This window comes from Endozoicomonas sp. 2B-B (assembly GCF_053470045.1).
Genome location: NZ_JBLZMU010000001.1, coordinates 1,010,401 through 1,125,743 on the forward strand (window position 1 = coordinate 1,010,401; position 115,343 = coordinate 1,125,743).

General features: G+C 48.5%; 89 protein-coding genes, 1 tRNA gene and 1 pseudogene (2 of these 91 only partly in view). 36 read left to right on the top strand and 55 right to left on the bottom strand.

All coding sequences use genetic code 11. The annotated features are described in order from the left end of the window. From ACOMHB_RS04165 to ACOMHB_RS04175, 3 genes are all read left to right on the top strand, one after another. Window positions 1–634, top strand: partial view of a DUF547 domain-containing protein gene (locus ACOMHB_RS04165; RefSeq protein WP_448215594.1) — the 3' portion only. 209 nt of this gene lie to the left of the window's left edge; 634 of the gene's 843 nt are visible here — the last part of the coding sequence; the start codon falls outside the window, past its left edge; it ends in the stop codon at window positions 632–634. A 210-nt stretch (window positions 635–844) separates the two neighbouring features. After that, window positions 845–1,462, top strand: coding sequence for a LysE/ArgO family amino acid transporter (locus ACOMHB_RS04170; RefSeq protein ID WP_422136715.1), 618 nt, complete (start codon window positions 845–847; stop codon window positions 1,460–1,462). Between the two features lie 154 nt (window positions 1,463–1,616). Further along, a complete protein-coding gene (locus ACOMHB_RS04175; RefSeq protein WP_448215595.1) occupies window positions 1,617–2,996 on the top strand; it encodes a hypothetical protein in 1,380 nt (459 codons plus the stop codon). Between the two features lie 185 nt (window positions 2,997–3,181). On the opposite strand, the gene ACOMHB_RS04180 is transcribed toward ACOMHB_RS04175, so the two are convergent. The 9 genes from ACOMHB_RS04180 to ACOMHB_RS04220 form a co-directional block, all read right to left on the bottom strand. Then, the gene (locus ACOMHB_RS04180) at window positions 3,182–9,907 is read right to left on the bottom strand and encodes a hypothetical protein (protein WP_448215596.1); all 6,726 of its coding nucleotides are present in this window, start codon (window positions 9,905–9,907) and stop codon (window positions 3,182–3,184) included. Between the two features lie 695 nt (window positions 9,908–10,602). Further along, window positions 10,603–13,212 carry a hypothetical protein gene (locus ACOMHB_RS04185; RefSeq protein ID WP_448215597.1) on the bottom strand — a complete coding sequence of 870 codons (2,610 nt, stop codon included), beginning with the start codon at window positions 13,210–13,212 and terminating at the stop codon, window positions 10,603–10,605. A gap of 396 nt (window positions 13,213–13,608) precedes the next feature. Beyond that, window positions 13,609–14,943: an RNA-guided endonuclease IscB gene (gene iscB, locus ACOMHB_RS04190; protein ID WP_448215598.1), complete on the bottom strand. Its 1,335-nt coding sequence runs from the start codon at window positions 14,941–14,943 to the stop codon at window positions 13,609–13,611. Window positions 14,944–15,341: 398 nt separating this feature from the next. Beyond that, window positions 15,342–18,383, bottom strand: coding sequence for a hypothetical protein (locus ACOMHB_RS04195; protein WP_448215599.1), 3,042 nt, complete (start codon window positions 18,381–18,383; stop codon window positions 15,342–15,344). A gap of 170 nt (window positions 18,384–18,553) precedes the next feature. Continuing rightward, window positions 18,554–20,566: a DNA helicase Rep gene (rep, locus tag ACOMHB_RS04200; protein ID WP_448215600.1), complete on the bottom strand. Its 2,013-nt coding sequence runs from the start codon at window positions 20,564–20,566 to the stop codon at window positions 18,554–18,556. 75 nt (window positions 20,567–20,641) lie between these two features. Continuing rightward, window positions 20,642–21,133 (bottom strand): hypothetical protein, encoded by a 492-nt coding sequence (locus ACOMHB_RS04205; RefSeq protein WP_448215601.1) that lies wholly within the window; start codon window positions 21,131–21,133, stop codon window positions 20,642–20,644. Between the two features lie 189 nt (window positions 21,134–21,322). Continuing rightward, complete coding sequence (locus ACOMHB_RS04210) at window positions 21,323–21,538, bottom strand: IS66 family transposase (RefSeq protein ID WP_487247186.1); 216 nt, start codon at window positions 21,536–21,538, stop codon at window positions 21,323–21,325. Between the two features lies 1 nt (window position 21,539). Then, window positions 21,540–21,827 (bottom strand): IS66 family insertion sequence element accessory protein TnpA, encoded by a 288-nt coding sequence (gene tnpA, locus ACOMHB_RS04215; protein WP_448215602.1) that lies wholly within the window; start codon window positions 21,825–21,827, stop codon window positions 21,540–21,542. 222 nt (window positions 21,828–22,049) lie between these two features. Continuing rightward, window positions 22,050–23,957, bottom strand: a complete 1,908-nt coding sequence (locus tag ACOMHB_RS04220) for a hypothetical protein (RefSeq protein WP_448215603.1) — start codon at window positions 23,955–23,957, stop codon at window positions 22,050–22,052. Window positions 23,958–24,209: 252 nt separating this feature from the next. Between ACOMHB_RS04220 and ACOMHB_RS04225 the strand changes: the two genes are divergently transcribed. Both ACOMHB_RS04225 and ACOMHB_RS04230 read left to right on the top strand, forming a co-directional pair. Further along, window positions 24,210–24,485, top strand: a complete 276-nt coding sequence (locus ACOMHB_RS04225; RefSeq protein WP_448215604.1) for a transposase — start codon at window positions 24,210–24,212, stop codon at window positions 24,483–24,485. Window positions 24,486–24,506: 21 nt separating this feature from the next. Then, a complete protein-coding gene (locus ACOMHB_RS04230; protein ID WP_448215605.1) occupies window positions 24,507–25,271 on the top strand; it encodes a DUF1028 domain-containing protein in 765 nt (254 codons plus the stop codon). Between the two features lie 92 nt (window positions 25,272–25,363). On the opposite strand, the gene ACOMHB_RS04235 is transcribed toward ACOMHB_RS04230, so the two are convergent. The 8 genes from ACOMHB_RS04235 to phnR form a co-directional block, all read right to left on the bottom strand. Further along, window positions 25,364–27,091 carry a putative 2-aminoethylphosphonate ABC transporter permease subunit gene (locus ACOMHB_RS04235; protein ID WP_448215606.1) on the bottom strand — a complete coding sequence of 576 codons (1,728 nt, stop codon included), beginning with the start codon at window positions 27,089–27,091 and terminating at the stop codon, window positions 25,364–25,366. Between the two features lie 16 nt (window positions 27,092–27,107). Beyond that, window positions 27,108–28,166 (bottom strand): putative 2-aminoethylphosphonate ABC transporter ATP-binding protein, encoded by a 1,059-nt coding sequence (locus ACOMHB_RS04240; RefSeq protein ID WP_422413190.1) that lies wholly within the window; start codon window positions 28,164–28,166, stop codon window positions 27,108–27,110. Window positions 28,167–28,254: 88 nt separating this feature from the next. After that, window positions 28,255–29,277 (bottom strand): putative 2-aminoethylphosphonate ABC transporter substrate-binding protein, encoded by a 1,023-nt coding sequence (locus tag ACOMHB_RS04245; RefSeq protein WP_448215607.1) that lies wholly within the window; start codon window positions 29,275–29,277, stop codon window positions 28,255–28,257. 249 nt (window positions 29,278–29,526) lie between these two features. Next, window positions 29,527–30,015, bottom strand: coding sequence for a DUF29 domain-containing protein (locus ACOMHB_RS04250; RefSeq protein WP_448215608.1), 489 nt, complete (start codon window positions 30,013–30,015; stop codon window positions 29,527–29,529). Then, window positions 30,008–30,475 (bottom strand): DUF29 domain-containing protein, encoded by a 468-nt coding sequence (locus ACOMHB_RS04255; protein WP_448215609.1) that lies wholly within the window; start codon window positions 30,473–30,475, stop codon window positions 30,008–30,010. The genes ACOMHB_RS04250 and ACOMHB_RS04255 overlap by 8 nt, the downstream gene beginning before the upstream one ends. A gap of 311 nt (window positions 30,476–30,786) precedes the next feature. After that, on the bottom strand, window positions 30,787–31,920 hold the full coding sequence (locus ACOMHB_RS04260) for a TIGR03364 family FAD-dependent oxidoreductase (RefSeq protein WP_448215610.1): 1,134 nt from the start codon (window positions 31,918–31,920) through the stop codon (window positions 30,787–30,789). A 16-nt stretch (window positions 31,921–31,936) separates the two neighbouring features. Beyond that, the gene (locus ACOMHB_RS04265) at window positions 31,937–32,605 is read right to left on the bottom strand and encodes a phosphonatase-like hydrolase (RefSeq protein ID WP_448215611.1); all 669 of its coding nucleotides are present in this window, start codon (window positions 32,603–32,605) and stop codon (window positions 31,937–31,939) included. Between the two features lie 99 nt (window positions 32,606–32,704). Beyond that, window positions 32,705–33,430 carry a phosphonate utilization transcriptional regulator PhnR gene (phnR, locus tag ACOMHB_RS04270; protein WP_448215612.1) on the bottom strand — a complete coding sequence of 242 codons (726 nt, stop codon included), beginning with the start codon at window positions 33,428–33,430 and terminating at the stop codon, window positions 32,705–32,707. Window positions 33,431–33,713: 283 nt separating this feature from the next. Here phnR and phnW point away from each other — a divergent pair, with 283 nt between their 5' ends. Beyond that, window positions 33,714–34,856, top strand: coding sequence for a 2-aminoethylphosphonate--pyruvate transaminase (gene phnW / locus ACOMHB_RS04275; protein WP_448215613.1), 1,143 nt, complete (start codon window positions 33,714–33,716; stop codon window positions 34,854–34,856). A 115-nt stretch (window positions 34,857–34,971) separates the two neighbouring features. On the opposite strand, the gene ACOMHB_RS04280 is transcribed toward phnW, so the two are convergent. The 4 genes from ACOMHB_RS04280 to ACOMHB_RS04295 all read right to left on the bottom strand — a co-directional run bounded on the left by ACOMHB_RS04280 (window position 34,972) and on the right by ACOMHB_RS04295 (window position 38,391). Continuing rightward, entirely contained in the window at window positions 34,972–36,483 is a 1,512-nt protein-coding gene (locus ACOMHB_RS04280; protein ID WP_422139798.1) for a YifB family Mg chelatase-like AAA ATPase, read from the bottom strand. A gap of 145 nt (window positions 36,484–36,628) precedes the next feature. Then, the gene (locus ACOMHB_RS04285) at window positions 36,629–37,348 is read right to left on the bottom strand and encodes an RT0821/Lpp0805 family surface protein (protein ID WP_422136734.1); all 720 of its coding nucleotides are present in this window, start codon (window positions 37,346–37,348) and stop codon (window positions 36,629–36,631) included. A gap of 87 nt (window positions 37,349–37,435) precedes the next feature. Then, window positions 37,436–37,837: a DUF2541 family protein gene (locus ACOMHB_RS04290; RefSeq protein WP_422136735.1), complete on the bottom strand. Its 402-nt coding sequence runs from the start codon at window positions 37,835–37,837 to the stop codon at window positions 37,436–37,438. A gap of 290 nt (window positions 37,838–38,127) precedes the next feature. Continuing rightward, window positions 38,128–38,391: an accessory factor UbiK family protein gene (locus tag ACOMHB_RS04295; RefSeq protein WP_422136736.1), complete on the bottom strand. Its 264-nt coding sequence runs from the start codon at window positions 38,389–38,391 to the stop codon at window positions 38,128–38,130. Window positions 38,392–38,943: 552 nt separating this feature from the next. Between ACOMHB_RS04295 and ACOMHB_RS04300 the strand changes: the two genes are divergently transcribed. The 3 genes from ACOMHB_RS04300 (at window position 38,944) to ACOMHB_RS04310 (ending at window position 41,746) form a co-directional block, all read left to right on the top strand. Beyond that, a complete protein-coding gene (locus ACOMHB_RS04300; protein ID WP_448215614.1) occupies window positions 38,944–39,561 on the top strand; it encodes a hypothetical protein in 618 nt (205 codons plus the stop codon). A 363-nt stretch (window positions 39,562–39,924) separates the two neighbouring features. Beyond that, the gene (gene glnK, locus ACOMHB_RS04305) at window positions 39,925–40,263 is read left to right on the top strand and encodes a P-II family nitrogen regulator (protein ID WP_317143605.1); all 339 of its coding nucleotides are present in this window, start codon (window positions 39,925–39,927) and stop codon (window positions 40,261–40,263) included. 232 nt (window positions 40,264–40,495) lie between these two features. After that, on the top strand, window positions 40,496–41,746 hold the full coding sequence (locus ACOMHB_RS04310; protein ID WP_448215615.1) for an ammonium transporter: 1,251 nt from the start codon (window positions 40,496–40,498) through the stop codon (window positions 41,744–41,746). A gap of 578 nt (window positions 41,747–42,324) precedes the next feature. On the opposite strand, the pseudogene ACOMHB_RS04315 reads toward ACOMHB_RS04310, so the two are convergent. Next, window positions 42,325–43,173: pseudogene (locus tag ACOMHB_RS04315) on the bottom strand (IS30 family transposase); the annotation flags it as partial. Window positions 43,174–43,711: 538 nt separating this feature from the next. On the opposite strand from ACOMHB_RS04315, the gene ACOMHB_RS04320 reads away from it, so the two are divergent. The 7 genes from ACOMHB_RS04320 to ACOMHB_RS04350 all read left to right on the top strand — a co-directional run bounded on the left by ACOMHB_RS04320 (window position 43,712) and on the right by ACOMHB_RS04350 (window position 56,573). Next, the gene (locus ACOMHB_RS04320; RefSeq protein ID WP_448215616.1) at window positions 43,712–46,327 is read left to right on the top strand and encodes a WD40 repeat domain-containing protein; all 2,616 of its coding nucleotides are present in this window, start codon (window positions 43,712–43,714) and stop codon (window positions 46,325–46,327) included. A gap of 516 nt (window positions 46,328–46,843) precedes the next feature. Beyond that, window positions 46,844–49,426: a WD40 repeat domain-containing protein gene (locus ACOMHB_RS04325; protein ID WP_448215617.1), complete on the top strand. Its 2,583-nt coding sequence runs from the start codon at window positions 46,844–46,846 to the stop codon at window positions 49,424–49,426. 187 nt (window positions 49,427–49,613) lie between these two features. Further along, a complete protein-coding gene (locus tag ACOMHB_RS04330; RefSeq protein WP_448215618.1) occupies window positions 49,614–50,822 on the top strand; it encodes a hypothetical protein in 1,209 nt (402 codons plus the stop codon). A 185-nt stretch (window positions 50,823–51,007) separates the two neighbouring features. After that, window positions 51,008–52,228, top strand: coding sequence for a hypothetical protein (locus tag ACOMHB_RS04335; protein WP_448215619.1), 1,221 nt, complete (start codon window positions 51,008–51,010; stop codon window positions 52,226–52,228). Window positions 52,229–52,430: 202 nt separating this feature from the next. After that, window positions 52,431–53,654, top strand: coding sequence for a hypothetical protein (locus ACOMHB_RS04340; RefSeq protein WP_448215620.1), 1,224 nt, complete (start codon window positions 52,431–52,433; stop codon window positions 53,652–53,654). Between the two features lie 208 nt (window positions 53,655–53,862). After that, window positions 53,863–55,143, top strand: a complete 1,281-nt coding sequence (locus ACOMHB_RS04345; protein ID WP_448215621.1) for a hypothetical protein — start codon at window positions 53,863–53,865, stop codon at window positions 55,141–55,143. 179 nt (window positions 55,144–55,322) lie between these two features. After that, the gene (locus ACOMHB_RS04350) at window positions 55,323–56,573 is read left to right on the top strand and encodes a hypothetical protein (protein ID WP_448215622.1); all 1,251 of its coding nucleotides are present in this window, start codon (window positions 55,323–55,325) and stop codon (window positions 56,571–56,573) included. A 5-nt stretch (window positions 56,574–56,578) separates the two neighbouring features. On the opposite strand, the gene ACOMHB_RS04355 is transcribed toward ACOMHB_RS04350, so the two are convergent. After that, a complete protein-coding gene (locus tag ACOMHB_RS04355) occupies window positions 56,579–56,725 on the bottom strand; it encodes a hypothetical protein (protein ID WP_448215623.1) in 147 nt (48 codons plus the stop codon). A gap of 57 nt (window positions 56,726–56,782) precedes the next feature. Here ACOMHB_RS04355 and ACOMHB_RS04360 point away from each other — a divergent pair, with 57 nt between their 5' ends. Next, a complete protein-coding gene (locus tag ACOMHB_RS04360) occupies window positions 56,783–58,009 on the top strand; it encodes a hypothetical protein (protein ID WP_448215624.1) in 1,227 nt (408 codons plus the stop codon). Between the two features lie 66 nt (window positions 58,010–58,075). Here ACOMHB_RS04360 and ACOMHB_RS04365 read toward each other — a convergent pair whose 3' ends face one another. The 3 genes from ACOMHB_RS04365 to ACOMHB_RS04375 form a co-directional block, all read right to left on the bottom strand. Beyond that, window positions 58,076–58,531, bottom strand: coding sequence for a PIN domain-containing protein (locus tag ACOMHB_RS04365; protein WP_448215625.1), 456 nt, complete (start codon window positions 58,529–58,531; stop codon window positions 58,076–58,078). Next, a complete protein-coding gene (vapB, locus tag ACOMHB_RS04370; protein ID WP_317143578.1) occupies window positions 58,528–58,767 on the bottom strand; it encodes a type II toxin-antitoxin system VapB family antitoxin in 240 nt (79 codons plus the stop codon). The genes ACOMHB_RS04365 and vapB overlap by 4 nt, the downstream gene beginning before the upstream one ends. A gap of 142 nt (window positions 58,768–58,909) precedes the next feature. After that, window positions 58,910–59,362 (bottom strand): ImmA/IrrE family metallo-endopeptidase, encoded by a 453-nt coding sequence (locus tag ACOMHB_RS04375; RefSeq protein WP_448215626.1) that lies wholly within the window; start codon window positions 59,360–59,362, stop codon window positions 58,910–58,912. A 73-nt stretch (window positions 59,363–59,435) separates the two neighbouring features. Between ACOMHB_RS04375 and ACOMHB_RS04380 the strand changes: the two genes are divergently transcribed. Further along, window positions 59,436–59,867, top strand: coding sequence for a secondary thiamine-phosphate synthase enzyme YjbQ (locus ACOMHB_RS04380; protein ID WP_422136777.1), 432 nt, complete (start codon window positions 59,436–59,438; stop codon window positions 59,865–59,867). 167 nt (window positions 59,868–60,034) lie between these two features. Next, on the top strand, window positions 60,035–60,280 hold the full coding sequence (locus ACOMHB_RS04385) for a hypothetical protein (protein WP_422136778.1): 246 nt from the start codon (window positions 60,035–60,037) through the stop codon (window positions 60,278–60,280). Between the two features lie 45 nt (window positions 60,281–60,325). Here ACOMHB_RS04385 and selD read toward each other — a convergent pair whose 3' ends face one another. From selD to ACOMHB_RS04410, 5 genes are all read right to left on the bottom strand, one after another. After that, window positions 60,326–61,378 (bottom strand): selenide, water dikinase SelD, encoded by a 1,053-nt coding sequence (gene selD / locus ACOMHB_RS04390; protein WP_448215627.1) that lies wholly within the window; start codon window positions 61,376–61,378, stop codon window positions 60,326–60,328. Between the two features lie 184 nt (window positions 61,379–61,562). Next, window positions 61,563–61,889 (bottom strand): hypothetical protein, encoded by a 327-nt coding sequence (locus ACOMHB_RS04395; RefSeq protein ID WP_448215628.1) that lies wholly within the window; start codon window positions 61,887–61,889, stop codon window positions 61,563–61,565. A 214-nt stretch (window positions 61,890–62,103) separates the two neighbouring features. Continuing rightward, window positions 62,104–62,589, bottom strand: a complete 486-nt coding sequence (locus ACOMHB_RS04400) for a hypothetical protein (protein WP_448215629.1) — start codon at window positions 62,587–62,589, stop codon at window positions 62,104–62,106. Between the two features lie 217 nt (window positions 62,590–62,806). Continuing rightward, window positions 62,807–63,331 (bottom strand): DUF2878 domain-containing protein, encoded by a 525-nt coding sequence (locus ACOMHB_RS04405; protein WP_448215630.1) that lies wholly within the window; start codon window positions 63,329–63,331, stop codon window positions 62,807–62,809. 13 nt (window positions 63,332–63,344) lie between these two features. Then, window positions 63,345–64,742 (bottom strand): aminotransferase-like domain-containing protein, encoded by a 1,398-nt coding sequence (locus ACOMHB_RS04410; protein WP_448215631.1) that lies wholly within the window; start codon window positions 64,740–64,742, stop codon window positions 63,345–63,347. 202 nt (window positions 64,743–64,944) lie between these two features. Between ACOMHB_RS04410 and ACOMHB_RS04415 the strand changes: the two genes are divergently transcribed. The 3 genes from ACOMHB_RS04415 to ACOMHB_RS04425 all read left to right on the top strand — a co-directional run bounded on the left by ACOMHB_RS04415 (window position 64,945) and on the right by ACOMHB_RS04425 (window position 66,849). Continuing rightward, window positions 64,945–65,169, top strand: coding sequence for a PhzF family phenazine biosynthesis protein (locus ACOMHB_RS04415; RefSeq protein ID WP_448215632.1), 225 nt, complete (start codon window positions 64,945–64,947; stop codon window positions 65,167–65,169). Further along, a complete protein-coding gene (locus tag ACOMHB_RS04420; RefSeq protein ID WP_448215633.1) occupies window positions 65,169–65,783 on the top strand; it encodes a LysE family translocator in 615 nt (204 codons plus the stop codon). The genes ACOMHB_RS04415 and ACOMHB_RS04420 overlap by 1 nt, the downstream gene beginning before the upstream one ends. Window positions 65,784–65,910: 127 nt before the next feature. Then, on the top strand, window positions 65,911–66,849 hold the full coding sequence (locus ACOMHB_RS04425; RefSeq protein WP_422136786.1) for a universal stress protein: 939 nt from the start codon (window positions 65,911–65,913) through the stop codon (window positions 66,847–66,849). Window positions 66,850–66,880: 31 nt separating this feature from the next. Here ACOMHB_RS04425 and ACOMHB_RS04430 read toward each other — a convergent pair whose 3' ends face one another. Both ACOMHB_RS04430 and ACOMHB_RS04435 read right to left on the bottom strand, forming a co-directional pair. Then, a complete protein-coding gene (locus ACOMHB_RS04430) occupies window positions 66,881–67,330 on the bottom strand; it encodes a c-type cytochrome (protein WP_448215634.1) in 450 nt (149 codons plus the stop codon). Window positions 67,331–67,702: 372 nt separating this feature from the next. Beyond that, window positions 67,703–68,350: an RING finger domain-containing protein gene (locus ACOMHB_RS04435; RefSeq protein WP_448215635.1), complete on the bottom strand. Its 648-nt coding sequence runs from the start codon at window positions 68,348–68,350 to the stop codon at window positions 67,703–67,705. 534 nt (window positions 68,351–68,884) lie between these two features. Between ACOMHB_RS04435 and ACOMHB_RS04440 the strand changes: the two genes are divergently transcribed. From ACOMHB_RS04440 to ACOMHB_RS04450, 3 genes are all read left to right on the top strand, one after another. Next, window positions 68,885–68,959, top strand: a tRNA-Arg gene (locus ACOMHB_RS04440). Between the two features lie 551 nt (window positions 68,960–69,510). After that, window positions 69,511–69,735 (top strand): hypothetical protein, encoded by a 225-nt coding sequence (locus ACOMHB_RS04445; RefSeq protein WP_448215636.1) that lies wholly within the window; start codon window positions 69,511–69,513, stop codon window positions 69,733–69,735. Between the two features lie 185 nt (window positions 69,736–69,920). Next, the gene (locus ACOMHB_RS04450) at window positions 69,921–70,403 is read left to right on the top strand and encodes a hypothetical protein (protein WP_448215637.1); all 483 of its coding nucleotides are present in this window, start codon (window positions 69,921–69,923) and stop codon (window positions 70,401–70,403) included. 102 nt (window positions 70,404–70,505) lie between these two features. Here the strand turns inward: ACOMHB_RS04450 and ACOMHB_RS04455 are convergent, their stop codons facing one another. Then, window positions 70,506–72,122, bottom strand: a complete 1,617-nt coding sequence (locus tag ACOMHB_RS04455) for a VRR-NUC domain-containing protein (protein ID WP_448215638.1) — start codon at window positions 72,120–72,122, stop codon at window positions 70,506–70,508. 65 nt (window positions 72,123–72,187) lie between these two features. On the opposite strand from ACOMHB_RS04455, the gene ACOMHB_RS04460 reads away from it, so the two are divergent. Continuing rightward, window positions 72,188–72,451, top strand: a complete 264-nt coding sequence (locus tag ACOMHB_RS04460; RefSeq protein ID WP_422136791.1) for a hypothetical protein — start codon at window positions 72,188–72,190, stop codon at window positions 72,449–72,451. Between the two features lie 18 nt (window positions 72,452–72,469). On the opposite strand, the gene ACOMHB_RS04465 is transcribed toward ACOMHB_RS04460, so the two are convergent. Both ACOMHB_RS04465 and ACOMHB_RS04470 read right to left on the bottom strand, forming a co-directional pair. After that, window positions 72,470–72,964, bottom strand: coding sequence for a threonine/serine exporter family protein (locus tag ACOMHB_RS04465; RefSeq protein WP_422136792.1), 495 nt, complete (start codon window positions 72,962–72,964; stop codon window positions 72,470–72,472). Then, complete coding sequence (locus ACOMHB_RS04470; protein ID WP_448215639.1) at window positions 72,964–73,752, bottom strand: threonine/serine exporter family protein; 789 nt, start codon at window positions 73,750–73,752, stop codon at window positions 72,964–72,966. The genes ACOMHB_RS04465 and ACOMHB_RS04470 overlap by 1 nt, the downstream gene beginning before the upstream one ends. 485 nt (window positions 73,753–74,237) lie before the next feature. On the opposite strand from ACOMHB_RS04470, the gene ACOMHB_RS04475 reads away from it, so the two are divergent. Then, window positions 74,238–74,921 (top strand): zinc metallopeptidase, encoded by a 684-nt coding sequence (locus ACOMHB_RS04475; protein WP_448215640.1) that lies wholly within the window; start codon window positions 74,238–74,240, stop codon window positions 74,919–74,921. 123 nt (window positions 74,922–75,044) lie between these two features. Continuing rightward, window positions 75,045–76,379 carry a UPF0149 family protein gene (locus ACOMHB_RS04480; protein ID WP_448215641.1) on the top strand — a complete coding sequence of 445 codons (1,335 nt, stop codon included), beginning with the start codon at window positions 75,045–75,047 and terminating at the stop codon, window positions 76,377–76,379. An 88-nt stretch (window positions 76,380–76,467) separates the two neighbouring features. On the opposite strand, the gene ACOMHB_RS04485 is transcribed toward ACOMHB_RS04480, so the two are convergent. Beyond that, window positions 76,468–77,463, bottom strand: coding sequence for a CobW family GTP-binding protein (locus ACOMHB_RS04485; protein WP_448215642.1), 996 nt, complete (start codon window positions 77,461–77,463; stop codon window positions 76,468–76,470). 156 nt (window positions 77,464–77,619) lie between these two features. On the opposite strand from ACOMHB_RS04485, the gene ACOMHB_RS04490 reads away from it, so the two are divergent. After that, window positions 77,620–78,237: a hypothetical protein gene (locus ACOMHB_RS04490; protein ID WP_448215643.1), complete on the top strand. Its 618-nt coding sequence runs from the start codon at window positions 77,620–77,622 to the stop codon at window positions 78,235–78,237. A gap of 15 nt (window positions 78,238–78,252) precedes the next feature. Here the strand turns inward: ACOMHB_RS04490 and ACOMHB_RS04495 are convergent, their stop codons facing one another. Beyond that, a complete protein-coding gene (locus ACOMHB_RS04495; protein ID WP_448215644.1) occupies window positions 78,253–78,717 on the bottom strand; it encodes a hypothetical protein in 465 nt (154 codons plus the stop codon). 76 nt (window positions 78,718–78,793) lie between these two features. Beyond that, window positions 78,794–79,969, bottom strand: coding sequence for a chromate efflux transporter (chrA, locus tag ACOMHB_RS04500; RefSeq protein ID WP_448215645.1), 1,176 nt, complete (start codon window positions 79,967–79,969; stop codon window positions 78,794–78,796). A gap of 388 nt (window positions 79,970–80,357) precedes the next feature. Here chrA and tatC point away from each other — a divergent pair, with 388 nt between their 5' ends. After that, window positions 80,358–81,116: a twin-arginine translocase subunit TatC gene (tatC, locus tag ACOMHB_RS04505; RefSeq protein ID WP_422139827.1), complete on the top strand. Its 759-nt coding sequence runs from the start codon at window positions 80,358–80,360 to the stop codon at window positions 81,114–81,116. A 71-nt stretch (window positions 81,117–81,187) separates the two neighbouring features. On the opposite strand, the gene ACOMHB_RS04510 is transcribed toward tatC, so the two are convergent. Beyond that, window positions 81,188–81,769 (bottom strand): sugar O-acetyltransferase, encoded by a 582-nt coding sequence (locus tag ACOMHB_RS04510; protein ID WP_422136800.1) that lies wholly within the window; start codon window positions 81,767–81,769, stop codon window positions 81,188–81,190. 413 nt (window positions 81,770–82,182) lie between these two features. On the opposite strand from ACOMHB_RS04510, the gene ACOMHB_RS04515 reads away from it, so the two are divergent. Then, on the top strand, window positions 82,183–82,851 hold the full coding sequence (locus ACOMHB_RS04515; protein WP_448215646.1) for a YdcF family protein: 669 nt from the start codon (window positions 82,183–82,185) through the stop codon (window positions 82,849–82,851). A 46-nt stretch (window positions 82,852–82,897) separates the two neighbouring features. On the opposite strand, the gene ACOMHB_RS04520 is transcribed toward ACOMHB_RS04515, so the two are convergent. Next, the gene (locus ACOMHB_RS04520) at window positions 82,898–84,301 is read right to left on the bottom strand and encodes a class II fumarate hydratase (protein WP_448218604.1); all 1,404 of its coding nucleotides are present in this window, start codon (window positions 84,299–84,301) and stop codon (window positions 82,898–82,900) included. Between the two features lie 277 nt (window positions 84,302–84,578). On the opposite strand from ACOMHB_RS04520, the gene ACOMHB_RS04525 reads away from it, so the two are divergent. Continuing rightward, a complete protein-coding gene (locus ACOMHB_RS04525; RefSeq protein WP_448215647.1) occupies window positions 84,579–85,334 on the top strand; it encodes a 2OG-Fe(II) oxygenase family protein in 756 nt (251 codons plus the stop codon). On the opposite strand, the gene ACOMHB_RS04530 is transcribed toward ACOMHB_RS04525, so the two are convergent. From ACOMHB_RS04530 to dapB, 7 genes are all read right to left on the bottom strand, one after another. Beyond that, window positions 85,276–85,761, bottom strand: coding sequence for an SPFH domain-containing protein (locus ACOMHB_RS04530; protein ID WP_448215648.1), 486 nt, complete (start codon window positions 85,759–85,761; stop codon window positions 85,276–85,278). The two genes, ACOMHB_RS04525 and ACOMHB_RS04530, sit on opposite strands and share 59 nt — an antisense overlap. Window positions 85,762–85,948: 187 nt before the next feature. Then, the gene (locus tag ACOMHB_RS04535; RefSeq protein WP_448215649.1) at window positions 85,949–86,422 is read right to left on the bottom strand and encodes a hypothetical protein; all 474 of its coding nucleotides are present in this window, start codon (window positions 86,420–86,422) and stop codon (window positions 85,949–85,951) included. Window positions 86,423–87,080: 658 nt separating this feature from the next. Further along, entirely contained in the window at window positions 87,081–88,625 is a 1,545-nt protein-coding gene (gene lnt / locus ACOMHB_RS04540) for an apolipoprotein N-acyltransferase (protein ID WP_448215650.1), read from the bottom strand. A 104-nt stretch (window positions 88,626–88,729) separates the two neighbouring features. Continuing rightward, complete coding sequence (locus ACOMHB_RS04545) at window positions 88,730–89,569, bottom strand: CorC family transporter (RefSeq protein WP_422136804.1); 840 nt, start codon at window positions 89,567–89,569, stop codon at window positions 88,730–88,732. Between the two features lie 61 nt (window positions 89,570–89,630). Further along, window positions 89,631–90,110, bottom strand: coding sequence for an rRNA maturation RNase YbeY (ybeY, locus tag ACOMHB_RS04550; protein WP_448215651.1), 480 nt, complete (start codon window positions 90,108–90,110; stop codon window positions 89,631–89,633). Beyond that, window positions 90,110–91,132, bottom strand: a complete 1,023-nt coding sequence (locus ACOMHB_RS04555; protein ID WP_422136806.1) for a PhoH family protein — start codon at window positions 91,130–91,132, stop codon at window positions 90,110–90,112. Before ACOMHB_RS04555 ends, ybeY begins: the two co-directional genes overlap by 1 nt. Before the next feature lie 199 nt (window positions 91,133–91,331). Continuing rightward, a complete protein-coding gene (gene dapB, locus ACOMHB_RS04560; RefSeq protein WP_448215652.1) occupies window positions 91,332–92,069 on the bottom strand; it encodes a 4-hydroxy-tetrahydrodipicolinate reductase in 738 nt (245 codons plus the stop codon). Window positions 92,070–92,341: 272 nt separating this feature from the next. On the opposite strand from dapB, the gene ACOMHB_RS04565 reads away from it, so the two are divergent. The 4 genes from ACOMHB_RS04565 to tnpC all read left to right on the top strand — a co-directional run bounded on the left by ACOMHB_RS04565 (window position 92,342) and on the right by tnpC (window position 96,657). Beyond that, window positions 92,342–93,906, top strand: a protein-coding gene (locus ACOMHB_RS04565; protein WP_448215008.1) for an IS3 family transposase whose coding sequence is annotated in 2 segments (ribosomal slippage) — window positions 92,342–92,795 and window positions 92,795–93,906 — 1,566 coding nt in all. Because the reading frame shifts where the segments join, the coding sequence is not laid out codon by codon here. Between the two features lie 307 nt (window positions 93,907–94,213). Next, window positions 94,214–94,540, top strand: coding sequence for an IS66 family insertion sequence element accessory protein TnpA (gene tnpA / locus ACOMHB_RS04570; protein ID WP_448215653.1), 327 nt, complete (start codon window positions 94,214–94,216; stop codon window positions 94,538–94,540). Beyond that, a complete protein-coding gene (gene tnpB / locus ACOMHB_RS04575) occupies window positions 94,537–94,905 on the top strand; it encodes an IS66 family insertion sequence element accessory protein TnpB (RefSeq protein WP_448215654.1) in 369 nt (122 codons plus the stop codon). The genes tnpA (ACOMHB_RS04570) and tnpB overlap by 4 nt, the downstream gene beginning before the upstream one ends. Before the next feature lie 36 nt (window positions 94,906–94,941). Continuing rightward, window positions 94,942–96,657, top strand: coding sequence for an IS66 family transposase (gene tnpC / locus ACOMHB_RS04580; protein ID WP_448215655.1), 1,716 nt, complete (start codon window positions 94,942–94,944; stop codon window positions 96,655–96,657). Between the two features lie 73 nt (window positions 96,658–96,730). Here tnpC and ACOMHB_RS04585 read toward each other — a convergent pair whose 3' ends face one another. From ACOMHB_RS04585 to ACOMHB_RS04615, 7 genes are all read right to left on the bottom strand, one after another. Continuing rightward, window positions 96,731–96,985, bottom strand: a complete 255-nt coding sequence (locus tag ACOMHB_RS04585) for a hypothetical protein (RefSeq protein ID WP_448215656.1) — start codon at window positions 96,983–96,985, stop codon at window positions 96,731–96,733. Between the two features lie 446 nt (window positions 96,986–97,431). Beyond that, the gene (gene miaB, locus ACOMHB_RS04590; protein WP_448218605.1) at window positions 97,432–98,787 is read right to left on the bottom strand and encodes a tRNA (N6-isopentenyl adenosine(37)-C2)-methylthiotransferase MiaB; all 1,356 of its coding nucleotides are present in this window, start codon (window positions 98,785–98,787) and stop codon (window positions 97,432–97,434) included. Between the two features lie 297 nt (window positions 98,788–99,084). Then, entirely contained in the window at window positions 99,085–100,260 is a 1,176-nt protein-coding gene (locus ACOMHB_RS04595) for a hypothetical protein (RefSeq protein WP_448215657.1), read from the bottom strand. 180 nt (window positions 100,261–100,440) lie between these two features. After that, on the bottom strand, window positions 100,441–101,760 hold the full coding sequence (locus tag ACOMHB_RS04600; protein WP_422136814.1) for a TolC family outer membrane protein: 1,320 nt from the start codon (window positions 101,758–101,760) through the stop codon (window positions 100,441–100,443). A 43-nt stretch (window positions 101,761–101,803) separates the two neighbouring features. After that, on the bottom strand, window positions 101,804–103,129 hold the full coding sequence (locus ACOMHB_RS04605) for an HlyD family type I secretion periplasmic adaptor subunit (protein ID WP_448215658.1): 1,326 nt from the start codon (window positions 103,127–103,129) through the stop codon (window positions 101,804–101,806). After that, on the bottom strand, window positions 103,126–105,309 hold the full coding sequence (locus ACOMHB_RS04610; RefSeq protein WP_448215659.1) for a type I secretion system permease/ATPase: 2,184 nt from the start codon (window positions 105,307–105,309) through the stop codon (window positions 103,126–103,128). The genes ACOMHB_RS04605 and ACOMHB_RS04610 overlap by 4 nt, the downstream gene beginning before the upstream one ends. A 68-nt stretch (window positions 105,310–105,377) precedes the next feature. After that, a protein-coding gene (locus tag ACOMHB_RS04615) for a VCBS domain-containing protein (RefSeq protein ID WP_448215660.1) crosses the window boundary here: on the bottom strand, window positions 105,378–115,343 show its 3' portion. Its footprint extends 399 nt past the window's final position; the window shows 9,966 of its 10,365 coding nt (coding positions 400–10,365); the start codon falls outside the window, past its right edge; it ends in the stop codon at window positions 105,378–105,380.

Sequence of the window (115,343 nt, forward strand, 5' to 3'; positions counted from 1 at the left end):
CGGCGTGAACCTGTTCAATTACGGCAAAGTCTCCAAAGCCGACAGATCGCGGTTGCAAAACTACCTGAAAAAAATGACCGCGCTTGACCCCCGCAGCTATTCAAAGCAAGAGCAGTTCGCTTACTGGGTGAACCTCTACAATGCGCTCACGGTGGAATTGATTCTTGAAAACTACCCCGTGGATAGTATTACTGAGCTTGGCAAAAGTTTCTTCGGCTTTGGCCCCTGGAACGACGATATCACCCAAATTCAAGGTAAAAAACTCACGCTCAACAACATTGAGCACAATATCCTGAGACCCATCTGGAGCGACGCACGCATCCATTACGCTGTCAACTGCGCCAGCTACAGTTGCCCGAATATTGCCGCAAAAGCTTTCACCTCAGAAAACACAGAAACACTGCTTGAAGCCGCCGCAACCGATTACGTCAACCACGAACGCGGCGTGACCTTTGACGATGGCGAACTGCTCGTCTCAAGTATCTATCATTGGTATAAAGTCGACTTCGGTGGGAATGACCAATCTTTGATCGCCCACTTGGTGAAATACGCCAAACCTGATCTGCGCACCAGGCTTCAGCAGTACAAAGGGGATTTAGATCATCACTATGATTGGGGTTTGAATGGGCCATAGTGGGTCGCTCTGTTGAATGTACAAGTACCTGGCCAGTTGGTTTCGCATATTCTGGCGAGTGGATTTTTTCATCCTTCAAGGCGCAACGACGGGCGCGTAGCCATAGCTACGCAACCAGAGTTGGAACGCAGAAGGATGGAAAAAGCCGCCGTCCAGAATATGCGAAACCAACTGGTTAGGTACTTAACGCGCTTTAAAAGAAAGTAGGCAATGCTGGAAATTTATCTGAATGGGTTGCTATTAAGCGGCGGCTTGATCATAGCTATTGGCAGTCAGAATGCATTTTTGCTGGCTCAGGGCTTACGTCGAGAGTCACCTATCCTGGTTGCCACAATTTGTGCGGTCTGCGATGCCTTATTGATACTGGCCGGTGTCATGGGTCTTGGTACACTTATCCAAAGTAATAACACACTGCTTGAAGTAGCCCGCTGGGCGGGTGTTGCTTATTTGACTGGATTTGGCCTGATGTCACTGAAGCGTAGTTTCAAAACCGGGCAACTCAAAGCAGAAGGGCAGGTGCAAAAGTCTATTCGGGGTATTGTGTTTTCGACTCTGGCGGTCACTCTGCTGAATCCGCACGTTTATCTTGATACGGTCATTTTGTTGGGCAGTATTGGTGCTCAATACGGTGATCAGCGTGGTTATTTTGTACTGGGAGCTATCACCGCATCGCTTATCTGGTTCTATGGTCTTGGGTTTGGTGCTGTGAAGCTGGCACCCCTGTTAGCCCGTCCAAAAGCATGGAAAATCATTGATCTGGTGATTTGTCTGATCATGTTCAGCATTGCCCTCAGTCTGCTGCAAATGGATCTGACCAATATTTTATAACGTTTCTGTCTAAACAATTATGCTTCCGGGTTTCATTTCATTGGCTATTTTGATGATCAGGTGCTTTTTTTAATGACGTTTGCACAGAAGTGCTGCGGTTCGCTGATACAGCAGTGTCCCTGCTGTAAGGTTTGCTAAGAAAGGGGTTGATCCGATGAAGCTCAGACTTATAGGCAGTGTTGTCTTGATCTCTCTCAGTTTGTTCTCTTCATTATCCTTTGCCAAGACCTATTCAGACAATCTGGTGCTGGTGGTCTATGAAAGCAATGCCGAGGTCAACATGGTGCTGGCTTCGGCAAATAATCCAGAGAAGGTACTGGCCAGCTCTGTGGCCTCTCCGGTCCATGTCAGTTACAGCCAGTCATCTGGTAAAGAAGACTTTTATGAGGCTTCACTCACCGGTATGGGTCATCCGGGCAATCTGGCGTTCCGTGACTCGGAAACAGTTCTGTTCGCTAATGCTCTTGATAATCTCAGGAAATCGGCTCGCTTCCACTGGCCTGAGCTGAAAGATGACGACGAAATCGGGCTTGATGCCGTTTACGTCGGTATTGCCGGATATAATGACCATCACAAAAGAGCCGTTGTGGTCGGTGGCAGGTTAGTTCTGAAAGAGCAGTACATTCGCGAGAACATGGAAGAAGTTCTGAAGCTTCGTCACTTCAAGATGCCCCCCGATAAGCATTTACAAATGGATTCAGATACCCGTCTGATGGCGAAACTGGCCAGACAGAAAGTGGGTGAAAAGACAGAGCTAAGGGATCTGGATTTTATTCAACTGACCACCTACGCCATTGGTTACAAAATTCGGGATGGTGTTATGCGCTATGATCGGGTGAGCTACGACAGTGAGGGTGGGGGTTATGAGTATGGCGTAGCTATCCAGGTGTTCTTCCTCGATCAGCTGCCAGCAGCCTGCACAGCCAGTGATTTTGACACACTGGATTTGAAACATGTACCGGTTCTGAAAGCCATGAATGCTATGCCAACCGTTGACGTTTATGGACGGGCACCTAAAGGTGATTATCTGGCCTATCCTGTTCTGGGCTATAGCAAAAAGGAACAGGAGCGATTGAATACCACCCTGCCAACCAGAAAGTTTAATCACCTGTTTGTTCGCTTGAAAGATAAGAAAAATGAAGCCGGCTATGTCGGCTTCTGGGTGCTGCAACAGAATACAGTGCCAGAGGGTGTCAATGAAAAAGACTGGTATGCCGGTCAAAACGCATTAACCCGATGTGCCAGGGATACCTTTATTCCAGCCATCAAAAGAGTGGTAGACGGGCTGGGTGAACTGGGAATTGGCAAGGACAAGGAAGGCGCCAATTTGCCTCTGTTGATGGTAGGAGAGTTTCCGTTGGGTCAGACTGTGCGGATGAAAGAGGCACTTGATGAGATTCTGGGCGAGGAGGATTTTAAGCGGATTGTCTGGTTGAAACCTTTGGAATACCGTCAGCTTCTGGCGAAAGCGGGCATCAAGCTGGCCGGGAAGTATGTCTACAAGGAGGGCAATTTGGAGCTTGGCCAGGAATAGATGCCTTACCCGGCAACTGCTCCTGCGTTGCTCTGGCTCCGTGTTCATGCAGTCGTGTGGTGGCAGCAAATTGGTGGAAATCCGTTTTTGTTTGTCAAACAGTTCGCTGTTCTGCTTACAAAACCGGATTTTCATTATCAGTTTTCTGCCATCTTCGTTACGGGGTCGTCCTGTCTGTCAGTTATCTAAAATTTATCCAAAGATAGTAATTCGTGAGTTTCTGTCCCTGATCCAAATCTCTGCCTTTTGAACTTCTTAATGGCCAGGATGATTGCAATTGTTGCAACAGTCACACTGCCGGCTGCAATAAACCCGATTCCCAGGCCACTCATTCCTTCAGTCGATCTCTCAGGCGAGAAAGCGATAGGGGATACTTGGTAGTTGTAGTTTTCTATCTCCAGAGAAATCTCTTGCATACGCACAAGCCGACTACCCTTCTCAATATCGGCATTTTCAACAGCCAGATAGACATTATTACCCACAAAAACCGGGCGCATAGACTTTGCTGCTGCAGGTACAAATGTGGTGTCGAAACGATGGACGTTAACCTGATTTTGATAAGTAACTACGTACACTTGTCCATCACTGTCGTAAATAATGGCATGTAATAAATCGTCCCTTGTTATCAGCCTGACGGCTGTTGTCGAACCCTTTGTGCGGGAAGAAAAATCAATCCTGTCGTCAATGATAAAAGCACTGTCTATCTGTCCATTTTCAGTGGCGAACCGACGGATAGAAAGTTTTCCCCCCTCAGGGCTGAATACGGCAAGGTAGGACTGGTCTTTTTGTATCAGGAGGTACTGACTGTTGAACATGTCATTGGTGACCATTATCTCTTTGCCATTGTTTCCAAAAGAAGTAGCGGGGTTTAGTTGTTTACTGTCGTATTTGCTGATAAACAGAGGATAGGACGCATCCTGATCACTTTTTCCTGCAACATAAAGACGCTTGCCATCTGGGGAGAGTCTTAAATGAAGTCCTTCTTCCTTATCTTCAGGATACTTTTCACGAAAATAGAGTCGTCGCTGGAGATAGCGGCCAACAAACAGGCTGTTATCGATGCTTCCTGTTAAATACATCACACCCTGATGATAAGCGCTGTCATTAATTTGAACATTGTCGGGGAACAGGTTCTTGTGGACTCTGAGTCGTGCCTGGTCTCTCTGGGCCGCAGTTAACGGGAACTCAAGCAGAGTCGCTTTTCCTGACGTTGTCGTTGCAACAATGTCAAGATGAGGACCTGTGGTTTCATGAATAACCTGCCCTGTCAGAGACTGGTAAGAATCCAGTATTTTGGCCTGGTTGACAGAGGTTGTGTATTTCACAGTGCCGCATGAACCAAATTGTTTATCCAGTTCAGTGCCCTGGTAGCGTGCCAGAATAATCCCGGAAGGCTCATGTGACTCAGGCTGAATGACAACGTATATGCGCTGGTTCTCCCGGTCATAGGTCTGAAAGAGAGGTGTGCCTTCCGGTAGCGGGCAGTTATCCGGCAGGCTGGCTGATGGCTTTTCCGATGACGATGATGAAGCCGACGGAGTTATCTCCTTTTTCTCGCTGCAGTCAAACCCACCTGGTGTGCAATCAATTCCGGCCAATAATGTTTGTGCTCCGAAAAAAGCTTTTAAGAAAGGTAAATAGCCATCCTGACTGTTCCAGACAGTACGACTGAAAAAGGTGGCATTTGAGTTACCACCAGGGTCTGCAAACTCATTCAGGGCTCTGGGAAACTGGTTGTTTGCCTGTTTGGTACCGTTTATTCGGGCAAGTTCACGATAGGGGATGTTGATGTTTTTGAGCATCGGCAGCTGTGATGAATCACCGGAATTCCAGAGCTCGCTGCTCAAACCACTCAGGTTTGATTTTAGGACGTCTCTCGGTACTCTCACGACGCCTGTATTATATCCATCCCATTCGACGAAAGTAAGAACACTGCGATTCTTTGTGAAAGTATCCAGGTTATTCTCAATACGTCCGGCTTTGCGAATGTTTGCTACTGCCGCACTTTTTCGGTTGTCATAATAATATGTTTTAATCAACCCGGTGTTTACATTATTGTAAACGTTGGCCCCGCGGGCTGTTCCTGAAATACCAGCGACTGGGCCGCTCCTGCCTCTTCCTACGACCGATCCAGCATTTAGGTTGTCATAAATGCTTTCACCACTGGCTTTTCCGGCAATACCTCCGGCATAGGCAAATTTGCCCTCAGTAGTGACAGGCCCGACATTGACGTTTTGAACAGCAGTTGTGTTGACTACTCGCCCTGTTATGCCACCCACGTGGGAGCCATATTTTCCATAAATACTCCCTGTATTGAGGTTGTTGCTGACGAGGCTATGGCTCGAGGCCTCCCCCACTATTCCGCCAACATTACCACCCCCCCGTTGGGAAGTGCCGTCCAAATAATCGGAAGCAATTTTTCCAGTGTTCAGGTTTTGTACGACTCTGGCTGCCTCGGCTTCTCCGGCAATGCCTCCGGAGTTTTCGGTATGGCCGACATTAACCTCACCGATATTCAGATTGTTATAAGCAAGGCTACTGATTTTAAGTCTGCCGACAATGCCGCCGGCAGGTGAGTCATGTAAGTTTCTGGGCGTTATTTTTCCGGTATTCAGGTTGTTTGAAATGACGGATGCCTGTTCGGCGAGCCCAGTGATGCCGCCAGCGCAGGCAATTCCGGTTGTGATTACGGTTCCGGTGTTGAGGCTGTCGCGTATGATGCTGTTATCAGAAACACTGCCCACTATCCCACCGGCATGACTGCCGGAACCGCTCGTTTTGATGACTCCGGCAGAACTGGCCACTTCTTCAATCCGGCTCTGTTTCATCTCTCCCACCAGTGCGCCGGTCGGGCTTGCATCTCCGGAGCTGGTAACTTTTGGCTGGTTAAGCAGGATCTGTCTTATGGTGCTGTTCTCCAGTGACCCGAACAAGCCTGCTGTAGTGTTATCTGCTGACGTTGAAACTTCGAGACCGGAAATAACATGTCCGTTGCCATTCAGAGTGAGAGAAAACGGAACGGATTTATTGCCAACGGGCACCCAGTGAGTGAATCGGCTCAGGTCAATATTACTGATTAACTCATAGTGACCTTTGACCGGATGGTCGGCATTTAGATATTGATTGAAATTATTATTGTCTAGCTGAACAGTCCTGGCCACGCTGGTTGATGGCTGTGCCGATGACGATGGGACAGCGGATGAAGCTTCTGAAGGTGGCTCAGAAGTGGGTGAGGCTCGGGTTACAAAAGCAGTGCTCAGTTCGCTGGTTGTTGGCTGTGCTGTTGACCATGGAACAGTGGACGAAGCTTCTTCTGATGGTGACTCAGAAGTGGACGAAGTACGAGCGGCAGAAGCTGTGGTCAATTCGCCAGTTGTTGGTTGTGCCGTTGACGAAGGAACAGTCGATGAAGCTTCTTCTGACGGTGACTCAGAAGTGGACGAAGTACGAGCGACAGAAGCTGTGGTTAGTTCGTCGGTTGTTGTTTGTACCGTTGACGATGGGACGGTAAATGAAGCTTCTTCCGACGGTGACTCAGATGTGGGCAAAGTACGAGCGACAAAAGCCGTGGTCAGTTCGCCGGTTGTTGGCTGCGCCGTTGACGATGGAATACTGGATAAAGCTTCTTCCGACGGTGACTCAGATGTGAGCGAAGTAGTAGCGACAGAAGCTGTGGTCAGTTCGCCGGTTGTTGGCTGTGTTGTTGACGGTGGAACAGTGGATGAAGCTTCTTCTGATGGTGACCCAGAAGTGAATGAAGTTCGAGCGACAGAAGCTGTGGTCAGTTCGCCGGTTGTTGGCTGTGTTGTTGACGATGGAACAGTGGACGAAGCTTCTTCTGATGGTGACTCAGAAGTAGGTGAAGTACGAGCGACAGAAGCTGTGGTCAGTTTGCCGGTTGTTGGTTCTGCCGTTGTCGGTGGGGCAGTGGATGAAGCTTCTGACGGTGACTCAGAAGTTGGTGAAGTACGAGCTGCAAGAGCCGTGTTCAGTTCGCTGGTTGTTGGCTGTGCCGATGACGATGGGACAGCGGATGAAGCTTCTGACGATGACTCAGAACTGGATAAATTAACTGGCACAAAAGCCGTGGTCAATTCGCTTGTTGATGGTTGTGCGGATGACAAGGGTACAGCGGTTGAAGCTTCTGATAGTGAGTCTGAACTGGGAAAAGTATGGGTTACAGAAGTAGTGGTCCATTCGCTCGATGACGGCTGCGCGGATGACGATGGGGTATCGACCTTATAAATCCTGACTTTTTGATGTCTATAACCGACAGCCAGCCATTTGTTGTTGTGAGCGTAGGCAACACTGTAAACTCTGTCGTGAGCACCGGGCAGGATTTTCAGTAGGTTAAATGGGTTCGTCCCGTTATAAATCCATACCTGTCCATCATCCCTCCCGGCTGCCAGCCTGGTGCCACTGGGGTCGAAGGCAAGGCTATGTGAATGCTCACCGGGTGGGGTGTCCATCAGGGTGTACGGGCTCATTCCGCGATAAACCCTGATCCCATTCCCCCCGGCTACCAGCAGGGTGCTGTCGTGATTGAAGGTAATGCTCAGTGCCCCGCCTGTCCTATAGGGCAGGGTTTGCTGGAGGGTATACGAGTTCATCACGACATAAATCCTGATCTGTCCATCTTTCGCAGTAGCAACCAGCAGGCTGCCATCGTGATTGAAGGCAATGCTCAGTATATCGTCTGTCGCATCAGACAGGACGTGCTGGAGGGTATAATCATTTGTCACATTGTAAACCCTGACCTTGTCATCACTTCCTCCGGCTACCAGAAGAGTACCGTCGTGGTTGTATTTAACGGTCCCTACGCCTGTCGTATGAGGCAGGATCTTCTTGAGAGTGTACCCGTTCATCACGTCATAAATCCTGACCTCATCATCATGAGTTCCGATTGCCAGCTCGGTACCGTCGTGGTTGTAGTCAACGCTTACAACCCAGTCTTTCGGATCGGACAGAGTGTGCAGGAGTAGGGATTCCCCCGAGTCATTTATTTCAAAGATTTGTATGGCTCCTGAAAAGGGGCACCCGAGCTTGTCTTTGCCGGAACCTATTCCCACGGCCAAATGATGACTGTTGAGAGTCCATGCAGTGCTAAAAACCCTATGAATCGGACAATATCTTGTCAGAGCTCTGCCCGTGGGTGTTGGAGCCGCTGTTTCCGGCAAACTGTTCGGATCTATATCAATTTCATGAAACAATTGAGGATATGTTTTTTTGTTGCAGTCAAACCCCCCTTGCGTACAATCAACTCCGGCCAGGAGTATTTGTAGTTCAGCAAAAGCTTTTAGAAACGGTAAATAGCCATCCTGACCGTTCCAGACAGTGCGATTGAAAGAGGTAGCATTGGCGGCACCACCAGGGTCTGCAAACTCATTCAAAGCTCTGGGGAACCGGTTGTTTGTCTGTTTAGTGGTACGTATTCGGACAAGTTCACGGTAGGGGGTGTTAACGCCTCTGAGCATTGGCAGCTGCGTTACATCACCGGCATTCCAGAGTGTGCTGTTCAATCCGTTTAAGCCTGATTTGAGAGTAATTTTCGATAGTTCTTTGGCACCTTTATTGTATTCATGAGAGCTATACTTCGTGAAAGTATTCAGGTTATTCTTAAAACGATCTGTATTGAAAGGTCTTCCGACTGCAGCGCCTTTATAGCTGCTTTTGTGCGCCTCAGTTGAACCCGTATTGACGTTGTCGTAAACCGAGGCCGAATCGAAGGCAGTCCCGGAAATACCACCGACAGCTCCTATATTGCCATTCTCTTTGATTGCTCCAGCATTCAGGTTGTCATGAATTCTGCCGCCGTGAGTCACCCCTGCAATGCCACCAGCATATGCATATCCACCATTAGTAGTGACAGTTCCGACATTTACATTGCCAACAACAGTAACGCGAGATGTTTGACCTGCTATTCCACCCGCATGTGTCTTGGAATACGCTGAGGAAATGCTACCTGTATTGAGGTTCTGTTTGATCTCGGTGTGACCGGAGCTTTTTCCCACTATTCCACCACTGCTGCCGCCTTCGCTATTGGGGGGCCGTAGATCCGAGGCAATTTTACCCGTATTCAGGTTATTCAATACCTTGGCTGATTCTGCTTCTCCTGCAATTCCCCCGGAATGTTGGGTATGGCTGACACGCACTTCACCGGTATTCATATTATTGTTAGCGATGCTTTTACTTCTTAGTGTTCCGACAATGCCACCGGCAGGCGAGGAGCTTATATACCTGGAGGTGATTCTTCCGGTATTCAGGTCATTTGAAACAGAAGATGATTGATCGGCCAATCCGGCAATGCCGCCTGCGCTGGCGCCTCTGGTTGTGACAGTGCCGTTGTTCAGGCAATTATGTATGGTGCTATCAAAAACACTGCCCGCCAGACCTCCGCCATGACTGTGAGAACCGTCCGTTCCGATGGTTCCAGCAGAATTAACCACCTCTTCAATCCTGCTGCTTTTCAACTCACCCACAAGTGCACCTGTCGGGCTGTTGGTTCCAGTACTGGTCACTTTTGGCTGTTTAAGGAGGATCTGCCTGATGGTGCTATTCTGCAGTGACCCGAACAAGCCTGTGGCGGTGTTATCTGTCGACGTTGAAATTTCGAGGCCGGAAATCACGTGGCCCTTGCCATCCAGAATGAGAGAAAAAGGAATGGATTTATTGCCAACGGGTTCCCAGGGCCCGAATCGTCGCAAGTCAATATCACTGATTAACCTGTAGCGACCTTCGACCGGGTGGTCGGCGTTCAGATATTGATTGAAATTATTATTGTTCAGCTCAATCGTGCTGGCCCAAATGTTCCAGTCTGGAAAACAGACGACAAGTGACAGTAATAATAAAGACGGCTTTTTGTTGATAGGCAGGCTATGCCGATTCTGATGTTTTATCAGGTTGGTACTCATTGAAGCATTACCATAAAAATAATGATGATAACTACTCGTATTCTCATTTGTATTTATAGACTATAAGGGGTCATCATGAGCAAGCATGGCAAGCAGATTTTGTTATCCAGACGATCCGTAATAAAATCCTGTTCAGCTCATCAGTCACGGTTCATGCCGATGTTAGCAAAGCAAGGAAAGAGCTGGGCTGGGTGGCAGAGCATCGTCTCAATGTTAGGGCCAGGGATGCCTGGAGCTGGCAGAAGAAAAATCTGAATGGTTTTTGAGCCGGGTTTTTCCAAAAAGCTCAGAGTGCATCCGTTCCTGATACCGTCGGTTGTTTTTTGAACCTGTAAATGGCCAGGATAACTACAGCCGTCGCAATCACCACAGTGCTTGCTGCAATAAGTCCAATTCCCAAACTAAGCCTATCCACAGACGATCTCGCAGACGGGTCCCCAAATGAAAAAGTGGCTGGTGATTTTTTTTGGTGGTATTTTTCAAAATTGCTTCCGTTAGAGAAACAGACGACAATTGACTGCAGTAGTACAAAAGATTTTTTTTTTGATAGTCAGGCTTTGCCGATTTTGATCTTTTACCAAGCTATTATTCATTGCGCCACTGCCATGGAGATAATGAAAATAAGTACGTTTACATAGACTATTGAGAGTCATCATGCCGACTGACCTTGTTATTTGCCCGTTTCCTCAGGGTCGCTACTTACGGGTTTTCAATCCTGACCTTCTAAACTTGTTGATGGCCAGGACGACTGCAACCGCCGTTGTAGCGACTGCAGCGCTTCCTGCAATAAGCTCAGTTCGCCAGTCAGAAATCACCGCAGACGATTCTGCAGACCATAAAGCGACAGAGGGTTTTTGACGATTGTAGTTTTCAAGACCCAGAGAGATTTCTTGCATCCGAACCTGCCGACCATCCTCCTCAGTATCAGGGTTTTCAATGGCCAGGTAAGCTTTATTGCCTACAAATACCAGGCGCATAGACTCTGCTGCCGCAGGTTTAAATCTGGTGTCAAAACGATGGACGTTGACCTGATCTTCATAAGTAAATACAGACAGTTGTCCATCGCTGTTGTAAATAATGGCGTGCAGATAATCTTCCGTTGTCATCAGCCTGACGGTTGTAGGTGAATCCGGGGAGCGGGAAGAAAAATCAATCCAGTCATCAATAATAAAAGTACTATCCATTTCTCCACTGTCAGCGGCAAACCGACGAATAGAAAGTTTCTCTTCTCCGGGACAGAATGTGACAACGTAGGTCTGGTCTTTTTGTATCAGGATGTCCAGCCGACAGTTGACCGTGTCAATGTTACTGGCGGTTATCAACTTTCTATCATCGTTTTCAGAAGCAGCAGCGGGATTTAGTTTTAGGTTGAATTGCGCTCGGTATCTCTGCTTAGCCGTAAACGGAAACTCGAACAGAGTCGTTTTTCCTGACTCTGTTGTTGCAATAATATTGAGGGAAGAGCCTGTGATTTTGTGAATAACCTTTGCTGACAGAGACGGGTATGAGCTCAGTATTCTGGCGTGGGGGCTAGAGGTTGTATAAGTCACAATGCCGCACAAACCAAATTGTTGATCCAGTTCAGGGCCCTTATAGCGTGCCAGAATTATACCTCCAGGAGCCGATTCAGAAGACGGTTCAGCTTTAATCACAACGTATATATGCTGGTTTTCCGGGTCATAGGCTTGCAAGAGTGGTGTGCCTTCTGGTGGCGGGCATTGACTTGAGAGGCCGGGCGAATGGGGTGGCAAAGGCTGTGTGGATGTTGGAGTCGGCGAGATGTCATTGTCTGTGCTGCAGTCAAATCCTTCTTGTGTGCAGTCAATCCCGACTAATAAGGCTTGTGATTTGGAGAAAACGTTTAGAAAGGGTAAGTAACCATCCCGAGCGTTCCAGACATCAGGATTAAAAGAGGTGGCATTTGAAACACCACCGGGGTCTGCAAACTCACTCAGAACTGTCGGCAATTTGTTACCACTTATTCGGACCAGTTCACGGTAGGGGATGTTAATGCCTCTGAGCATCGGCAGCTGCGATTCATTACCGGCATTCCAGAGCGTGCTATTCAAGCCGGTCAGGTTTGATTTGAGATCACTTTTCGATAGTCTTACGACACCTTTATTACGTCCACTGCCTCTCTCACTGGTCCATTGGTACTTTGTGAAAGTATCCAGATTATGCTCGATACGACCTGCCTTCCAAACTCTTGCCGCGGCCCCGCTTACGTAGCAGAATTTTCGCTGGGCTATAACCGAACCTGTATTGACATTGTTGCAAACTGAGGCTGAAAGAGTGGCTGCCCCGGAAATGGCACCTATGTGACCATTAACACCTTTTGTTGTGATTGCTCCGACATTCAGGTTGTCCTTTACACTTGTGCCTTCGGCTTCTCCGGTAATACCCCCGGCAGATGCCTGAGGGCCACGAGTAGTGACAGTTCCGGCATTGACATTTTGAGCAACAGGAGCCTTGACCACATCCCCCGCTATTCCACCTGCATAGGTACGCCAATACTTTGTAGAAATGCTACCCGTATTGAGATTTTTGCTGACCAGAGTTTGCCCGGAGGCATGTCCCACTATTCCACCACTGCTACCACCTTCCCCGCAGCAGAAGCAGAAGCTTCGCAAATAATCCGAGGCAACTTTTCCGGTATTCAGGTTATGTAATACCTCCGATGCTTCTGCTTGTCCTGCTATCCCACCGGAATATTCGGTATAGCCAACATTAATTTCACCGGTGTTTATATTGTTGTTAGCAGTACTGTTGTTTTTCAGGGTTCCGACAATGCCACCGGCAGGCGAGGAGGAATATAAAATTCTGGAGGTTATTTTTCCGGTATTCAGGTTATTAGATATGGAAGATGTCTGATCGGCCCAGCCAGCGATACCACCTGCGCTGGCAGCTCTGATCGTCAGGACGGTGCCAGTATTTACACTGTCGTGTATAACGCTATCAGAAACACTGCCCGCCAAACCTCCGCTATGACTACCAGGACCGCTCGCTCTGACGATTCCGGCATAATTGACCACCTCTTCAATCCTGCTGCCTTTCAATTCTCCCACAAGGGCACCTGCCGGGCTTGTAAATCCGATAGTGCTCACTTTTGGCTCTTTAAACAGGATCTGCCTGATGGTGCTGTTCTGCAGTGACCCGAACAAACCTGAGGCTGTGTTATCGGCTGACGTTGAAACCTTGAGTCCGGAAATAACGTGGCCGTTGCCATACAGTGTGAGAGAAAACGGAATGGAGGTGTTGCCGATGGGCTTCCAGGGAGTGAATTGGCTCAAGTCAATATCACTCACTAGCTGATAACGACCTTCGACCGGGTGGTCGGCATTCAGATGTTCTCTGAAATTATTATTGTTCAGCTCAATAGAGCTGGCCCAATTGTTTCCGTTTGAGAAACAGACGACAAGTGACAGTAATAGTGCAGAGGATTTTTTTTTATAGTCAGGCTTTGCCGATTTTGATCTCTTATCAGGCTTTTATTCATCGATTTTCCTCAACTGGATACCCCGTACTTTTAGAGGGTGTCGCAAAACTCTGGTTCCCATGCTCCAGCGTGGGAACCCATACCCATCTCGCGCTGCAGAGTCCGCTTTTCAGGGGAGGTATGCATTCCCACGCAGAGCGTGGGAACGAGTTGTTAGAGTTTTGCGACAGCCTCTTTAGTGCGGGGAGGAATGTTGACTTGCCCGTCAGGGCAAGCTGTACCCGTACCCATCCACTAACTGAACAGTTTGACAGTTTCTCCATGAAATACCCTGAATTGTGTCAGTTTCAGTTTTGATGTTGAATGAGCCTGTAGTTCTGACTGCAACCCGTCCTGTATACGTTCCTTGCCGTTTACCGGCTGGAACGATAGCCTTGACGATATCTCCAGTCTGAAACCCTTTTACTTGCTTTGAGCCTTTGGCTTTTGTACGAGGGAATCCGTACTTGTCCACTCTACACATCTGCCTTGAGCCTCTACCCATAGCCTTAATGATCAAGGGTTTTGTGCTCTCTGGTATGTATACACTGGTTCCCGACTCTCCTACACAAGCTGCATCTATCCAGTGCTCTTTCTTGTATCCTTGCTGTGTGCGGTTGAACTTCGTTCTACCGCCAGTAGCAAAGGTGGTAGGAAGGCCGATAGCCTGAACACGTCTAGCGGTTTCGTTCCTTGTTGCACTGACAGCAGCAGCATCTTTCAGACAATTGACCTTCTTTCCTTTCAGGATGTTAGTCACATTTCTGACTCTGGCTGTATCTAGCTTGTTCTTTTTCTTTGAAATTGTTTTTAGCCATGCTTCAGGTTGGGTTGAACCCTTTGCTTCATTGCATGTACGACATGCAATGTGCAAGTTACTAATCCGGTTTGAACCACCTAAAGATTTAGGCTTGAAATGCTCGATGTTGAGGATTGGATCGTTACTCACTCCCTTGCAGTAAGAACACTTGTGCCCATCACGGTACAACAGGTATTGTCTCAACTCATTACCAAACAAAGTACCTCGTTGATACTCGACCCCCGAGATATCGGGGTTCTCCATCAACTGCATATCGAACTTGACACGCTCAACAGCCACATCACTGATTGGCGCTTTCAGGCACAACCTTTTAGTCCAAGTCTCGGTATTGAAAACTCGACTCATAAGGCTAGGCGGTAGCCAGCCTTTAGGTCTAGCCCTGTTGTCAAATCTGGCTTGACGGTAGCGAGTTTTCCGGTTCCTTCTGGCTCGACGTGTTGCACGTCGAGACTCAAGAGAATCCTTAACCCTTTGTCCTCTATGCTGGAGTTCAGCGGCAAAGACAACTTTCTTTCCACGATCAGAGTCAGCAACAACGGCGATGCCTGTTGTTTTGCTTCCAACGTCGAATTTGAGTTCCAACGGTTGTACAACACCACCTTCTCTCTCTTTCAGTATGATCGTGAAAGGGTAGCGTCTGAAGACAGCCGCTTTGCCTTTCCCGAGAAGCTTTCTTGCCCTTGCCGGATGGCAAGGCATAAGAGGCTTTTTGTCTTTGTCCAATACGAACACTCGGTTCATACGTCGTTGTCCTTATATGTGGTGCTTACGTACCATTCTAGGCTTGCGCCAGTAAAGTTCACCTCGACGGGGTCGCCTAGACAATGTTAATGGACGGTTTCTTGATAGCAGCACTGTGATTAACCCTCAATACACTGTTTAACCACTACCCTTAGAGCTTGGGACTGGTGAAGCATCCCAAGGTAACTATACATTCGTCTTTAACGTAGCAACCTTGCGGTTGCTGAGTCTGGTCACTTCTAACCCCAAATTGGGAGCTTTAACAAGCCCCGTCCTTTAGGGCGGGGTTCAGTGACTGCAGAACTACCATAGAGATAATGATAATAAGTACGTTAATGTAGACTATTCAGAATCATCATGCCGACTGGCCTTGTTATTTACCCGTTTTCTCAGGGTCGCTACTTACGTGTTCGCATTCCTGACCTTTTAAACTTGTTAATGATCAGGATGACTGCAACCGCCGTAGTAGCCACTACAGCGCCTGCTGCAATAAGCTCAGTTCGCCAGTCAGAAATCACCGCAGACGATTCTGCAGACCGTAATGCGACACAGGGTTTTTGACGATTGAAGTTTTCAAGACCCAGAGAGATTTCTTGCATCTGAACCTGCCGACCGCCCTCCTCAGTATCAGAGTTTTCGATGGCCAGATAGGCTTTATTACCCACAAATACCGGGCGCATAGAATCTGCTGCCACAGGTTTAAGTCTGGTGTCAAAACGATGGACGTTGACCTGATCTTCATAAGTAAACACAGACATTTGTCCATCGCTGTTGTAAATAATGGCGTGCAAATAACCTTCCGTTGCCATCAGCCTGACAGTTGCAAACGAACCCGGTGTGCGTGAAGAAAAATCAGTCCTGTCGTTAATAATAAAAGCACTGTCCATCTGTCCATTGTCAGCGGCGAACCGGCGAATAAAAAGTTTCTCTTTCTCAGGGCTGAGAACTGCAACATAGACCTGGTCTTTTTGCACGAGGATGTCCTGCTGGCTGTTAACCCTGTCCATGTCATCGGCATTGATAGCCATTAACTCTATGTCATTGTTGGCAAAAGAAGCAGTGGGGGTTAGTCGTTTACTGTCGTACTGTCTGATAAACAAAGAATGTGAGGCATCTTCATCACTTTTGCCTGCGACATAAAGGCGTTCGCCATCTGCATAGAGCTTTAGGTTAAGTCCTTGCTCCTGATCATACTGGCCACTTTTTTCAGGATGCATTTCAGGAAAAAAGAGCCGTCGTTGGTGGTAACGGCCAACAAATACGCTGTTATCGATTTTTCCTGTTAAATACATGATCCCCTGATGGTGAGTGATATCATTAATCTGAACATTTCCAGGGAATAAGTCGTTACGTACGCCCAACACTGCCTGGTATCTCTGGGTAGCACTCAACGGGAACTCGAACAGAGTCGCTTTTCCTGACGTTGTCATTGCAACAATATTGAGGGAAGAGCCGGGATGAGGGCCTGTTGTTTCGTGGATAATCTGCCCTGACAGAGACTGATATCTAGTCAGTGTAGTGGCGTGGTTGGTAGAGGTTGTATAAGTCACAACGCCACACAGACCAAATTGTTTATCCAGCTCAGAGCCCTTATAGCGTGCCAGAATAATTCCTTTAGAAGCCCATTCAGAAGACGGTTCAGGTTGAATGACAACGTATACCTGCTGCTTTTCCGGATCATAGGCTTGAAAGAGAGGTATACCTTCTGGTGGCAGGCAGTGATCTGAAAGATCGGGCGAGTGAGCTGTCTTTTGCTGCTTTTCCTCGCTGCAGTCAAATACCCCTTCTGTGCAATTAACCCCGGTCAAAGATGTTTGTGGTTCGGAGAAAACTTTTGGAAACGGTAAATAGCCATCCCGACTGTTCCAGGCATCAGGATTAAAAGAGGGGGCATTTGAAACACCACCGGGGTCTGCAAACTCACTCAGAGCTGTTGGGAATTTTTTACCACTTATTCGGGCCAGTTCACGGTAGGGGATGTTAATGCCTCTGAGCATCGGCAGCTGCGATTCATTACCGGCATTCCAGAGCGTGCTGTTCAATCCGGTCAGGTTTGATTTGAGAGCACTTTTCGATAGTCTTACGACACCTTTATTACGTCCACTGAATGTCTCACTGGTCCATTGGTACTTTGTGAAAGTATCCAGGTTATGCTCAATAGGACCTGCCCGGTACACTCTTGCGGCTGCAGGACTGACATAGCACCAGGATCCCTGTGCCTCAACTCGCCCCGTATTGACATTATTGTAAACTGAGGCTGAGTGGGCCGCAGCCCCGGTAATACCACCCACGTGGCCATTAACGCCTTTCGTTATGACTGCTCCGGCATTCAGGTTGTCCTGAACGCTTGTACCAACCGCTTCCCCGGTAATTCCTCCGGCAGATGCCTGATTGCCCTGAGTCCTGACAGTTCCGACATTGACATTTTGAACAACAGGCGCGTTGATCACGTCTCCTGCTATTCCACCTCCATAGGTACGCCAACGCTTTGTAGAAATGCTACCCGTATTGAGATTTTTGCTGACCAGGGTTTGCCCGCAAGCATGCCCCACTATTCCGCCACTGCTTCCACTTACACTTCCAACTAATCTGGAGTAGGCTCTCGAATAATCTGAAGATATTTTTCCAGTGTTGAGGTTATGTAATACCTTGGCTGCTTGTGCTTCTCCTGCAACCCCCCCGGAATATTGACTAAAGTCAACATTAACTTCACCGGTATTGACATTGTTGTTAGCAATGCTGTTGTTTCTCAGAGCTCCGACAATGCCACCGGCAGGTGAGGCATATAAATTTCTGGAGGCTATTTTTCCGGTATTCAGGTTATTTGACAGGGACGATGCCTGAACCGCCAATCCGGCGATACCGCCTGCGCTGGCATCTGCGGTTGTGATAACGGTTCCGGTGTTTACGCTGTCGTGTATAATGCTATCAGTAACACTGCCCGCTACACCTCCGGCATGACTGAGAGAACCAATGGTTTTGACGGCTCCGCCATAATTGACTACTTCTTCTATCCTGCTGCCTTTCAACTCTCCCACAAGGGCACCTGCCGGGCTTGTAAATCCGGTACTGGTCACTTTTGGCTCTTTAAGCAGGATCTGCCTGATGGTGCTGTTTTGCAGTGACCCGAAAAAGCCTGAGGTCGTGTTATCGGTTGAAGTTGAAACCTTGAGTCCGGAAATAACGTGGCCGTTGCCATTCAGAGTGAGAGAAAACGGAACGGACGCATTGCCGATGGGTTTCCAGAGAAATTGGCTCAGGTCAATATTACTGGTTAACTGATAGTCACCTTTGACCGGATGGTCAGCATTCAGGTATTGATTGAAATTATTATTGTTCAGCTCTACAGTGTCAGCCCAACTGCTGCAGTCCGGAAAACAGACGACGAGCGACACTAATAGCAAAGACGATCTTTCACCGACAGTCAGGCTTCTATTCATATGGGTACTGCGATAAGAATAATGATAACAACCACTTGAGTCTGTACGTATAGACTACGGGGCGTCATCATGCAGAAAGATTCCAGACACCCCATTGACTGGGTCAGAGTTGCCTTGAAGCTGGCAGAAGAAAAATCCGAATGGTTTTTAAGGTGGGCTGCTGTTGCTATTCAGTCGCTCAACCGGCTGCGTAACATCGCCAGAGCCGCATTACCGGTCAGGGCATTCTGTTCCTTACTGGCTTTCTCGCCGAATCCTGTATATTCCAGGTCTTCCTGCGGCAGTTCGTCGAGGAAACGACTGGGTGTGGTATCAATGATTTCACCGTACTGCTTTCGCTGCCCTGCCAGCGTCATGGTCAAAGTCTTTCTGGCCCGGGTGATGCCAACGTAAGTCAGTCGTCGTTCTTCTTCAATATTGTCTTCTTCAATGCTGGTACGGTGGGGCAGAAGGTCCTCTTCCATACCCATCATGAATACATAGGGGTACTCAAGCCCCTTGGAAGCATGAAGCGTTAACAGTTGTACCTTGTCGTTATCTTCTTCCTCTTCCTGCCGTTCCATCATATCTCTGAGAATCAATCGGGCGATGGCATCTTCAACCGTAGCATCTTCGTCGCCTCTTTCGAGAGTCTGTTGCAGTGAGTCAATCAGGAACCAGACATTGCCCATGCGTTTCTCTGCACCTGCAGGCGTTGCTGTGGTCTGCATCAGCCAGTTTTCATAGTCGCAGTCGTTAATCATTTCACGGATGGCGGCAATGGGGTCTTCATCGGTTTGGCAGCGGCGGGATACCGAATCCAGCCACTGGGTAAAGTTGCGTAGCTTCTCGACATACTTGGGCGACAGGTCTTCCTGAAGACCCATTTCCTGCGAAGCAGCGTACAAACTCAGGTTGTGAGTACCGGCGTAATTGCCCAGTTTTTCCAACGTAGCAGGGCCTATCTCCCGACGGGGGATGTTGACAACACGCAGGAAGGCGTTGTCATCATCCTGATTCACCAGCAGTCGGAGATAAGCCATCATGTCTTTGACTTCAGCGCGGGCGAAGAATGAAGTGCCGCCATTGATGTGGTAAGGAATTTGATGATGCTGAAGCTTCATTTCCAGCAAGCGAGACTGGAAGTTGCCTCGATACAGCACCGCGTAATCTTTCCAGTGGGTACCGTTTTTTAGTTTCTGGGTCAGTATTTCGGTAGCAATGCGTTCACATTCCATCTCGTCATTACGGCATCGAATAACCCGAATAGTCTCCCCCATGCCCAGTTCACTCCACAGCGTTTTTTCAAACACGTGGGGATTATTGGCAATCAGGGTATTGGCCGCTTTCAGGATACGGCTGGTGGAGCGGTAATTCTGCTCGAGCTTGATAACTCTTAACGAAGGATAATCGTCCTTGAGCAGTGCCAGGTTTTCAGGACGGGCACCACGCCAGGCGTAAATGGACTGATCATCGTCACCTACCACGGTGAGTTTGCCCCGGTCTCCTACCAGTCGACTGATCAACTCATACTGAGCACCATTGGTATCCTGATATTCGTCGACCAGCACATAGTGGGTTTTGTTCTGCCAGCGCTCCAGAACTTCCGGATGCTCACGGAACAACATGACTGGTTGCAGAATCAAATCATCAAAATCGACCGCATTAAAGGCTTTTAACGTGCGGTTATAGTGTTCATAAACCCGGGCAGCGAGTTGCTCGTTGGGCTGACGGGCATTGGCCATGGCCTGTGGGGGCAGAATCAGGTCATTCTTCCAGTTGGAGATCATGTGCTGGACGGCATCAACGCTCTCTTCGTCTGATCCCATTTCCCGCTGCATCAATTCGCCTATCAGAGCGTGGGCATCCTGGGCATCAAAAATGGAAAAGCCCGGCTTGTAACCCAGCGTCTTGCATTCCTTGCGGATCAGGTTGAGCCCGAGATTGTGAAAGGTTGAAACCGTCAAACCATAGGAGGCCCTGCCCTTGACCAGTTTGCCGACACGCTCTTTCATTTCCCGTGCGGCCTTGTTGGTGAAGGTCACGGCAATGATATTGCGGGCATTGATACCACATTCCTGAATCAGGTAAGCAATTTTGGTGGTGATTACACTGGTTTTGCCACTGCCCGCACCGGCCAGAACCAGCAAAGGGGTATCAATGTATTTGACGGCTTCGGCCTGTCGGTCGTTGAGTCTGTGCACGTGTTGCTTCGATGTCTTGAGCTGAGAGGGCTATTATATCACCAATTTCAAGCGCGCAGTCCCCTGAAAATTTTTCTAAATTCTGTTCAATGCAGTGTTGATTTTGTTTGCAACGTCTTCAACTTTCTGAAGCTGACTCTCTATTTCAGCAGCGAGTGGCAATGCCAATAGCACAGGACTTACTGATGAAACGTACTCTAGTGGATGTTGTAAAGTGGAGTGAAGATTTAATAGCGTTTCAGCCTGATCAAACTCAGGATAGCTTTCTATTAAAAATTTCATTTGTTGTAAAACTTCTGTCAAATAGGACACTGCTGAAGATAATGCGGCATTTGCTTCTGGATTCTTTTTTGAGTAACGACACACTCTGAATTCATCACCTCCCGAAGCCACTAAAGGGCCATACACTAAAAGCTCAGGTGTTTTTAATTTATTTTTAGTTTCTTCTATTTTTTCATTAGCTATCTTCATGTTTTTCTTGATTTCTTCAAGATCTTGTTCAACGCTGGCAGGACATATGTTTGAAATTAAAATCAAGAAAGGCACCAACAAAAGTCTAACGATCATCAAGACTCCATAATTAAATTTTTCAAAGAGTTCGTGTCATTTATAGACATGAATTTTTCGCATGTCTAACTCTCTGTACAACAGGAATCCGCAGGTTGTTGGATAACCGGCCAGAAATCTGACCGGATTTGGAGGATTTCAAGGGTGCTTCAGGAGCGCTTCCATTTCTGGGTTCTGTTCAATAGCAATTTACCCAACGTCATATGAGCTATCTTGATGCAGGCAGCTGTGACCAGAATCAATGGCTTCGGCTTTTTCTTCACTGAGTTCAGAGGGTTCCTGCACTCTGGGCAGAGACTCTGAAAATGACTTGCGCCCTGTTTTCTTTTTGCGTGGTTTTGGAGGCTCTTGCTCTGGCTGACCTTCAGCTTCATCTTGCTCTCCGGTGCAGCCTTCCAGCTCCACCTCATCGAAAATGTCGACCTGTTACACCACTGGGTAGGGTGATGGAGAGTGGTGTTATCCGAGAAGCCGAACCAGGTTCCGGTTGGGGTGCTACCTGAGCAAAGCCAGAGTTGTTCGGGGTCGGTTTTACGCTGGGGGTTGTGTCGAGTTTACGCATCCAGTATCCGAATTTGGATACCCTTATACCATGCTGCTGGCACCACGCACTCTGAGTCAAACCTGAATCCCGCCATGACTGAACACGCTCTAGCAGCCTGTCGGACTTAAGCGTCCGTAGCGAGGATTGCAAGAAATTGAGGATAAAAATCTCTGTTTCTGAGGAGAATAGCGAGCTATTTGACGAAGAAACAGAGATTTTTAGACTAATTTATTGCAACCGCAGTAGGACAGTCTTAAGTCCGACAGGCTGCTAGCCATTCACTGTCTGCGGGTAATTTCTTTGACATATTGGCCTCCTTATATCGGGAGGCTAATCATTTCAAACGGGTTTTTGATTCTGAAGGGCGTGGATTTATTTGGCGTTTACTCTTGAAGACCAGGCCACATAGGGTTTAGAAGGTTCGTAATATTTACCTTTTATCCAACCATGGAATACCTTGTACTTATCGGGCAGCTGGTATTTCATTTCCTCATAACTTTTGAACAACTTCAGAAAAAGTTCCAGCTCCTCCGACTTGTAAGTGCGCAAAAGATGGGCCAGTGATCTTCCATTTTCAACGGATTCAGCGATGTGCTCTGGTAATGGTTTGTCAGGATGGACAGACAGATGCTCAGGAAAGTAATCCAGTGTCGCTTGATCATCCAAATATTGCAGTGCCTGATAGAGATGTCCCGTTTCCAGCCCTCTCTCGGATTGAACCAGTATCCTGGACAACTTGGACGCTGCAAGACTGAGTTCATTTGCCGATACCCTGAAGTCTACTTTGGTCTTTTTTCCAATACGACTTAGTTCATCCCCTGACAATCCCATGGTAAGACCAATCAAATACCAGTTGTGGCTCAATGGCAAACACCTCAAAAAATCCAGCGTCAGCGGTTTCGAACCGGTCATCTCCGGTTCTGTGCCATCATTCTGCAAATCCTGCCAAAAGAGCGGTTTGACGATGGGAGGCTTTTCAGGACTGGAGGCACAAAACCAAGGGTAACGTTTTCTTTTTTCAGCGATCAACGCCTCTAATTTCTCACAACAGTTACTAGACCTGGCAGCTTCCGACGAAGCATACGCAACCTGTTCTGAAGTGAGTTGGGGCAGACAACGGAATGCTGCATGCAGTAATTTTGTTATATAGTGATAGCCCTGTTCTTTTTTACAAATTCTATAGAGAATTTTCTGGATGATGTGCAGCGGTAACCCAAGTGCACGACCGAAGGATTCAGGATCCATTCCTATGGTTCCAAGATCATAGGCATAATGGTGAATCTGATTTCTCAAACTCAAACTCAAACCGTGTTGTTCAGAAAGATCAAAACGAGCTGGAAACCCTTTCAGGGATTCAATTAGCTGGTGTGCGGTACTGATGGCCATAATTTCAGGATTGCTCAATATTTTTACCAGCTCATTTACGGTCATTCGCCCCTCTTTGGTATCCAGAATTTTTTTCAGCAGCAGGGGGGTTGATAGACACTTGTCAGCAATAATAGAACGTTGTCGTAAATCCTTATCCTTCATCAGTTCCGGGTATCCAGCCGAATACGCCACGGTTGCGGTCGGGACAGAGCGAAGGTAATAATCGCCAATGAAGATTTTGTGTAACTTGAAAAAATCCAGTTCATGATTCAGTGCAGCATGGGTATCAACAGCCTGGACACAGGCAGGCCATTCACTGCAGAACTGTTTTTGATCAACGGCAATACCAAAGGTGTCACAGTACCGTGCAACCAGATCGGGCCTTGAGATACCGCCCAGCATGGTCAGCAATTTACCATGGGGGATGGTCAGTTTTTCCTCGGTTAACCTGTCTCCATGTCGCTGCGAATACCAGGATAAATAATCAAATTTTTCTGTTGAGTGATCGAGTTTGTGTTGTATATTTTTTTTATTGATTTCCGCTATCGGTAAGCCCAGATATATAGCAAACAGAAGCTGATGGCAGGGTGTTAGTTCCTGCTTGATTTGCGGCGGCAACTGCGACCAGGAAACAAGATCATCAAGTCCTGATGATCGATCGGCTTGCTGATTATAGGTATTAGCGCTGCCGTTGGTATTGATGGTCACCAAACGGCGGTCATTGGCTTTGTCACCTTGAAGATGGGAGCTTGCCTGTTGTAAAAGATCAATTCCTTGATGACTCAAAAATTCACCCTGGTAATCTTCAGTAACAACCCTCCCTGAAGCATAACCTGTTGGTGCGCTCTGCGGCTGTTCTGTTGAGGCCGGTTTTGAAAACCCAACAGCGGGGGGAGTATTTATGTTGTTCATATTAAGTTCCTTTCATTAAGTTAGTTTTTATCCTTGTTTGTGAGGATGTTGGTTTGAAGATCATCCAACATTGATCCACTTTGTTAACTCAGAGTTGCCTTCATGATAAAAGTTCATAACATTGATGTAAGCGCAACTAACAAGAAGACAGGACGTTGATGCTTTGCTTAAAAATGTTGATTTCTGCCAGCATTTTTAAGCTTTGATATTTTTTTGATCTCAATGGTTGAATTTTATGATTCCCACTGAAGCTTGACCTCCCTTCTGAAAGGCTCTCTGAAACGCCTTAACAGGAAACAGAGGGCGTTAAGCCGCAAAACAAAGGGAAGCAACCGCAATGCGAAAGCCAAGCGAACGGTTGCCAAACTGCATTACCGGATAAGTAACCAGCGATCAGCCGTAATACATGAGGTAAGTGATTATCTGAGTTCAAGATTAAAAATGGCTGTATCGTTGTCTGTTTTAAAGTTGACATTAGAGGACTTCTGTTACCATTCTAGTTACAGGATTAATATAACAATGATATAAATTCAAGTGGTTTTTGAGCCTATGAAATTTCGTTTTATTTTCAGTGTGCTGTCACTGCTGTCAGTCTCTTTAACTGCTCAGGGTACTTTTTCTATTGTTGCCGTTGACCCTGTTACCAGAGAAGTTGGGGCTGCCGGGGCAACCTGTTCTCCTCTAAGCGCCTTCCAGCGTACGGAAACCGATTTTTTATCACGACTGCATCCGGGCAAAGGTGTCATCGTCAGCCAGGCTTTTTACCACGAAGTCAATCAGCAAAATGCCAGCAAAAAGATGGATGAGGGTATGAGTCCCGAGCAAATCATTCGCTGGCTAAAGGCTAATGATGTGAATCAACTCCCATCCATCCGGCAGTACGGTATTGTCGATTTTGATGCTGCCAATCATCCACGGTCTGCTGCTTTTATGGGAGACAATATCTTGAGCGCAAAAGGATATCGTACGGGAAGCTATTATGTGATTCAGGGAAATACTCTATTGAATGAAGCGGTATTGGATACTATGGAAAATAATTTTAACAGTACCCAGGGCAGTCTGGCTGATAAACTCATGGCCGCCATGCAGGGGGCTAATTTTGCTGGTGCAGATCGCCGCTGTTCTTCTAAAGGTGTTTCCTCATTACTCTCTTTTTTGGTGGTTGCCCGACCTGATGACACCGAAGAGAACTACTACGTCGATTTGGGCGTAGCGTCTGTTCCCGCAGGTGTCGATCCGATCAATGAGCTTCAGGCTCAGTTTGACAAATGGAAAGCATCTATTTCCGGGAAGCAGGTGCATCAAGACCTTTGATATCCTCCCCGTCGTAAAAATATTCTGCTTCCCATGCTTCATCGTGGGAACGAGTCAATCACGTTCCCACAGACCAGCGAGTTTTAAGTGCTTCAGGAGCGCTTCCATTTCTGGGTTCTGTTCAATAGCAATTTACCCAACGTCATATGAGCTATCTTGACGCAGGCTGCGGTTGCCAGAATCAAAACCGCCATGGCTGCGGCCGGGCCTGTTTGTCCGGCATCTTCCATATTCATTACAGAAACGGAAGCCAGCATAGTATCCGTGGAGTAAAGGAAAACGACAGCCGACGTGGTGGTCAGGGCGTTGACGAAAAGGTAGATCGCTATATCCAGCAAAGCAGGCGTGCAGACCGGCAGGGATACTTTCAGGAAAGCTTTATACTGTGGAATCTTGAGTGATGCGGCTACCTGTTCGATCTCGGCGGGTAACTTCTTCAGAGCGGTCAATGCCGTCAGGTGCCCGACAGTGAAATAGTGGGCCACGGTGTTGATAACCAGAATAGCCATGGTTCCATAGAGTATACCCAGCGGATTACCGGCCTGATTAAAGAAGAAGATATAACCCAGACCCAGCACCATACCGGGTACTGCCATCGGCAACATGGCCATAATGTGGATAAAGTGCCTTAGTATGGGGGGTAACTTACTTTTTTCCACATTGTAAGCGGTAATGAAAATAATCAGGGTTCCGGCAATAGCCGTATAGAACGCCATTTCCAGAGAGTTGAAATAGGGTTCCCAGCCATTGGCACTGAACCTTTCAAACTGATAGTTGTTCCAGGATAGCTCCATATTCCAGGGCCAGAAAGTGACCAATGAGCCATAAATCGCCATGCCCACCACGGCCAAAATGGCCAGAGAGACCAGGCTACAGAGCAGGAAGAAAATGCTGTCCTTCACGGGGTTTCGCTCGGGCTGGAAATTGACTGAGCGAGCGCCAAACAATTCCTTCTGTTTTTTCTGCACTCTGTGATCAATCACAAAAGCCAATAGAGCGGGTATCAGCAAAAGCACACTGATGACAGCGCCCATGGCAAAGTTCTGCTGACCGGCGACCTGTTTATAGATGTCGGTAGCCAGTACGTTATATTGGCCACCAATCACTTTCGGGACACCAAAGTCGGTTACGACCAGGGTGAATACGACAGTGACCGTGCTGATCAAACCAAACTTGGCAGCTGGAAGCGTGACTGTTGTAAACGTTCTGAATGGAGAGGTACCCATGGAGCGAGCTGCTTCATAGAGTCTGGCGTCGGATGTTGAAAGCGCCGTGGTAAGAATTAGCAGTGCATGGGGAAAGGTCCAGAAAGCCAGACCCATAACAATACCGGGCAGACCATAAATAGAGTGACCAAACAGCAGGTCTACAGCCACCCCCTGATTACCAAACAGATAAATCATACTGATGGCAGGCAATAGGGAAGGTGCCAGTATGGGTAACATGCCCATTACTTTGAAGAGCGGTTTCAAAGGCATCTGGGTTCGTGTCAGTCCGTAAGCAAACAAGAATGACAAGCTAACGACTATTGTCGTAACAGTAACACCGACTTTCAGCGTGTTGCCAATGGAATGACTCAGGGCCGGGTTGCCAAGATACTCAGCAAAGTAACTCAGGCCAAGAAACGCCCCATTGCTGTCCTGAACGCTTCTTGCCAGCATGGCAAGGAGTGGCAGAAGCAGTGAAATGATCAGATAGAGAGCAACCGCTCCGATGACCAGCCCAAGAATCCATTGATCCCTGCTGATGGCTGGCAGCAGAGGCTTCCGGCCCAGTGCTGGAGAGTTTGCATCCGCTGGGGTGTGTGTAGATAGACTCATATTTAAAGCGGGCTCATCATGCTGCAGGGAAGACATGGATATGTTTTTCACTCAGGGACAACCGATTCTGGCTCCCCGGTTCCAGCTTAAGGCCAGCCAGCTGGTGGACAGGTACATCGACTTTAATCAGTCGCTCACTGCTCCAGCCAACAGGGCTGCACTCTGCACGAACAAAGGAGCCCTGAAACTCCAGACTTTCAACACTGACTGGCAAAGCAGACTGACCTTCACTGAAGCTCAGGTCTTCCGGACGAATCCCCAGAATCACTTTTCTCGTTGTTGACTCAGTCACTGGCAGAGAGAGTGGCTGGTTGGCCAGTACGACCTGATTCTTTTTGTTGGTATCACCTTCCAGAAAGTTCATGGCGCCAACAAATTCAGCAACGAAGCGAGAGGCTGGCTGTTTGTAAATTTCTTCCGGTGTGCCTATCTGTTCTATGTTTCCGTGATTCATCACCACGATGCGATCAGCCATAGCCATGGCTTCTTCCTGGTCATGGGTCACCATAATGGTGGTAATGCCCAGTTTTCTTTGCAGCTTACAGATCGTTTCCCGCAACTTGATTCTGACTTTGGCATCCAGGGCCGAGAGGGGTTCATCGAGCAACAACAACCCCGGAGAGAGTGCCAGAGCCCTTGCCAGTGCTACACGCTGTTGTTGACCGCCAGAAAGCTGAGAGGGAAATTTGGGGCCGGAATCCTGCAGGCCGATAATATCCAGCCATTGGTTCACGCTGCCCTCAACTTCACGTTTGGATTGACCCTGGTTTTTCAAACCAAAACCGATATTTTCTGAAACACTCAGGTTGGGGAACAGGGCATAGGATTGAAAGACAATGCCGAAGTCTCTTTGTTCAGGTGGGAGTGCTGTTATGTTGGTGCCATCCTGCCAGATCTCTCCCTGTTTACAGGCTTCCAATCCGGCAATCATTCTCAACAGCGTCGTCTTTCCGCAACCCGAGGGGCCGAGAAAACAGATGAATTCACCCTTATTAACGGACAGGGAAATCTCTTTGAGAGCGGTGAAATCGCCGAAGCGTTTCCCCAGGTTTTCGATGGTGAGAAAGGGTTTCATAGCGTTAACTTCCTAAAGCTCCAAACCTGAAAAAGCCGTTTATTCCCTTTGGGGAATAAACGGCGCTTTCTGCATAACTAGTAAGGCATCAAGACTTAGGTTCAGACATATGATCGAAACGTTTGGACCATTCAGCGAGTACAGCTTCACGCTCACTGGCCATTTCTCCAAAGTCCAGGTCCACCATAGCGCTTTCTACATCTGGATAGTTGGGTACTTCTTTACTGACGTCTTTGTGACCGACAACGGGGTACGCCTCTACATAATGCTCATTAGCTTTCTGGCTGAGAGACCAGTCGACCAGCTTTTTCGCAGCTGCAGCCTGATCGGTACCTGCAACCAGACCTACTGACTCCACATCCCAGCCAACGCCACCCTTGGGAAGAATCAGGTCCAGCGGTGCACCCTGACTTTTCAATTGGGCGCCACGAACCGCCATGGAAATACCAATAGCCACTTCACCCATGGCAGCCTGAACACAGGGCTTGGAACCTGAGTGAGTGTATTGGGACATGTTGTTGTTCAGCTTATCCATATAGGCCCAGCCTTTGTCTTCACCCATGCTCTGCAGCCAGGCGGAAACCTGCATATAGCCAGTGCCGGAAGAGGCTGGGTTAGGCATGGCAATCTGGCCCTGATAGACCGGATTCAGCAGGTCTTGCCAGGATTGAGGCTTGGGCAGTTTTTTGGCTGCGGCTACCGCTTCGTTGTAACAAATGACATTAAAGTAAGCCTGGTTGCCAAACCATGCTTTGGCGGCCTCAGGATCAACCAACTGAGACTTGATTTGATTCAGACCTCTGGGCTTGTAGGTATCCAGTACGCCTTTATCTTTCAACAGTGCCATGCTGGAACCGGCCAGGCCCCATACGACGTCTGCCCTGCTATTATCTTTTTCTGCCAGCAGTTTAGCGGTCATGATACCGGTAGAGTCCCGTACCCATTTGATGCTGATATCGGGATTATCCTGCTCAAAGGCTTTCTTGTAGCGATTCAGAATGTCGGTCTCAAAAGCAGTATAAACCGTCAATTCCACAGGAGATGCAGCGAAAGATGAAGCGCTGAAAATTGAAGTTGTTGCCAGGGTCAGGGCTGTCAGGTGTTTTTTCATGGAGCTCTCTCCAGTCGGATAATCATTTTGTTCTGGCCAAGACCAGAAGGGATATCGCGATTCTACGAGAGAGAAATGACTAAAATATTACAGATCTTTTTCGACTCTGTGACAGTTTCCTGCAACATGGCCAATTCCTGGTCGTCGGAGGCTGTGCAATCAGGCGGCGGTTCGGCAGAGTGCCCAGAACCAGGGCGGGGTCTTTGGCACCATTATTACGGTGGCGGGGATTGGGGCTGCTGCGCTGTTTTAATCGCCGGGCAGCCAGTCGTCATCTGTGATCTGTTCAAAGGTCCATGGGCATTGGCCGGGAAAGCTTTTTTTGCTCAGCTTCTGGCTTTCACTGCGAGCGTAATTGTTCATCTGCTTAACTGCTTGCCGACAAGCATCGGAATATGCACCCGCCAATAACTCCACGATCATGGGCTGTAAATGAGGGTGTTTTGAAATTTGCTTTTCAATCGCTGCTCTGGAATTGTAGATACTTGGCATCCACGTCTGGACAACCTTATCCTCTACCCACAAATCTTTCAGAATCCGTTTCTGATAATCGTATTTGAGAAGATGTAAAACCAATACCGATAAATGAGACTCAAGAGTATCTCTGGTACTGCCCATTTCGTACTCCATCGCCTCCAACAGATTGTCAATGTCGAGTTTGTGAAATTGTCGCTGAGCCAGCAGCTCCCGCTGCTGGCTCAGCCATGAGGTGTAGTCGGTTTTGTATAAATCAGTCATCGTCAGCCTCCGGCAGCCAGCCATCTTCCATGATTTCGTCATAGGTCCATGGGCACTCAGACGGGAAAGCGTCGGGTCTGCACTGCATCTCGTTGGCAGCAAGCTTTCGGGCGTACTGATAGGCTTTTGGCAAAATCTCGTCCAGTTTACTATTGAGAGCGGGATTTTCTTCAAGCTCATGCTCAATGGCAATACGTTGTTTACTGATACTGGTTGACCAGCTTCGGAACCATTGATCCATCTCATGCAAATCATTTTTTTTACGCTGCATCAGCCATTTAAGCGAGTGCATGAGTAATTGAGACAAACGGCTCTGTACTGAACGATAACGGGCTCTACCCATGTCCTCAACTTCCTCGACCAGGTTGTCCATATCAAGTTCATCGAAACGGCCTTGCCTGATAAGCTCGGCTTGTCGATAGGACCATGTGTAGAAATCAGTGTCATACAAGTTTTCCATAAATCACCTCCATTGCCCTACCACTGTAGGCAAATAACATAGGGGAATCAAAATGAATTGCTAAAGCACAGATGCTTTTGCCGGGGGCTTTGCCCGTGTTTTGGGCTGGTCAATTTGGTCATTGATGCCAGGGAGAACCGTCATGATCGCAAAGAAATGATGGGTTTGCTGAAAGATTTATCGAATGAGCGTAAAACCCCGTACTTTAATAGGGTGTCGCAAAACTCTGTCGCAAAACTCTGGTTCCCACGCACCAGCACGGGAACGAGTTTTTAGAGTTGTGCGACACTCTCTTTACGTCAAGGAGGATGTCAAAGGATGTTTTCGATATTCTTTTCTGCAATGCCGGGAGCCAGGGTCATGCCCTTGCCGCCGATGGCCGTGAGAAAGTGAATTTTGTTGTCTATGTCGTCCTGGTAGTAGTGATCGGTTTTACTCTGGCAATAATAACCTGCCCAATATTCCGCGATATCCCAGCAAGGAAGCTCAACAATGTTTCTGGCTTCTGTCAGCATCCGTTCATTGATGGATTGATTCATTGTGAAGGAGAGTTTCTCTGCCTCGCGGGCATCGGCGTACTCGTGTGAGTCGCCAATGATGATGGACCCGTCAAGCTCCTTTTTGAACAGAATATGTATCCCGTACTTATCCAGCTCTGAGTCTTTTTCTCCGGCACTCCAGGAAGGCAAGTTGCGAAAGCTCTCATAGCGTCTGATAGTCCTGCCCGAAAGCAAATTGCCATTGAGACTGACGCTCTTCAGTGGTTTGGTACGCATCATTTGGAGCTTGACCAGCTCAATATCACTGTTGAGAAAGCGTGATGGAAACAGGGTTTTGAAATCATGCCCGTTACAGACTATCGCTTTTGAAGCCCGGTATTGCTCACCAGCTGAATCCATACTGATGACTTCATCCTGCCCGGTTTCCATGCTGATGATTTGGGTGTTGGGTCGGTATTCAACGGTGTATTCCTGCTGAATAAACTCAATGATGCGGTAAATCAGTTGCAGGGGGTTAACACTGAATTCCTCCGGGAAGTACAAGGCACCTTTTGCATAACTTTTCTTGACGGCAGGATTGGCACGTATAACCTCGTCAATACTTAGCAGTGATGAAGGGTAGCCCGTTTGCTGATTTCGTTGGTGTAGCTCTTGCAACATGGCCAACTCCTGGTCATCGGAGGCTATATACCAGCTGCCATTTCTTCGGGCTGAAATATCAAACTGATCTTGCAGGGTCTGATAAATGCTCAGAGAGTCCAGGGCGGTCGGCAGCAGGTCTGCTGTCATGCCGGATGGAACAACCATGCCAAAGTTTCTGACGGTGGCCTGTACCGGTTGACTGTCTTTTTCAACCAGCAGTACCTTATACCCCCGCTTCGCAGCAGCGAAGGCGTGAAAAGTGCCAAGAATACCTGCACCGACAACCATTAAATCGTATTTCAAAGGTGTCTCCCTGTGTTCAAATGTGCTTAAGGATATCGGCCAGGTTGTCGAGCACCAGCGTTGGAGCGGCTGTTGCCAGTTGCTCCCGGGTCTGGGCGCCTGTAGTCACGCCAACCGTGATACCGCAGTGGGCGTTTTTTCCTTCCTCGATGTCAATGGCTGAATCTCCGGCTTTAAGTACCTGTGAACTGTCGTTAATGCCGGTTTTCTCCATGGCCAGCTCAATCATGTCCGGTGCTGGTCTGCCGTTTATTACATCATCCGCAGTGATCAGGGTGTCGAATTCGACCCCGGGCAGCCAGTTCATCTTTTTCAACAGGCCTGTTGCTACCTGGTGGCTATAGCCGGTGTTGAGTGCGACTTTGATGCCTTTTGCCCGCAGCTCTTTCAAAAGTTCGGGGACGCCGTCAAAAGAGGTGACTGCAAGCTCTTCATAGGCCTGTGTCAGTTGTTTTTTAAAGGACTGGAAGATTTGTTCCGAGTCCGAGTGGTCAAAGCCTTTGGACGACAGGGTATCTTTTATGGCCTGATGCTTCTCTTTGCCTGCGCCATGCTCAAGGACTTCGTCCAGAGTGAAATCGTAGCCTGCGTCAACAAGACTCTTCTGAACGGTTTTGTAAACGACGTTGTCTTCATTGACCGTAGTACCAGCCATATCAAAAACCGCGAGTTGAATTTTGTTCATTGTGACCTCTTCTCATTTTTCAGATTCGGAAATTAAAGGGTTTGGACGTTCAGTAAGAAAATGGCTCATACCATTGGCACCGGCAGGTATTAATGACTCTCAAGTCATGGGGCTCACAGTGGTGTCAGCGGCTATAACCACCGCATCCTGCCGCCAATACTCAAAGTCACAGTCAATCAAGACATTCGATTGATCGTAGTTTGTTCGCTCAACCAGCAAACCGGAACTGCCCGTGGTGACCTTGAGGTGTAAAGAAGCCTCGGCATTCAGGCCTACCGGGTACAACCTGAAACTGACCCGGGCATACTGACGGTTATAATGCTCCTGATAGATATCGGAGAGTGATCGAGACAGATCATGCTTGAGCAGATCCGGGAAGTAGGCAGGGTTCATGTAATTTTCAACGTAGAGGACATTTCGCCCATCCACTGAACGAAGGCGTTGCAGCCGATACACCGGGGTCAGAGCTGGAATCTGAAGTAGCTTTTGAACCCCGGGCGGTGCTGGTACCTGTTCAGCATGGATCATTCGGGTACCGGGTACTCTGCCCTGGCGGGTAACGATGGTATGAAAGTTAGCATTCACCGTCGGGTCATAGGTCACTCTTTGCGGAGAAACAAACCAGCCTCTGCGATCTTCGCGATAGACCAGTCCGTCGGCTTCCAGTGATGACAATGACTCTCTGAGAGTAATGCGGGTGGTACCGAATTTTTCACTCAGCAATCGCTCCGAGGGTAGCTTGCTTCCCGGTTTTAATGCCCCGCTTTCTATCTGCTCGTTCAGGGCCGTGCGAATGATTTGATACTGATTTTTTCCCTGTCCCATAAATACTATTCTCTAAGGGTCAATGGATTTTCAACTGGTATAGACCATACTAAACGGCTTTTATGACAATTAAATGATCGCTTTTATGACAATTAACTATTTGCTTGACTGACGTTGGGGGAGCTCTTTTAGCTGTTGTTTCCAGACTGGTATGAATGTGAAATTTTTATGAAGAGTGGTCGCTGGGTATTTACAGAAAAAAGTGTCTCCATCATGATTTTGTACCAATTGGTATATACCAGACGATTGAAATTTCTGTTTCTACAGGTGTCTCATTAAAGTCATGTCTACAAAAGAAGTGCCCACTGTGAAAGAAAAGAGCCTGGAAAATCCTTATCTTCTGTTGACTCCGGGACCCCTCTCAACCTCTGCCAGTGTCCGCGAAGCGATGCTGCGTGACTGGTGTACCTGGGACGATGATTACAACCTTGGCGTGGTTGAGGAGATCCGCAGTCAGCTGATTAAACTGGCCTCGGATACTGATGACTACACCGCCGTTCTCATGCAGGGTAGTGGTACTGCTTCGGTAGAAGCAACCATCGGGTCGGTTATCTCTGATGAAGGGAAATTACTGGTCATTAACAATGGGGCTTACGGTGCCCGTATTGCCCAGATTGCCGAGTATCTGAATATTCCCCACAGTGTTCTGAATTGTGGTGAGATTAATCCGCCGACGCCGGGGGAAATTGATCAGGTACTCTCTGAAGATAAAGCCATCACTCATGTCGCCATTGTTCATTGTGAAACCACAACAGGCATGCTGAACCCTGTTGAAGCAGTCGCACAGGTGGTGAAGAAACACGACTGTATTCTGATTGTTGATGCCATGAGCAGCTTCGGCGGTGTGCCGATTGACCTTGCCGGGCTGGGTATTGATTTTCTGATCAGCTCTGCCAACAAGTGTATTCAGGGCGTACCCGGTTTTGGCTTTGTTATAGCTCGTCGTACTCTTTTGTCCCAATGCAAAGGCCTGGCCCGCTCTCTGTCTCTGGACCTCTATGATCAGTGGCAATGCATGGAAAAGAATCACGGTAAGTGGCGTTTTACTTCCCCCACCCACACCGTAAGGGCTTTCCATCAAGCCCTGGCAGAGTTGATTGAAGAGGGGGGCATTGCTGCCCGTCACAAGCGCTACGCCAGCAATCAGCGTTTGCTCGTCCAGGGTATGACTGAGCTGGGCTTCCGGTGCCTGTTAGACACTGAACTGCACTCTCCGTTTATAACTTCATTTTACTCCCCCGAGCACCCCGATTATGAATTCCTCCGCTTTTATGAGCAGCTGAAAGTGAAAGGTTTCGTCATTTATCCCGGTAAAGTCTCTGATGCTGACTGTTTCAGAATTGGCAATATCGGGGAAGTGTATCCGGAAGACATCAGCCGATTGATTAAAGCCGTTTCCGAAAGCATGTACTGGCAGGAACAGTAATACTGTCAGGGTGTGAACCTGAAAGTAAGCGCTGACTGATAGATGATCTGCCTGAGCCGCTGAGCTGATAGCCAGAGATTGAAAAAACAGCTTCATAACAAAGAGAGGTTATCGGTTAACCTGGTTCACGATCCAGCTTTCTGTAATGCACCGCTTCAGCAAGATGCTTCTGTTGAATGTCTTTGTCCTCATCAATATCCGCCAGAGTTCGGGCCACTCTCAGTATTCGGTGTACGGCTCTGGCTGAGTAACCCAGTTTGTCACACAGCCGGGTCATAAAATCCTGTTCTTGCTTATTCAGTGAACAGTATTCATCCATCTCGCTGGCAGACAATCGGGCGTTGGGTTTCCCCTGCCTGTGCTGCTGGATAGACCTTGCCTGAATCACCTGTTGACGTATTTTTTCAGTTGACAGGTTTTCATCTTCGGGCGGGTTTTCAAAAAGTCGCTCCGTTTTCTGACTGGAAACCTCTATCTGTAAATCAATGCGATCCAGTAAAGGACCTGACAGTTTTCGTTTATAACGTCTGACCTGCTCGGCAGAACACTGGCAGGCTTTCTGTGGGTCTCCAAGATATCCGCAGGGGCAGGGGTTCATGGCGGCAATCAACTGAAAGCCGGCAGGGAAGCTGGCCTGACCTTTGGCTCGGGAAATAACCACTTCCCGGGTTTCCAGGGGCTCTCTCAGTACCTCCAGGGCTACCTTTTGAAACTCCGGCAGTTCATCCAGGAACAGGACACCATTATGCGCAAAGGAAATCTCTCCTGGTCGGGGCTGGCTGCCTCCACCCACCAGGGCGACGGCTGAAGCGGTATGATGGGGGTTGCGAAAGGGTCGCTGTTTCCATGAAGGGGGCTGGCTGTAGGAAGACAAAGTATGTATGGCGGCCACTTCCAGAGCTTCATGGTCATTCATCTCGGGAAGAATTCCGGGCAGGCGACTGGCCAGCATGGTTTTGCCGGTTCCCGGGGGACCGTAGAAAATCAGATGGTGAGCACCAGCGGCTGCCGTCATCAGGCCTCGTTTAGCCTGTTGTTGCCCCTTGACATCCAGCAGGTCGGGATAATCGACAGGGGATTCATTCCTGTTACAGGTGGCTTCTGTAAGATGTTGATTACCGGTGAGATGAGCGCAGACTCCCAGCAGGTTTTCTGCTCCCAACACTCTGGCATCAGGGCAAAGGGCTGCCGCCTGTGCATTCATTTGGGGAAGCAGCAGTGTGTGAGCCGATTGGCTGCAGGCTATGGATGCTGGCAGTGAGCCGGTGATCGGTCTCAGCGCGCCTGACAGGGCCAGTTCACCAAGAAACTCGTAACCTGCCAGAGACTCAGGTTTGAGCTGGCCCGATGCCGCCAGAATACCCAGAGCGATAGGCAGGTCAAAGCGACCGCCTTCTTTGGGAAGATCAGCGGGTGCCAGATTAACGGTAATACGGGAAACCGGAAACTCAAAGCCACTGTTGAGGATGGCACTTCTTACCCTGTCTTTGCTTTCACGAACAGCAGCTTCCGGAAGACCGACCATATTCAGGGCTGGCAGACCTGCCGACAAATGGACTTCAACCGATACCGCAGGCGCATCCAGCCCGGTTTTGGCGCGGGTTTGAACAACAGCTAGCCGCGACATATACACTCCCTTCTTTTTGTGCTTGTTTTTGTTGTTTTGGCACACCGGAATGGAATGCCTTTGCAAAGCTGAAGGGTTGAGAATAGCAGTGATTCAGAGATTTGCTGGCAGAATTGCCCGGCCAGCAGGCTGGCCGGTGCAGAGGTCAGTTAATGATTTTCCAGGAACCGTCTTCCTGCAGGCAAGCCTGACCCCAGGCATCCTCAGTTTGACCACCTACTGTAATGGACTGTTGAAATTCACGGCAAACCAGACCGCTGGAGGCACTTTTGCCTTCTTTGGTAGTAACAACATAGCCGGAGGCATCGCCTTCATCCCAGATGATTTTTTCACCGACAGGCGCTGTAGTGGCTTTGATCTGTGCTTCTTCGTGAGCACGCTGCGCCGCTTCATTGATGTTGTCGAGAATTTTCAGCGTGATGGCCGTAAACGCCAGCCATTTGTAGGCATCGTTGTCATCGTGGTAATGGCCATAGCCGTAGTATGAGTTACCATAGTTTCTTACCACGACAATATTGTTTCTGATCACCCTTTTTCTAGGGGCTACAACGACCAGGTTGTTCTTAATGACCTTTGGGCCATCCCAGCCATTATGACGGTGGTCTTGACGATCATCTCTTCTGTCTTCTCTGTTATCCTGGCGGTCGTCTCGACGCTCTTCACGATTATCCTGACGATCGTCATGACGTTCTTCGCGATTGTCCTGACGGTCGTCTCGACGCTCTTCACGATTATCCTGACGGTCGTCACGGCGCTCTTCACGGATTTCATCCCGATCATTATTGCCCGGGCTTGCATGGACCATTGTTGAGACCGGTGAAAAAGTGGTGAGTAAAACTAAAAACGTAAACAGTCGTTTTATCATATGGGTTCTCTCCAGAGAGGTCTGAAGCTCAATGGCTCCAGACCCGGAAGCTTAGTCGTTCAGCTGCCACTTCTCGGTTGTCTGTTATCAGGCAGACTTACCCATCAGCAGAACACTGGCCTGAACGCGTCCGGTTCCTTCGGTGTCGTAATAGAATCTTACTTTTTCAATGGCCCTTGCTTTGCCGGGCAGGTCAATGACGCGGGAGCTACCGCCTTTTCTGACTTTGCTGCGGATGGCTACTTCACGGCTCTGACCGTTCTCGTAGTGAACAATCACTTTGTCGAAATCCACGTCTGCACCTTTGACCTTGAACTGCAGACGCTTGAAAGCACCGTCTCTCAGACCAACACGGATGGTGTCTACTTCTGCACGACGACTGACTTTCTTTTCGCCCAGAAGCTCCCAGCCAGCCGCAGATGCAGTCTGTGCAAAGCCAGACATCACCATGGTCATCAGCAGAGTAAACATTGAAAGTGCGCGTTTCATAGTGATTGTTCTCCTGAAATTTTCACTATTTGTCCTTGAGGCCATCCTGTCTTTGTAGGGATATGGCCATTGCTACCAAATGGAGTTGAGGCAGTCATCTTAATTTGTAGAGCAATGCTATAGCGAAGAAAGTAGTATCTCTATAGGGATAACTACCGAGGGGGATAATTTTGATTTCGAGTTAACTTATTGATTTAAATTATTTTTTTATACAATGAAAAGTGTCAGTGACGAGTAAAATCTGGCAGTGCGTGGGGCAGCCGTTCTCAGGGCAAGAACGGCCAATGACATCAGCAGCAACCGTCGGACGATCCAGCTTTTTCCAATTCGGCCACTTTCTTTTCGAGGGCTTCCAGTCTTTCACGGGTATGCTTCAGAACCGCGACCTGGGCATCAAACTCGTCACGGGTGACCAGTTCAAATTTGGCCAGAGCACTGCTCACCATTGCCTTGATGTTGTGCTCAATATCTTCCCGGGTCTGGCTTTTCTGCCCACCCAGAACCTGTCCTGCTTTGCCGGCAATACTACCGATAAGGGAGGCTTTATCGATCATCGATTATTCCTGCAATTGCTATGATTTAAAACCGGCAGTGATGATACCACAAGCAGCTATTTCGCCGTGCCTGCTTTTATGTGCTAAATTTCTTATGCCAACGATTCAAATCAAACCTGTATCTGCCCTTGGCTGGTTCTCTCTGTTCGCAAGTCTTATCGTCTCAAACAGCATCAACGCTGCAGATAACTGAGACGACGCCTATACCACGCCAACCGAGGATTTCTCGGTGCACGCAATCAACAATGGTTATAGCTTGTCCGATGCACGACGGGTGCATAATGAGTGGAGCTTGAGCAAATGCTGGGTACAGAAACGTGGGGACCAGGGCCTACCGCTGTTGTACTCAAAATGGACCAGGGCTCGACTTATGGCGTGCTTGCCAATCGTATTTGGGATCTGGCCGCTGAAGATAAGGGTTATGATTTTAATGCTTCTTCTATGTCATAGGCAGGTGATGAACCGTTGCACTAAATAAGTTCACGATTCGAGTGCAACACATGATAACTGAGCTTTGTTGTTGATGCATAAAGTTTAAATAGGTGAGCGAAAATGCTTTTTTTTCATTGTGCGGGTTTTGCTGACTGGTTATTTCCAGAGTCTGGCGCAGTGCCTGCCTATAATCCGCCAGACTCAGTTGCTGGAAGTAGACCATCAGCAGTGCGTAGGACTGTTTTAGCGACGGCCCTTGTTTTAGCAGCCGGTACGGCGTCAGCCTACAATTGTTACAAATCCGACGTTGCTGAATACTTCGGTATTTCCGTTCACAACAACAGCGATCTGGAGCTGCACCTGGATCTCGGTGATCCGAAGCATGGCACTGTGGATCATGAGCGCAACGTCTATATCACACCGCATACCAGGAAGGACACATCTGTGTGCAGCGATGGGCTGTTTACGGGAGTTGAAACCTATATACGTCTATACGATCCCGACTATAGCTATCTGGCAGATTGGTACGTAAAGCAGCCCTACCTTGGCCAAAACACCATCAAATACCATCGCTATACCTACAGCGGGCTCAAGTGTCATACCATCTATTACTATCAGTGGACATACTACAACGATCAAGGAGAACTGCGATGGAATCGCAGCGTAGCTGAGTCTGAACCGCACATGCTCTTCACCCACAGACAGACTATTAATGTAGAGGTAACCTGCGATGGATGAGACTTTTTTATCAACCATTAGCTACAGTTGTCGTTAATGTGCTGTGATTTAAGGCTGGCGATCATGATGCCACTGGCAGCTGATGATCGGTTGCACTAAAAAAGCGCACGATATGAGTGCAAAGTGCATAATAGATGGGCTTTGTTGGTGCATAAACTTTGATGAGCCAACGGGAATGGTCCTTGTTCGCTCTGCAGGCCCTGTCGACAGGTTATTTCAGAATTTGGCACATTGCCTGCATATAAGCCACCAAACTCAGTTGGAAATTAGATCAGCTGAATACTTAGGGCTGGGAGCGCGGATCACAATAACAATGTCCGGATTTTCCCTGTTGGCCAACAGGATTCACTCAGGAGAGCTTTTATGAAGTTGGTATCAGCCATCATTAAGCCATTCAAACTGGACGACGTGCGAGAGGCTTTGTCCGAGATTGGTGTTCAGGGTATCACTGTCACCGAAGTTAAGGGGTTCGGTCGACAGAAAGGACATACTGAGCTTTATCGTGGAGCTGAATATGTGGTTGATTTTCTGCCCAAGGTTAAGCTGGAGGTCGGCATTGCAGATGACTTGCTGGATCAGGTGATCGAAGCCATTTCTTCAGCTGCCAACACAGGAAAGATTGGTGACGGGAAGATCTTCGTTACCAATCTGGAGCAGGCGATTCGGATCAGAACTAACGAAACTGGCGAAGACGCTATTTGATGTTCAGAGCAGCGAGAGACCATAGTCAGGGAGTTCATGGTTCTCAGGGTGCATGCACAACAATAAACAAGTTTTGTCGTTTGCTTAAGATACACTAAAAGCACTTGACGACATTCGCGAAAATAAAAATAGCTAATGTGGAAACAGTTTCCGGGTTGAGGAGACTGTTTTCAGGGCACAAATGCCGTAGCAAAAGACTACTTATCTGCTGAACTTTTTTGGGAGGAGCCCTGTGGAAAATCTGGCTCAAGTGTCGTACGCACTCGATACTTTCTACTTTCTGATGTCCGGTGCGCTGGTAATGTGGATGGCAGCAGGTTTTGCCATGCTCGAAGCCGGTCTGGTCCGTTCTAAAAACACGGTTGAAATTCTGACTAAAAATATCGCCCTGTTTGCGATTGCCTGTACCATGTACCTGCTCTGTGGTTATGCCATTATGTATCCCGGAGCCAATGAAGGCGGTATCCTGCCGGTCCTTGGTTCTCTGATTGGTAATGAAAACACGGTTGCAGCGGTAACTGCCGGTGGTGATGATGCGCCATATTACTCTGCACGTTCAGACTTCTTCTTCCAGGTGGTCTTTGTAGCGACTGCAATGTCGATCGTTTCCGGTGCGGTTGCAGAGCGCATGAAACTCTGGTCTTTCCTGCTGTTTGCGGTCTTCATGACAGGCTTCATCTATCCCGTACAGGGCTTCTGGAAATGGGGTGGTGGATTCCTGAACGAAGCCAACTTCCAGGACTTCGCAGGTTCCGGTGTTGTGCACATGGCCGGTGCTGCTGCCGCTCTGGCAGGTGTGCTGCTTCTGGGTGCACGCAAAGGCAAATACGCTAAAGACGGCGCTGTTAATGCGATCCCTGGTGCCAACCTGCCACTCGCTACCCTGGGCACCTTTATTCTGTGGCTGGGATGGTTCGGCTTCAATGGCGGTTCTCAGCTGAAACTGTCTGATGTTGAAAATGCGAACGCTGTCGCCCAGATCTTTGTCAACACTAATGCTGGCGCTGCTGGTGGTGTCATTGCTGCTCTGATCGTAGCCCGTGTCCTGTTCGGTAAGGCTGACCTGACCATGGCTCTGAACGGTGCTCTGGCCGGTCTGGTATCCATCACCGCTGAGCCGCTGACACCAAGCGCAGTATCTGCCACTCTGATCGGTGGTGTTGGTGGCGCTCTGGTTGTCTTTGCCATTCTGGCTCTGGACAAGCTGCGCATCGACGATCCAGTGGGTGCAATTTCTGTACATGGTGTTGTAGGTATCTGGGGTCTGCTGGCTGTACCTCTGACCAACGACGGTGCAACTTTCGGCGCCCAGCTGTTGGGTATCGGTTCAATCTTCGCCTGGGTATTCCTCTCTTCCCTGATCGTCTGGGCTGCTATCAAGCAGATACTTGGTCTGCGTATTACTGAAGAAGAAGAGTATGAAGGTGCTGACCTGACCGAATGTGGTATGGAAGCTTATCCCGAGTTCATGGGTAAACAGTGATAAGATGTAGGTGATTAAAAAAAGCTGTCGCCGTGTGTCTGTCGCTACAAGCATCGTGGTAGTGGCGACAGTGGTGGGTGCAACCATGTCCTGACAAAAAAAGTAGTAATGACATAAAACAGCTACTTTGACAAAAAAGACCTCGGCAACAATGCTTCAGGTGTTGTGTGACCGAGGTCTCTTTTATGTACCGTAGAAAACCAGGGAAATCCAAGGTTAACGCTGGATTCAAGCAATAAGTGCAATCGACTGCCCGGTGTAGACTTCAAGAGGCGTTCGGTCACCTAAAACTTTTCTTGGCATGGTATTAATCAATAACTCCATCGTTCTGACATCTTCATCAGTCAGATCCCGTAGGAGCCTCACCGAGAATAGACTGCCCTACGCGGCAACTGCTCCTGCGTTGCTCTAGCTCCTGCATCCATGCAGTCGTGCGGCGGCAGCAAATTGGTCTGAAAATCTGCTTTTGTTCGTCAAATAGCTCGCTATTCTCCTCACAAAACCGAATTTTCATCCTCAATTTTCTGCCGTCCTCGCTACGGGGTCGCCTAGACGGGCGCTATTCTCGGTCAGGCTGCTAGTGCCATTTTCTTGGGCCAGGTTCGCCGAATGATGCCATTCGTGTTTTCGTTAGTTCCTCGCTGATAACTGGCATAAGGTTTGGCAAAGTAAACATCCGCATTGAATGCCTTGCTGACCTTCTCGTGAGCAGCAAACTCACCCCCGTTATCCAGTGTAACTGTATTAACCGATGAGACGCGCTTCAGAAGTTCTATCATCTTATCTGCCACGGTTTCAGCTTGCTTGGTGTCAACTTTTCCAATCAATGTTAAACGACTCTTACGATCAACAAGGGTAACCAGGTGGGCGTTCTGTCCAAAGACAGTATCGCCCTCCCAATCCCCTATGCGAGATCGCAAACCAATGATCTCAGGACGTTCCTTGATATCGATCCGGTTTGGGATAAGAGAGCGCCCAGCTTTGCGTTTGCCATCCTGTCAACGTCTTTTGCTGAAGCGAACTAACTTCTTGTAAAGAACGCCTCCACGGGCTTTATCATCAGCGATACGGATATAAATAGTCGTATGACTCAGGGCAATCTCAGGCAGTTAGACGTGCATCCGCTTGCTGATGTTTTCAGGTGACCAGCCAAGGAGCAATCCTTTCTCGATGATGGGCATATATCGTTCATCTGTTTTGCTGAACTTTCTGGCTGATTTTTTTCTTTTACAAGCCAGTGCATGAGCACTCTCAGCACAGTAGCCGTGAGTAGAAGAATTACGGCTGAGCTCCCGCGACAGAGCGCCCTCACTGATGCCAACTGCTATTGCGATTTCTTTTTGCAAATGGCCTTTTCCACGGAGTACTTGAATCTGGTATCGTTGACCAAGAGTCAGCTGCTTGTATTGTCTGGTTTGTGTACTCATTCCTGACTTCCATTTCTGAGTGTGAGAGCTATGAAATGTACCAGCAGCTGACTCAAATCTGAAATTTCAGTCGATTGCACTTATCCTATTAATCCAGCACAACTCTGACAAACAAGACCTCGGCAACAATACTTCAGGTGTTGTGCGACCGAGGTCTTTTTTTATGTGCCGGAGAACACTTGATCTGAGACAGTATATAAGTGACGCCGGATTAAACTGCTTCTGGCTATTCATATTTTTCAGTGCTCACATACCCGTTAAAACTGTGTTGACGCGTCCGACTATAATCAATTTCAATATATTCAAACACCGCCTGACGCATCTGCTGCCCCATTCATCATAGGCGTACAAAGCTGCGTTTCTACTTTCAAAGAATGAAAGTAGCTTGCAACGCAAGCATTATTTCAGCAATCAACTTTACGGCTCTTACTTTGCTCTCATTCGTTTTTGTAGAGGATGTTTCTAAAGGTTTTTAAACCCTACTGGCTTCCTCGACCACGAAGTGAAGTGTCGGTAGACAGAACTCTGGAGAATGGCAATGGGTATTGCAAAGAGATTGTCTATTGCGGGTTTGGTTCTCTTATTGGCAGCAAGCTGTATGCAGGCAGTTGCTCAAACGGCCATTACTGCCCGGCCAACAATGCAACCCCTTCTGATCCACGAGATTAATATAGATCCGAACATGTTGCCGGTAACGACCGTTCCAACACCCACAGGAGGCGTTGTCCCACCAAGATATTGTGGGCCCCACAGGGTTATGAGTGTTTCATGGAATGTGAACAGTATGCTCATGGCTGTGGGAATGGGTTCCGGTGGTTCCGGATGCCCTATTTCAGGCCCCGTACAAATCTTTGATATGAGTGACCCGGCGAGGCCCGGACTGCTGCATACCCTGCACGATTTTAAAGACTGGGTGAGGTCCGTTGCCTTCAACCACGACGGCACCCGGCTGGCAGTCGGTGGGGATGATAAAAAGGTCAGGATTTATGACCCAGTGTCCCCGTCCACCCCCCTTGCTACCCTGTCTGATGCGACAGGAGCGGTACGCAGCGTTAAATACAACCACGACAGCACCCAGCTGGCAGTGGGTGGGCAAGATCAAAAGGTCAGGATTTATGTCCCGAATGACCTGTCCATTTCCCCGCACACTCTGTCCGATGCAAGCGATTGGGTAATGAGTGTTGACTACAACCACGACGGCACCCAGCTGGCAGTGGGAGGGAGAGATAAAAAGGTCAGGGTTTATGATCCGAGGGATCTGTCCATTTCCCCGCGCATTCCGCAGGATTCAAACGGTCAGGTACGGAGCGTTAAATACAATCACGACGGCACTCAGCTGGCAACTGGGGGAAGTGATAATAAGGCACGGAATAGGGTCAGGATTTATAACCCGAATGACCTGACCTTTGCGCCGCAAGTTCTGTCCGATGCGAGAGACTGGATCATGAGCATCGACTTCAATCACGACGGCACCCAGCTCGCAGTTGGGTCGGGTGATCGAAGGGTTAGGATATATGACATGTCGAATACATCTGGCCTCCTGCACACCAAACTGCCCCCGCCCATTGCGTCCAAGGCGATAAATCCAACACGCCCCCTGTACACCATCTCTGATGCGAAAGACGATGTACTGAGCGTTGAGTATAATCACGACGGTACCCTGCTGGCAGTCGGGGGGGAAGATGAAAAGGTCAGGATTTATCGGATCGGTATAAGAGCGTCAGCTACAACATCGTCATCTACACGTCTCTCAACCAGTAAACTCGCCACTGCTTCTACAACCATTTCGGGAGCTACATCAGAAAATTCAACGCTGATCAGACATTCATCGTCGTATACATCCCTGCCACACAATACAAAAGCGCCAAGCCTGCCGGGTAGTTGCCCGCAGCCAGAAGGAATACCCCTGTTTCAAGCGTATGATGCAAAAAATGAGCAGATATACGTTGTCATTCAGCCTGAGTCGCATACCAAAAAGGTTAATCTGGCACGTTATAAAGGCTCTGAACTGGATGAACAATTTGGTCTGTGTGGCATTGTGACTTACACAACCTCTGCCAGCAGTTTCAGAAGGTTGGCTTCCTATCAGTCTCTGGCTGGACAGGTTATTCACGAAACTACAGGCTCTCACCTTGACCTTATTGCAACGCCAACGTCTGGAAAAACGGTTCTGTTGGAGTTTCCGTTAATTGTCGGCCAGGGATACCGGGCACGATTCAGCGTACACGACAAGGTATTTCCTGAAGGGGTTCAAATTAATGATACTGCTCATCATCAGGGTGTCATGTATTTAACAGGAAAAATCAATAACAAACTGTTGATGAGCAGTTATCATCAACAACGACTCACGTTTCCTAAAAAATGTTTTAAGAGCGATGGAGAACGAGGACTTTTTTTGAGGGTTTCCCCAGATGGCAAGCACCTTTATGTAACAGGCATCAGTGGCGGTAAAAATGCGCCCTATTCTGTATTTATAAGACAGTTCGAAAAAAAACAACTCAATCCCGCTTTCTCTTTTGGATACAATGGCAAAGAGATAGTAATTGACACAAACATTGAAAGTGACAACAGTCTGCAGGACATTCTGATTCAAAAGAACCATGTTTATGTTGCCGCATTCAACCCAGCATCAGAGAAACTCTCCATTTGTCGGTTCGCCACTGACAATGGACAAATGGATAGCGCTTTTATTATTGACGATACGATTCGTTGTTCTTCAGGCACATCTGGTACGTTTTTAACCGTTAGACTGGTGGCTGCGAAAAATTGTTTGCACGCCATTATTTACAACAGTAATGGACAACTGTCTGTCATTACTTATGAAAATCAGGTCAATGTCCATCATTTTGACACCGCATTCAAGATCCCGGCAACAAGGTCAATGCGCCCGGTTTTTGTCCGCAATAACGCCTATCTGGCAGCTGCATACGCCGATATTGAGAAGGGTACCCGGCATGTCCGGATGCAGGTGATTTCTCTGCATCTTGAGAACCTGTCGCCTCCACCCCCCGGAGAATTCCCAGAGTGGGGTATTGGGCTTATTACAGTGGTTGTTGTGGTCCTGGTTGTCGCGGTTTCAGTCTTAGTCCATAAGAAGTTCAGGAGGAAACCACCCGTTCCAGTAAGTGATGCCACAAATGCGCTCCAAGAGTGATGATCATTAATAACCACCAAACAGTCTGGCAACCAGATCAACCCGCTGATGATCCTCTGGGATTAACGAGAAGACACCTGACATTCCTGTACAGCGTATCAAAGCCCATTATCAGCAAATAGGGTCAGCAACGCTTCCGCATGAAATCGTATATATTTATCCATACCGATAATGGTGATTTTTTTTGAAGGATGTGCTTACGAGGATCCAGTAATCACAGTACAGCAACATTAACATCTGGAAATGAATGGATTGATAGCTACCTACCTGAAAGTCGTCGTAAGATACAGCGTTTAGCAGAAGATGTTGAAGAGCTGATTGAAGCGCCAACACCCACTGAGACTCACGTCTATTGTTCCTGTTTTCTGAAATAGCTGTCTCGACAACTGTTATTTTACCGCTGACCGACAGCGTCAGGCACCTCACATCTTTCCCTGTTTTTTAACCGGGCGGCAGTGAATTTTGTGTCCATTTTCATTGCCTCAGATCACCAAGCTGGAATTCTGGAGAGTGGTTATGGGCATTGCAAAGAGCTGTTCTATTGCGGGTTTGGTTATCTTATTGGCAACAAGCTGTATGCAGGCAGTTGCTCAAACGGCCGTTATTGCCCGGCCAACAATGCAACCTTTACTGATCCACGAGATTAATATAGATCCGAACATGTTGCCGGTAACGACCGCTCCAACACCCACAGGAGGCGTTGTCCCACCAAGTTATTGTGGGCCCCACAGGGTTATGAGTGTCTCATGGAATAAGAACAGTATGCTCATGGCTGTGGGAATGGGTTCCGGCAGTGCTGATCCCAAATGCCCTTCTTCAGGCCCCGTACAAATCTTTGATATGAGTGACCCGGCGAGGCCCAGACTGCTGCATACCCTGCACGATTTTAAAGACTGGGTCAGGACTGTTGCCTTCAACCACGACGGCACCCGGCTGGCAGCCGGGGGGAATGATAAAAAGGTCAGGATTTATGACCCAGTGTCCCCGTCCTCCCCCCTTGCTACCCTGTCCGATGCGACAAAAGCGGTACGCAGCGTTAAATACAACCACGACGGCACCGAGCTGGCAGTGGGTGGGCAAGATCACAAGGTCAGGATTTATGACCCGAATGACCTGTCCATTCCGAAAATACTGCCATATGCAAATGATTGGGTAATGAGTGTTGACTACAACCACGATGGCACCCAGCTGGCAGTGGGAGGGAAAGATCAAAAGGTCAGGGTTTATTATCCGAGGAATCTGTCCATTCTCCCCCATACTCTGCACGAGTCAAATGGTCAGGTACGGAGCGTTAAATACAACTACGACGGCACTCAGCTGGCAACTGGGGGAAGTGATAGAAAGATCTGGAATAAGGTCAGGATTTATAACCCGAATAACCTGAACATTCCGCCGCAAGTTCTGTCCGTTGCGAGAGACTGGATCATGAGCATCGACTTCAATCACGACGGCACCCGACTCGCAGTTGGGTCAGGTGATCGAAAGGTTAGGATATATGACGTGTCGAAACCAGCTCGCTTACTGCACACCATCTCCGATGCGAAAAGCGATATACGGAGCGTTGCCTACAACCACGACGGTACCCTGCTGGCAGTCGGTGGGGAAGACCAAAAGGTCAGGATTTATCAGGTCGGTATAAGAGCATCAGCGAAAACATCACCACCCTCTACACGTCTGTCAACCAGAAAACTGACCACGACTTCTACGATCATTTCGGAATCTCCGTCAGCAAATTCACCGCTGAACAAAACTTTATCGTCGAATACAACTCTGCCTCACAATAGAAATGCACACAGCCTTTCGGCTGGCTGTCCACCGCCAGAAGGAATACCCCAGTTTCAAGCGTATGATGCTGCAAATCAGCAGATATACGTTGTTATTCAGCCTGAGTCGGATCCCAAAAGGATTATTCTGGCACGTTATAAAGGCTCTGAACTGGATAAACAATTTGGTCTGTGTGGTATTGTGACTTACACAACCTCTGCCAGCAGCTTCAGAAGGTTGGCTTCCTATCAGTCTCTGGCTGGACAGGTTATTCACGAAACTACAGGTTCTCACCTTGACATTATTGCAACGCCAACGTCTGGAAAAACGGTTCTGTTGGAGTTTCCGTTAATTGCTGGCCAGGGATACCGGGCACGATTCAGCGTACACGACAAGGTATTTCCTGAAGGGGTTCAAATTAATGATACCGCTCATCATCAGGGTGTCATGTATTTAACAGGAAAAATCAATAACAAACTGTTGATGAGCAGTTATCATCAACAAGGACTCACGTTTCCTAAAAAATGTTTTAAGAGCGATGAGGAACGAGGACTTTTTTTGAGGGTTTCTCCAGATGGCAAGCACCTTTATGTAACAGGCATCAGTGGAGGTAAAAATGCGCCCTATCCTGTATTTATAAGACAGTTCGAAAAAAAACAACTCAATCCCGCTTTCTCTTTTGGATACAATGGCAAAGAGATAGTAATTGACACAAACATTGAAAGTGACAACATTCGGCAGGACATTCTGATTCAAAAGGACCATGTTTACGTTGCTGTATTCAGCCCTGAGAAAGAGAAACTCTCCATTCGCCGGGTGGCGACTGACACTGGAGTGATGGACAGTGCTCATATTATAGACGATGTGATTCGTTTTCCTTCAGGAAAACCTGGTTCGTTTTTAATCGTCAGACTGGTGACTTCAGACCATTATTTGCACGCTATTATTTACAACAGTAATGGACAACTGTCTGTCATTACTTATGAAAATCAGGTCAATGTCCATCATTTTGACACCGCATTCAAGACCCCGGCAACAAAGTCGATGCGCCCGATTTTTGTGGGCAATAACGCCTATCTGGCAATTGCAGACGCTGATATTGAGAAGGGTACCCGGCATGTCCGTATGCAGATGCTTTCTCTGGGTCTTCAAAACTACAACCCAAAGAACCTTCCCCCTTTGTCGCGAGCAGAAATCCCGGACTGGGGTATTGGGCTTATTGCGGTGGGTGTTGTCTTCGTTGCAGCGGTTTCAGCTACCGTGTTCGTTAAGAAGCTCAAAAGCAGACAACCAGTTCCCGTGAAGAATGTCACGGATTTGTTCCCCGAATTATGATCATTTCCGGTGTTTGAGACATAAAAAGCCTCCACAGACACTGAGCTGGCTACCTGACAGAACATCACCGGATAATAAAAACTACAGAAGGCGTAAAAACGACTGACACTGAATGTCTATATTTGTCATCCATAGTTCCGTTTAGAGTCTATATTTCCCGTTCAGGAACTGTATCTGGCAAATCAGAATGAGAAAGTCATTCAACCTGTTTCCGTTACTTTTGTGCTTGCTTTATACGACGGCACAGGCCAGCCCCCCCTCACAAAATGATTTTGATTTTCTTAAGCCTCTTAATGACAACGCACTGGTGACAAACGGGCTTGAGTTAACAGAAAGCATTGCCGGAGTCTCTTTGTCTACCCTGCTCAATGTGGGTATATGGTGGGGTGTATGTAAAAGAGCAGGAATAGCTTTCGGGCATTCAAGCACACACAGTCTGACTGAATCGGATGCAATGGAGTTGGAGAAGTTGAAAACGAATTTCTGTTTGCAGCTGGCCCCCTTGGTGACTATCGCAGAGGTGGCGCTGGCCGGGCGTGTATCTTCCTGGCCCCTGGAGCAGCGCTGGTTGAAACTCCTGTATTTTGCCGGTGCAGGAATGGCAGCTTATGCCGGCAGTACGAAAAGGAGGGAGTACATACCTGTTGCAGTCTTGATTTACCTTGCGTCCGAAGCGGTATCAAGAACTGGAGCCAGTGCTATTTCGGCGTTAGCTTTAAGAAAAATGAGCCTGAGGGAAGTGGTAACTGATTGGTATGCGGCTGGGGAATACCCAATATTGTCTGTGATTAATGGGGTTATGGCAGGTACTGTCGCCTATGAAGCTATGATCCATAAAGGTTTCAGGCCAGCAAAAGCGATTCTTGCTTCTGTTGTCAGCGCAGCGATTGCCGGTACCCTCTCGGGTTTTATTTCATTATTAACAATTGATGTGGGCGGACAGACAGAGACCAAAGCCGGGATCGGAGTTCTAGTCGGAGCTCTGGCCGGAGTAGTAGTCGGAATCGGAGCAGATGTCGGAGCTGTGGCCGCAGCCGCAGCTAAAGCCACAATCATAGCCGCAGCCATAGCCAAAGCCACAGCAACGGCCACAGTCATAGCCAAAGCCGATTTCAGAGCAGGAGTCGAAGCCGCAGCTGGAGCCATAGCTGGAGCTTTTGCCTTTGGCGGAGTTGCAGCCTTGCTTATGTTGGGCAGTTTCAGGATAACCTCAAACAACCCGCTTATTAAAGCCGGTGTCACTCTGGTGCCTGCGTTGACTTTCGCTGTTATCAACAGTCTTTCAAACTTCGCCGTTTATGGCTATCCAATGGAAGAAAGCTTTTCAGAGACTGGTTGGACCCAGTGGAAAAAGTTCTATGCGCCCCTGGATTATCTCTCGACTCTGTTTAACTGACAGAATCAACTTTCAATTCCATTTACTCGAAGTGCCCCTGAGGCTAACAGGAAGCAGACCATCAGGCCGTGATGAGACTTCAGTAACAGAGCCTCGCTATGTGTCTGCTGCCTTAGGATTTTGTCATCCATAGCTCCGTTTAGGGTCTATATTTCCCGTTCATTAGCTGTACTGGGAAAATTACCATGAAAAAGTCATTCAACCTGTTTCCATTGCTTTTATGTTTGCTTTATGCGACGGCACAGGCCAGCCCCCACTCACAAAATGATTTTGATTTTCTTAAGCCTTTTAATGACACTGCACTGGTTGCAAAAGGGCTTGAGTTAACGGGAAGCATTGCCGGAGTCTCTTTATCTACCCTGCTCAATGTGGGCATATGGTGGGGTGTATGCAAAACAGCGGGAATAGTCTCGGGGCTTTCAAGCACATATGATCTGGCTGAATCGGATACAAAGGAGCTGGAGAAGTTGAAAACGGATTTCTGTTTGCAGCTGGCCCCCCTGGTGACTACCGCCGAAGTGGCGCTGGCCGGGCATGTGTCTCCCTGGCCCCTGGAACAGCGCTGGTGGAAACCCCTGTATTTTGCCGGTGCAGGAATGGCAGCTTACGCCGGTAGTACGAAAACGAGGAAGCATGTACCTGTCGCAGTCTTGATCTACCTTGCATCCGAAGCGGCATCAAGAACTGGAGCCAGCGCTATTTCGACATTAGTTCTAAGAAAAATGAGCGTAAGGGATATGGTGACTGAATGGTATGCGGCTGGGGAATACGCAATATTGTCTCTGATTAATGGGGTTATGGCAGGTGCTGTCGTCTATGAAACCATGATCCATAAAGGTATCAGGCCAACAAAAGCAATGTTTGCTTCTGTTGTTGGCGCAGCGATTACGGGTAGCCTCTCGGGAATTATTTCATTGTTAACAATTGATGTGGACGGAGAGACATTGGCCAAAGCCGGGATCGGAGTTTTAGCTGGAGCTGTAGCCGGAGCGGGAATCGGACTCGGAGCAGGAGCAGGATTAGGAGCCGGGGCCGCAGCTGTACTCACAGTCACAGCTGCAGCTTCAGCCGCAGCGACAGCTACAGCCACAGGCGCAGCTCCAGCCGCAGCTCCTGCCGGGTTCAGAGAGAGATTAGTAGCCTTAGTTGGAGCCGAAGTTGGATCTTTTACCTTTGCCGGATTCGCAGCCTTGCTTATGTTGGAAAGTTCCAGGATAACCTCAAACAACCCACTTTTTAAAGCCGGTGTCACTCTGGTGCCCGCGTTGACTTTCGCTTTTATCAATAGTCTTTCGAACCTCGCCGTTTATGGCTATCCACTGCAAGAAGGTTTTTCAGAGACCGCCTGGACTCAGTGGAAAAAGTTCTATGCGCCTCTGGATTATCTCTCGACTCTCTTTAACTGACAGATTCAACCTTCAAATCCATTTACTCGAAGCGCCCCTGAGGTTAACAGGAAGTAGACCATCAGGCTGTGGTGAGAACTCATTAACAGAGCCTCAATATGTGTTTGCTGCCTTATCTGCACCGCACGTTAAGGATTTTGTCATCCTTAGCTCTGTTAAGAGTCTATATTTCCCGTTCAGTAACTGTATCTGGCAGGTCACCATGAGAAAGTCATTCAAACTGTTTCCTTTACTTTTCTGTTTGCTTTATACGACGGCACAGGCCAGTCTCCCCTTAAAAAATGATTTTGATTTTCTTGGGCCTTTAAATAACACCGCACTGGTGGCAAACGGACTTGAGTTAACGGCAAGCATTGCCGGAGTCTCTTTGTCTACCCTGCTCAATGTGGGTATATGGTGGGGTGTATGCAAAACAGCGGGAATAGTCTCCGGGCTTTCAAGCACATATGATCTGGCTGAACCGGATACAAAAGAGCTGGAGAAGTTGAAAACAGATTTCTGTTTGCAGCTGGCCCCGCTGGTGACCACCACCGAGGTGGCGCTGGCCGGGCATGTGTCTCCCTGGCCCATGGAGCAGCGCTGGTGGAAACCCCTGTATTTTGCCGGTGCAGGAATGGCAGCTTACGCCACTATTGCTTCGAAAACCAGGGAGCACTTACCCGTCGCAGTCTTGACCTACCTCGCGTCCGGAGCGGTATCTGGAACTGGAGGCAGCGCTATTTCGGCGTTAATTCTAAGAAAAGTGAGTGTGAGGAATATTACAACTGAAACGTATGCCTCCTGGGAATACTCATTGTTGTCTTTGATCAATGGGATTATGACAGGCGCTGTCGTCTATGAAGCCATCATCCATAAAGGCTTTGGGCCAGCAAAAGCGGCTCTTGCTTCTGTTGTCAGCTCAGCGATTGCAGGTACCCTCTCGGGAGTTATTTCAGTATTAACCATTGAGGTAGACGCACAGGCACAGGCCTTAGCCGGAATTGTAGCTGGAGCCATAGCCGGAGCTGGAGCCACAGCCATAGCCGGAGCTGGAGCCATAGCCGGAGATGCAGCCGGAATCAAAGCTGTAGTCGCAGTTATAGCCGGAGCAGGAGCATGTGCGGGTGCCATAGCCGGAATCGGAGGTGGGGCTTCAGCTTCAGCAGTAATCAGAGGCATAATCGGAGCCGGAGTCACAGCCGGAGCCTTTACCTTTAGCGGAGTCGCAGCTTTGCTTATGTTCGGCAATTGGAAGATAACCTCAAACAACCCGTTTATCAAAGCCGGTGTCACTCTGGTGCCCGCGTTGACTTTCGCTGTTATCAATAGTCTTTCGAACCTCGCCGTTTATGGCTATCCACTGGAAGAAGGTTTTTCAGAGACCGCCTGGACTCAGTGGAAAAAGTTCTATGCGCCCCTGGATTATCTCTCGACTCTGTTTAACTGACAGATTCAACCTTCAAATCCATTTACTCGAAGCGCCCCTGAGGTTAACAGGAAGTAGACCATCAGGCTGTTGTGAGACCTCATTAGCAGAGCCTCAATATGTGTTTGCTGCCTTGTCTGCACCGCACGTTGTAGTTAAGGATTTTGTCATCCGTAGCTCTGTTAAGAGTCTATATTTTCCGTTCAGTAACTGTATCTGGCAGGTCACCATGAGAAAGTCATTCAAACTGTTTCCTTTACTTTTGTGTTTGCTTTATACGACGGCACAGGCCAGTCTCCCCTTAAAAAATGATTTTGATTTTCTTGGGCCTTTAAATAACACCGCACTGGTGGCAAACGGGCTTGAGTTAACGGCAAGCATTGCCGGAGTCTCTTTGTCTACTCTGCTCAATGTGGGTATATGGTGGGGTGTATGCAAAACAGCGGGAATAGTCTCCGGGCTTTCAAGCACATATGATCTGACTGAATCGGATACAAAAGAGCTGGAGAAGTTGAAAACAGATTTCTGTTTGCAGCTGGCCCCCCTGGTGACCATCACCGAAGTGGCGTTGGCCGGGCGTGTATCTCCCTGGCCCCTGGAACAGCGCTGGTGGAAACCCCTGTATTTTGCCGGTGCAGGAATGGCAGCTTACGCCAGTGTTACGAAAACGAGGAAGCACATACCTGTCGCAGTTTTGACCTACCTTGCGTCCGAAGCGATATCAAGAACTGGAACCAGCGCTATTTCGACCTTAATTCTAAGGAAAATGAACGTGAGAGATATTAAAGCTGAAAGGTATGCCGCTTGGGAATACATGATATTTTCTGCGATGAATGGGGTTATGGCGGGCTCTGTCGCCTATGAAGTCATCATCCATAAAGGCTTCAGTCCAGCAAAAGCGGCTCTTGCTTCTGTTGTCAGCTCAGCGATTGCGGGTATCCTCTCGGGAGTTATTTCAATGCTAACGATTGATGTGGACGGACAGACGCAGGCCCTCACCATAATCGTAACTGGAGCCTTAGCCGGAATCGAAGCTGGAGCCATAGCCGGACTCGGGGCTGGACTCTTAGCCATAGCCTTAGCCAGATTCGGAGCTGAAGTTATACCCACAGCCACAATCAAATCTGTAGTCAGAGCTGTTGCCGGAGGAGGAGCATGTGCAGGAACCCTGGCCGGACTCGGAGCCGGAGCCGGAGCCGGAGCCGGACTCGGAGCTGGAGCCTCAGCAGAAGTCAGTAATGGAATCTCAGGCGGAATCGGAGCCGGAACCCTTACCTTAAGTGGAGTCGCAGCCTTGCTAATGTTCGGCAATTGGAAGATAACCTCAAACAACCCGTTCATCAAAGCCGGTGTCACCCTGGTGCCTGCATTGACCTTCGCTCTTATCAATAGTCTTTCAAACTACGCCGTTTATGGCTATCCACTGGAAGAAGGTTTTTCAGAGACCGGCTGGACTCAGTGGAAAAAGTTCTATGCGCCCCTGGATTATCTCTCGACCCTGTTTAGATGACAGACACTCGAAGTGCTCCTGAGGTTAACAGGAAGTTAACCACCAGCCTCAGGGTAAAAGAGCCTCGGTATGTGTTAACTGCCTTATTTACAGCGCACGTTGGAGTTAAGGATTTTTTCATCCATAGCTGCGTTTAGGGTCTATATTTCCGGTTCAGTAGCTGCATCTGACAGATCACCATGAGAAAGCTATCCAACCTGTTTCAGTTACTTTTGTGTTTGCTTTATACGACAGCACAGGCCAGTCCTCCATCACAAAATGATTTTGATTTTCTTGAGCCTTTAAATGACACCGCACTGGTAGCAAACGGGCTTGAGTTAACGGGAAGCATTGCTGGAGTCTCTTTGTCTACCCTGCTCAACCTGGGTATATGGTGGGGTGTATGTAAAACAGCGGGAATACTGACCGGGCTTTCAGGCAAATATGATCTGGCTGAACCGGATACAAAAGAGCTGGAGAAGTTGAAAGCGGATTTCTGTTTGCAGCTGGCCCCTCTGATGACCAGCACCGAAGTGGCGCTGGCCGGGCATGTGTCTCCCTGGCCCCTGCAACAGTGCTGGTGGAAACCCCTGTATTTTGCCGGTGCAGGAATGGCAGCTTACGCCGCTTTTAAGAGGAGGGAGCAGGTACCTGTCGTGGTTTTAACCTACCTTGCATTCGAAGCAATATCAAGAACCGGAGCCAGCGCTATTTCGACGTTAATTCTAAGAAAAATGAGCGTTAGGGACATTACCGCTGAATGGTATGCGGTTGGTCAATACGCATTATTGTCTATGATCAGCGGGTCTACGGCAGGAGATGTCACCTATGAAGTCATGATCCATAAAGGCTTCAGGCCAGCAAAAGTGATTCTTGCTTCTGCTGTCAGCGCAGCCATTGCGGGTACCTTATCGGGCATTATTCCAGAGTTAAAAATTGATGTGGACGGACAGACAAAGACCGTAGTCGTAACCGGAGCTGGAGTCGTAACCGGAGCCTTAACCGGTGCTGTAACCGCAATCGGAGCTGTAACCGGAGCTATTACCGGAACTGTAACCGGAATCACAACTATCGGAGCTTTATCTGGAGCTATGACAGCAGCCGTATTCGGAGCTGGACTCGGAGCTGGTCTCGGAGCCGGACTCGGAGCCGGACTCGGAGCCGGACTCGGAGCCGGACTTGGAGCCGGACTTGGAGCCGGACTTGGAGGCTCCGCTCTCGGCGGAGTCACAGCCCCGCTTATCTTGAGCGGCTCGAAGATAACCTCGAACAACCCGTTTATTAAAGTCGGTGTCACTCTGGTGCCTGCGTTGACCTTCGCTGTTATTAATAGTCTTTCAAACTACGTCGTTTATGGCTATCCACTGGAAGAAGGTTTTTCAGAGACAGGCTGGACTCAGTGGAAAAAGTTCTATGCGCCTCTGGATTATCTCTCGACTCTGTTTAAATGACAGACTCAACTTTCAAATCCATTTACCCGAAGTGCCCCTGAAGTTAACAGGGAGTTAATCATCAGGCCGTGGTGAGACCTCAGTAACAGAGCCTCAATATGTGTTTGCTGCCTTATCTGCACTGCACACTTGGTAGTTAAGGATTTTGTCATCCATACCTCCATTTAGGTCTATATTTTCGGTTCAGTAGCTGCATCTGGCAAATTACCATGAGAAAGTCATTCAACCTGTTTCCATTCCTTTTGTGTTTGCTTTATACGACGGCACAAGCCAGTCTCCCCTTAAAAAATGATTTTGATTTTCTTGAGCCTTTTAATGACACCGCACTGGTGGCAAACGGGCTTGAGTTAACGGTAAACATTGCTGGATTCTCTCTGTCTACCCTGCTCAACCTGGGTATCTGGTGGGGTGTGTGTAAAACAGCGGGAATAGTCTCGGGGCTTTCAAGCACATATGATCTGACTGAATCGGATACAAAAGAGCTGAAGAAGTTGAAAACGGATTTCTGTTTGCAGCTGGCCCCCCTGATGACCAGCACCGAAGTGGCGTTGGCTGGGCATGTGTCTCCCTGGCCCCTGGAGCAGCGCTGGTGGAAACCCCTATATTTTGCCGGTGCTGTAATGGCAGCTTATGCGGCCACAACGAAAACGAGTGGGAAGATACCTGATACAGTCCTGATCTACCTTGCGTCCGAAGCATTATTAAGAACTGGAGCCAGCGCTTTTTCGGCGGTAATTCTAAGAAAAATGAGCGTGAGAAATACTACAACTGAATGGTATGCGGCTGGAGGGTACACGACATTGTCTGTGGTCAATGGGATTATGGCAGGCGCTGTCGCCTATGAAGCCATGATCTATAAAGGCTTCAGTCCGGCAAAAGCGACTCTTGCTTCCGCTGTCAGCGCAGCAATTGCGGGTAGCCTCTCGGGAATTTTTTCATTGTTAACAATTGATGCGGGGGAACAGTTAAAGGCTGAAGCTGGAGCCTTAGCCGGAGTCGGAATCGCAGCTTTAGCAGGAACTTTTGCCGGAGCCGGAGCCGTAGCAGGAGCCGGAGCAGAAGTCGGAGCTATAACCGGAGCCGGCGCTGGAGCCGAAGCCGGGGCCGTAGCTGGAGCCATAGCCATAGCCAGTGCCACGACCTCAGCCGGAGCCTTGGCCAGATTAGGAGCCGGATTCGGAGTCGGACTCGGATCCTCAGCTGTGGGCGGAGTTGGAGTCCTGCTTATGTTCGGCAGTTCGAAGATAACCTCAAACAACCCATTTATCAGAGCCGGTGTCACTCTGGTGCCTGCATTGACCTTCGCTCTCATCAACAGTCTTTCAAACTACGTCGTTTATGGCTATCCAATGGAAGAAGGCTTTTCAGAGACCGGCTGGACTCAGTGGAAAAAGTTCTATGCGCCTCTGGATTATCTCTCGACCCTGTTTAACTGACAGACTCAACTTTTAGCAATTGAATCAGCGGTGAACTCTGGCAGTTACACAAGGCTCTTTCGTAGATCAGTTTGAACTCAATGACCTTTTTCTGCTGGTTTTTTGTGTTTTTACATTGGTCCAGTCTTCCACGAGCAGAGAGGGTACCCTGGCGAATTCACGGGTATTGTTGGTGATGCATGTCATGCCAAGACTTCGGGCATGACCCGCAATGAGATTGTCGTATACGCCGACTTGCTGGCCTCTTGAGCAAAGGTGTTGCCGGATATTGGCTGAGTGATCGGAGGCTTTTTCATCAAAGGGCAAAATGGACACCCTCATGAGAAACTCGTTTAGTATAATGATTTTGGTCTGCTTTCGTTTTTCGCTGTCTGAGTTATAAACACCGAACATCAGCTCATCATAGGTGATTGAGGAAATGAACATATCACCATTGTGGCTGGTTATCTTTTGGCGTACTTGCCTGGGGTCGTCTTTTTGCATAGCGAAGATAACCATGTTGGTATCCAGCATATATTTCATTCGCCCCAATCCCCCAGATCTCTGGCCTGCATGTCGGGTTGAGGCTGACGCTCAAACTCAACAGCGTTTTCATCAACCATCTGAAAGAATGAGTCCCAGTCTCCTTTTATCGGAGTGATCAGTATAGATTCTCCACGTTTGGAGATCCTGACACGATTTGTGCCTTCTGGCAGCTCAAGCTCTTTGGGGATTCTGACCGCCTGTGAACGGTTGTTTCTAAATACACTGGTTTCCATTTTTAGTCCTGTATATATATTTTGTATATCCAAAAAGTAGACTATAACAGCGGGTAGATCAATAAGTTCGGAGAGGTTGTCATCAATAGACGGCGCAACTATCGACGCCCCTGAGCTGGAAAATACTCTACTACCCCTTCGTTCAGTGTTGCTTTGCCTGATTTTCATCATTACATGAATGGCTGGTGTAGAATTGGGCAGCTAATGGCAGGCTTAGCCGGAAGGCTTCATCTTCGAAGCTTCGGTCCAGATAATGCTTTTTAAACTCACTGTTTTCGATTGAGCCTTCTTCCAGCTGCCGGACATGCACCAGTTCATGAGCCATGGTGACTCTTATTTCACTGGGTTCGAGTCCTTCTGCCAAGGCTATCAGGTACTTTTTCGGCCCGAGCGGTTTGGTAAAGCCCTTTATTTCGGGCTTATCCATCTTTTGTGTCAGATGAACAATAGTGACACCACTGACTCCCAGTTCTTCCATATAGAAAGCCTGCATAGCAAGAAAGTCACAGCCAAAGCTATTCAAATCGTTGGCGTGAGACAGTGCTGTCAGAAAAGAAAGAGGCAGTATGAAAGCAAACCAAAATCTCTGAATCATTAAACAGGCCTGTTAAGCTATCCAAAAGGGCTTAATGCCCAATGCAGTTCGGCAAAACAGGAGAAGACTTGATATGAGTTGGTTTCAGAAACTGATTCAACTGTCGGAAAAAGACAGGGGCTTCCATCTTATCACTGATGAGCTGGAGTCAAAGCTTCCCGAGCTTTCACTCTATCAGGTGGGTCTGGCTCATATCTTTATTCAGCACACATCCGCGTCCCTTACTCTGAATGAGAATACAGATCCGGATGTTCGTCATGATATGGAAACATTTTCCCTTCAAGCTATTCCGGATAGTGCCGACTACTATCGCCATGTTCTTGAGGGGGCTGATGATATGCCGGCCCATATAAAATCAAGCTTGTGGGGTGCCAGTGTGATGATACCTGTTACCGGGGGCCGATTTAATCTCGGGACCTGGCAGGGACTCTGGTTAGGAGAGCACAAAAAGCGCGGCGGAAAACGTCGCTTGATTGCGACTTTACAAGGCCGTCTATATAGGTAATTATAATTTCATTGGTCTTTTTTAACAGCAGTATATCAATGGAGGACTCGAACCGACTGGCGTTTTACCAACGCTGGACTATAACTAAAAAAAATCGGAACTAAAGTCTTAAAATATGGGTTGGAGCACAGATTGCTCCATTGACCAGTATCCAAGAGGAAATAGCTATGGCACGGAAAACGCCGAAAAAAGCTGCTGCTGGTTTTGACGGGGTTGATATCAGTTATCTGGGGAGTCGAGACGAACCCGCTGATCAACGCACAGTTGAATCCCGGAAAAAACTCAGAGAGAGTCTTAACGCTCAGGTAGAGGCCTTTCTTAAGTCCGGTGGTGAAATAGAAGAGGTCCCATCAAACGTTACTGCTGATCCGCCCAAAAAACCTTCGAGCGAATACGGTAACCGTACAATTTAAACCGATTTTTAAGCCCGACATTGTCGGGCTTTTTTTTTTGGCCTCTTATATCTGAACCCTCACTAAAGGGCCCTCTGAATATTCTTCCAGCTCACCAATAGACTCCAGTGAAAGACCATGCTGCCGGGTGATGGCCAGAAACGCTTCTTCGCTTTCCCTGTCCACAGCGACCAGTAAGCCACCACTGGTCTGTGGATCACACAGGAGTTGTTTTTGCTCTTCTGTGATGATCCCGGCTTTATGCCCATAACTGTCAAAATTGCGTACAGTACCGCCCGGAATGCAACCTTGTAGTTGGTATTCACTGACGTGGGGGAGTAGTGATAGAGCGCTCATTCTGATATTGGCCGCTACTTCGCTGCCTTCACAGACTTCAATCAGATGACCCAGCAGACCAAATCCTGTGACATCGGTCATGGCACTGATACCCGGTAATTGCGCCAGCTCTGAGCCAATTTTGTTAAGTGTGCACATGGCATCACGAGCCAGGTGGCTGTGTTCGTCCCTGAGCAGCTTTTTCTTCTGGGCTGTGGTGAGAATACCGACACCAAGAGGCTTGGTAAGGTAAAGCTTGCTACCTGCCCGGGCCTGGTCATTGCGCTTGAGCTGCTCTAGCGGTACTTTGCCAGTGACCGCCAGTCCGAAAATAGGCTCCGGTGCATCAATGCTGTGCCCACCTGCCAAAGGAATACCGGCATCAGCACAAGCCCGACGACCGCCATCGACAACTTTTGCGGCAATTTCAGGGGGCAGCCTATTCACTGGCCAGCCCAGAATGGCAATAGCCATCATGGGCTTACCTCCCATGGCGTAGATATCACTGATCGCATTGGTGGCAGCGATTCGTCCAAAATCGAAGGGATCATCAACAATAGGCATGAAAAAGTCAGTGGTGCTGATCAAGCCTTCACCATTTCCGAGGTCAAAAACAGCGGCATCGTCCTTGCTGGAGTTACCGACAATCAGTCCGGGGAAGTCAGGCAGCTGAAGGTTGGTTTTTAGAATGCCATCGAGAATTTGTGGCGAAATTTTGCAGCCGCATCCTGCGCCATGGCTGTATTCAGTCAGCTTGATGTTGTTGGTGTACTGGGAGGTCATTAAAATGCTCAAGAGGGATAAAATGGAAAAACCATGCACTTTAGCACTAATAGAAGTAGAAGCAAGCAGTGGGAGAGCCGGAGTCCCGGGAATCAATGCCAGATAACAGGCTACCAGGTTGTTAGTGCTGTCATCATTCTTTAGAAGGGAATTGTTTTAATTATCGTTCTCTTATGTTTTGTTGCTAATTAATGGGTGTCATTTCCGGCAGAATTTGGTTAAGGCCATCTGGTTCAATATATCGAATGGATGGGTCCTGCTGAGTCAGGCTTTCAATATCCAGCGATGAATCGGAAAGAAAAACAATGCCGCAGGATCCGAAGGGGCGTACCAGTGATATCGTCACCTCTGAAGAGAGTTTGTCCAGCTTTTCGATCAGTAGTTCTGCATCGCAGTTTTTAACAATACTTGAGTCAAATACGGCAACCCAGCGATGAGTATAGTGACTGAATTCTGAATATGAGAAGAGTGATAGTGAAGCAGTGAAGAAAAGCAGGAGTAAACGATTCATTATTTTCCTTCCAAAAAGTTAGATGGCTGAAAACGTATGTTACTAATCCAGTATTTTCGGAGAAAGAAGGCTCTGCCTGTTTTTATTAAGTAATAGCAGATATTTTTCACCTGTCCGGAAATAAAAAGAAAGGAGCCTTTTGTTATGATTATTCAAAACAGGCTCCGGTTCTTATTATTGTTTCTGGACGTATCATGGTAAATGAAAGGGCGCTTTAGTCATCAAGCTCAGAGAAAATCAGTTGTTTATAGGCAAAGACAATTTTGATTGAAGGTCTTTTCAGAATTTTTTGAATCCAGAAGCTGAACCATTGTGGTGCATTCATATCCTCTTCTTCATAATCGAACACTGTTGGCAGGTATTCAATGGGGTGAATCGTACCTTCGTCATCAATGACTGAGAAAAGTAAACCAGGTGGGTTGGCTATGCCGTCATTGCTTAGCCAGGGCTGGCAGAAAAAACTCATTTCAAGATCCATCGACCAAAGCTTAAAGTTCTTACTGACAATCAGTTTGAAGCGAGCCTTGTTTTTGGTTTTTCCCTCGCTCGCTATGTATTCAAGAGGCTCTGCACGGGCCGGCATTTTACGAACATTGAGGCCTTCTATGGGTTGGGTCCCGGACTCGAACCAGGACTTCATATCAGCTGCCTTTTGAGTCAGAAAGTTGCTGGCATTAACAGGGGGGGCTGAGACGGTCATCAAATACTTTCCTTTTTTATTTTCGCGCACTATGTCATCTAGAGCTCATCGCCCGGAAATGTTGTCAGGCTACACAGAAATGACGGCATATTACAATAGTTTATGTAACTAAAGTGATACTTTTGTGTAAGCGTATTTGAGAGCAGGCTTTTTTCGAGCCTGTTTTTGTGGCAGAAATTCGATAGCAGTGATTTTTCAGACTCAATAACAGGTGAGATTATTTCGGGTTCTGGAGACGATATTTTTCCCACCAGACATCAGAGAATGTCAGAATAATATTAATAATTATTGTTGCGGATATTGAAAGAATAGCCACTGCCTGCCATGTGGGCAGACAGGAAGAAACATAGGTAAACTCTAACAACAGGAAGTAATGTGCTGCACTCAAAATAATAAGAAACAGATTGCCTGTCAGTCTGCTTTTACCTGCCCAGCTCAGACTATGACGGATGGTCAGTCCCAGCATTATCCAGATACAAGCCAGCCATGGTGGAAGAATTCGACTCTCACCGGCAAATTGAAGAACGCTTATATTGCTCATCACACTGTCCAGGGCGCTACCGAGAATCAGGGTAATAAACATAATCTCCCGCTCTTTTTTCCATGAGCCGTAGGTAAAGAAGTGTACTATCAGAATGATGACTGCTGCGGCAACAGCCCAGGTTGATCGGGTTGTCATGCACACCAGCCAGCCTGCCAAAGCCAGGCCACTGTTAAGCCAGAAAGTATTCAGTTGTTTCATCTAAAAAAACCATTTAAAAGACAATGGGTCTGAAAACAGGTTTGGGGTCAGAGGCCAGAAGTTCGCTGATGGTTTCCAGTCCTCTTCTGAGTTGATCTCTTGATGATGGACTGCTAATACAGATTCTCACGGCCTGAGGCGCAGCCGAGCTGCCAACCGCAAAAACTTCAGAGTGCAACACTTTAACATTTTTACTTTCCAGCTGTTGGACAAATGTTTCTGCCCGCCAGGGTTCTGGCAGTCTCAGCCAGGCATAAAAACTATAAGGTTGTGACTGAATATCAAGGTGCCCGATAGTTTCTTTCAGAATGTCCTGCCGGTGCAGGATTTCTTCCCGCTGCCAGTCTGTCAGTTGCCGGGCTTCCCCGGAGTCAATCCATTCCGTTACCACTTCTGACATCAGTGGCGGTGCGCTCCAATAATTGTTTTGCATGGCAATTCTGATTTTGAGGTTCAAGTCTTTCGGGCTGCAAATAAAACCGACTCTCAGCCCTCCCGCCAGGAATTTGGAAAAACTTGAAGTGTACACCACTCGTTCCGGCGCAAGGCTATAGAGAGACGGTAAGCGGTTTTCAGGTGGAATAAACTGCACATCGTCTTCAAGAATCACAAGGTTATGCGCAGCAGCAACGTCCAGAATTTCCTGACGCCTGGCCAGTGGCATTAAAGTGGCCGTCGGGTTCTGAAGGTTTGGCGTCAGGTAGAGAAGACGGAGTTTGAATTGATCACAACATTGCTCCAGCGCCTCAGGCGTCAGACCGTGCTGATCCATGGCCAAACCCATATGGCGAAGCTGCCAGTGTCTGGCGGCATTAATAAATCCGCGGTAGGTCAGATATTCTGACGCGATAACATCTCCGGGCCTCATGAGACCCTGGAGGGTAAGCATGTTAGCGTTCTGGCCACCGGATGTTATCAGAATATTGTCTGGCGCCGCTTTCATTCCGTGATAGCCCATCCAGCGAACTATGGTCTCACGGTGCCGGGGGATGCCCGTTTCCGGATGGTAATCCAGTAAAGGCGACAATTGTTGCCATTTTTCGGCTATTGAACTTAGGCTCCTGGCCAGGGTTTGTTCTCGGTTGGCCGGGACGGGCAAGCTGAGGCTAAGGTCGATCAGGTCGGATTCCCGGGGCTCTGGAATAGAGAAATCTCTTTTTTCCCAGACCTTGCCAAGAACAAATGTACCACTTCCCACTCTTGCGATGATAAGCCGCCGTCGTTCAGCTTCAGCGTAGCCACGTGTAATTGTCCCGATGGTGACACCCAGTTGCTCAGATAGAGAGCGATGTGTGGGCAGCCGGTCGCCACTGTTTAGCTTGCCCTCCTTTATGGCTTCTTCTATAGCGTCAGCCAGCGCTTTGTATTTGGGACCGGAAAAACGATCCAGATCAGGTTGCCAGTCGATCATAGATTCAGCTATTTACATGATTGTCATGGTGACAATAAAAGGATTGAACCATTTTAAGCAGCCTATAAACTGCAATCAAATGAAAAAAGCAAAATAAAAACAAAATTGTATGGTGACAATTTATGCCGGTTGAAAGTAAAGGCAAACAAAACAAGAGAGTCCAAATCGTTTTTGATCGGACAACCGAAGAAAGGAACAAATAATGAAAGTGCTTCCCATTCATAAAGAAGATCCGGTCACCGGTTCAGCTCATACTATGCTAACTCCTTATTGGTCTGGACTATTGGGCAAAAGAACACTCAAAGCTGAACAGATTTCCCGAAGAACGGGGGAGCTGGGGTGTGAATGGGTTGAGGACAGGGTGTTGCTGCGTGGAGCCGCTGTACTCTTCCTCAAAGGCCAGATAACAGTAACGGGAGTTTCATAATGAGTGGCGAGTTGAGCATCGTTTTGTGGTCCCTGCTGGCTTTTGCTTTTTCCAGTACGATTACTCCGGGACCCAATAATGTCATGATCATGACCTCGGGGATGAATTATGGCACCCGACAGAGCATCCCCCATTTTTTGGGCATCTGTCTTGGCTTTCCTCTGATGGTGTTGTTTGTGGGTTTGGGGCTGGGGGCGGTGTTTGATCTTTTTCCAGTGCTTCACGATATTATCAAGGTTCTGGGTGTCGCTTATCTTCTATACCTTGCCTGGCTCATCGCAAAGTCTGCACCTGCCGATTTAAATGGCGGCAAGTCCAGACCACTGACTTTTATACAGTCAGCCCTGTTTCAGTGGGTAAACCCGAAGGCATGGATTATGGCGACAGGTGCCGTGGCTGCTTATACAACAGTGTCCGGAGATGTATTTCTGCAAGTGATTGTCATTGCCCTGGCCTTTCTGGTCGCTGCGATTCCCTGCGTAGGCGTCTGGTTATTTTTTGGTGTTCGTCTGAAAAAGGTGTTGCAACAGCCGTCTTATCAAAGGGCATTTAACATCACTATGGCGCTTTTACTGGTGCTGTCTATTATTCCGGTTATTGGTGAGATGATCTGAGGCGTTTTCTGGAGTCTTGCTTCCGGTGCAGCCAGGAACTGATATACACACTTCGTTCGTTCTGAGCTTGTCGCAGAATGGCGGCACGTAATTCGACAAGCCCGATGCGAACTGTATGGGGTTGACTATGCATGCTTTCAAGACCGTTATGGTGGCCATTACCAGAAGTCATACCAGCGAGCTCGAGTTAAGACAGGCCTTTAGGCTGGTGGCTGATAACCACGCCAGACTTATCATGGCCTTTTTTGATCAAAGCCTGGAAATTATGCGCAAGCTTCAGTTCATACCTCTGGAAAGCAAGCTGGAGGCTGCCATGAGAAAGCAGTTGGAACTGGATGCCGAGAAGTTCAGGCAACTGGCGTGGGAAGAAGGCATTGAAGCCGAAGTTCATATTGTCGCTGGCAAGCCAAGACAGCTCATTGCGGGTTTAATTGAAGAATTTGGTGTAGACCTGGTTATCAAGCTTGCAGATCCCTCTGGGGCATTGGTTCGTAATCAGTTAACTGGTAATGACTTGGCGCTGCTAAGAAAATGTCCGGTCCCTGTGTTGATGATGGCCTGCAGGGATCAGCTGCCTGATTTCACCGGCAAGATTCTGGTAGCGGTCGATGTCGGTGACCCGGACTCTGATGCGGTGGCCCTGAATAGAAATCTGCTCCTTCATGGTCACTATCTCAGCAGTCAGGAAGACGCTGAGCTGCATATAGTGACAGTCTGGAACCTGCCGTTGAACCAGCCTGCATTGAGGATGTTGGGTGATGAGGAGATCTATGATCTTCAGGAGAGCACTCATCAGCGCTATCAGCAGAGACTGGATAAGACTCTGGTTGATGCGGGCATTGATCCTGAATCTGACAGAGTAAAAGTACACCTGTTGAAAGGCAACGCTGCCAGAGAAATAGAGAATTTGGCCAACGAAATTAATGTGGATCTGATCGTTATGGGAACTCTGAGCCGTCATGCCCGTGGAGTACTGATGGGGAATACGGCTGAGAATATTCTGAACAATATCTACTGTTCAATTCTGGCTGTTAAGCCGGAAGGCTTTGTCAGTCCACTGGCCTGAGAGCCAGCGAAGCTGACAACACTGAAGCGTATCAGGGCTTGAGGCCACTCATGAATTCAATGGCGTTGCTGATCTCTTCGTCAGAGCAATCTCCGCAGGTTCCTTTTGGAGGCATGCTGCCGACACCTTTGATGGCATTACCCAGCAGCTTGCTGAAATCACCCGCTGCAGCCAGTTTGGTTTCCCAGACAGCCTTGTCGCCTTTCTTGGGAGCGCCAAGCAGACCGGAAGTATGGCAGGCAGTACAGAACTGGTTGAAGATCTGCTCACCGGAACGAGGACCACTGGCGGTGCTGGCAGTAGCACCGGCATTGGCAGCACACTCTTCACCTTCAAGACACACAGAGCCAAGAGGAGCGATGCGCTCGGCTACTTCTTTACGGGAAATATCATCCAGCTCAACAGGCTTGGCGAACGCCAGGACGGAAAACAGGCCTCCGACCAAGGCAATTAACGTACGTATTTGAGTTACCCGAGACACTCACTTATCCCCTATATCGACAAAGGCCCGCGGCACCATGTAATGAGTCAGTGGCACAATTTACTGTAATTGGCCAGTGGCACTTGGCTACGTCGGGCATCTCAACGCTTATGCTGCTTATGGTTAGATCTGGTGGACCTGAATAAACCATTGCGATGATCTTATTATTGTGTGCTCAGGGCACCGCCAGCAACCGAATTGTTTTTAAGCAACGCGGATTATAGATCAAAACGTTTGTCATATCAGCTAATTGTTTAACAGATTGATTGTATTGAACTATTTGTCGAAATATAAACATTGGTGCTTCTTTATTTGCGACACCCTCGATTGGGCGAGGGTTTACGCGGCGATTTTGCTAAATAAAATCAGCTGTCATTGTGTCTCTGTCTCTGTCTCTGCCTCTGCCACTGTCTCTGCCACTGTCTGAGTCTGAATCTGAGTCTCTGTCTGAGTTTCTGTCCGAGTCTCTGTCTGATTCTCTGTCTGAGTCTGTGTCTCTGGCTTGCATGTTATATCCATTAACATTCGAAAAGCTTCTACTGATTTCCACCGATCGGCTTCGCTTAACTCTGAAAAACGCTGAAAGAACAAATCAAGTAATGTTTTGTATAATCTTCTGTCATTATCGTCTCTTGGTGGACAATGGAGTTGTGATTGTACAAATAGAGCTGCTGCAGATAATAATTTAGGACTTGCCGGTTTGTTTTGTAGCTCGACAATCATATTTGCCTGAAGCTCTGGTCTGGAAAGTGCCTCAACCGCAGGTTCTTGCCCAAAACAAACACTATGATCTCCCGAACTTGCACCATGGTGTACTCGGGATCGCTGCCTGCAAACCGGGCATAACAGATCACGATGATTTGATCGCAATGTCTCTATACAATCCTTATGAAAATCATGTCCGCAACAAAGGCTGGTACTTTGCTGACCACTGATAATTTCATGCAGACAAATTGGACATACGTCAGCGTACCCTATTGTTAAAATTAAGTTGAAAACTAAAAAAATAAACAAGCGCATAAACAGCTACACCATTTTGATTTTAATAAAGAGAGCAAGCGTCACAAAAAAATCCACAGGAATGCATCTACTTGGCAGTCCCTGAATTTGTGATTAAGTGCTGCTTTGAGATTTGTGCTTGATGTATAGAAGGCAGTGTCATGTTCGTCCAGATCAGATTTCATCTTTTCTCATCAGTTCCCTGAGTTCATGGCAAATGCTGAATCTTACGTCACCTCGGATAGGGCGTTTGAAAAAGCAAAAAAGGTTGGTCACAGGTATTTCCACCAGACAAGACACGCTTATGCATGCAGGACCCCGGCTGCCAGGAAAGGTTATTAGCAGACAGTTGACGAATCCACCAAAACCTGTTCAGCTTGAGGTACCAGTGCCTAAAACCGTATTTGCGGCAAAAAGCCATAGACAGGCAGGAAGCTGATCAGTAATATTGGCCTCCGCTGAAAGCCCTGAAGTCAATTGGCTTTTAAACAGTCGTAGCTCAGCTGGACAGGGATTCTAACCTGCCTCAGCCCCGTCGGGGCTACGCCAGACGATGCTCTCGTGGTGTAACGGATAACACGCGGCCCTCCGGAGGCTGAGATTGGGGTTCGATTCCCTACGAGAGCGCCATTTCATTGATTGTCCTTGTTGACACCGAATAATGAACCTTTCCGGGTTCCGTCACGCTATTCCCATGCATCACATATCAGAGACTGTGCCTGTCAGGCACTAAGCAATGATCCCTGCTGCTCCGTGATTGTTGACAGAGAGAAAAATTCACTTTTCTGACAAAAACTGAGGAACTTTTTTAATGTACCTTAGTCCAATAAAGTAATAACAACATAAATCATTAATGGAGGTAGGATGTTATGCAGGTATCAGGAAGTGCAACAATATTAGAATGTATTTGCCCAGACCCAACGACGAAAACTGCTCGAAAACACGGCATTCTTGGCGGAACTTCTGCATGTTGTGGAGGCCTGATTGCTGGCTTCACCGGGAATGCGCTGCCTCTCGCAACCGCAAGTACTTACGCAGGATTTCTTATCGGGTGCTCTTCTGGTTGCTGTCTTGGTGGTCTGTCTTACGCGGCTTGTAGTGCATACCGGACTGAAGGCTGCACTATCCGCTGCCGTCGTATAACTGAGACAAACGTCGCCTGTCACAGACATCTGCCAGTAATGAACCAACCCGGAAGTAACCCCATGCTTCAGGGGTCATTCCGTGCTGATGAAGACGCCGGTAGCCATTCTTATCCGCCCATTATTTCAATGCAACCGCCACCCTATGAAGAAAGAGACAGTCGAGCCACCCTGACCACACCTGCAGATCCTCCGCCTCCCTACCAACGACATGACTCAGCGCCGGATGGGCAAGAGGAAATTTTTTCAGAAACTACGGTTTGAAAAAGCATTTAAAGTATTAACTCACTCTCAAAGGCTCTGGATGTTTTCTGACAAAAACTGAGGAACTTTTTTCAGATACTTTAGTCCAATTGAATAATGACAACATAAATCATTAATGGGGGTAGGATGTGATGCAGGTAGCAGGAAGTGCAACAATAGTAGAATGTATTTGCCAGGACCCGACGTTGCAAAGTGCTCGAAGACACGGGATTTCTACTGGAATTTCTACAGGCCTTGGAGGTGCTGTTGGTTGCCTTTTAGGGAGTGTTGCCACTATTGGAAGTGGAACTAGTCCCACAGGACTTATTATCGGTGGCATTACTGGCTCCAGTATTGGTTGTCTGGCTTACCCAGCAGTCAGTGCATATCGGAACGATGGCTGCAGTATCCGGTGTCGTCGTATAACTGAGGCAGATGATGTCTGTCGCAGACATTTGCCAGTAATAGACCAGCCTGAAAGTACTCCCGTGCTTCAGGGTTTACTCCGGGCTGATGAAGATGCCGGTAGCCATTCTTATCCGCCCATTATTTCAATGCAACCGCCACCCTATGAAGAAAGAGACAGTCGATCCACCCTAACTGCACCTGCAAACCCTCCACCAGCTTATCAAAGAAATACCTCAGCGTCGGACGGGGAAGAGGAAATCTTTTCAGAAACCGGACTCTGAAAAAGCATTTAAGCCTGACCAAGATTAAAGGAAAGTCGGTCCAGTTTAGTGTGCGTTTACCCAAAGAGGCTGATCTCGGCGATGGTCATGACACCATTCTGACTACTGCCAACCGACATAAATAACTTCAGCCGGTATATCGTGTTCGGAAAAAAATGAAAGCCAGCGTTTCTGATTTTCCTGAAGTCGGTCACCAGGGCCTTTTACTTCTAACCATCGATACTCCCGGGTTTCTGGCTGAAAAAGAATCAAGTCGGGAAAGCCAGTACGATTATGGGCAAAGTCGAAAACCAGTTTTTCCAGCATGGCTTTCAGGTGAGGCCGGGGTATCAGGTCGCAGGCAAGCGTGATTAACTCTTCTGACAGCCTGGGCCAATAGATTAAACGGTTGGAAATGCCCCGCTTTTGTTGATAAATAGTCAGAGCCTCCCGGGTCACATCAGACGTTTTCAGTTGTCTGAATCTTTTTTCAAACAAATTCTGTCGTTTACGGTAAAAGTCGGGGGTCGATAAGTCAGCAGGCGCACTCTGGAAAGGATGAAAGAAGGCATCTGGAATATCGGCAAACAGAATGTCCCAGAACAGCAGACCTGCCAGCCCGCAGATCAGAGTATTTTCTACATAGAATGTTTTCCAGCCATTATTCTGAAAGTGTTTTTGCACCTGAAATTCAACCCTTTCGCTGCTATCAGCTAGGGAAAGGCGTTTTTCAGAAAAACGGGATTGTTTTCGTAAGGTTTTCTCCCCCCTTAATTTTCTGATGAATCGTTTGGCAAACTCCAGCTCCATATCGCTGGCAGGTTGTTTCAGAATATGGGTGCAAATCGTTTCGCTGGTCTTTATCTCTCCAAGCTTTTGGTGGATACGAGCCATTCTTTCCAGAGCTGGCGGCAGGTTTGATTGTGCAAACAGGCTCAGAGCTTCATCGAACCGTTCTTTACGCTCCAATTCCCTGGCGATCCGGTTGACCAGGCGGCTGAAGCGCCTCTTTAGAATGGGGCTGGCAGGTGGGGCGGGGAGTTCATTTTGTAAATGGCAAAGGGCTTGAGAGTCTTTATCAAATTCTGCTTCATAAGCGAGAATGCCTAACTTAGATAGTTGTAAAGCGTCGTTTAATTCCTGCCGGGTTTTGAATAGTCGATTGCTTTTTTCCAGAGGGTAATTTTCAAACTTATAAAGTCCCAGGTCTTGCAGCACAAATTCGGTCAGATTCTGATGGAGATTACCAAAAAACAGGAATTGTAGATTCTGAACCTGTTCGGCGAAAAGAGGCTTATAAATATCAAAAGGCAGATCGGGTGACTGAGAGACTTCAGCCACAATCCGTTCAACAAGTTCAGGTCTTTTCAACTTCGAGGAAAGGCCACTGACTGAGCTGAACCACTTCAAGAGCTCTGGCTTGGTGCCAAGTTGAACCAGTTCCGAGACGTTAATATCAGGATTAACAGCCAGTAGCCCCAGCTTCTCAAGCTCACGGGCTGCCGGGGTTATGGCCAATATTTCCGGATACTTCAATAAGTCTGAGCGGAACAAGGGGCCCTTTCTGCAAATCAGACGTACATAGAGACGCCGGGCAGGTTCAGAGGCAGCATGGAAACAGCTGAGAAAACTATTTTCATCATCCACCAACAGGTCTTCATAATGATGATTAACAAAATCCAGCAGTGACAGGAAGTTGGTTAGATAATAGTCTTCCGGAATTTCAACCATTTCAGTCATCGTCAGGCTGCCAATCGATAAGGTAAAACGCTAAGATTACCCCATTTAATAATCGGAAAACTGCCATGATTGATGATGATCTGGTCACTGAGGCGCATTTGCTGGAAATCGTAGAAAACCAGCTGACCGGGAATAACCCCACAAGGGTTAAAGAGACACTGCTCAGGCTGACCATGACGGGTATGGATAGACAGGAAGCCATGGACTATATTGCCTGCGCCCTTTCGGTCGAGATTATCGATGTGATTCAAAATGATGCGACTTTCAATCTGAACAGATATGAGCAGAATCTCGATAAACTGCCTGACACTCCCTGGATGACAACTTAACCAGCTACTTATGAGAAATTAGACTCTTGTGCGACGGGATTTCAGGAAACGGATGTCTTTGACACTGCGATTCTTAAAGAGCAGAGATGGAATGGTGACGCCGACGGCGAGGGATAAAAGAATAAATAGTGTATTCAACCCATAGCTGACGGTTTGCATTAAAAGATCGCTTGAGAAGGTGGTGGCCTGGCTCATCTCCATAAGCCCCATAATGCTTCTATAGGCATAGACGCCCGGCACCATCGGAATAACAGCGGGTGCCATAAAAACAGTAGTAGGCGTGTGCACCCAATGTGCTAACTGAATCGACAGCAAGCCCATGGTGCATGATGCCAGCAGTGTGGATGTCAGTAAATCGAGACCAAACTGCAGGGCTACACCTCTCAGCCCGTATCCCAGGGCAGCCAGAAAAGCTGAAGCCCAGAATGCCCGAATAGGCGAAGTGAACAGCGTAGCATAGCCCATGGCGACCAGAGCAGCCCAAAGACACTTTTCTAACAGCAAGCCGCTCATTATTGATGAACTCCCAACATTGCGGAGCTGATGACGATACCTGTGGCAATGGCAAATGCGATAACAATGCCCTGCGTGGCGCGTGCCTGTCCGACAATAATATAGCCATGCATGAGATCAATAATACCGTTGATCAGCGGCACGCCCGGAATCAAAAAAAGAACGGAAGTGGCTACAGCTATTTCCGGAGAATCTCCCCAGTGAAACACCAGACCCAGTCCACTGATAGTACTGGCGATAAAGCCAGCAGCGACAACGGTCAGGGCAAGGTTATAACCCTTGGCCAGCAATATATTTCGGGCTGTAAAGCCAATGGCTGTCGCCGCACCTGCCAGCAGCATGGCCAGAACTTCTCCGCCGGCCAGTCGACAAAAGGCCATACCTGCCAGAGTTATCATGACCAGCAATACCATTTTTGGGTAATGAGGAATGCTTCGGATGCGCTCTATTTCTATGGCAATGTCGGTCATGGGCCAGTTTTCAAAAGCGACTTTCCAACTCATTCGACTGATGGCGGATACCACACTGAGGTTTACAGCGTAATTGCCAACTCTTTTAAAAGCAGTGTGTTGAAGGTGGGGGCTCTCTCGATCAGATAGAGTCAAAGTAATCCCGGCAAAGGAGAAGAATAGTTCAATGTCATATCCCAGGGCATAAGATATTCGTCGTATATTACGATCAACCCTGTTTGTATGTGCACCGGATGACGTAAGCAGAACAGCGATATCCAGCAGAAGGCTGGACACGGCTCGGTGATTATACTCAGGGGCAAAATTCGATATAGCCATGAAAAGCAGATTCTGGAGTGAGGCAAGGATTCAGAAACCAGATCGGCCAATAATGCCAGGCTTCCCGATTCAGGTCAGGATTTTAGCAAACAGCAGAGATAGAAATATACCGCCATTGAACCACGCCAGCGACGGACACTTATATGAGCTGGCAGCCGAGATATGATATAAAGCTTCTCAGCCACAAGTGAAAAAGTGAAATTATTTTTCATTATGAAAGACCTTTTCACAAACAGTAAGCGGTAATATGGGCTGAAAAACATGCTGCAATTCTTTAAAGATGTAAAAAATATGCATTGGGCCCCAAGGCTGATTCTGGCCCTGGTCGTCTTGAAAGTGATCGCCGACGTGGTACGTGAACAGGCCATTTTTTAATCCTGAAAGCGTATAAAAACGCTGCAAATCAAGAGAATGGCTGAGCGAAAAGCTCGATAGTTTACGAAATTTCCGGGCTAAAACATTATCAATGGATTGGAGAGCATGGAATGGTCTTTGTCATCCTGGGGTTGTTGATTCTTGTTCTGGTGTTTGGTCCCCAGATCTGGGTAAAGCGAACAATCAGACTACATAGCAGTGATCGTCCGGATCTCCAGGGAACCGGTGGCGAGCTGGCTGAACATCTTGTGGAACGCTTTGGCCTTGAGGGTGTAAAGGTTATCAAAGGCAACCAGGGAGAAGACTTCTATAACCCGGAAGAGTGGCTGATTTCGCTTTCTCCGGAAAACTACGATGGACGTTCAGTTTCAGCAGTTGCTGTCGCGGCCCATGAAACCGGACATGCGCTTCAGCATCAGGAAAAACATGCCGGATTTATGCTTCGTCAGAGGCGGATACGTCTCGCCATAACCATAGAGCGTTTCAGTGCCATGGCACTGATGATTACGCCACTGATTTTCGCCCTGACCCGGGTTCCACACAGCATGTTGCTAACGGTTTTGGTCGGTATCTCCGGTATGCTAGCGGCCATCTGGGTGCAACTGATCAATTTGCCCGTTGAACTGGATGCCAGCTTTAAAAAAGCCCTGCCCATTCTGGCGGAGGGTTACCTGTCAGAAAAAGATATGCCTGCTGCCAGAGAGGTATTAAAAGCGGCTGCCATGACTTATGTTGCTGCAGCGCTGGGCAGCCTGCTTAATCTTGGCCGCTGGATTGCTATTCTCAGACGTTAGTTTGAATGAGCGTCATAATCTCTCCGGAGTATTTATTCTGAAGGAGCTCGAGGATGTTGGATTAGTTGAACTGATCTACTATGATTGCGTGCCTTTCTGTACGGATCACCTTCGGATATCTCCATGAGTCCTTATACCTCTCCTATTTCTGAACTTCTTGGTCTGGGCCACTGCGACTGGCAGGATTGGACGGATTACAGCCGTTTTGAATTTAATGAGTCGCACATCCCGGAGCTGTTGAAGTTGGCTCAGGACTGGGCCTTCTTTGACCATGACGATGCCGATACCGTCTGGTCACCCGTTCATGCCTGGAGAGTTCTGGGTATTCTGCAGGCAAAAGAAGCGGTAGAACCTCTGCTGGAGCTGTTCTACAAAGATGATGAACATTTTGTGATTTCAGAGTATCTGCCTTCTGTGGTCGGTCGTCTTGGTAAAGTGGCCACTGATCGCCTTTGGAGCATTGCCAGAAACACCGGGGAAAATGAAGATGCCCGGGATCTGGCTATAGAGTCTCTGCGCTGGAATGCGACTTACCATGACGCGGATCGTGAAAGCACAGTAGCAGGCCTTCAGCAGCTTCTGGAAGACAGGGAAGATGATGGGAACTATCTGAATACGGCCTTGGTCGGTGCCCTGATCGATCTGCACGGCAAAGAAGCAGCTAAAGTCATCCGCGATGCTTTTGAGCGTGGTAAAGTTGATCGTGAGGTTCATGGTGATATTGAGGACGTGGAGATTGAGCTGGGTTTGAGAGAAACCCGTTCCTTCATTCCTGACTGGCGTTTTGACGATGCCCAGAAGGCAACATTGGCAACCATGCTGTCTGAGTATGGCCAGATGTCCTATCAGGAATTGGAAGGTTTCCTGTTTGGTATCTGGGGCTCGCCTCAACCGGTGCCACCCAACCGCTGGTTTAAAAAAATCTTTGGTGAAACACCTGCTTTTAGGGATGCGCAGCAGGAAAAAGATGCTCACCGTATATTGTTTAATCTTTGCGACACGATTGAGCGGACTGCTGCAATGGGGCTGGATATCATTCCTGAAGACTGTCTGTCAGAAACGCCGGAAGATGAGCTGTTCCCCAATCTTCAAAAGTGGTCCAAAGGTTTCGGTGAAGCCAATGCCATGCTGGTGAACTTCTGGGAAGAAATATTCCAGCACCAGGCCATGAAAGAGCTGGAAGAATCCTGGACGGCCTGCACCATTCTCCTCAGCGTCTGGTCCAACCCTGAGCAGCTAATGGATAAAGCCAAAAAACCGGGGGGGCCTGACATTGGCAAGATGCTGTCTGCAGTGCCCTCTGTAGCCAGGGAGCTGGCTTCCATTGACTTGGGAGTTCGCACCCGTTGGGAAGCCATTACGGAAACGCCAGATCCGGTTTCTGTTACCAAAATTGGTCGCAATGATCCTTGCCCCTGTGGCAGTGGTAAAAAATACAAGAAGTGCTGCGGCGCTTGATTCTGGCAAGCTTATTATCCAGATGAAACACAACACTTTCTGGAAACGGGATCTCATGGAGGTCCCGTTTTTGTAACTGGTAAAGCCTTCACTCTGAATCAGGCACCAATCCTGCTGCCTGGCACAATAACTCTTCAATCTCATCCCATGCCAGAGGTTCGTTGTGAATCACCTCAATCCGACTGTTATCGCATTCTTCCAGTTCCATGATGCTGACTACTCCATCCTGGGCATTAAATGCCCTTGGCCCGAGATGGGTATTAACCACAGCTTTCAGACGTTTGGCGGGTATGCTGTTGAACAGATGAAACAGTGCATCGAAGGAAAACACCAGCATTGAACTGTACAGCCAGCCACAGCTGAAATGGCCCTGTCCCTTGTTCTCTCGCCGGATAAACAGCTCGCCATCAGGCAGTTGCAGGGGGGCGGTTTGGGGCATGGCGCTGTGTGAGTGATGCGCATCCGGGTGCAGAGCGACCTGATGGCCTTTGGGAAGATCCAGCCATTGCTGCTCCAGTGCGCCATGGGCCACCCAGGCTGTTTTGAGTGTTTTGTTTTCCATAGAGCTGCAGAAGTCGTCAAAACGCTCTTTGTCGGAATCCTCACAACAGTCGGTCTTATTGGCCACGATAACGTCTGCCAGAGCGATCTGATCCTGAAAATTTTCGTTATCCAGATACCGTTGGTCTTTCAGATTCCGGGGGTCCACCAGACAGATACTGGCTTTCAGGTCGAGTACATCGCAATAGTGCTCACCTGACAGCGTCTGCAGAATCTGCTCCGGATGCCCCAGCCCTGTGGGTTCGATCAGAATACGGTCTGGTTTGCTGCGGGCAATCAGCATATTCAACCCTATCTGCATGGGCAGCCCGGCCACGCAGCACATGCAGCCACCGGGCACTTCCCGGACAACTGCGCCTTTGCCCGACATTATGGCGCCATCAATGCCGATTTCTCCAAACTCATTCACCAGCACACCCCAGGTTTCGTCTCTGGGCTTGTTGGCAAGAAGATGAAGGATCGCAGTGGTTTTACCGGATCCGAGGAAGCCGGTAATCAGGTTAGTAGGGATTGCTTTGGTCATGACATCTGAAACTGATTGAGGTTGTTACAATATAACGTTTTTGGCGAAGGTATGGGAGAAGAATTTCGCTAAACACCGTCTACTGATGGAAGAAACCTGAAAATCGTCGATAGTTAGATGTAAGGTATTTTCAGCTTTCAAGGAGGATTATGAGCCATGGCTGGACCAGTAAATTTTCTCAAAGGCTTGGTGGGAGCGTCACCTTCACAGAGTTCGAACAAGGTCAAAGGCAAGCAGGTCGGGCGATATGATCATCGAGCTGCTGAGGCTGTCGATGGCAAACCCATCCTGAAGGAGTCAAAAGAATTCTTTTTGGCTCAAGCTCATCATCTGGAAAAACAGGCTGGACAGTACAGATCGAAGGTTGCGCAACAGTGCACACTAGAGCAAGCTCAAAAAGTCAGAACCCAGGCGGAAAATGCCAAAACCAGTGCCCAGCTCCAAAATGAAAAAATTCGTAAGGAACAAAAAAGCCGAATGGCCGAAGCAAAGAGAGCAAGACAGAAGGGTCCTCTGAATCAGATAAAAAAAGCCGCAGTTAAGGTTGTTGATGCCGTCAAGCATGAAGCAGAAGAACTTTATCAGACTGCATCACATGCTGTCGAATGGGGGGGGCGTCAGGTCAGATTAGTTAACGAACAAGATGTATTGAACAATATGATTAAGCAAAAAGACAAATTGAAGTGGTATAAGAACCCTGCAGAAAGCTTTCAACTGTGGCGGGACATAAGGCAGGTGAGAGCCAGAATCAAGACTCTCGAGAAGGAAAAGTAACAGTAAAACATCCGCTCACAGGGAAGTTTTTTTAGTCATATTGACTTCCCTTAGTCCTTCGATATGACTCCCCAGCCGCCAGATTATGAATAAACTCACCAATGTGGCGACGGATTCAAAAATAAGCTCTGACTGTTCCATGGGTGCAAAAGCCAATATTAAAAAGATCGGCAGGCTGAACACCAACGCTCTCATGGTGACGACCCAACCTATTGAAATCAGTCGGGTCCAGAACTGTTCTCCCTGAAGACCCCCGTTGCAGAGCCAGGCGTAAAAGATAGCAATGACAGGAATCAAGAGCTCTATGGCCTCAAGCCAGACTGAATGGGCAGAGCGGTCATTGATGCTTCCAGGAAAAAAAGCCAGGGTTAGAAATGCCAGCCAGCATATCGCATAGAGGTATGTTTCCCGACCAGAGAGAGGCTTCTTTATCAGTCGTTCCTTCAGCCAGTTGATATCCCAGAACACCACGAATTGCATAATCGTACCCTCCAAAAGCTTATATAGTTTAGAGTCTCCGGGGAGTGAAAAGTTCCCCGGAAGTGTCTGCTCAGTGTCAGATCAACAGAAAACCAATGCCTGCAAAAAGGGGAACCATCCAGGCAATTGGCAGCTTCCAGACAGCCAGAAGCAGATAAGCCAACAATGCCAGGGCAACATCCTGAGCATCCTTGATGGCCAGCGTAATCACCGGATTGTAAAAGGCTGCCAGAAGCAAGCCTACCACCGCCGCATTAATGCCATTGATAGCGGCTCTCAGCTTTGGCATGGCTTTCAGACGGTTCCAGAAGGGCCAGGCCGCTGCCAGCAGAAGGAAAGAGGGAGCAAAAATACCCAACAGAGCGGCCAGTGCATGGGAAATACTGTAGCTATCGCCGTATACACCGCCCAGAAAAGGAGCCAAGGCAAACATAGGGCCAGGTACTGCCTGGGCGGCACTGTAGCCAACCAGAAAGGCGTCCGGGGTAACACCGCCGGGATGTACAACTTCAGCCTGAAGCATCGGCAGAACAACATGACCGCCGCCAAACACCAGAGCACCGGCGCGATAGAAACTGTCAAACAGGCTCAGGCTGGTAGAGTCTGACATATCTGCAAAGAAAGGCAGCAAGATAAGGCCGGCAAGAAAAAGAACCAGTGCAGCAAAGGCCTGTCGTTTGCTGCCTTTAACCCGGGCATGGTCGTCATGAGCAGACTGATCTTTGTAGATGACGAATCCACAGGCTGCCGCCACAAAAATCACCCCAATCTGGGTGAATACGTGGGGGAGCAGCAACATGGCCCCTGCCGACAACACCGCTAATGTCACCCTGGGACGATCCGGACATAATGATTTGCCCATTTTGATGAGGGCATCTGCCACGACAGCAACGGCAAACAGCTTGATGCCCTGTAGCATTCCCATAGCGGCAGGGATGCCGGATATCTCACTGTAGCCCAGTGCCAGCAGGATCATGATCAGGGCAGAAGGAAGGGTGAAACCCAGGAATGCGGCCACAGCACCCGGCAGGCCGGCACGTTCAAAACCTATGCTCATTCCCACCTGACTGCTGGCCGGTCCGGGCAGCATCTGGCAGAGGGCTACGGTGTCAGCGTAATCTCTTTCGCTGAGCCATTTGCGACGTCCTACAAACTCTTTATGAAAGTAGCCAATGTGGGCTGTGGGTCCCCCGAAGGAGTAGCAACCCAGCACCAGAAAGCGCCAGAAGATGTCGAGAATCGAGTGTCTCATAAACTGTCCTCACAAATATTGCCCGCCATTGTAAGGATGGGTATGTCATTAATCGAATGAATTCACTTAAGTACCTAACCAGTTGGTTTCGCATATTCTGGACGGCGGCTTTTTCCACCCTTCTGCGTTCCAACTCTGGTTGCGTAGCTATGGCTACGCGCCCGTCGTTGCGCCTTGAAGGATGAAAAAATCCACTCGCCAGAATATGCGAAACCAACTGGCCAGGTACTTATTGGAAATCATTTCAGATAGGGTTCTGTGCAGAATGGCGGCTGTTTTTTTTCGCAAGTAGTGGCTGTCCTATTGAATCTACTGATTGTGAGAAGGGTTTTCAGTTGAGTATGCTTAAGTATCTGGCCATCGGAGTGATTTTCAGGATAACAAATAAATGTCGTCTACTACCGAGAGCAGTGACAAGCAACAACCTTTGGTTCAGCATCTGCTAGAGCTGAGAACCCGTATTCTGCGCAGCATCGTTGTTGTGCTGATTATTTTTGCCGGGCTCTTCTACTTTTCCAGTACGCTCTATGAATTCTTTTCAGAGCCTCTGCGAGTTTTTCTGCCGGAAAATAGCAGCATGATCGCAACGGATGTTGCTTCGCCCTTTCTGGCACCTTTCAAACTGACAATGGTCCTGTCACTGTTTGCCGCTATTCCTTTTATCCTCAATCAGATATGGGGGTTTATTGCGCCGGGGCTATACAGGCACGAGAAGAGGCTGGCTGTACCACTGCTGATTGCCAGTGTCGTACTGTTTTATGTCGGAGTGGCTTTTGCCTACTTTGTGGTCTTTCCGCTGATCTTTGGGTTCTTTACCAGCACCGGCCCTGAGAGTGTCACGGTGATGACCGACATAAACAGTTACCTGAATTTTATTCTGAAACTGTTTTTTGCCTTCGGTATGGCATTTGAGATTCCTGTTGTCACTGTGCTTCTGATCTGGTCGGGAGTCTCAACCGTTGAGTCCCTGTCTGGAAAGCGTCCCTATATTGTCGTAGGCTGCTTTGTTCTGGGCATGCTGCTGACCCCTCCTGATGTAATTTCCCAGACTCTGCTGGCTGGCCCGATGTGGTTGTTGTTTGAGGTGGGCATTCTGTTTGCTCGTCTGACGTCTCGAAAACCAGAGGAAGCCGAAGTGAAGTCGTGAATCAGAGGCCTTTTACCTGAATGAGCGGAAAGCCCCGTACTTTTAGAGGATGTCAAGATAAAGCTATCTCATCAGCTTAAGGGTGATAAGATGGCTTCTTTGTTCATGACTGATTTAATGACTCTGCAGGGTGCTCCCACTGCCACGCTATTCGCAGGAATGTCACGAGTCACCACACTGCCCGCTCCAATCACAGAATTATCGCCAATAGTTACTCCGGGATTGACGCTCACATTGGCGCCCAGCCAGACGTTATTACCGATGGTGATGGGTTTGCAGAACTCCAGCCCTGTGTTTCGGGTTACTGAATCCAGAGGGTGTCCCGCAGTACTTATGGTGACACTGGGGCCAAACAACACATCATTACCAATGGTGACTTTAGCACCGTCGAGAATCGTGCAGTGATGGTTGGCATAAAAGTTCTCTCCCAAGTGGATATTGTAGCCATAATCACAATAGAAAAAGGGCTCTATCCATGCTTCTGAAAGGGTACCCAGAAGTTCATTGAGAACCTCTGCCTGTTGTGTTTTGTCGTCCGGTGAAACTTGATTAAAGCGGTGACACAGCTTCTTGGCCTCGAGGCGATCCTGGGTCAATTCTGAATCAAATGCAAGGTAATCCAGTCCTGCAAGCATTTTCTCTTTTTCGGTCATAAGGCTACTTCAATAAAAGTTTGTCAGTGGCTTTATTAACTCATGTCTGGATCAGGGGTTTAGTACGTGCTTTCCGATCTATTATCAGGATCTCTTGTCAGATAAATAGTCCTGAGCCGGAATACTGAATACTGGATGTTACGAAAAAGCTTAAAATATCAGCATTAGTGGCGGCTGAATAAGTAAATTCTTATTGATCCCATCAAGCTGGGCCTTGTCATTTTTTTGACTCATTGCTATCAGGTTGAATGCCTGAATCAGATCATTCTGACAGGCTCCTGAACGGTTAAGCTTTTTTCTCAGTAACGATGTTATATTGTTGGTGAATTACAGTAGCTGATTGGGGTGAGAGGCTGACAGCTTCCCCCCTTTAATATTCTATGGATGCTGATTTTGGGAATGATCTTTAAAACATGATCTTTAAAACAACAATGGGCTTGCTGGCGTGGTTGGCCCTGATTTTTCTCTATCTGTTTTCGGTTGCCCCTATTGCCAATCTTCTCGCCAGGGGGCTGGAGATATATCCTCCTGTTGATAGGAGTCTTTGTAAAAAAGCCGATGCCATGGTGCTGCTGGGAGGGGGAAGGCCGAGAAGCTCTGCTGAACTGGAGGGTTATCAGCCGACCCCTCTGTCACTTGAGCGTATTCGTTATACCGCCTTGTTGCACCGGGAGTGTGAAGTCCCCATTCTGGCCACTGGCGGTGGGAAGCGACCTGAGTCGGAAATGATGGCCAGGGTTCTGAAGAATGACTATAACGTTGATGTCTCATGGAAAGAAACTCAGAGCACGACAACCCGGCAAAATGCCCGGAACAGTAAAAAGCTGCTGGGTAATAAGCTGGCAGGCAAAGAGCAGATAACGGTTGTCCTGATTACTCACGCCTGGCATATGCCCCGGGCAGTGTTGAGTTTTGAAAGGGCTGGTTTCAAAGTGATTCCGGCACCCACAGCATTCAACTCGAAAGAGATCACCTGGCAGAAAGGGGCCAATTGGATCCCGAGGGTTCGTAATCTCAGGCTCAGTGAACTGGCCCTTAATGAATATCTGGGCTTAATCTGGTATCGGCTGACCATTCGTTAAGGGTGTCGAAAACGGGTTTTTGTGACGCCCTCTTTAGCAAGCCGGGCTATTTGACAATGCCGCCTTTGGTGGCCCGTCCAGGGTCCAGAATCTTCTTCAATGCCTCTTCCGACATACCGGTTTTTTCTTTAGCAACTTCGATGACCGGACGTTTCTCACGATAAGCCTGCTTGGCAATTTCAGCCGCCTTCATATAGCCAATCAATGGGTTCAGAGCTGTCACCAGTACCGGATTGCGCCTCAGCGTTTCCTTGATATGAGCTTCCCTGACAGTAAAGTCGGCTATAGCCTTGTCGGCGAGAATCAGGCTGCTATTGGTGGCCAGAGTAATGCTATTGATCAGATTGTTGGCGATCAGCGGCAGCATGACATTGAGCTGAAAATTGCCAGACTGGGCGGCAATCGCGATGGCTGAGTCCAGCCCCATGATCTGGGCGGCTGCCATGGTAACCGATTCGGAGATAACCGGATTCACCTTACCCGGCATGATACTGGAGCCAGGCTGCAGGGTAGGCAGTTCAATTTCACCAAGCCCTGCCAAAGGTCCACTGTTCATCAGGCGCAGATCATTGGCGATCTTCATCAGTGACACCGCCACACTGCGAAGGTCTGAGGACAGTTCAAGCGCTGTGGCCGGCAGGCTCTGGGCTGCAAAGAAGTTATTGGCAGGCTTGAAAAGCAAACCGGTATCCTGACTCAGTTGTTTGCTGACTTTTGTTGCAAAGTCGTGATGAGTGTTGGTTCCGGTGCCAACAGCGGTGCCACCCAGAGTGAGTTGATAGAGACGCTCAAGGGTCTGCCTGATTCGTTGTTGGTCATTATTGATCAGTGCTATCCAGCCACTGATTTCCTGACCAAAGGTTACGGGCATGGCATCCATCATATGGGTTCTGCCTGTTTTTACGGTATTCTCAAGCTCTAACCGACGCTTTTTCATCACTTCCAGAAGATGATTCAAAGCGGGCAGCAGGTGATTATGAATCAACAAGGCAGACGATACGTGAATAGCAGAAGGAATGACGTCGTTGCTGCTTTGTCCCATATTGACGTGATCATTGGGCGAGATTTTTAATCCTGAAGTACGATTGACCAGATTACTGATCACTTCGTTCACATTCATATTACTGCTTGTTCCGGACCCGGTCTGGTAGACATCGATAGGAAACTGATCCGCATATTTTCCTTCAATAAGAGTATCTGCAGCTTCGATAATGGCCAGGGCACTCTCTTCAGCCAGTAACTCAAGTGACTGATTGGTTCGGGCTGCGGCTTTTTTGATGCGGATAATGGCTTCTATGAAAGGATGAGGCAATGGCTGCCCACTGACAGGAAAGTTCTCAACTGCCCGCTGGGTCTGGGCACCATAGAGGGCGTCCCTGGGAACAGTCACTTCTCCCAGGCTATCGCGTTCAATTCGCACCCCGGTTGGGCGTTCTGCAGAGCTGTACATGGCTGTCGACTGTCCCATTAGTAGTGCCAGAGTCAAATGTCGCCAGGGTTTTTGCTTGAGGTTGGTGTTTGTCATTGAATCGAAACCCTATCCAGTCCGGAATTCGAATGTGAACGCCAATATCATAGACCCTTATAGCCTATTGGCGGCTATTGAGAATAAAAAATCAATTTTTTGTATGAAGCCGGTTTAATGCTTTTAATACCGCATAAAGCTTGTTCTTTTCTTGAACTGAACGATAAAATCTCGCCACTTTTACTGACCGGATATCAGGATAATGGACGTTAAGGTAGTCGATTATACGGCCACAGATGCAGCTCAAAAATTTGTTGAATCACTCCGCGAAACCGGCTTTGCGGTTTTAACCAAGCACCCTTTGAGTCAGAACCTGGTTCAGTCAATTTACGATAACTGGTTGAACTTCTTTAATTCTCCCGCCAGACAGGATTTTCTGTTTGATCCTGAAAAGCAGGACGGCTATTTTCCACCAGAGGTTTCTGAAGTGGCCAAAGGGCATGAGAAGAAAGATATTAAAGAGTATTACCATATTTATCCCTGGGGCCGGATTCCTGCTGAACTGAAATCAGAAATTACAGATTATTATGAAAAAGCTTCTGATCTGGCGGGTGAGTTGCTGGGATGGGTTGAAAGTAATGCGCCTTGTGAGGTAGCAGAAGGCTTTTCCGAGCCGCTTCCACATATGATTGAAGACACGCCAAATACTTTGCTCAGGGTACTTCACTATCCTCCGTTCACTGGCGAAGAAGAGCCGGGAGCCATTCGCGCAGCAGCCCATGAAGATATCAATCTGCTGACCATTCTGCCAGCAGCCAGTGAGCCCGGCCTGCAGGTCAGATTGAAAGATGGCAGCTGGGTCGATGTTCCTTCAAAGTTCGGCTACCTGATCATCAACACCGGGGATATGTTGCAGGAAGCTTCCGGCGGTTATTTCCCTTCCACCAGTCACAGGGTGATCAACCCGACTGGTGGTAAGGGTGAGAAATCCAGAATGTCCCTGCCTCGTCTACCTTAACCAACAACATATTGTTGATGCGGTCACGGTTGGACAACATCTCATCCAGCTCCATGGATCCCAGAACCGCACGGATGTTGGTCATCACCAGATTCTGCATGGCCCGATAAAGCTCATTAACCTCATAGGATGCACGAACGGCATCCTGCACCTGGTAAAAACAAACGGCGTCTGTCGTTACCTGGGCATTATCAGAAGAGATAATCTCCTGTGAAGGTATATCAAGAACCTGCTCCATCATATTGATTTTTTTACCAATCCTGTCAACAACTGGCACGATAACGTGCAGACCCGGGGGCAGTGTTCGGGTATATTTACCAAAACGTTCTACGGTGTAATGAAAGCCCTGTGGAATCATCCTGACACCGGTGCTAATCAGCACAGCAATCAGGACTACCAATGCAATAGCTGTAATCTCAAAACCCACTTAGTCACTCCTTCGTCTGAAAAGTAATATCGATCCAGCAGACAGTCTGACAGAAAAAAACCACAAGACAAACTTGATATAGGAGGAGTTGTCGAAAGTAGGTGATATAAACCGTGACGTTATTTTTTCAGGCAGAAGACAATACGGGTTATTGCGTGGTTATGCCTGGTACTTGGTTGATGTGCCATTAATTACGACAGCTCACTTCTATATAGAGAAGAGCCCCACCGAAGCTTTGATGCGACTGCATTTTTTTTCCGGCACCATGGTGTTTATTTGAGTAGGTCACATCACAGCTATGATCAGGGGCGTAGCGACGGAATTCAACGCTGTTATCTCCAATTAGAGGCATCTCTACATACCAGTCGAACATGTAGCGGTAATTATTTCCGTACAGACGCACATAGGTCTCAAATCCGTGAAACAACGAGTCGTTACATCCTACTGCTGTGACAGTTTCTTGAGAGAAGACATCAAATTTTCTTTTGTCTTCGATAAAGCCATGTGAGGGATCCCCCATATCCAGGAGCATGTCTTCATTGGTGTGGTTTTCTATCTTGAAAATCGCAACTACGCCTGCATTATTACATTCGTGGTCAGCGTGCGCGTATGACAATCCAGCGAATACAGCGCAAATGATCAGGGTTGCCTTTACGTTCATAATGTTTATCCTCTCAGACTCTGCAACTGTTCCACTATAATTCCCGGAAATTATCGTGTGTACAGCTAGCACTTGAACTCACGAGATTCTCACCCACAACGACCATTATACTAGAAGTATATCCGTAACGATCATAGGGACACTGCAACATGTTGGTAGGATCATATTTAGTCTTAACCCAGGGATCACAGCGGGGACAGAACAAAAACCACGTAACGACAGCAGTCGCCTTTGGCGGGGTATCCCGGGATATGACGATATCCTGAGATCGCGGTTTATCGCCATAGGAACACTTTGTAAGTATTGTAGCCTTGTAATGGAGGCCAAGTTTGCTGATGTTTAAGTAATAGGGTGGCATCGAGTCAGTTGTTGGAGTATAAACCCCGTACATGCAATAGCTTCCCGACCCAGCCTTGAAAGAGTAGGACACGCTATGGTCGGAGTCTTCGTTTCTTATAAAATAAATGAAATCATCCAGTGCATATGTTCTTGCATCCACGCAGTGAGGTGGTCTTGTCTGATCGTCATACTCAGCGTAGTTACCTGGTGGAACGACTGAAAGAACTGGGCGTGGCTTGATTCTTTATCAAAGGATGGCCGAATTAAAAAGGGTGACTCAAAGCCACCCTTTTTAATTCAGATAACAGACAGCCGATCCTTACTTCTGTGAATCAGAGACAGATCTTCTTGCGCTGAGAACCGCCACAATAATCATTATCAAACTCAAGAATAAAACAGGCCAGGACCCCAGTAACATGAAAGGAGTATTGCCTGTCATGACTTCAGCGGTGCCTCTCAGTACTCCGGGTTTGAAACGTTCGATGCTTTCAACCACCTGACCTTTATCGTTTATCAGGGCAGTGATACCGTCGTTGGTCGCGCGAATCATGTATCGACCGGTCTCCAGTGAGCGCATACGGGCCATCTGGAAATGTTGCTCGGGGCCAATAGACTTGCCAAACCAGGTGTCATTACTGATGGTTATTAACAACCCACTGTCTTTTGCCTGCCGGGCAGCAAAGTCGGGGTAAACCACCTCATAACAAATATAAGTGGTTATCACAGTGTTGGGGACTCGCAGTTTTTCCTGACCACCAGGCCCCGGGCTGAATGCCGACATAGGCAGGTCAAAAAAGCTGATCAGCCCGCGCAGGAGTGAATCAAGAGGAACATACTCCCCAAAGGGAACCAGCTTCTGCTTGTAATAGCGACCTTCTCCCAGACCCATGGCGATTATGCCGTTGTAATACTTTTCGTCGAACAGAGATTTTGTGTCCTCAGATCGCTCATCAATAGGTAAGCCGAGAATCAGGGCGCTGTTGTGTTCAGCTGCTTTACGATTGAGCTGACTGAGCACTGATCTGGCCTGACTGTAGTAAAGAGGCATGGCATTTTCAGGCCAGATGATCAGCTCCTGATCCCACTCGTCTTCAGAAAGTCCATAGAAAGTATTCAGTGTTTTCTCAACATAGCCGGGGTCCCATTTCAGGAGCTGGGGGATATTCCCCTGAACAGCGCTGAAGCTTATCTCCCCCACAGGGTGAGTCCACTGTAATTTACCCAGTGGAACCGATGCAACCCAGAACACCAGGGTGATTGACAGGGCGATTAAAGATGGGTTCCGATGGGCTCGATCAGTGACCAGTGTCGCAGTAATCAGGGCTGCAGTCGAAGCCATGAGCAGAGTCAATCCAAAAACACCTACGACAGGTGCCCAGGATTGAACAGGGGTGTCGAGCAGTGAGTAACCCTCAAGAAGCCAGGGGAAGCCAGTGAGTAGCCAGCTACGAACCCATTCAAACAGTGTCCATAATCCGGCGAAAATCAGAGCTTGTTGCCAGGGAGCCTGAATATTGAATCGATGCCTGAGTTTTGCATAAAGATAGAAAAGCGGCATGACCATCAGGGCAGCCATCATAATAACGAACAGAGCGGTTAGCAGAGCTGCCAGAGGGACTGAGGCAGCACCAAAGTTATGGATGCTGACATAAATCCATGAAGTCCCTGTACCGAAAAGGCCCAGCCCAAACAGAAAGCCTCGGACAGTGGTCGTCTTTACTGTTTCTGTGCGGGTATAAGCAAAGCCTGCTGCTGTAGCAACGATCAGGACAGGCCAGATGTTAAAGGGACTGAAACCCAGTGGAAACAAACTTCCAGCCAACAGTGTGGCAAGGTGACCAAAGTAGAGTGTTTTTTTGTTCATAAATGGAATTCGGAAAAGTCAGTTTCCTCAGCGGTGACTGGCTGGAGAACCGTCGGACTGAAACCAGTCACTGTGAGTCCTCCCCGCCAGTTTGCCTGATTTTGCTAGACGGGGCTAACTCGCAACAGTCGAATTCGGCGACCGTCAGAATTCAGAACATCAAATCGGAAACCGTTAATTTCCACGAACTCATTCCTTTTGGGCATATGTCCGAACTCCTGCAGGACAATCCCCCCAATGGTATCAAACTCTTCGTCGCTGAAGCTGGATTCAAAGTGCTCGTTGAAGTCTTCTATAGGGGTCAGGGCTTTGACGATAAAAGTACGGGCCTGTTCCTCAACCGGTTTGATGAAGCTGTCCTCTTCAACATCGTGCTCGTCTTCTATATCCCCGACAATTTGTTCGAGAACGTCTTCGATCGTGACCAGACCGGCTACACCACCAAATTCATCAATGACTATGGCCATGTGATTACGGTTGGTTCGGAACTCTTTCAGGAGCACATTCAGACGTTTGCTTTCAGGAATGAAAGTGGCAGGACGAAGGTGGTCCTTGATATTGAATTTACCATTCTGGAGAATCAGCGGCAGAAGATCCTTGGCCAGAAGAATGCCGATAATCTCGTCTTTGGTATCGCCGATGACGGGAAAGCGGGAGTGGGCTGATTCGATCACCCTGGACAGGAAGTCCCGAGGCTCCTGGTCTTCATCAACACAGACCATCTGGGAGCGTGGGATCATGATTTCCCTGACCTGCATGTCAGCCACCTGAACAGCGCCCTCAATAATACTGAGAGCTTCATCGTCAATAATGCCCCTGAGTCCGGCATCATTGAGCAGAGTCAGTAGCTCACTCCGGTTCTGAGGGTCCTGAGCGAACAGAGCCGTCAGTTTGTCTTTCCATGTCGGGGCGGGCGAGTCGCCCGGCGCAGTGTCGTCGTTCATTACCTTGTATTACCGTGAAGGCCTTCTCATGGCATCATCTGCATGATTCGGCCAGCCTCTCCTATGATGATGATCCGCCCTTTTCAGACTGGTACGGATCAGGAAAACCAAGGCTTTGGAGAATCGCTGTTTCCAGAGATTCCATCGCCTCGGCTTCGTCTTCTTCGATATGGTCATAACCCAGCAAGTGCAGTGTGCCATGAACCATCATATGAGCCCAGTGTGCCTGAAGGGTTTTTTCCTGTTCCCTGGCCTCACGTTCAACCACAGGTGAACAGATAACCAGATCGCCCAAAAGCGGCAGGTTGAGTTCTTCCGGCAGGTCAGAGGGAAAAGACAGAACGTTGGTGGGACCGTCTTTTTGGCGCCATTGCCGGTTGAGTTCTGCACCTTCCTCACTGTCAACAATACGCAGACTGATTTCGGCTTCTTCGCGATGATTGTCAACTGCTGCAGCTGCCCATTTGTGCAGATCCGATTCCGAGGGTATTTCGGAACTCCCGCTGGCTATCTGTACGTCGACATGGACGTCTGCAGACATTACTGAACCCCTGCAACAGATTTGTTCTGACTTAACTGATCAAAGCGATCGTAAGCCCGCACAATTCTCTGGACAATCGGGTGACGGACAACGTCCTTGGCGTTAAACCAGTTGAAGCCAATACCGTCGACACCTTTGAGAACATCAATGGCATGAGCCAGACCAGAGCGGGTGCCCCTGGGCAGGTCGACCTGGGTAATGTCACCGGTAATGACGGCGGTTGAGCCAAAACCGATGCGGGTCAGGAACATTTTCATCTGTTCCGGCGTCGTGTTCTGGGCTTCATCAAGGATGATGTAAGAGTTATTAAGAGTACGGCCACGCATGTAAGCGAGAGGGGCAACCTCGATCACATTTTTCTCGATCAGTTTGTCGACTCGCTCAAAGCCCAGCATTTCATAGAGTGCATCGTAGAGAGGACGCAAATAAGGATCGATTTTTTGAGACAGGTCACCCGGAAGAAAGCCCAGCTTTTCACCGGCTTCCACAGCGGGCCTTACCAGCAGGATTCGACGGATTTCCTCTTCTTCCAGAGCCTGAACGGCAGCAGCAACAGCCAGATAGGTTTTACCGGTGCCAGCCGGGCCAATACCAAAGTTGATATCGTGAGTAAGAATGGAACGAACATATTTCTGCTGGTTTTCACCTCTTGGAGTGACTGTGCCCTTGCGGGTGCGCAGAGTGATCAGATTGTCGGATCTGGCTTCGTGGACCCATTCAACAGCTGACTCCTGAAGATAGAGGTGCACTGTCTCAGCCGTCAGGTGTTCTGTTTTTCCGGTCTCCCGGTATAGACGCTTGAGTATCTCCGAAGCAGCCTGGGCACTCCGATCCTCACCCCTGATCGTGAACTGGTTGCCACGATAACGGATATCAACGCCAAGGCGCTGTTCTATCTGTTTCAGGTGCTGATTGAATTGTCCGCAGAGCTCTGCGAATCGATGGGGATCGTCCGGTTCGAGAAGAAACTGACAGGTTATACCTGCACTTTTTGTCGGTGTTGCCTGGATCTGGGTATTCAAGTCGAGAATTCAGCTCTTACTGCGATTTATATTGGTTAAGCATATACTGCAGTCCGATTCTTGCCGTATTTTATTCGCTATGAGTGTATTTTGCTGTGCACTCGCAGCGGGCAAAAATGAGTGAATCAGACTGCTGAAAAATAGGATTTTACCGTAGGTTTTAACAATGTCATCTGTTTAATCCATTCATTCTCTGCGATCAGAGAATATGTTCCAGCCCGTATACCAGTTCAGCCTTGTCGTGGATGTACTCACTGGCCATAAGAATGCCTGGCATGTAGCTTGTTCGTTCAATGGAATCATGACGGATGGTCAGGTACTGACCAGTGTCGCCCAGAATCACTTCCTGAGAGGCTACAAAGCCTGGCATACGGACTGCGTGCAGCTTTATTCCCCTGTAATCACCACCCCGCGAGCCTTCAATGTTGGCAACCTGATCATGGGTACCAATATTGAACTTCTCGCGCTCTTCGCTCATCAGTTCGGCTGTTTTTACTGCGGTACCCGATGGGAAGTCCACTTTTTGCTGGTGATGGTACTCAATGATTTCGGCGTATTCATAATAACGGGCGGCCTGCCTGGCAAACTGCTGCATCAGCACGTTACCCACGATGAAATTAGGTGCAATAAAGCAGCCTTTGCCGGTTTCCCTGACCCAGCTCCGAATGCTCTCCAGGTCTTCAGGCGTAAAGCCGGTGGTACCGACTACCGCTGAAGCACCAGAGAACAGAGTGTTCTTCACAGTTTCCATACGAATTTCCGGACGGGTAAAGTCAACGACAATATCGGCGTCGTTGTTTTTCACTTCCGCTGCCAGGTCATCGCCCAGGTCGATGGATGCGGCCAGTTCCAGACGGCTGTGTTTTTGGACAAACTCAACCAATGTCTGTCCCATTTTGCCTTTGGCTCCGTTCACAGCGATTCTCAAAACTGACATGGTGTGCTCCGTGATAATTGTCTGATGTTATGGGAAATGCCACCTAACGGGTTTTGGCATGCAGGTGAGTGACGACACTGTAACGGATCAGGTGGAGCTGTCAATGGTCGACCAGCGAACCTGCGAGAAAAGAAAATAGGGCGACATCTATTCTGACACAGGGGATAATTTCACGACAATGCCCAATTAATAGCTGGCCCGCTGTGTCAGGATAGTTGTCCCGCTCACTGATTAACCAATAAAAGCTAGACAGTGGGCGATGGACGTTGAATATGCCTCGTTTTTCAGAGGAACGTAAATCAGCTGTTTTGAAAAAACTGTTACCACCACACAATCGCTCTGTGCCGGATGTTGCCAGAGAGGAAGGTATCAGCGAACAAACCCTGTATAATTGGCGTAAAAAACTACGGGACAAAGGATTACCTGTGCCAGGGAACGAACAAAAATCAGAACAATGGTCTGCTGAAAGCAAGTTTGCCGTGGTCGTCGAAACCGCTGCTTTGTCAGAAACAGAGTTAAGTGAATACTGCCGTAAAAAAGGGCTTTATCCTCAACAAGTCAAGGAGTGGAAGCACGCTTGTATTTCAGGTGCTGTTCAGGCTTCTCAGCGTGCAGACCAGGAAAGCAAGCAATTAAAACAAGAGCGTAAGCGCAATCAGAGCCTTGAAAAAGAGCTTCGCCGTAAAGACAAGGCGTTGGCAGAAGCTGCAGCCCTGCTGGTGCTATCAAAAAAGCTCGATGCCTTCTACGGGATAGACAGCGAGGACAACTGACACCTGTCGATAAGCGCCGCCAACTGCTGACATGGTTTGATGAGGCTATAGCAAACGGCGCTTCTCGCTGGAAGGCTGCTGAACAATTGGAAATATCCCTGAAAACACTGAATCGCTGGCGCGATGACAATGGTGCAGTGTTAACGGACAAACGCCCGGATGCCTTGCGCCCGGTACCCTCTAACAAACTGACTGAGGAAGAGGAGCAACGTATTCTGACTATCAGTAATGAAGATGAGTATGCGAGCCTGCCACCATCGCAGATCGTGCCAGCCCTTGCAGACAAGGGAGTATACGTTGCTTCTGAATCTAGCTTTTACCGTGTGTTGAAAAAGTATGGTCAGTTGCACCACCGCGGTCGTTCAAGAAAGCGATCGAAAAGCAACAAGCCGACAACCTATGTTGCTACTGGCCCTAACCAGGTCTGGTGTTGGGACATCAGTTACATACCTTCCAGGGTACGCGGCCAGTTCTGGTACCTCTACCTGATACTGGACGTTTACAGTCGTAAGATTGTTGGTTGGGAGATTCATAGCCGTGAGTCTGGTGAGTTAGCCAGTGAACTGATTAACCGGACAATGGTGGCTGAAAAATGCACTAAAACACCGCTTGTACTGCACTCAGACAATGGGGCTCCAATGACGTCGAGTACCTTTAAGGCCAAGCTTGAGGAATTGGGCATTATTCCCTCTCATAGTCGCCCAAGGGTGAGTAACGATAACGCATTTGCAGAATCGATCTTTAAAACGGTGAAGTACTGTCCTCAGTGGCCATCTCAAGGTTTTCTGACGTTAGAACACAGTCGACAGTGGATGCTGAAGTTTGAGCGCTTTTATAACAATGAACACCGCCATAGCTCAATCCGCTTTGTGACACCTGCGCAACGGCATGAGAAAAGAGATCAGGAAATCCTGAATCACCGGAAACAGGTGTATACCAAAGCGCGAGAAGCTAATCCAACGCGCTGGTCAGGAGTTATCAGAAACTGGGAGCCTGTAGGTGCGGTTGCACTGAATCCTGAGCGGTTGTCTGAAGCAAGAATTAACGAGAAAAAGGCAGCCTAAAATTCAGTTTTCGGGACAACTATCTTGAAAAACTCCGCTGGGGCGGGGGCACTCTTGGCTTAACAAAAGTCAAAACCAACCCACATCAGCTATGAAGGCAGCCAGAGAAAAAGCTATTTCCTACAAACCATACTGAGTGGCTGTCAAATCCGGGCTTGTTCAACAACCGGATAAGATTGCGGCTGTGCACAATCTATCCTTATTCGTTATGAATCATCCGAACTTTAGTAAACGCCAAATAAACCCACGCCCTTCAGAATCAAAACCCCATTTGAAATGATTAGCCTCCCGATATAAGGAGGCCAATATGTCAAAGAAATTACCCGCAGACAGTGAATGGCTAGAGCGTGTTCAGTCGTGGCGGGATTCAGGTTTGACTCAGAGTGCGTGGTGCCAACAGCATGGTATAAGGGTATCCAAATTCGGATACTGGAAGCGTAAACTCGACACAACCCCCAGCGTAAAACCGACCCCGAACAACTCTGGCTTTGTCCAGGTAACACCCCAACCAGAACCTGGTGCGCCTTCTCGGATAACACCACTCTCCATCACCCTACCCAGTGGTGTAACAGTGTCCGGTATTGATGAAAGTAACCTGTCGCTTTGTGAGCAACTGGTGAGGGATATGCTATGAACACCCCGGTTATGCGACCGTCAGAGGTATTACCAAAGGTGTTTCTCTACCGGGAGCCGATTGACTTTCGCAAGTCATTTCGTGGGCTTGCTGTGTTGGTTGAACAAGAGCTGGGGCACAACCCCTTTGACGGCTATTTATATGCGTTTACCAACCGGCAGCGTAATAAAATCAAGTGCCTGTTCTGGGAAGATAATGGTTTTGTGCTTTATTACAAGAGCCTGTCTGAGGACAAATTCCACTGGCCCAAACCGGACGAAGAGCTGGTTACATTAACCGGGAAACAATTAAACTGGCTGCTGGACGGCTACAATCTCAATGCCATGCAACCCCATAAAAAAAGGCATTATGAGAGCTGTTTTTAGTCCTGTTTTTCAGGGTTTTATGGTAAAATAGCGACCATGAAATCGACCGCCGACACTCTGATTTTTCAGCCGAAATCCGCACTGGATTTGCCCTTTCATCAGGCTGAGACTAACCCTGAAATGGTCGCCTTGTTTGAGGCGATCCATTCGCAGGAAAGTGTCATTCTTGAAAAAGAAAATGCCCTTCTTGAAAAAGAAAATGCCCTTCTTGAAAAAGAAAATGCCCTTCTTGAAAAAGACGACATTATTCAAAAGAAGTCAGAGGTCATCGATTCTCAAAAAAAACGCATTGCGCAACTGGAAGAGTACCTGAGGCTCTCCCGATCCCGCCTGTACGGAAGAAGCACTGAAAAAAACAACAGCCAGGTCGACATTTTCAACGAGGTGGAGCTGGAAGGCTGCACCGGAGAGCAAGACGAAGCTGAAGGTCAGCCAGAGCAAGAGCCTCCAAAACCACGCAAAAAGAAAACAGGGCGCAAGTCATTTTCAGAGTCTCTGCCCAGAGTGCAGGAACGCTCTGAACTCAGTGAAGAAGAAAAAGCCGGAGCCATTGATACCTTCTTTGTCAAAGTCCGTGAAGAGCTTGATATCGTTCCGACCAAGGTTCAGGTGAAAGAAATTCTGCAAGAGAAAGCAGTCTTTCCAGAAGTCGATGAGCATGGACAGGAGAAGCGGGTCATTAAAGTTGCAGAGCTGCCAAAACACCCACTGCCCAAATCTTCACTCTCTGTTTGCACACTGGCCTGGATCATTGTCTCCAAGTACTGCGACGCACTGCCTTTGTACAGGCAAGAGAATATCCTCAAGCGATACGGTGGCTCTGTCACCCGGACGACGATGGCCAACTCTTTGATTCGGCTGTCTACAGAACTGCGGCCACTCATCAATTTGATGAGAGATCATCAAAAGACCGGTTCGGTGATCCATGCTGACGAAACCCGAATTCAGGTGATCAAGGAAACCAGCAAGTCCATCAACTCTGACAAATATATGTGGGTCAGCCTTGGTGGGCCACCCGGACAAACATCGGTGGTGTTTGAATACGATCCCTCAAGAGGCAAGGAGGTTCCCCTGCGTCTGTTCGAAGGGTTCAGCGGTTACCTGCAAACTGACGGGTATGCCAGTTACGACGCTGTATGCAAACAAGAAGGCATCACCCAGGCGGGTTGCTTCGACCACGTTCGCAGGAAATTTCTGGATGCCAGGAAGGGCGAAGCCAAACCGGGCAAAAAGGTGAAAAACACCCGCGTTAGCAAGGCGAATGTCGCTTTAGGCAAAATCGGTAAGCTTTACGCCATTGAGAAAGAAATAGGAGATCTTCCTCCATCAGAAAAAGCCATCCTGCGTCAGCAAAAGAGTAAGCCACTACTGGACGACTTTCATGTATGGCTGGAGAAAAACATAACCAGGCTAGACCCGGGCAGCCTGTCGCACCAAGCCATGAGCTATGCATTGAACCAATGGCCAAAACTGGTCGTTTACTGTGACAACGGCCACCTGGATATCAGTAATGCCGCAGCGGAAAACACCATCCGCCCCTTCGCTATTGGCCGCAAGAACTGGATGTTTGCAGACACGCCAAAAGGGGCGCAAGCCAGTGCCCTTTTATACAGCCTGATTGAAAGCGCAAAGGTGAATGGTCTGGAGCCTTTCAATTACCTGAACCATATTTTAAAAGAGCTGCCTTACGCCGATACCGTTGAGAAACTGGAACAGCTTCTCCCCTGGAATGTTAAGACAGGCAAAGAATAAGAAATCTTGGGGGCGGCAGCCAGTACGCTGGTTTATTTGGCGCTTACGAACTTTAACTTAAAATTTAGAATTACTAATCATCGTCATCGTCGCAACCAAATCCGATATACCCTGTGATGTCCCAACTATCCCTATTTTTATAGATAGTACGACGATCCCAACCTATAAAACCAACCTCATTCCAACTATTAGCATTTTCATAAATAACATTTTTGAAAACGCTAATATAACCTGTCACTTTTTCTTGATGTGGGGTTTCGTAGAAGATTTTTGAAAAAATACTATAACCCAAGCTATTTGTTAGCTCAAAAGCAAACTTTTGTAGCATGTCAACGTAAACATTTTTATGTGATTTATCAGAAATCTTGTAGATGGTTTGGTTATCTAAACCAATGTAACCAATGGCCGTCCAGCTGTTGGAACTCTTATATACTAGACATGAAGCGTGCCCTAAATTCGAGATGCCTGTAATAAAAAGGGCGCATATAAAGCTCTTGATAAATTAAACTCCTTATATCCGGTACTAATGATTAGTATTTATGCGCTAAAGCCAACTCATAATGAAAGCATGTTACGTGCGATTAACGAAACTCAATAAATGATAGATATGTATGCGAAATCTCTCAATTTTTTGATAATCACGCTTTTCAGGAGCAAAGGCCTACAGGTAAATGTATCCAGTCTGCACGATTTTGGCAGCGGATTTGCCCGAGGGTAAAAGAAGATTGATAGCTGGCCTCGGTGAGCTTGAGACCAGCCACTCTGTTCGAAGGGTCAGGCAACAACACCCAGTTCAGAATCAATCAGGCTGCCACGCAAACTGTGAGGGAACGCTTCAACAATCTCAACCTCGGCAAATCGACCAATCAGGCGAGGTTCGGCACACTTGAAGTTAACCACACGATTGCACTCTGTCCGGCCACTCAGTTCGCCCGGGTCTTTTTTGGAGTAACCCGTTACCAGAATTTTCTGGGTGCTGCCTACCAGACGACGACTGATTTGCATGGTCTGTTGATTGATTCGCTCCTGCAGAATTTTCAGTCGCTGCTTTTTGGTGGACTCAGGAACGTCGTCGGGCATGTCGGATGCCGGGGTTCCGGGGCGTTTGCTGTAGATGAAGCTGAACGAGGCATCGAAACCGATCTCGTTGATCAGGTTCATGGTGTCTTCAAAATCTTCATCGGTTTCACCCGGGAAGCCCACGATAAAGTCTGAAGAGAGACTCAGGTCAGGGCGGTGTTCACGCAACTGGCGAATCTTGTCCCGGTACATCCCAACTTCGTGGTTACGTTTCATCAGGGAGAGAATTCGGTCAGATCCGGCCTGCACAGGAAGGTGAAGGTGGCTGACAAGTTCCGGTACCTGAGCGTAAACATCGATCAGGCTCTGGGAGAACTCTTTCGGGTGAGACGTAGTGAAACGAATTCGGTCAATGCCGTCTATCGCAGCGACTATGGTGATCAGCTCAGCCAGATCACAAACAGTACCATCGTCTTTTTCGCCACGATAAGCATTTACATTCTGCCCCAGCAGATTGATTTCCCGAACCCCTTTCTCAGCCAGACCGGCGCACTCGGCAATTACGTCATCCATGGGGCGGCTGACTTCTTCACCACGGGTGTAAGGAACAATGCAGAATGTACAGTATTTGCTACACCCTTCCATGATGGAAACGAAGGCTGTTGGTCCTTCTACAGAAGGCTCTGGCAGCCGGTCAAACTTTTCAATTTCCGGGAAGGTGACATCGACCACAGGGATATGGTTGCTCTGGGTGGCATCGATCATCTCTGGCAGGCGGTGCAAGGTTTGTGGTCCGAATACTACGTCTACCTGGGGCGCACGCTTACGGATAGCTTCCCCTTCCTGACTGGCCACGCAGCCTCCGACACCGATCACCAGGTCGGGATTGGCTTCTTTCAGTTTTTTCCACCGACCCAGTTGATGGAACAGCTTTTCCTGGGCTTTTTCCCTCACAGAGCAGGTGTTAACCAACACAACATCGGCTTCTTCCGGATTGTCCGTTAACTCCAGAGTATGGGTTTCTCCGAGCAGGTCAGCCATTCGAGCTGAGTCGTACTCGTTCATCTGGCAACCGTGGGTTTTGATATAAAGCTTTTTTGTTGCGCTCATACTTTTGCTTTCTGGGTTCACATTTTTTTCGCTCAGGGCTGTTTGTTCGCTCAGGGCTGTTTGTTCGCTCAGGGCTGTTTTGGTTATTTCAGACGCCAAAGCCGGATTCCTGTCTGCTGTATAATGGTCTGAGACCCTGAAGCTGTCATGTTCAGGCCTCAGGTGACTCAGAATAGCAAAATCAGCGATCACTGATCTGGCTGGTGAAAAAGTCGCCATTATAACGGCAGTCGACCCCGTAAGGTAGTGAGCAATATTTCTGACCCTCCATACAGAGACTACGTGATAACCATTCGGCTATAGTTCGTCTTTCAAGCCTGTTTTGGGGGTGTAGACAGGCATCAGTGTCATTTTTACAACCCCGGTTTTCATGACGACATAACTTTGCACGTCGGTTCTTTGCAGACGAACGGTATCCAGGAGGTCATCGGCCTTCATTCTGTCCAGGGCATCGTAGAATTCGGTCTCTTCCGATGAGAAGCGATTATTGAGCGTATCGAGAGCACTCTTGATATGGCCTATTTCAGGATAACTGGCGCTGGCCAGCTGTATTCCAATGGCTACAGCCTTGCTGAGGATTTTGCCGATCAGTCTGAAGGGGATTTCCCAGTCATTTTCCATCAGAGTCAGCTGTACGGAGTCTGCATTCAACCAGATAATCAGTTCTGTTTTGCCTTTATTGACGCCTTTTTCTTTTGCCCAGGGGATTTCAATCGTATCCTCACGAATGGGCTGGTCGCCATTGTAGTAGGTCAGATGCATGTAGATTTCAGGCTTGGTGAAATACTCGCCGACCCGTTCCAGGTTGAGCTCCAGAAGATAATCACGTTCAGGCAGGCGCTCTGTGGCAATGGTGTTGGGGTCGACAATGGGTTTCGTATGCATGACCGGAGTACTGAGTCGGGCAGGGCGATGAACCAGCAGGATGACATCTTTATCCAGGTCATCGACATTCTTTGTGGTGAAGTCGCAGTGTTTATCCCGGCAGGATGAAGAGCTGGTGACTTCCGCTTTGCGGGGCTGATCCCGCTCCTTTGGTAACAGGAAGCCAATATAGGGGCTATCGGCGTCTTGTACCTTGCGGTAACGCAGTTTCATCAGCGACTCTTTTTTTCGCTTACCAAAGTGGAAACAGTCTGCCACCCTATCGAGTTCTTCTATCTGCTGACTAATATCTTCCTGAATAGTTTTGGGCACTTCCGGATAATTTTTTTGAATGATTTCAGGGATGCTTTGCAGGGCAAGATCCCCTGCTTCATCTAATTGCGAGGGGTTGGTGGCCTCTTTACGAATATGATCCAGGTGTTTCCAGGGTTTAAGGGTTTCGATGAAGCGCTGTTTCATATCAATCAATCTTTGCTGCTTCTCTTTCAGGCCAAGAGCGTCAATGTCGGAACACTCTTTGTCGGCAAAAGCAGGAGGGATAAAAAGAGACAGGAGTATGGGTATAAGCAGTGGGAGTCGTGTATTCATGAGGAGCCTTAGGAGATGTTAAGGAATGAACAGGCAAGATATTGGAAGGAAAGCGGAGCACATATTTTAATTAGATACGATTGTCGAATCTGTCAAATTCCGCTGTGGAATATCGGAATCAGTCGCTAACACCTGTTGTATTTCATCCCAAGTGAGCCCCGGGTGGTACACGCTCCTTGCTTATGGAGTCGTCTTCTTTGGCCCTTTTTGCAACAGTGGCCGTATAGTATTGATTCGCATTGCACCCAGGATATTGCTGATGCTCGCAAGAACACGGTATTGGGCATAAACGTACTGATAATCAGCAGCGAGGTATTGCTTGCGCGCTTCAAACAGCTCGTTCTGAGTATCAAGCAAATCCAATAACGTACGATGGCCAGCCTTAAATTGCGCCAGATATAACTCCGTACTCTCTCTGGATTGCTCTACATAATCGTGTAAATGGACGCGTGATTGCTTTAGTGTCACGAAAGCGTCCCAAGATGATTCTGCATTGGCCTGAACCTCGCGATACACCTTATTCGAACGCATCCGGGAGGCTTCCTCCCGATAGAGAGCCCGACGATAACGGGAGCTGCTTTGTCCCCCGGAGTAGAGGTTCCAGTTCATTTCTACAAGCAGTCGCGATTCATCTTCCCGACCATCAAAACCAGACACATTATCTTTCCAACTACGATCTGCAACTAAGTCAAAGCTGGGATAGTTTTCAGATTGAACACCTTTCACATCAGCTGTTGAAGCATTCACATCGAGTCTGCTGGCGATGAGTAGCTGATTATTCTGAAGTGCTAATTTAATGGCTCGATCCTGGCTTTCAGGTAAATAAGACTGATCGACCTCCGGACGGATAAAGTCACCGGGATAGTCACCAGTGAGTTGCTTGTATAAAGTTTCAGCATCAGCCAGGTTGTTACGGGCAGCTAGTATATTGGCTCTGACTCTGGCAATACGTCCTTTGATTTGCGTAAGATCAGATTTATCCGATATGCCTTGTCGCTTGCGTGCAGCGACCATATCGTAAGTTTCGAGATGTTGCTCCAGGTTTTCTTGCGACAAACGCAGTACCTCTTGAGCATTCATTACATGGGTATAAACCTGCGCCACCTGTAAAGCGAGTGATTCAGCTTGTGCCAGTGTCTGATGATAATGAGCCTGCATGTTGAAGTCAGCGCGCGAGTATTCACTGGTATTGGCAAAACCACGAAATAGCGGGATTGATAATTTCAGCCTGGCCTGCTTGCGAGTTTGATTGGTTTCTCCAACATTAGCTCGATCCTGATCTTCCCGCCCACTATCAGCTCTTAAATCAAGACTGGGTAGAAACCTTCCCTGGGCAATGTCGAGTTCAGCCTGCGATGCAAAGTAAGACTGTAAGGTTACAGCCATATCCGGGTTGGTCTGTATGGCATCATTAATCGTTTGCTCAAGGCTTTGTGCCCAATTCGTGTTGCACCAAAGCATACCAAGCACTGTTAGTGTGGTGCGTAATACAGGCTTCATTGTCATCAGCTCCAATATAAACACATAATCGCCACTGCAATTATCACTTTAAAGCTCTCAATAGTGGCTTCATGATGTACTGCAATACACTGCGTTCTGCCACGCTGATGTCGACAGTTGCCTGCATGCCAGGAATGACATTCAGGTGGCTGTAACCCTCGCCAAAGTAAGCTTTTTCGACTCTTACTTTTACGATGTAAAAACTATCGCCATGGGGGTCAGTAATGGAATCTGCGGAAATGGTCTGTACTCTGCCATCCAGCCCACCGTAAACAGCAAAATCAAACGCCGAAATCTTCACTTTTGCATGCTGGCCGTGCTGCACAAAACCAATATCTTTAGGCTTTACCTTAGCCTCAACCAATAGCTCATCATCTACTGGCACAATATCGATAAGCTCAGCCCCTGGTTTTGCGACACCACCAATGGTTGTGACATACAATTTTTGAATTACCCCATCAACCGGCGAATGCAGCTCGGTGTTTTGAACACTTGCCTCGTTGACGGTTTTTTTACCACGTGCAATACCGAGACGAGTTCGCACTTCGGATAGCTGTTCCTGAGCTTCCGCCCGAAAGCCCGACAGAGTAGTGCCTTCTTCTTTCTCAAGACGCTGAATCTCTGCTTGCAGCTTTGGGATCTGGTTGTTTGTTTTATTAACCTCTGATTGTGCCTGACTGAGCCTTTGTTTAACGTCAATCACAACAGACTCAGATACTGCACCCATTTTAAGTAGAGGCTCGTTCATTTTGAGCTGCTGCTGGATCAAATCAACCTGTCGCTGCTGATCTTCCACCTGCTGTTGAGCTGAGACAAGTTCCTGGCGAGCCTTGCTTGTTTTCAGATGGATGTCATCAAGCTGCATATGAAGCTCATCCTGTCTCACCTTATAGAGCTTTAGCTGTGTATCTATAAAAGTGTTGTGGGTAGCAATTTGTTCAGGGGTAAATTCTGGGTGAGTACCAGCAACTTCTGCTGCAAGGCGCGTTTCTTTTGCAAGTAACGATGAAGTCTCCACGACCGACTGTGTTAGTGACCCGCTCGCTACCGTTGGATCAAGTTCCATGAGCAACTCACCCTGCATGACCGACTGCCCTTCAATGACGTGGATTGCCTTAATAGTACCGCCTTCGAGGTTTTGAATGACCTGTGTACGGCTAATGGGGGTCGCTTTGCCCTGGCCGCGAACGATTTCATTGATGTTGGCAAAATAGGCCCAAACGAGCAAAAACAACACCATCACAAATACTATCCAGAGCGTCACTCTGGCTGCAGACGGTGTTCGCATTAACTCACCTTGAGAGGCGTCAGTGATAAAATCGAGATCGGCCTGAGTGAATGCTTTGCCTTTTAACCGTGATAAACTCATACAGCCCTCATCCGGCCGGGAGATTGACTCGCAAGCTGATCAAGAATTTTTCGCTTTTCTCCTTTCATCAGTATCTCGCCATCATCCATAACCGCGATGGAATCAAGTAAACTCAATATGGCAAGCCGTTGTGTAAAAACAATGATGGTTTTATCAGGTGCCAGTCGATTCAGGCGCTGTATCAGTTTTCTTTCCGAGTCTTGATCAAGGGCACTGGTGGGCTCGTCAAAGATCAGAATCTTAGGATCCCGGAGCAAAGCGCGAGCAAGTGCCACACACTGTCGTTGACCTCCGGAGAGCATTCTCCCCTGCTCGCCGCACTCTCGGTTCAAGCCGTCCGGGTGCGTCCCGGTAAATTCGATGACGCCTGCCATCTCTGCGGCTTTAAGAATCTGCGCATCGGTAGCATAAGGTGTACCCGTGGCGATATTATCGCGTATCGTTCCAGAAAACAGGGTCGGCAGTTGCTCAACTGAGCCTATCATCTTGCGCAGGTCACTTGGATCAAGTTGACGAATATCAATACCGTCGAGCTTAATGACACCTTCGGTAGGCGTATAAAGTCCCATTAAGAGCCGAAGCAAAGTGGTTTTTCCGCAACCAATGCGACCAATTACCGCCAATCGACTTCCCGCAGGAATATTAATGGACACTCTTTTGATAACAGGAACAGTTTGCTCAGGAAAGGTTAACGAAACATTTTCAAGCTGATAATGACCGTCAGTAAGGTCGCACTGAAGGTACTGTTTTTCATCTTCCCGTTCGACAGGCATTGCCATAATACCGGCAATACCCTTGTAAGCTACTTTGGTTTGCCCCCATCGTGCGATTAAGCCTGCAACATGGGTCATTGGAGAAATCACACGCCCTGTTAACATACTGGCCGCAATCAACCCACCCATGGTCAGATCATGGTTTGCAATTTTATACACACCAACAATGAGTACGGCAACCGTCGACATTTGCTGGATAAAGCCAGATGTGCTCGTACCAAAGGTTGAATAAAGCCGGGAGCGATTGCTCCAGTACGAAGCTTCGCCAATATTCTGTTCCCACTTTCGCTGATTTAACCCCTCCATTCGATTACTCTTAACGGCTTCCAGGCCATTAAGGGTTTCAATCAGCAACCCATTCTTTACCGAGGATGCACCATAGCTATGAGAGATAGCCTCATCAACTGGTCGACGGATCAACAGTGTAATGACCAAAATAATAAAAATTGAAACCATCGGGACAATAACGAGGTAGCCACTAAATATATAAATTGCGATCAGGAAAATAATGACAAAAGGTATATCAACCAATGTGCTAAGTGTTGCAGAGGTAATAAAATCCCGAATACTCTCAAATTCACTCACCATTCTGGCAAATGAACCCACTGACCTGGGTCGGTGTTCTAATTTCAAAGCCTGAACATGAGCAAAAATTCTGGATGAAAGAATGACATCCGACTTTCTCCCTGCAACATCCAGGAAAAAGGTCCGAATCAATTTAAGCAAAAGATCGAAGAAAAAAATAATGGCGACGCCAATTGAAAATGCCCACAAGGTATCAAAAGCTGAGTCAGGGACGACCCGGTCATAGATATTTCGGACATAAAAGGGGGTGGCGAGTACAAATAAACTAATAACAACAGAGGCAATGATCACATCACGATAAATTGGGAAAGACAGTCGCAAGGTGTCCCAAAACCAATGTTTGCCTGCCTCACCGGTTATCAGGCGGCGGCCTTTATCAAATTTATACTCACGCTTAATAAAAAAACAGAACCCTGTGTACAGCAGACGCAGCTCATCAAGGTGCATTTCAGCCTTGCCCAGACCTGCTTCCGGGCGAATAATTGTGGCTTCGTCAGCTGTAATGTCGAGCTTGGTCAGCACGCAGGCATTGCCATTGTGAAGCAACAAAATAGCTGGCAAGACTTCGGGAAGTATTGTGTCGAGTTCACGATTCAATAAGCGCGCAGACAAACTGGCTCGTTCAGCCGCCAGTGGTAACAGAGCAAGGGTGAGTTTATTCTCAATCAAAGGCAAGCCTGCACTTAAGGCAGTCGCCGTACTTGGTTTATCATACAACTTAGTCACGATAACCAGGCTATCGAGCAAGGCATCAAAGTGTGTCCGCTCGGGAGATCCTGTATCCCATCGATCAGTGGCTTCAGTGTTGCTCTGATCTGTCATCTATTCTCCCAAACATTGAGTTTTGGAACGGTTCTTGTCTGCGTTTGCACCGATTGTCAGTTGTGTCGTTAAATCGGTGGAAAGTCATTATCATCCGGCTTTGGTACCAGATTCTCTATGTGAAAGCTTGAACTCCCTGAGGTTGCATCATCGTGGGTAGTCTCTGTGTTACTGCTTGCCAAGGGTTTTTCATCAGTCGGCTGTGATGGTTCGCTTTTTAGCTCATTGGAAATGGTTTGTTCTCCAGCGTTCTCGCTTTGTTGTTCATTGAGATGTTGCTCAACCTGACGCCGTAAAGAGCCCTCGGCTTCATTTTCGGTAGCTGCTTCAAGAACGACCTCGGCACGTATGATCCGGGCATTGTCGATATCACCCTGAGTACGGGGTTGATTTTGATCACGCAGCGCCTCCAGATTGACTTGAGGTTCATTATCAGAAAGGCTTTCCTGTATAGGTCCTTCAGTTGCCTGTCTATCATGTTGAACGTTAATGTCGGCGCTTTCACTCCCCGGAGCCTGCTCATGGCTTGAAATCGGCGGTGCTGGTAAAGGCTGGGTCGGATCCATTATCAACGGCGCAGAATGTTCACTGACCGTATCACCTCCTGCACCGGAGGTTGTTACGACTAGCCGGATATTCATATTTTGCGCATTCCCACCTGGTAACAGTGCAGTCAAGTCGGTGGTTGTCCAGTTTTGAACATCGACATGTTCTGTCATTTGGGTAATTGTGTGAGCGTGACCATGGCCATCACTTAATACCGTTCCGACATTAAAACCTGTGAGTTCAATCTTGCTGATACGGTCCTGCGGATCAGCAGGTGGTGTTATCTTTGGGTGTAAATGCAATAGTGCAGAGCTATTGGGAGTAGCGATATCCGTATCGACTGATACCTTCTGTTCGGTCAATGCTCCGACCTGTGATAACTGATGATGACCTGTCACATCGACAAGCATGCCAGAATAGTCTGCCTGTATATCAAAAACCAGGCCTGCATTTTTTGATATTACTTTGCCCAGGGGAGAATGAGTCAGCAGAGTTTTGTCAACATCAACATTGGCAGCCATCGATACACTGAATATCTGACCATGATAGGCATCGTTAGGGTTAAATCCATGGTTTCCTGTGGCAGCAGGTCCCGACTCTTCTGCATAATGATCCTGGTCCTGGGCAAGAGCAAAAACGCCGTGCCCCGGGATCTGATAGCCTGTTGCAATGTGGTCATGACTGTAAGCGCTCTGGCCATCGACAAGAACATCCAGGTGACCGGTCACTGAGTCCCATAATAATGAGTAGCGATGGCTATTTCCGTCAGTTGTATCGATGCCGGTAGCGTATTCATGGTGACCTATTCCAATGGTCAGGTTATCTGGTCTCCAGACATAAAACTCATTTGGATCTGCCGGGACGCCATAACTCAGAAACGTAGCGCCGTGATGAGCACTTGTGGCAACTTGCTGACTACCGATAATGTTAAACTCAACGGCCAACTTTGTAATAGGGTCTGGTGTATCAAGCTGGCCCTGGTTCAGAACCCCCCCGGTTCCCGCACTGCTAAAGGTCATAACTTTTTGCTCAGCGGAAAAACTTAAAGCAACTGATGCTGCATCAGTTACAGAGTTGGCCATGACCGAAACAGCTTGGGGAGGAGAGGTAACAGAGTGGGTGCCATCAGTCGTCGTTGCAGTGACGTATAACGGCATGGAGCCCTGATAATTCGTTGGAGGTGTTAAAGTCAACGATGAGACATCGCTCGCATTTACTACCCACCCACCGGAACCATCGCTATGACCTGATGAAAACTGAGTACCGGCTAAAAAACCTGTGAGGGTAATGCTTTCCAGGGTATCACCGTGTGATGCAATAACCAGGTTTAGTGCGATGGCCTTATCTTCATCTCCTGCAGGTGGGGCACTGGTTGAAATGGCAGCGGCATCAACAACACTCGAAACACTGATGTTGCCAGTTGCTATGGCTGAATCTGCCGTACCATCGTTAACGGTATAAGTAAAATGTACATCGCCGTTAAAATTGGCGGCAGGGGTGAATACCAAATTGGGGATAACACCGGTCACTATATTTTGGCCGACAGTCACATCTGCACCATTTAACTGGAATTTGCCCTCATTGGCTGCAGGCAACCGGGTGATGGTGACATGATCCAAAACTGCACCCGCATCCACATCCTGAAAGCCAAAGTCACTGGCACTGAAGGTATAGGCTGTGTCTTCAGTACCACTGAGAGCAACCGTCGCAATCGTGGGCGCATCATTGGTGCCCGTGATAGTGACTTTAACGGTTTGAGCATTGCCATCACTGGCCGTAAATGTGTGAGAGTCTGCGACCTGGCGCTTGCTGGCATCCGGAACAGACGGGTTTAGATCCTGCACCCTGCTCTGGTCAAGCAGATAGGTCCACAAACCACTAACCATGGCGAAATGACCATAGGTCGATGCAGTGGGCGACACATTCGGGAAAACCGGGTTATCACCCGCATCAACATCACTAATAGTGAGCATGCCTCTAGCCTTGGTGATATCACCAATGTCACCTTCGGCAACAGTGGCAACAAGGTTTCCGGATATTATCGAAGGATGATCAATAGCAGCCAGATTCATTGAAGCCGTCTGGGTGACAGAGGATTGATGCTCGTCCTTGACCTCATAGCTAAATTGCACCGGGCCGCTGTAATTTACAGTCGGGATGAAGGTGTATGTGCCGTTATAATTATCAGTAATACGACCATGGTCTGCTGACAGCTTATGAATACTAAGCTGAGCACGGTGATCCACATCAGTGGCGTGAGCCAGAAGGTCAGAAGCCTTTATGATAACCACCTGATCCTCTGTACCCGGAGGCAACACTACTGTTGAAGAGAGTTCTGGTGCGTCATTGGTGCCGCTAACCGTCATCATCAAGGCTTTAGTGTCAGTAGCGCCACTACCGTCAGTCACCATGACCGGGATCACGATTCTTTGCGTATCGCCTTGAGCTAGACCATCGTAGGCCGGATCGGCTGGGTCGAAAGAATAGTTGCCATCGGCACTCAACGTAAACCCTGGCACTTTCATAGTGCTGGAGTAAATTGCAGTGTCGCCCGTATCGATATCGGTGGAAGTAATGCTTCCCGTAGTCGGCTGGCTGTCACCTTCTATTGCAGAGGCGGGGGAAATGGCGTTCAGTACAGGGCCATCGTTAGAACCGTTAACGGTGATAACAATATTATGGGTTGTGCCATCCGCACTCTGAATCTCGATTGTGTCGGTCAGGCTGTTAGTGGTCGTTGCGCCAGCCCCCAGCGTCTGAACGTCGGCATGGGTCTCGTCCAGGTTATAAGCCCAATGACCATTAGCATCAAGATTTAAGTTGCCATGGGTTGCAGCGTAGTTACCTGCCTGGAAGTGATCCTGCCCTGCATCCTTATCGCTGATACTCAGATTACCAGTGACTTGTAATAAAGAATCCTCGGTGACGCTACCGGACTCTGCTCCAGCAATCACCGCAGCATCCGATTGACCATGCACAGTAATGACCAGATTCCGGGTATCAGTAGCTCCATGTTGATCCGTAGCCGTAATGGGGATAGTCACTGTTTTATCCTGACCGGCCGCAAGAGACTGGTAGGCAGCATGGCCCGGATCAAAAGTATATTGACCATCCCTGCTGAGCATGAAGCCATCAACCGGAGTAGCGATTGAATAAGCGACGGATGCATAGTTATCCGGATCTTTTGACGTCATCTGTCCGCTAAGTGGGCTGTCGTCTTCCGTCGCGCTTTGTGCCTGTATCTGATCAAGCACGGGGGCGTCGTTGGTGCCGCTAACCGTCATCATCAAGGCTTTAGTATCAGTAGCGCCACTACCGTCGGTCACAGTGACCGGGATCACGATTCTTTGCGTATCGCCTTGAGCTAAATCATTGTAGGTCGGATCGGCTGGGTCGAAAGAATAGCTGCCATCGGTCTTCAGCGTGAACCCTGCCACTGTCGCTGTGGTGGAGTAAGTTGCAGTGTCACCCGTATCGACATCAGCGGAAGTAATGCTTCCCGTGGTCGGCTTGCTGTCACCTTCTATTGCAGAGGCGGCAGAAATGGCATTCAGTACCGGGCCATCGTTAGAACCGTTAATAGTGATAACAATATTATGTGTTGTGCCGTCAGCACTCTGAATCTGGATTGTATCTGTCAGGCTGTTGGTGGTCGTTGTGCCAGCCCCCAGCGCCTGTATATCGGCATGGGAATTATCCAGGTTGTAAGCCCAATGACCATTAGCATTAAGGTCAAGGTTGCCATGAGTCGCAGTGTAGTTAGCCGTCTGAAACTGATCCTCCCCGGCATCTTTATCGGTAATACTCAGGATACCAGTGACTTGTAATGAAGAATCCTCGGTGACGCTACCAGAGTCTGCTCCAGCAATCACCGCAGCATCCGGTTGACCATGTACAGTAATGACCAGATTCCGGGTGTCAGTGGCTCCATGTTGATCCGTAGCCGTAATGGGGATAGTCAGCGTTTTATCCTGACCGGCCGCAATGGACTGGTACGCGACATGGCCCGGATCAAAAGTATATTGACCATCCCTGCTGAGCGTGAAGCCATCAACCGGAGTAGCGACTGAATAAGCGACGGATGCATGGTTATCCGGGTCCTGTGAAGTGATTTGCCCGCTAACTTGACTGCCATCTTCCGTCGCGCTTTGTGCCTGTATCTGATCAAGCACAGGGGCGTCGTTGGTACCGCTAACCGTCATCACCAAGGCTTTAGTATCAGTAACGCCAAGACCGTCGGTCACCGTGACCGGGATCACGATTTTTTGTGTATCGCCCTGAGCTAAACCGTCGTAGGCCGGATCGGCTGGGTCGAAAGAGTAGGTGCCATCGGCATTCAGTGTAAAACCTGGCACCGTCATAGTGGTGGAGCAAGTTGCAGTGTCGCCTGTATCGACATCAGTGGAACTAATGCTTCCCGTAGTCAGCTGGCTGTCACCTTCTGTTGCAGAGGCGGCGGAAATGGCATTCAGTACCGGGCCATCGTTAGAACCGTTAATGGTGATAACAATATCATGTGTTGTGCCGTCAGCACTCTGAATCGGGATACTATCGGTCAGGCTGTTGGTGGTCGTTGTGCCAGCCCCCAACGCCTGAACGTCGGCATGGGTGTTATCCAGGTTGTAAGCCCAGTGACCATTGGCATCAAGATGTAAGGTGCCATGGGTTGCTGTGTAGTTACCCGCCTGGAAGTAATCCTGCCCTGCATCGTTATCGGTAATACTCAGGATGCCAGTGACTTGTAATGAAGAATCCTCGGTGACACTACCGGAGTCTGCTCCGGCAATCACCGCAGCATTGGATTGACCGTGTACGATAATGACCAGGTTCCGGGTATCGCTGGCCCCGTGTTGATCCGTAACCGTAATGGGGATAGTCAGCGTTTGATCCTGACCGGCCGCAAGGGACTGGTAGGCAGCATGGCCCGGATCAAAAGTATATCGACCATTCCTGCTGAGCATGAAGCCATCAATCGGAGTAGCGATTGAATAAACGACGGATGCATGGTTATCCGGGTCTTGTGAAGTGATCTGTCCGTTAAGTTGACTGCCGTTTTCCGTCGCGCTTTGTGCCTGTATCTGATCAAGTACAGGGGCGTCGTTGGTACCGCTAAGCGTCATCACCAAGGCTTTAGTATCAGTGGCGCCACCGCCGTCGGTCACCGTGACGGGGATCACGATTCTTTGCGTATCGCCTTGAGCTAAAACATCGTAGGCCGGATCGGCTGGGTCGAAAGAGTAGGTGCCATTGGCATTCAGTGTAAACCCTGCCACCGTCGTAGTGGTTGAGTAAGTTGCAGTGTCGCCCGCATCGACATCGGCGGAAGTAATGCTTCCCGTAGTCAGCTGGCTGTCACCTTCTGTTGCAGAGGCGGCGGAAATGGCATTCAGTACCGGGCCATCGTTAGAGCCGTTAATGGTGATAACAATATTATGGGTTGTGCCATCCGAGCTCTGAATCTGAATGGTATCGGACAGGCTGTTGGTGGTTTTTGTGCCAGCCCCCAGCGCCTGAACGTCGGCGTGGGTGTTATCCAGGCTGTAAGCCCAGTGACCACTGGCATCAAGATGTAAGTTGCCATGGGTTGCTGTGTAGTTACCTGCCTGGAAGTGATCTTGCCCTGCATCCTTATCGGTGATACTCAGGCTACCAGTGACTTGTAGGGAAGAATCCTCGGTGACGCTACCGGAGTCTGCTCCGGCAATCACCGCAGCGTCCGATTGACCGTGCACAGTAATGACCAGATTCCGGGTATCAGTGGCTCCATGTTGATCCGAAGCCGTAATGGGGATAGTCACCGTTTTATCCTGACCGGCCGCAAGGGACTGGTAGGCAGCATGGCCCGGATCAAAAGTATATTGACCATCCCTGTTAAGCGTGAAGCCATCAACCGGAGTAGTGATTGAATAAGCGACGGATGCATGGTTATCCGGGTCTTGAGAAGTGATCTGCCCGCCAAGCTGGCTGCCATCTTCTGTCGCGCTTTGCGCCTGTATCTGATCAAGTACGGGGGCGTCGTTGGTTCCGCTAACCGTCATCACCAAGGCTTTAGTATCAGTAGCGCCACTACCGTCGGTCACCGTGACGGGGATCACGATTCTTTGCGCATCGACCTGAGCTAAACCATCGTAGGCCGGATCGGTTGGGTCGAAAGAATAGGTGCCATCGGCATTCAATGTAAACCCTGCCAGCGCCGCAGTGGTGAAGTATGTTGCAGTGTCGCCCGTATCGACATCAGCGGAAGTAATGCTTCCCGTGGTCGGCTGGCTGTCACCTTCTGCTGCAAAGGCGGCAGAAATGGCATTCAGGACCGGGCCATCGTTAGAGCCGTTAATGGTGATAACAACATTATGGGTTGTGCCATCCGCACTCTGAATCTGAATGGTATCGGTCAGGCTGTTGGTGGTCGTTGCACCAGCGCCCAGCGCCTGAACGTCGGCGTGGGTGTTATCCAGGTTGTAAGCCCAGTGACCATTAGCATTAAGGTTCAAGGTGCCATGGGTTGCTTTATAGTTACCCGTCTGGAAGTGATCCTGCCCTGCATCCTTATCGGTGATACTCAGATTACCAGTGACTTGTAATGAAGAATCCTCGGTGACGCTACCGGAGTCTGTTCCAGCAATCACCGCAGCATCCGATTGACCATGTACGGTAATGACCAGATTCCGGGTATCTTTGGCCCCATGTTGATCCGTAGCCGTAACGGGGATAGTCAACGTTTTATCCTGACCGGCCGCAAGGGACTGGTAGGCAGCATGGCCCGGATCAAAAGTATATTGACCATCGCTGCCGAGCATGAAACCATCAACCGGAGTAGCGATTGAATAAGCGACGGATGCATGGTTATCCGGGTCTTGTGAAGTGACTTGCGCGCTAAGCTGGCTACCATCTTCCGAAGCGCTTTGCGCCTGTATTTGATCAAGCACGGGGGCGTCGTTGGTGCCGCTAACGGTTATTACCAGGGCTTTAGTATCTGTAGCGGCACTTCCGTCAGTCACCGTGACCGGGATCACGATTGTTTGCGTATCGCCTTGAGCCAGACCATTGTAGGTCGGATCGGCTGGGTCGAAAGAATAGGTGCCATCGGCCTTCAGCATGAACCCTGCCACTGTCGCTGTGGTGGAGTAAGTTGCAGTGTCACCCGTATCAACATCGGCGGAAGTAATGCTTCCCGTGGTCGGCTGGCTGCCACCCTCTGTTGCAGAGGCGGCGGAAATGGCATTCAGTACCGGGCCATCGTTAGAACCGTTAATGGTGATAACAATATTATGGGTTGTGCCATCAGCACTCTGAATCTGAATCCTGTCGGTCAGGCTGTTGGTGGTCGTGGTGCCGACCCCCAGCGCCTGAACGTCGGCATGGGCGTTATCCAGATTGTAAGCCCACTGACCATTAGCATTAAGGTTCAAGTTGCCATGGGTTGCTTTGTAGTTACCCGTCTGGAAGTGATCCTGCCCTGCATCCTTATCGGTGATACTCAGATTACCAGTGACTTGTAATGAAGAATCCTCGGTGACGCTACCGAAGTCTGCTCCAGCAATCACCGCAGCATCCGATTGACCATGTACAGTAATGACCAGATTCTGTGTGTCGGTGGCTCCATGTTGATCCGTAACGGTAATAGGGATACTCAGCGTTTTATCCTGACTGGCCGCAAGGGACTGGTAAGCAGCATGGCCCGGATCAAAAGTATATTGACCATCCCTGTTAAGCGTGAAGCCATCAACCGGAGTAGCGACTGAATAAGCGATGGATGCGTGGTTATCCGGGTCTTGCGAAGTGATCTGCCCGCTAAGTTGACTGCCATCTTCCGTTGCGCTTTGTGCCTGTATCTGATCAAGCACGGGGGCGTCGTTGGTACCGCTAACCGTCATCAACAAGGCTTTAGTATCTGTAGCGCCATTACCGTCAGTCACCGTGACCGGGATCACGATTCTTTGCGTATTGCCTTGAGCTAAACCATCGTAGGCCGGATCGGCTGGGTCGAAAGAATAGGTACCATCGGCCTTCAGCGTAAACCCTGCCGCCGTCGCTGTGGTGGAGTAAGTGGCAGTGTCGTCCGTATCAACATCGACGGAAGTAATGCTTCCCGTGGTTGCCTGACTGGCACCTTCTGTTGCAGAGGCTGCGGAAATGGCGTTCAGCACCGGGCCATCGTTAGAACCGTTAACGGTGATAACAATGTCATGCGTTGTGCCATCTGCACTCTGAATCTGGATTGTATCGGTCAGGCTGTTGGTGGTCGTTGTGCCAGCCCCCAGCGCCTGAACGTTGGCATGGGCATTATCCAGATTATAAGCCCAGTGACCATTAGCGTAGAGGTTTAAGTTGCCACAGGTTGCTGTGTAGATACCTGCCTGGAAGTGATCCTGCCCTGCATCCTTATCGGTGATACTCAGGCTACCAGTGACTTGTAATGAAGAGTCCTCGGTGACACTACCGGAGTCTGCTCCAGCAATCACCGCAGCATTGGATTGACCGTGTACGGTAATGACCAGATTCCGGGTATCGGTGGCTCCGTGTTGATCCGTAACCGTGATGGGGATAGTCAGCGTTTTATTCTGACCGGCAACAAGGGGCTGATAGGCGCTATGGCCTGGGTCAAAGGCATACTGACCATCTCTGCTGAGCGTGAAGCCATCAACCGGAGTGGCGATTGAATAAGCGACGGATGCATGGTTATCCGGGTCTTGTGAAGTGATCTGTCCGCTAAGTTGGTTGCCATCTTTCTTTACACTTTGCGCCTGTATCTGATCAAGCACGGGGGCGTCGTTGGTGCCGCTAATTGTCATCAACAGAGCTTTTGTATCAGAAGCGCCACTAGAGTCAGTCACCGTGACCGGGATGACGATTTTCTGCGAATCGCCTTGAGCCAAGCTGTTGTAAGCCGGATCGGTTGGGTCGAAAGAATAGGAGCCATCGGCATTCAGTGCGAACCCTGCTACTGTCATCGTGGTAGAGAAGGTTGCAGTGTCGCCAGTATCGACATCGGTAGAGGTAATGCTGCCAGTGGTCGGCTGACTGACACCTTCAACTGAATGGCCTGCATGTCCACCATTTACGACTGGCAAGTCATTAGAGCCTTGAACTTCAACAGTAAACGCGCGGGAGAAATCAACACCGTTTGTATTTAGAGCATGTACGACAAAATGCTCAGATACACGCTGTCCATCTTGCAGCCCCTGAACATCAGATGCACTGTTATCCAGCGTGTAGCCCCACGCACCACTTTCCTCAATGGTCAGAACACCATATTTACCCTGATAAACTTGCGCGGGGAAAGTGCCCTCCCCATTTTTTAAATCCAATTGTCCATAAGCACTGATCTGCGAATCTTCGATCACTTGACCAGCAAAACTGCCGACAATTGTCAGAGGTAAATTACTCGAAGCAGCATTTTCGGATAATGCTGGTGACCTTCCTGCTATCTGTGGAGCAACGGTCCCGTTTCGTGAATTTAAAAAAGATTTTTCATTAAATAGCGAAAC

Coding starts and splice junctions, on each gene's coding strand:
- ACOMHB_RS04170 (WP_422136715.1), top strand. CDS start 845: ATGCTGGAAATTTATCTGAATGGGTTGCTATTAAGCGGCGGCTTGATC.
- ACOMHB_RS04175 (WP_448215595.1), top strand. CDS start 1,617: ATGAAGCTCAGACTTATAGGCAGTGTTGTCTTGATCTCTCTCAGTTTG.
- ACOMHB_RS04180 (WP_448215596.1), bottom strand. CDS start 9,907: ATGAGTACCAACCTGATAAAACATCAGAATCGGCATAGCCTGCCTATC.
- iscB (WP_448215598.1), bottom strand. CDS start 14,943: ATGAACCGAGTGTTCGTATTGGACAAAGACAAAAAGCCTCTTATGCCT.
- ACOMHB_RS04195 (WP_448215599.1), bottom strand. CDS start 18,383: ATGAATAGAAGCCTGACTGTCGGTGAAAGATCGTCTTTGCTATTAGTG.
- ACOMHB_RS04205 (WP_448215601.1), bottom strand. CDS start 21,133: ATGATCGTTAGACTTTTGTTGGTGCCTTTCTTGATTTTAATTTCAAAC.
- ACOMHB_RS04220 (WP_448215603.1), bottom strand. CDS start 23,957: ATGAACAACATAAATACTCCCCCCGCTGTTGGGTTTTCAAAACCGGCC.
- ACOMHB_RS04230 (WP_448215605.1), top strand. CDS start 24,507: ATGAAATTTCGTTTTATTTTCAGTGTGCTGTCACTGCTGTCAGTCTCT.
- ACOMHB_RS04235 (WP_448215606.1), bottom strand. CDS start 27,091: ATGAGTCTATCTACACACACCCCAGCGGATGCAAACTCTCCAGCACTG.
- ACOMHB_RS04240 (WP_422413190.1), bottom strand. CDS start 28,166: ATGAAACCCTTTCTCACCATCGAAAACCTGGGGAAACGCTTCGGCGAT.
- ACOMHB_RS04245 (WP_448215607.1), bottom strand. CDS start 29,277: ATGAAAAAACACCTGACAGCCCTGACCCTGGCAACAACTTCAATTTTC.
- ACOMHB_RS04250 (WP_448215608.1), bottom strand. CDS start 30,015: ATGACTGATTTATACAAAACCGACTACACCTCATGGCTGAGCCAGCAG.
- ACOMHB_RS04255 (WP_448215609.1), bottom strand. CDS start 30,475: ATGGAAAACTTGTATGACACTGATTTCTACACATGGTCCTATCGACAA.
- ACOMHB_RS04265 (WP_448215611.1), bottom strand. CDS start 32,605: ATGAACAAAATTCAACTCGCGGTTTTTGATATGGCTGGTACTACGGTC.
- phnR (WP_448215612.1), bottom strand. CDS start 33,430: ATGGGACAGGGAAAAAATCAGTATCAAATCATTCGCACGGCCCTGAAC.
- phnW (WP_448215613.1), top strand. CDS start 33,714: ATGTCTACAAAAGAAGTGCCCACTGTGAAAGAAAAGAGCCTGGAAAAT.
- ACOMHB_RS04280 (WP_422139798.1), bottom strand. CDS start 36,483: ATGTCGCGGCTAGCTGTTGTTCAAACCCGCGCCAAAACCGGGCTGGAT.
- ACOMHB_RS04285 (WP_422136734.1), bottom strand. CDS start 37,348: ATGATAAAACGACTGTTTACGTTTTTAGTTTTACTCACCACTTTTTCA.
- ACOMHB_RS04290 (WP_422136735.1), bottom strand. CDS start 37,837: ATGAAACGCGCACTTTCAATGTTTACTCTGCTGATGACCATGGTGATG.
- ACOMHB_RS04295 (WP_422136736.1), bottom strand. CDS start 38,391: ATGATCGATAAAGCCTCCCTTATCGGTAGTATTGCCGGCAAAGCAGGA.
- ACOMHB_RS04300 (WP_448215614.1), top strand. CDS start 38,944: ATGCTTTTTTTTCATTGTGCGGGTTTTGCTGACTGGTTATTTCCAGAG.
- glnK (WP_317143605.1), top strand. CDS start 39,925: ATGAAGTTGGTATCAGCCATCATTAAGCCATTCAAACTGGACGACGTG.
- ACOMHB_RS04320 (WP_448215616.1), top strand. CDS start 43,712: ATGGGTATTGCAAAGAGATTGTCTATTGCGGGTTTGGTTCTCTTATTG.
- ACOMHB_RS04325 (WP_448215617.1), top strand. CDS start 46,844: ATGGGCATTGCAAAGAGCTGTTCTATTGCGGGTTTGGTTATCTTATTG.
- ACOMHB_RS04330 (WP_448215618.1), top strand. CDS start 49,614: ATGAGAAAGTCATTCAACCTGTTTCCGTTACTTTTGTGCTTGCTTTAT.
- ACOMHB_RS04335 (WP_448215619.1), top strand. CDS start 51,008: ATGAAAAAGTCATTCAACCTGTTTCCATTGCTTTTATGTTTGCTTTAT.
- ACOMHB_RS04340 (WP_448215620.1), top strand. CDS start 52,431: ATGAGAAAGTCATTCAAACTGTTTCCTTTACTTTTCTGTTTGCTTTAT.
- ACOMHB_RS04345 (WP_448215621.1), top strand. CDS start 53,863: ATGAGAAAGTCATTCAAACTGTTTCCTTTACTTTTGTGTTTGCTTTAT.
- ACOMHB_RS04350 (WP_448215622.1), top strand. CDS start 55,323: ATGAGAAAGCTATCCAACCTGTTTCAGTTACTTTTGTGTTTGCTTTAT.
- ACOMHB_RS04355 (WP_448215623.1), bottom strand. CDS start 56,725: ATGACAAAATCCTTAACTACCAAGTGTGCAGTGCAGATAAGGCAGCAA.
- ACOMHB_RS04360 (WP_448215624.1), top strand. CDS start 56,783: ATGAGAAAGTCATTCAACCTGTTTCCATTCCTTTTGTGTTTGCTTTAT.
- ACOMHB_RS04365 (WP_448215625.1), bottom strand. CDS start 58,531: ATGAAATATATGCTGGATACCAACATGGTTATCTTCGCTATGCAAAAA.
- vapB (WP_317143578.1), bottom strand. CDS start 58,767: ATGGAAACCAGTGTATTTAGAAACAACCGTTCACAGGCGGTCAGAATC.
- ACOMHB_RS04375 (WP_448215626.1), bottom strand. CDS start 59,362: ATGATTCAGAGATTTTGGTTTGCTTTCATACTGCCTCTTTCTTTTCTG.
- ACOMHB_RS04380 (WP_422136777.1), top strand. CDS start 59,436: ATGAGTTGGTTTCAGAAACTGATTCAACTGTCGGAAAAAGACAGGGGC.
- ACOMHB_RS04385 (WP_422136778.1), top strand. CDS start 60,035: ATGGCACGGAAAACGCCGAAAAAAGCTGCTGCTGGTTTTGACGGGGTT.
- selD (WP_448215627.1), bottom strand. CDS start 61,378: ATGACCTCCCAGTACACCAACAACATCAAGCTGACTGAATACAGCCAT.
- ACOMHB_RS04395 (WP_448215628.1), bottom strand. CDS start 61,889: ATGAATCGTTTACTCCTGCTTTTCTTCACTGCTTCACTATCACTCTTC.
- ACOMHB_RS04400 (WP_448215629.1), bottom strand. CDS start 62,589: ATGACCGTCTCAGCCCCCCCTGTTAATGCCAGCAACTTTCTGACTCAA.
- ACOMHB_RS04405 (WP_448215630.1), bottom strand. CDS start 63,331: ATGAAACAACTGAATACTTTCTGGCTTAACAGTGGCCTGGCTTTGGCA.
- ACOMHB_RS04410 (WP_448215631.1), bottom strand. CDS start 64,742: ATGATCGACTGGCAACCTGATCTGGATCGTTTTTCCGGTCCCAAATAC.
- ACOMHB_RS04415 (WP_448215632.1), top strand. CDS start 64,945: ATGAAAGTGCTTCCCATTCATAAAGAAGATCCGGTCACCGGTTCAGCT.
- ACOMHB_RS04420 (WP_448215633.1), top strand. CDS start 65,169: ATGAGTGGCGAGTTGAGCATCGTTTTGTGGTCCCTGCTGGCTTTTGCT.
- ACOMHB_RS04425 (WP_422136786.1), top strand. CDS start 65,911: ATGCATGCTTTCAAGACCGTTATGGTGGCCATTACCAGAAGTCATACC.
- ACOMHB_RS04435 (WP_448215635.1), bottom strand. CDS start 68,350: ATGCGCTTGTTTATTTTTTTAGTTTTCAACTTAATTTTAACAATAGGG.
- ACOMHB_RS04445 (WP_448215636.1), top strand. CDS start 69,511: ATGAACCAACCCGGAAGTAACCCCATGCTTCAGGGGTCATTCCGTGCT.
- ACOMHB_RS04455 (WP_448215638.1), bottom strand. CDS start 72,122: ATGACTGAAATGGTTGAAATTCCGGAAGACTATTATCTAACCAACTTC.
- ACOMHB_RS04460 (WP_422136791.1), top strand. CDS start 72,188: ATGATTGATGATGATCTGGTCACTGAGGCGCATTTGCTGGAAATCGTA.
- ACOMHB_RS04465 (WP_422136792.1), bottom strand. CDS start 72,964: ATGAGCGGCTTGCTGTTAGAAAAGTGTCTTTGGGCTGCTCTGGTCGCC.
- ACOMHB_RS04470 (WP_448215639.1), bottom strand. CDS start 73,752: ATGGCTATATCGAATTTTGCCCCTGAGTATAATCACCGAGCCGTGTCC.
- ACOMHB_RS04475 (WP_448215640.1), top strand. CDS start 74,238: ATGGTCTTTGTCATCCTGGGGTTGTTGATTCTTGTTCTGGTGTTTGGT.
- ACOMHB_RS04480 (WP_448215641.1), top strand. CDS start 75,045: ATGAGTCCTTATACCTCTCCTATTTCTGAACTTCTTGGTCTGGGCCAC.
- ACOMHB_RS04485 (WP_448215642.1), bottom strand. CDS start 77,463: ATGACCAAAGCAATCCCTACTAACCTGATTACCGGCTTCCTCGGATCC.
- ACOMHB_RS04490 (WP_448215643.1), top strand. CDS start 77,620: ATGGCTGGACCAGTAAATTTTCTCAAAGGCTTGGTGGGAGCGTCACCT.
- ACOMHB_RS04495 (WP_448215644.1), bottom strand. CDS start 78,717: ATGCAATTCGTGGTGTTCTGGGATATCAACTGGCTGAAGGAACGACTG.
- chrA (WP_448215645.1), bottom strand. CDS start 79,969: ATGAGACACTCGATTCTCGACATCTTCTGGCGCTTTCTGGTGCTGGGT.
- tatC (WP_422139827.1), top strand. CDS start 80,358: ATGTCGTCTACTACCGAGAGCAGTGACAAGCAACAACCTTTGGTTCAG.
- ACOMHB_RS04510 (WP_422136800.1), bottom strand. CDS start 81,769: ATGACCGAAAAAGAGAAAATGCTTGCAGGACTGGATTACCTTGCATTT.
- ACOMHB_RS04515 (WP_448215646.1), top strand. CDS start 82,183: ATGATCTTTAAAACAACAATGGGCTTGCTGGCGTGGTTGGCCCTGATT.
- ACOMHB_RS04520 (WP_448218604.1), bottom strand. CDS start 84,301: ATGTACAGCTCTGCAGAACGCCCAACCGGGGTGCGAATTGAACGCGAT.
- ACOMHB_RS04525 (WP_448215647.1), top strand. CDS start 84,579: ATGGACGTTAAGGTAGTCGATTATACGGCCACAGATGCAGCTCAAAAA.
- ACOMHB_RS04535 (WP_448215649.1), bottom strand. CDS start 86,422: ATGAACGTAAAGGCAACCCTGATCATTTGCGCTGTATTCGCTGGATTG.
- lnt (WP_448215650.1), bottom strand. CDS start 88,625: ATGAACAAAAAAACACTCTACTTTGGTCACCTTGCCACACTGTTGGCT.
- ACOMHB_RS04545 (WP_422136804.1), bottom strand. CDS start 89,569: ATGAACGACGACACTGCGCCGGGCGACTCGCCCGCCCCGACATGGAAA.
- ybeY (WP_448215651.1), bottom strand. CDS start 90,110: ATGTCTGCAGACGTCCATGTCGACGTACAGATAGCCAGCGGGAGTTCC.
- dapB (WP_448215652.1), bottom strand. CDS start 92,069: ATGTCAGTTTTGAGAATCGCTGTGAACGGAGCCAAAGGCAAAATGGGA.
- tnpA (WP_448215653.1), top strand. CDS start 94,214: ATGTCAAAGAAATTACCCGCAGACAGTGAATGGCTAGAGCGTGTTCAG.
- tnpB (WP_448215654.1), top strand. CDS start 94,537: ATGAACACCCCGGTTATGCGACCGTCAGAGGTATTACCAAAGGTGTTT.
- tnpC (WP_448215655.1), top strand. CDS start 94,942: ATGAAATCGACCGCCGACACTCTGATTTTTCAGCCGAAATCCGCACTG.
- ACOMHB_RS04585 (WP_448215656.1), bottom strand. CDS start 96,985: ATGCTACAAAAGTTTGCTTTTGAGCTAACAAATAGCTTGGGTTATAGT.
- miaB (WP_448218605.1), bottom strand. CDS start 98,787: ATGAGCGCAACAAAAAAGCTTTATATCAAAACCCACGGTTGCCAGATG.
- ACOMHB_RS04595 (WP_448215657.1), bottom strand. CDS start 100,260: ATGAATACACGACTCCCACTGCTTATACCCATACTCCTGTCTCTTTTT.
- ACOMHB_RS04600 (WP_422136814.1), bottom strand. CDS start 101,760: ATGAAGCCTGTATTACGCACCACACTAACAGTGCTTGGTATGCTTTGG.
- ACOMHB_RS04605 (WP_448215658.1), bottom strand. CDS start 103,129: ATGAGTTTATCACGGTTAAAAGGCAAAGCATTCACTCAGGCCGATCTC.
- ACOMHB_RS04610 (WP_448215659.1), bottom strand. CDS start 105,309: ATGACAGATCAGAGCAACACTGAAGCCACTGATCGATGGGATACAGGA.